The sequence below is a fragment of the Pseudomonas sp. AL 58 genome, from assembly GCF_036348395.1.
Taxonomy (GTDB): Bacteria; Pseudomonadota; Gammaproteobacteria; order Pseudomonadales; family Pseudomonadaceae; genus Aquipseudomonas; species Aquipseudomonas defluvii.
The window spans coordinates 1-114,953 of record NZ_JAZBQR010000011.1 but is presented as its reverse complement, the minus strand read 5'-3'; the positions used below and the strand labels follow the sequence as shown (position 1 = coordinate 114,953).

The 114,953-nt window shown below is 59.0% G+C and carries 104 protein-coding genes, 3 tRNA genes and 1 pseudogene; 40 read left to right on the top strand and 68 right to left on the bottom strand.

Annotated elements, in window-relative coordinates; all coding sequences use genetic code 11:
- The first annotated feature begins 22 nt into the window (after positions 1-22).
- Positions 23-1,057, top strand: coding sequence for a phosphotransferase (locus UIA24_RS13980; protein ID WP_330523100.1), 1,035 nt, complete (start codon positions 23-25; stop codon positions 1,055-1,057).
- Complete coding sequence (locus UIA24_RS13975) at positions 1,051-2,397, top strand: erythromycin esterase family protein (protein ID WP_330523099.1); 1,347 nt, start codon at positions 1,051-1,053, stop codon at positions 2,395-2,397. Before UIA24_RS13980 ends, UIA24_RS13975 begins: the two co-directional genes overlap by 7 nt.
- Before the next feature lie 51 nt (positions 2,398-2,448).
- Here UIA24_RS13975 and UIA24_RS13970 read toward each other — a convergent pair whose 3' ends face one another.
- The 8 genes from UIA24_RS13970 to UIA24_RS13935 form a co-directional block, all read right to left on the bottom strand.
- Positions 2,449-3,126, bottom strand: a complete 678-nt coding sequence (locus tag UIA24_RS13970; RefSeq protein ID WP_330523098.1) for a phosphoribosyltransferase — start codon at positions 3,124-3,126, stop codon at positions 2,449-2,451.
- An 11-nt stretch (positions 3,127-3,137) separates the two neighbouring features.
- Complete coding sequence (locus UIA24_RS13965) at positions 3,138-3,413, bottom strand: acyl carrier protein (protein WP_102053455.1); 276 nt, start codon at positions 3,411-3,413, stop codon at positions 3,138-3,140.
- Between the two features lie 11 nt (positions 3,414-3,424).
- Entirely contained in the window at positions 3,425-4,564 is a 1,140-nt protein-coding gene (locus UIA24_RS13960) for a dihydrolipoamide acetyltransferase family protein (RefSeq protein ID WP_330523097.1), read from the bottom strand.
- Positions 4,565-4,616: 52 nt separating this feature from the next.
- Positions 4,617-5,597, bottom strand: a complete 981-nt coding sequence (locus tag UIA24_RS13955; RefSeq protein ID WP_330523096.1) for an alpha-ketoacid dehydrogenase subunit beta — start codon at positions 5,595-5,597, stop codon at positions 4,617-4,619.
- The gene (gene pdhA, locus UIA24_RS13950) at positions 5,594-6,583 is read right to left on the bottom strand and encodes a pyruvate dehydrogenase (acetyl-transferring) E1 component subunit alpha (protein WP_330523095.1); all 990 of its coding nucleotides are present in this window, start codon (positions 6,581-6,583) and stop codon (positions 5,594-5,596) included. The genes UIA24_RS13955 and pdhA overlap by 4 nt, the downstream gene beginning before the upstream one ends.
- A complete protein-coding gene (gene acsA, locus UIA24_RS13945; RefSeq protein WP_330523094.1) occupies positions 6,580-8,343 on the bottom strand; it encodes an acetate--CoA ligase in 1,764 nt (587 codons plus the stop codon). Before acsA ends, pdhA begins: the two co-directional genes overlap by 4 nt.
- A 69-nt stretch (positions 8,344-8,412) precedes the next feature.
- A complete protein-coding gene (gene groL, locus UIA24_RS13940; RefSeq protein WP_330523093.1) occupies positions 8,413-10,029 on the bottom strand; it encodes a chaperonin GroEL in 1,617 nt (538 codons plus the stop codon).
- Between the two features lie 128 nt (positions 10,030-10,157).
- Positions 10,158-12,440: a heavy metal translocating P-type ATPase gene (locus UIA24_RS13935; RefSeq protein WP_330523092.1), complete on the bottom strand. Its 2,283-nt coding sequence runs from the start codon at positions 12,438-12,440 to the stop codon at positions 10,158-10,160.
- A gap of 355 nt (positions 12,441-12,795) precedes the next feature.
- Between UIA24_RS13935 and ftsH the strand changes: the two genes are divergently transcribed.
- Positions 12,796-14,610 carry an ATP-dependent zinc metalloprotease FtsH gene (gene ftsH / locus UIA24_RS13930; protein WP_330523091.1) on the top strand — a complete coding sequence of 605 codons (1,815 nt, stop codon included), beginning with the start codon at positions 12,796-12,798 and terminating at the stop codon, positions 14,608-14,610.
- A 56-nt stretch (positions 14,611-14,666) separates the two neighbouring features.
- Here the strand turns inward: ftsH and UIA24_RS13925 are convergent, their stop codons facing one another.
- From UIA24_RS13925 to UIA24_RS13860, 14 genes are all read right to left on the bottom strand, one after another.
- On the bottom strand, positions 14,667-15,890 hold the full coding sequence (locus tag UIA24_RS13925; protein WP_330523090.1) for an HD-GYP domain-containing protein: 1,224 nt from the start codon (positions 15,888-15,890) through the stop codon (positions 14,667-14,669).
- A gap of 52 nt (positions 15,891-15,942) precedes the next feature.
- Entirely contained in the window at positions 15,943-16,872 is a 930-nt protein-coding gene (locus UIA24_RS13920) for a chemotaxis protein CheV (protein WP_330523089.1), read from the bottom strand.
- A gap of 615 nt (positions 16,873-17,487) precedes the next feature.
- On the bottom strand, positions 17,488-18,591 hold the full coding sequence (locus UIA24_RS13915) for an HD domain-containing phosphohydrolase (protein ID WP_330523088.1): 1,104 nt from the start codon (positions 18,589-18,591) through the stop codon (positions 17,488-17,490).
- Positions 18,581-21,448, bottom strand: a complete 2,868-nt coding sequence (locus tag UIA24_RS13910) for a sensor histidine kinase (protein ID WP_330523087.1) — start codon at positions 21,446-21,448, stop codon at positions 18,581-18,583. The genes UIA24_RS13915 and UIA24_RS13910 overlap by 11 nt, the downstream gene beginning before the upstream one ends.
- 231 nt (positions 21,449-21,679) lie before the next feature.
- Entirely contained in the window at positions 21,680-25,129 is a 3,450-nt protein-coding gene (gene bcsC, locus UIA24_RS13905; RefSeq protein WP_330523086.1) for a cellulose synthase complex outer membrane protein BcsC, read from the bottom strand.
- Positions 25,117-26,217, bottom strand: coding sequence for a cellulose synthase complex periplasmic endoglucanase BcsZ (bcsZ, locus tag UIA24_RS13900; protein WP_102053463.1), 1,101 nt, complete (start codon positions 26,215-26,217; stop codon positions 25,117-25,119). Before bcsZ ends, bcsC begins: the two co-directional genes overlap by 13 nt.
- 14 nt (positions 26,218-26,231) lie before the next feature.
- Positions 26,232-28,532, bottom strand: a complete 2,301-nt coding sequence (gene bcsB, locus UIA24_RS13895) for a cellulose biosynthesis cyclic di-GMP-binding regulatory protein BcsB (RefSeq protein WP_330523085.1) — start codon at positions 28,530-28,532, stop codon at positions 26,232-26,234.
- Positions 28,529-31,123, bottom strand: a complete 2,595-nt coding sequence (gene bcsA / locus UIA24_RS13890; RefSeq protein WP_330523084.1) for a UDP-forming cellulose synthase catalytic subunit — start codon at positions 31,121-31,123, stop codon at positions 28,529-28,531. Before bcsA ends, bcsB begins: the two co-directional genes overlap by 4 nt.
- The gene (gene bcsQ, locus UIA24_RS13885) at positions 31,120-31,842 is read right to left on the bottom strand and encodes a cellulose biosynthesis protein BcsQ (RefSeq protein WP_065760020.1); all 723 of its coding nucleotides are present in this window, start codon (positions 31,840-31,842) and stop codon (positions 31,120-31,122) included. Before bcsQ ends, bcsA begins: the two co-directional genes overlap by 4 nt.
- On the bottom strand, positions 31,839-32,078 hold the full coding sequence (gene bcsR, locus UIA24_RS13880) for a cellulose biosynthesis protein BcsR (RefSeq protein WP_099774209.1): 240 nt from the start codon (positions 32,076-32,078) through the stop codon (positions 31,839-31,841). Before bcsR ends, bcsQ begins: the two co-directional genes overlap by 4 nt.
- Positions 32,048-33,676 (bottom strand): cellulose biosynthesis protein BcsG, encoded by a 1,629-nt coding sequence (gene bcsG, locus UIA24_RS13875; RefSeq protein ID WP_330523083.1) that lies wholly within the window; start codon positions 33,674-33,676, stop codon positions 32,048-32,050. Before bcsG ends, bcsR begins: the two co-directional genes overlap by 31 nt.
- Positions 33,663-33,863: a cellulose biosynthesis protein BcsF gene (bcsF, locus tag UIA24_RS13870; protein WP_330523082.1), complete on the bottom strand. Its 201-nt coding sequence runs from the start codon at positions 33,861-33,863 to the stop codon at positions 33,663-33,665. Before bcsF ends, bcsG begins: the two co-directional genes overlap by 14 nt.
- Entirely contained in the window at positions 33,860-35,404 is a 1,545-nt protein-coding gene (locus tag UIA24_RS13865) for a BcsE family c-di-GMP-binding protein (RefSeq protein ID WP_330523081.1), read from the bottom strand. The genes bcsF and UIA24_RS13865 overlap by 4 nt, the downstream gene beginning before the upstream one ends.
- A gap of 703 nt (positions 35,405-36,107) precedes the next feature.
- Positions 36,108-37,529, bottom strand: coding sequence for an amino acid permease (locus UIA24_RS13860; RefSeq protein WP_065760820.1), 1,422 nt, complete (start codon positions 37,527-37,529; stop codon positions 36,108-36,110).
- Between the two features lie 460 nt (positions 37,530-37,989).
- Between UIA24_RS13860 and UIA24_RS13855 the strand changes: the two genes are divergently transcribed.
- A complete protein-coding gene (locus UIA24_RS13855) occupies positions 37,990-39,441 on the top strand; it encodes an aminotransferase-like domain-containing protein (RefSeq protein ID WP_330523080.1) in 1,452 nt (483 codons plus the stop codon).
- A 57-nt stretch (positions 39,442-39,498) separates the two neighbouring features.
- The gene (locus UIA24_RS13850; RefSeq protein WP_102053472.1) at positions 39,499-39,939 is read left to right on the top strand and encodes a GNAT family N-acetyltransferase; all 441 of its coding nucleotides are present in this window, start codon (positions 39,499-39,501) and stop codon (positions 39,937-39,939) included.
- A 48-nt stretch (positions 39,940-39,987) separates the two neighbouring features.
- Here UIA24_RS13850 and UIA24_RS13845 read toward each other — a convergent pair whose 3' ends face one another.
- Entirely contained in the window at positions 39,988-40,944 is a 957-nt protein-coding gene (locus UIA24_RS13845; RefSeq protein WP_330523079.1) for a sensor domain-containing diguanylate cyclase, read from the bottom strand.
- A gap of 373 nt (positions 40,945-41,317) precedes the next feature.
- Here UIA24_RS13845 and UIA24_RS13835 point away from each other — a divergent pair, with 373 nt between their 5' ends.
- Complete coding sequence (locus UIA24_RS13835; RefSeq protein WP_330523078.1) at positions 41,318-42,580, top strand: sensor domain-containing diguanylate cyclase; 1,263 nt, start codon at positions 41,318-41,320, stop codon at positions 42,578-42,580.
- Positions 42,581-42,646: 66 nt separating this feature from the next.
- Here UIA24_RS13835 and UIA24_RS13830 read toward each other — a convergent pair whose 3' ends face one another.
- From UIA24_RS13830 to thrS, 10 genes are all read right to left on the bottom strand, one after another.
- A complete protein-coding gene (locus UIA24_RS13830) occupies positions 42,647-43,225 on the bottom strand; it encodes a hypothetical protein (protein ID WP_330523077.1) in 579 nt (192 codons plus the stop codon).
- A 495-nt stretch (positions 43,226-43,720) separates the two neighbouring features.
- A tRNA-Pro gene (locus UIA24_RS13825) sits at positions 43,721-43,797 on the bottom strand.
- A 100-nt stretch (positions 43,798-43,897) separates the two neighbouring features.
- Positions 43,898-44,254 (bottom strand): MerR family transcriptional regulator, encoded by a 357-nt coding sequence (locus tag UIA24_RS13820; RefSeq protein WP_010222411.1) that lies wholly within the window; start codon positions 44,252-44,254, stop codon positions 43,898-43,900.
- Positions 44,235-44,537 carry an integration host factor subunit alpha gene (gene ihfA / locus UIA24_RS13815; RefSeq protein WP_002553164.1) on the bottom strand — a complete coding sequence of 101 codons (303 nt, stop codon included), beginning with the start codon at positions 44,535-44,537 and terminating at the stop codon, positions 44,235-44,237. Before ihfA ends, UIA24_RS13820 begins: the two co-directional genes overlap by 20 nt.
- Positions 44,538-44,540: 3 nt before the next feature.
- Positions 44,541-46,916 (bottom strand): phenylalanine--tRNA ligase subunit beta, encoded by a 2,376-nt coding sequence (gene pheT, locus UIA24_RS13810; RefSeq protein ID WP_330523076.1) that lies wholly within the window; start codon positions 46,914-46,916, stop codon positions 44,541-44,543.
- Positions 46,917-46,952: 36 nt separating this feature from the next.
- Positions 46,953-47,969, bottom strand: a complete 1,017-nt coding sequence (pheS, locus tag UIA24_RS13805) for a phenylalanine--tRNA ligase subunit alpha (RefSeq protein ID WP_065760827.1) — start codon at positions 47,967-47,969, stop codon at positions 46,953-46,955.
- A gap of 107 nt (positions 47,970-48,076) precedes the next feature.
- Positions 48,077-48,433, bottom strand: a complete 357-nt coding sequence (gene rplT / locus UIA24_RS13800; protein WP_009394046.1) for a 50S ribosomal protein L20 — start codon at positions 48,431-48,433, stop codon at positions 48,077-48,079.
- Between the two features lie 28 nt (positions 48,434-48,461).
- Positions 48,462-48,656 carry a 50S ribosomal protein L35 gene (gene rpmI / locus UIA24_RS13795; protein ID WP_009394045.1) on the bottom strand — a complete coding sequence of 65 codons (195 nt, stop codon included), beginning with the start codon at positions 48,654-48,656 and terminating at the stop codon, positions 48,462-48,464.
- A 60-nt stretch (positions 48,657-48,716) separates the two neighbouring features.
- The gene (gene infC / locus UIA24_RS13790; RefSeq protein ID WP_176717451.1) at positions 48,717-49,268 is read right to left on the bottom strand and encodes a translation initiation factor IF-3; all 552 of its coding nucleotides are present in this window, start codon (positions 49,266-49,268) and stop codon (positions 48,717-48,719) included.
- Complete coding sequence (gene thrS / locus UIA24_RS13785; RefSeq protein WP_065760829.1) at positions 49,268-51,190, bottom strand: threonine--tRNA ligase; 1,923 nt, start codon at positions 51,188-51,190, stop codon at positions 49,268-49,270. The genes infC and thrS overlap by 1 nt, the downstream gene beginning before the upstream one ends.
- Positions 51,191-51,521: 331 nt before the next feature.
- Between thrS and UIA24_RS13780 the strand changes: the two genes are divergently transcribed.
- Together UIA24_RS13780 and UIA24_RS13775 are read left to right on the top strand one after the other, a co-directional pair.
- Entirely contained in the window at positions 51,522-51,830 is a 309-nt protein-coding gene (locus UIA24_RS13780; RefSeq protein ID WP_330523075.1) for a hypothetical protein, read from the top strand.
- Positions 51,831-51,989: 159 nt separating this feature from the next.
- A complete protein-coding gene (locus UIA24_RS13775) occupies positions 51,990-52,202 on the top strand; it encodes a cold-shock protein (protein WP_003179963.1) in 213 nt (70 codons plus the stop codon).
- A gap of 62 nt (positions 52,203-52,264) precedes the next feature.
- On the opposite strand, the gene UIA24_RS13770 is transcribed toward UIA24_RS13775, so the two are convergent.
- Both UIA24_RS13770 and UIA24_RS13765 read right to left on the bottom strand, forming a co-directional pair.
- Positions 52,265-52,585: an I78 family peptidase inhibitor gene (locus tag UIA24_RS13770; RefSeq protein ID WP_065760831.1), complete on the bottom strand. Its 321-nt coding sequence runs from the start codon at positions 52,583-52,585 to the stop codon at positions 52,265-52,267.
- 128 nt (positions 52,586-52,713) lie between these two features.
- A complete protein-coding gene (locus UIA24_RS13765) occupies positions 52,714-53,016 on the bottom strand; it encodes a hypothetical protein (RefSeq protein WP_330523074.1) in 303 nt (100 codons plus the stop codon).
- A gap of 187 nt (positions 53,017-53,203) precedes the next feature.
- Here UIA24_RS13765 and UIA24_RS13760 point away from each other — a divergent pair, with 187 nt between their 5' ends.
- A complete protein-coding gene (locus UIA24_RS13760) occupies positions 53,204-53,407 on the top strand; it encodes a hypothetical protein (protein ID WP_099774110.1) in 204 nt (67 codons plus the stop codon).
- Between the two features lie 9 nt (positions 53,408-53,416).
- Here UIA24_RS13760 and rbsK read toward each other — a convergent pair whose 3' ends face one another.
- The 5 genes from rbsK to UIA24_RS13735 are packed head-to-tail and all read right to left on the bottom strand — an operon-like array spanning position 53,417 to position 58,860.
- Positions 53,417-54,328 (bottom strand): ribokinase, encoded by a 912-nt coding sequence (rbsK, locus tag UIA24_RS13755; protein WP_330523073.1) that lies wholly within the window; start codon positions 54,326-54,328, stop codon positions 53,417-53,419.
- An 18-nt stretch (positions 54,329-54,346) separates the two neighbouring features.
- Positions 54,347-55,363 (bottom strand): LacI family DNA-binding transcriptional regulator, encoded by a 1,017-nt coding sequence (locus UIA24_RS13750; RefSeq protein WP_099774108.1) that lies wholly within the window; start codon positions 55,361-55,363, stop codon positions 54,347-54,349.
- Positions 55,364-55,365: 2 nt separating this feature from the next.
- Positions 55,366-56,361, bottom strand: a complete 996-nt coding sequence (locus UIA24_RS13745; RefSeq protein ID WP_330523072.1) for an ABC transporter permease — start codon at positions 56,359-56,361, stop codon at positions 55,366-55,368.
- On the bottom strand, positions 56,358-57,875 hold the full coding sequence (locus UIA24_RS13740) for a sugar ABC transporter ATP-binding protein (protein WP_330523071.1): 1,518 nt from the start codon (positions 57,873-57,875) through the stop codon (positions 56,358-56,360). Before UIA24_RS13740 ends, UIA24_RS13745 begins: the two co-directional genes overlap by 4 nt.
- 25 nt (positions 57,876-57,900) lie before the next feature.
- The gene (locus tag UIA24_RS13735) at positions 57,901-58,860 is read right to left on the bottom strand and encodes a sugar ABC transporter substrate-binding protein (RefSeq protein WP_330523070.1); all 960 of its coding nucleotides are present in this window, start codon (positions 58,858-58,860) and stop codon (positions 57,901-57,903) included.
- A 326-nt stretch (positions 58,861-59,186) separates the two neighbouring features.
- On the opposite strand from UIA24_RS13735, the gene UIA24_RS13730 reads away from it, so the two are divergent.
- The 3 genes from UIA24_RS13730 (at position 59,187) to UIA24_RS13720 (ending at position 61,398) form a co-directional block, all read left to right on the top strand.
- Positions 59,187-60,275: an asparaginase gene (locus UIA24_RS13730; protein WP_099774104.1), complete on the top strand. Its 1,089-nt coding sequence runs from the start codon at positions 59,187-59,189 to the stop codon at positions 60,273-60,275.
- A gap of 178 nt (positions 60,276-60,453) precedes the next feature.
- A complete protein-coding gene (locus tag UIA24_RS13725; protein ID WP_065762037.1) occupies positions 60,454-60,702 on the top strand; it encodes a DUF1654 domain-containing protein in 249 nt (82 codons plus the stop codon).
- Positions 60,703-60,708: 6 nt separating this feature from the next.
- Positions 60,709-61,398, top strand: a complete 690-nt coding sequence (locus UIA24_RS13720) for an endonuclease (RefSeq protein ID WP_102053743.1) — start codon at positions 60,709-60,711, stop codon at positions 61,396-61,398.
- A gap of 63 nt (positions 61,399-61,461) precedes the next feature.
- Here UIA24_RS13720 and UIA24_RS13715 read toward each other — a convergent pair whose 3' ends face one another.
- Positions 61,462-62,031 carry an SPOR domain-containing protein gene (locus UIA24_RS13715; RefSeq protein WP_330523069.1) on the bottom strand — a complete coding sequence of 190 codons (570 nt, stop codon included), beginning with the start codon at positions 62,029-62,031 and terminating at the stop codon, positions 61,462-61,464.
- 91 nt (positions 62,032-62,122) lie between these two features.
- Here UIA24_RS13715 and UIA24_RS13710 point away from each other — a divergent pair, with 91 nt between their 5' ends.
- The gene (locus UIA24_RS13710; RefSeq protein ID WP_099774102.1) at positions 62,123-62,587 is read left to right on the top strand and encodes an isochorismatase family protein; all 465 of its coding nucleotides are present in this window, start codon (positions 62,123-62,125) and stop codon (positions 62,585-62,587) included.
- Between the two features lie 104 nt (positions 62,588-62,691).
- On the opposite strand, the gene UIA24_RS13705 is transcribed toward UIA24_RS13710, so the two are convergent.
- Positions 62,692-62,768 (bottom strand) — tRNA-Val (locus UIA24_RS13705).
- 165 nt (positions 62,769-62,933) lie between these two features.
- A tRNA-Val gene (locus UIA24_RS13700) sits at positions 62,934-63,010 on the bottom strand.
- A gap of 187 nt (positions 63,011-63,197) precedes the next feature.
- Between UIA24_RS13700 and UIA24_RS13695 the strand changes: the two genes are divergently transcribed.
- Positions 63,198-64,481: an NAD(P)/FAD-dependent oxidoreductase gene (locus UIA24_RS13695; protein ID WP_065761993.1), complete on the top strand. Its 1,284-nt coding sequence runs from the start codon at positions 63,198-63,200 to the stop codon at positions 64,479-64,481.
- 18 nt (positions 64,482-64,499) lie between these two features.
- On the opposite strand, the gene UIA24_RS13690 is transcribed toward UIA24_RS13695, so the two are convergent.
- Positions 64,500-65,171 carry a hypothetical protein gene (locus UIA24_RS13690; RefSeq protein WP_102052529.1) on the bottom strand — a complete coding sequence of 224 codons (672 nt, stop codon included), beginning with the start codon at positions 65,169-65,171 and terminating at the stop codon, positions 64,500-64,502.
- A gap of 209 nt (positions 65,172-65,380) precedes the next feature.
- Here UIA24_RS13690 and UIA24_RS13685 point away from each other — a divergent pair, with 209 nt between their 5' ends.
- Positions 65,381-65,554 carry a hypothetical protein gene (locus UIA24_RS13685; RefSeq protein WP_330523068.1) on the top strand — a complete coding sequence of 58 codons (174 nt, stop codon included), beginning with the start codon at positions 65,381-65,383 and terminating at the stop codon, positions 65,552-65,554.
- Between the two features lie 73 nt (positions 65,555-65,627).
- Here UIA24_RS13685 and UIA24_RS13680 read toward each other — a convergent pair whose 3' ends face one another.
- Entirely contained in the window at positions 65,628-66,377 is a 750-nt protein-coding gene (locus UIA24_RS13680) for a TerC family protein (protein ID WP_102052530.1), read from the bottom strand.
- A gap of 31 nt (positions 66,378-66,408) precedes the next feature.
- On the bottom strand, positions 66,409-66,651 hold the full coding sequence (locus UIA24_RS13675) for a hypothetical protein (RefSeq protein ID WP_065761917.1): 243 nt from the start codon (positions 66,649-66,651) through the stop codon (positions 66,409-66,411).
- Positions 66,652-66,784: 133 nt separating this feature from the next.
- On the opposite strand from UIA24_RS13675, the gene nhaR reads away from it, so the two are divergent.
- On the top strand, positions 66,785-67,735 hold the full coding sequence (gene nhaR, locus UIA24_RS13670) for a transcriptional activator NhaR (protein ID WP_099774100.1): 951 nt from the start codon (positions 66,785-66,787) through the stop codon (positions 67,733-67,735).
- On the opposite strand, the gene UIA24_RS13665 is transcribed toward nhaR, so the two are convergent.
- Positions 67,671-68,825 (bottom strand): MFS transporter, encoded by a 1,155-nt coding sequence (locus UIA24_RS13665; protein WP_102052531.1) that lies wholly within the window; start codon positions 68,823-68,825, stop codon positions 67,671-67,673. The genes nhaR and UIA24_RS13665 overlap by 65 nt on opposite strands.
- A 213-nt stretch (positions 68,826-69,038) precedes the next feature.
- On the opposite strand from UIA24_RS13665, the gene sstT reads away from it, so the two are divergent.
- Both sstT and UIA24_RS13655 read left to right on the top strand, forming a co-directional pair.
- Positions 69,039-70,256, top strand: coding sequence for a serine/threonine transporter SstT (gene sstT / locus UIA24_RS13660; protein ID WP_330523067.1), 1,218 nt, complete (start codon positions 69,039-69,041; stop codon positions 70,254-70,256).
- Positions 70,257-70,351: 95 nt separating this feature from the next.
- Positions 70,352-70,996 carry a YceH family protein gene (locus tag UIA24_RS13655; protein ID WP_102052533.1) on the top strand — a complete coding sequence of 215 codons (645 nt, stop codon included), beginning with the start codon at positions 70,352-70,354 and terminating at the stop codon, positions 70,994-70,996.
- Between the two features lie 52 nt (positions 70,997-71,048).
- Here the strand turns inward: UIA24_RS13655 and UIA24_RS13650 are convergent, their stop codons facing one another.
- The gene (locus tag UIA24_RS13650) at positions 71,049-71,894 is read right to left on the bottom strand and encodes a shikimate 5-dehydrogenase (RefSeq protein WP_442963032.1); all 846 of its coding nucleotides are present in this window, start codon (positions 71,892-71,894) and stop codon (positions 71,049-71,051) included.
- A gap of 329 nt (positions 71,895-72,223) precedes the next feature.
- On the opposite strand from UIA24_RS13650, the gene pbpG reads away from it, so the two are divergent.
- Positions 72,224-73,147: a D-alanyl-D-alanine endopeptidase gene (pbpG, locus tag UIA24_RS13645; protein WP_330523066.1), complete on the top strand. Its 924-nt coding sequence runs from the start codon at positions 72,224-72,226 to the stop codon at positions 73,145-73,147.
- Positions 73,148-73,198: 51 nt separating this feature from the next.
- Here pbpG and UIA24_RS13640 read toward each other — a convergent pair whose 3' ends face one another.
- From UIA24_RS13640 to UIA24_RS13610, 7 genes are all read right to left on the bottom strand, one after another.
- Positions 73,199-73,645: a hypothetical protein gene (locus UIA24_RS13640; protein WP_099774096.1), complete on the bottom strand. Its 447-nt coding sequence runs from the start codon at positions 73,643-73,645 to the stop codon at positions 73,199-73,201.
- Between the two features lie 104 nt (positions 73,646-73,749).
- Positions 73,750-74,832, bottom strand: coding sequence for a DUF1615 domain-containing protein (locus tag UIA24_RS13635; protein ID WP_330523065.1), 1,083 nt, complete (start codon positions 74,830-74,832; stop codon positions 73,750-73,752).
- Positions 74,833-74,861: 29 nt separating this feature from the next.
- Complete coding sequence (locus UIA24_RS13630) at positions 74,862-75,536, bottom strand: hypothetical protein (protein ID WP_330523064.1); 675 nt, start codon at positions 75,534-75,536, stop codon at positions 74,862-74,864.
- Between the two features lie 83 nt (positions 75,537-75,619).
- Positions 75,620-76,114 (bottom strand): DUF1543 domain-containing protein, encoded by a 495-nt coding sequence (locus UIA24_RS13625; protein ID WP_330523063.1) that lies wholly within the window; start codon positions 76,112-76,114, stop codon positions 75,620-75,622.
- A 63-nt stretch (positions 76,115-76,177) separates the two neighbouring features.
- Entirely contained in the window at positions 76,178-76,729 is a 552-nt protein-coding gene (locus UIA24_RS13620) for a hydrolase (protein WP_330523062.1), read from the bottom strand.
- 86 nt (positions 76,730-76,815) lie between these two features.
- On the bottom strand, positions 76,816-77,055 hold the full coding sequence (locus tag UIA24_RS13615) for a Pathogenicity locus (RefSeq protein WP_102052535.1): 240 nt from the start codon (positions 77,053-77,055) through the stop codon (positions 76,816-76,818).
- 144 nt (positions 77,056-77,199) lie between these two features.
- Entirely contained in the window at positions 77,200-77,862 is a 663-nt protein-coding gene (locus UIA24_RS13610) for a hypothetical protein (RefSeq protein WP_102052536.1), read from the bottom strand.
- A gap of 161 nt (positions 77,863-78,023) precedes the next feature.
- On the opposite strand from UIA24_RS13610, the gene UIA24_RS13605 reads away from it, so the two are divergent.
- Positions 78,024-78,794: a phytanoyl-CoA dioxygenase family protein gene (locus tag UIA24_RS13605; RefSeq protein WP_330523061.1), complete on the top strand. Its 771-nt coding sequence runs from the start codon at positions 78,024-78,026 to the stop codon at positions 78,792-78,794.
- A gap of 35 nt (positions 78,795-78,829) precedes the next feature.
- Here the strand turns inward: UIA24_RS13605 and UIA24_RS13600 are convergent, their stop codons facing one another.
- Both UIA24_RS13600 and UIA24_RS13595 read right to left on the bottom strand, forming a co-directional pair.
- Complete coding sequence (locus tag UIA24_RS13600; protein WP_330523060.1) at positions 78,830-80,623, bottom strand: sensor domain-containing diguanylate cyclase; 1,794 nt, start codon at positions 80,621-80,623, stop codon at positions 78,830-78,832.
- 113 nt (positions 80,624-80,736) lie between these two features.
- On the bottom strand, positions 80,737-81,138 hold the full coding sequence (locus UIA24_RS13595) for a hypothetical protein (protein WP_065759522.1): 402 nt from the start codon (positions 81,136-81,138) through the stop codon (positions 80,737-80,739).
- A 114-nt stretch (positions 81,139-81,252) separates the two neighbouring features.
- On the opposite strand from UIA24_RS13595, the gene UIA24_RS13590 reads away from it, so the two are divergent.
- Both UIA24_RS13590 and UIA24_RS13585 read left to right on the top strand, forming a co-directional pair.
- Positions 81,253-81,552, top strand: a complete 300-nt coding sequence (locus UIA24_RS13590; RefSeq protein ID WP_330523059.1) for a hypothetical protein — start codon at positions 81,253-81,255, stop codon at positions 81,550-81,552.
- Positions 81,534-81,713 (top strand): annotated as a pseudogene (locus UIA24_RS13585) (lysylphosphatidylglycerol synthase domain-containing protein); the annotation flags it as partial. The gene UIA24_RS13590 and the pseudogene UIA24_RS13585, both read left to right, overlap by 19 nt.
- Here UIA24_RS13585 and UIA24_RS13580 read toward each other — a convergent pair.
- Positions 81,713-82,702, bottom strand: a complete 990-nt coding sequence (locus UIA24_RS13580; RefSeq protein WP_099774083.1) for an aspartate-semialdehyde dehydrogenase — start codon at positions 82,700-82,702, stop codon at positions 81,713-81,715. The pseudogene UIA24_RS13585 and the gene UIA24_RS13580 sit on opposite strands and share 1 nt — an antisense overlap.
- A 215-nt stretch (positions 82,703-82,917) precedes the next feature.
- Here UIA24_RS13580 and ftrA point away from each other — a divergent pair, with 215 nt between their 5' ends.
- On the top strand, positions 82,918-83,901 hold the full coding sequence (gene ftrA, locus UIA24_RS13575) for a transcriptional regulator FtrA (protein WP_330523058.1): 984 nt from the start codon (positions 82,918-82,920) through the stop codon (positions 83,899-83,901).
- Positions 83,902-83,936: 35 nt separating this feature from the next.
- On the opposite strand, the gene map is transcribed toward ftrA, so the two are convergent.
- Together map and UIA24_RS13565 are read right to left on the bottom strand one after the other, a co-directional pair.
- Positions 83,937-84,713: a type I methionyl aminopeptidase gene (map, locus tag UIA24_RS13570; protein WP_330523057.1), complete on the bottom strand. Its 777-nt coding sequence runs from the start codon at positions 84,711-84,713 to the stop codon at positions 83,937-83,939.
- The gene (locus UIA24_RS13565) at positions 84,710-84,976 is read right to left on the bottom strand and encodes a ParD-like family protein (protein ID WP_065759527.1); all 267 of its coding nucleotides are present in this window, start codon (positions 84,974-84,976) and stop codon (positions 84,710-84,712) included. The genes map and UIA24_RS13565 overlap by 4 nt, the downstream gene beginning before the upstream one ends.
- Positions 84,977-85,444: 468 nt before the next feature.
- Between UIA24_RS13565 and ppnN the strand changes: the two genes are divergently transcribed.
- Complete coding sequence (gene ppnN, locus UIA24_RS13560) at positions 85,445-86,818, top strand: nucleotide 5'-monophosphate nucleosidase PpnN (protein ID WP_330523056.1); 1,374 nt, start codon at positions 85,445-85,447, stop codon at positions 86,816-86,818.
- Positions 86,819-86,879: 61 nt separating this feature from the next.
- Here ppnN and UIA24_RS13555 read toward each other — a convergent pair whose 3' ends face one another.
- Positions 86,880-87,776, bottom strand: a complete 897-nt coding sequence (locus UIA24_RS13555; RefSeq protein WP_330523055.1) for a response regulator transcription factor — start codon at positions 87,774-87,776, stop codon at positions 86,880-86,882.
- Between the two features lie 936 nt (positions 87,777-88,712).
- Between UIA24_RS13555 and UIA24_RS13550 the strand changes: the two genes are divergently transcribed.
- The 11 genes from UIA24_RS13550 to UIA24_RS13500 are packed head-to-tail and all read left to right on the top strand — an operon-like array spanning position 88,713 to position 98,639.
- Positions 88,713-88,907, top strand: coding sequence for a Flp family type IVb pilin (locus UIA24_RS13550; protein WP_102052543.1), 195 nt, complete (start codon positions 88,713-88,715; stop codon positions 88,905-88,907).
- 58 nt (positions 88,908-88,965) lie between these two features.
- Positions 88,966-89,484 (top strand): A24 family peptidase, encoded by a 519-nt coding sequence (locus tag UIA24_RS13545; protein WP_330523054.1) that lies wholly within the window; start codon positions 88,966-88,968, stop codon positions 89,482-89,484.
- A 14-nt stretch (positions 89,485-89,498) separates the two neighbouring features.
- Positions 89,499-90,824, top strand: coding sequence for an AAA family ATPase (locus tag UIA24_RS13540; protein WP_330523053.1), 1,326 nt, complete (start codon positions 89,499-89,501; stop codon positions 90,822-90,824).
- A gap of 12 nt (positions 90,825-90,836) precedes the next feature.
- On the top strand, positions 90,837-91,646 hold the full coding sequence (cpaB, locus tag UIA24_RS13535) for a Flp pilus assembly protein CpaB (RefSeq protein WP_099774076.1): 810 nt from the start codon (positions 90,837-90,839) through the stop codon (positions 91,644-91,646).
- Between the two features lie 37 nt (positions 91,647-91,683).
- Positions 91,684-93,024, top strand: coding sequence for a TadE/TadG family type IV pilus assembly protein (locus UIA24_RS13530; protein ID WP_178081706.1), 1,341 nt, complete (start codon positions 91,684-91,686; stop codon positions 93,022-93,024).
- Between the two features lie 8 nt (positions 93,025-93,032).
- On the top strand, positions 93,033-93,503 hold the full coding sequence (locus tag UIA24_RS13525; protein ID WP_102052546.1) for a TadE/TadG family type IV pilus assembly protein: 471 nt from the start codon (positions 93,033-93,035) through the stop codon (positions 93,501-93,503).
- The gene (locus UIA24_RS13520) at positions 93,503-94,006 is read left to right on the top strand and encodes a TadE/TadG family type IV pilus assembly protein (protein ID WP_330523133.1); all 504 of its coding nucleotides are present in this window, start codon (positions 93,503-93,505) and stop codon (positions 94,004-94,006) included. Before UIA24_RS13525 ends, UIA24_RS13520 begins: the two co-directional genes overlap by 1 nt.
- The gene (locus UIA24_RS13515; RefSeq protein WP_330523052.1) at positions 94,000-95,217 is read left to right on the top strand and encodes an AAA family ATPase; all 1,218 of its coding nucleotides are present in this window, start codon (positions 94,000-94,002) and stop codon (positions 95,215-95,217) included. Before UIA24_RS13520 ends, UIA24_RS13515 begins: the two co-directional genes overlap by 7 nt.
- A gap of 3 nt (positions 95,218-95,220) precedes the next feature.
- Positions 95,221-96,660 carry a CpaF family protein gene (locus UIA24_RS13510; RefSeq protein ID WP_065759537.1) on the top strand — a complete coding sequence of 480 codons (1,440 nt, stop codon included), beginning with the start codon at positions 95,221-95,223 and terminating at the stop codon, positions 96,658-96,660.
- A complete protein-coding gene (locus UIA24_RS13505) occupies positions 96,657-97,643 on the top strand; it encodes a type II secretion system F family protein (RefSeq protein WP_065759538.1) in 987 nt (328 codons plus the stop codon). The genes UIA24_RS13510 and UIA24_RS13505 overlap by 4 nt, the downstream gene beginning before the upstream one ends.
- A gap of 27 nt (positions 97,644-97,670) precedes the next feature.
- Entirely contained in the window at positions 97,671-98,639 is a 969-nt protein-coding gene (locus UIA24_RS13500) for a type II secretion system F family protein (RefSeq protein WP_330523051.1), read from the top strand.
- Between the two features lie 248 nt (positions 98,640-98,887).
- On the opposite strand, the gene UIA24_RS13495 is transcribed toward UIA24_RS13500, so the two are convergent.
- The 5 genes from UIA24_RS13495 to UIA24_RS13475 form a co-directional block, all read right to left on the bottom strand.
- Positions 98,888-99,154, bottom strand: coding sequence for a DUF3613 domain-containing protein (locus UIA24_RS13495; RefSeq protein ID WP_065759540.1), 267 nt, complete (start codon positions 99,152-99,154; stop codon positions 98,888-98,890).
- A gap of 35 nt (positions 99,155-99,189) precedes the next feature.
- Positions 99,190-99,897, bottom strand: coding sequence for a tetratricopeptide repeat protein (locus tag UIA24_RS13490; RefSeq protein WP_065759541.1), 708 nt, complete (start codon positions 99,895-99,897; stop codon positions 99,190-99,192).
- A 110-nt stretch (positions 99,898-100,007) separates the two neighbouring features.
- The gene (locus tag UIA24_RS13485; RefSeq protein WP_065759542.1) at positions 100,008-101,246 is read right to left on the bottom strand and encodes a type II and III secretion system protein family protein; all 1,239 of its coding nucleotides are present in this window, start codon (positions 101,244-101,246) and stop codon (positions 100,008-100,010) included.
- 386 nt (positions 101,247-101,632) lie between these two features.
- The gene (locus UIA24_RS13480; RefSeq protein ID WP_330523050.1) at positions 101,633-103,201 is read right to left on the bottom strand and encodes a methyl-accepting chemotaxis protein; all 1,569 of its coding nucleotides are present in this window, start codon (positions 103,199-103,201) and stop codon (positions 101,633-101,635) included.
- Between the two features lie 403 nt (positions 103,202-103,604).
- Positions 103,605-105,071 (bottom strand): sodium:solute symporter family protein, encoded by a 1,467-nt coding sequence (locus UIA24_RS13475; protein ID WP_330523049.1) that lies wholly within the window; start codon positions 105,069-105,071, stop codon positions 103,605-103,607.
- Between the two features lie 434 nt (positions 105,072-105,505).
- Here UIA24_RS13475 and katG point away from each other — a divergent pair, with 434 nt between their 5' ends.
- The gene (katG, locus tag UIA24_RS13470) at positions 105,506-107,704 is read left to right on the top strand and encodes a catalase/peroxidase HPI (RefSeq protein WP_330523048.1); all 2,199 of its coding nucleotides are present in this window, start codon (positions 105,506-105,508) and stop codon (positions 107,702-107,704) included.
- Positions 107,705-107,750: 46 nt separating this feature from the next.
- On the opposite strand, the gene argC is transcribed toward katG, so the two are convergent.
- Positions 107,751-108,704: an N-acetyl-gamma-glutamyl-phosphate reductase gene (gene argC / locus UIA24_RS13465; RefSeq protein ID WP_330523047.1), complete on the bottom strand. Its 954-nt coding sequence runs from the start codon at positions 108,702-108,704 to the stop codon at positions 107,751-107,753.
- A 114-nt stretch (positions 108,705-108,818) separates the two neighbouring features.
- Between argC and UIA24_RS13460 the strand changes: the two genes are divergently transcribed.
- Complete coding sequence (locus tag UIA24_RS13460) at positions 108,819-109,703, top strand: LysR family transcriptional regulator (protein ID WP_099774067.1); 885 nt, start codon at positions 108,819-108,821, stop codon at positions 109,701-109,703.
- Positions 109,704-109,729: 26 nt separating this feature from the next.
- On the opposite strand, the gene qhpR is transcribed toward UIA24_RS13460, so the two are convergent.
- Positions 109,730-110,779, bottom strand: a complete 1,050-nt coding sequence (qhpR, locus tag UIA24_RS13455) for an AraC-like transcriptional regulator QhpR (protein WP_065759548.1) — start codon at positions 110,777-110,779, stop codon at positions 109,730-109,732.
- Positions 110,780-111,148: 369 nt separating this feature from the next.
- On the opposite strand from qhpR, the gene eat reads away from it, so the two are divergent.
- The 3 genes from eat to eutC are packed head-to-tail and all read left to right on the top strand — an operon-like array spanning position 111,149 to position 114,719.
- Positions 111,149-112,507 carry an ethanolamine permease gene (eat, locus tag UIA24_RS13450; RefSeq protein WP_065759549.1) on the top strand — a complete coding sequence of 453 codons (1,359 nt, stop codon included), beginning with the start codon at positions 111,149-111,151 and terminating at the stop codon, positions 112,505-112,507.
- A gap of 11 nt (positions 112,508-112,518) precedes the next feature.
- The gene (locus UIA24_RS13445; protein WP_099774066.1) at positions 112,519-113,910 is read left to right on the top strand and encodes an ethanolamine ammonia-lyase subunit EutB; all 1,392 of its coding nucleotides are present in this window, start codon (positions 112,519-112,521) and stop codon (positions 113,908-113,910) included.
- Between the two features lie 8 nt (positions 113,911-113,918).
- Positions 113,919-114,719, top strand: coding sequence for an ethanolamine ammonia-lyase subunit EutC (gene eutC / locus UIA24_RS13440; protein WP_102052555.1), 801 nt, complete (start codon positions 113,919-113,921; stop codon positions 114,717-114,719).
- Positions 114,720-114,953 lie beyond the last annotated feature (234 nt).

The window sequence follows — 114,953 nt, the reverse complement described above, 5'->3', positions numbered from 1 at the left end:
CTACCTACCCATCGAGACGACCATGAGCAACTCGCAGGACGAGGTCATCGCCTTTCTCTCATGCCCCGGCAACTACCCAGGGCCTGAGCAGCCGGTCATCTGCATAGAGAGCCACGGTTCCAGAGTGTTTCTCCACGCGGATCGAGCCTACAAGCTCAAGCTCGCAGTGGCTTATGCTGCGCTGGATTTCCTGACCCTGGAACGCCGCGAGCAGGCCTGCCGGGCTGAGTTGCGACTCAACAGCCGGACAGCCCCAGACCTGTATTTGCGCCTATGCCCGATCACACGCCAATCAGATGGCCAGCTGGCATTCGACGGTGACGGCCAAGTCGTGGATTGGTTGGTGGTCATGCGGCGCTTTCCTCAGGAAGCGCTGTTCGACCGCATGGCCGTTGAGGGTCGACTGAGCGAGCCGCTGATCACTGAACTGGGAGCGGAGATTGCAAGGTTTCATGCCAGCGCCGAGGTTACCCCAGCCTTCGGTCGCGTGGATGACCTGGCCTGGGAGGTTGAAAAGAACCATCGGGAAATGTGCCGCTATCCGCAGCTCTTGGCGATGGACGCGGTCAACGACCTCTACAGTGCCAGCCGTTCGACACTCGACGGCTTGACCCAATGCCTGGAACAGCGCCGACGCGAGGGACGGGTGCGGCGTTGTCATGGCGACCTGCGCCTGGCCAACATCTGTTTATACAACGGGCACCCGACGTTATTCGACGGTATTGAGTTCAGCGAGCGAATCGCCTGTATCGACAGGCTCTACGACGTGGCATTCGTGTTAATGGACCTGGACCATCATGGCCTGCACCCTCTGGCGGTGTGCCTGTTGAACAGCTATCTGCAACACGGTGACATGAAGGAAGACTGCCGCCCCTTGGCATTCTTTCTTTCATTAAGGGCCGCGACTCGCAGTTTTTCCCTCGCCAACGGCTCAGTGCGCCAGCAGGACTGTGCCTTGCAGCAACTGAAAGCCGATAAAGCCCGGCAATTGCTGCGTCAGGCACAGGGCTACCTGAATGACGAAAGCCCACGTCCGGGAGTACCTACAGCATGTTGAAGAAACCCTATGCCTACCGCGCCAACAGCGCCCAGGCCGCTATTACGCCGTTGCTACGCCATTACGCTGAACCGTTGCCAGCGCTGGAGACAGAAGCCTTCGGCGCGCTGTTTGACCGCTACGCCGATGCGCGGGTGGTCATGATCGGCGAAGCCAGTCATGGCACCTCGGACTTCTATCGGGCCCGTGCGGCGATTACTCAACGGCTGATAACCCAGCACGGCTTCAACATCATTGCCGTCGAAGCAGACTGGCCAGATGCCAGCCACGTTGACCGCTATGTGCGCGGGCTGGCACCAACGGCCTGGAAGCGCCATATCTTCAGCCGCTTTCCTACCTGGATGTGGCGTAATACCGAGGTGAAAACCTTTTCCCACTGGCTACACCAGTACAACCACTCGATGGCCCCGGAGCGGCGTGTCGAGTTCCGTGGGCTGGATGTCTACAGCTTGCGCAACTCCATTCGGGAGGTGCTGCACTATCTGGAGGGTGTCGACCCGCTGCTGGCCCATGAAGCGCGGCAACGCTACGGCTGTCTGACCCCTTGGCAGGATGATCCGACCCTGTATGGTCACTTTGTCGAACGTGCAGGTGTAATGCCCTGTGAGCAAGCGGTGGTCGAGCAACTGAACGTCATGTTGGCCAAGCAGTTGGCCGGGCTGGTAAAGGACGATGAAGCCTTTTTCGATGCCCGGCAGAATGCACAAGTCATCCGGGCGGCGGAACAGTACTACCGCGCCATCTATCGTGGTTCGAGCGCCTCCTGGAACCTGCGCGACCGGCATATGTTCGACACCTTGCAGGCGCTGCTCGAACATCGGGGTGCTGAAGCCAAAGCCGTGGTCTGGGCGCACAACTCCCATATCGGCAATGCAAGTGCCACGGAGATGGGCTGGAAGGGACAATTCAACATTGGCCAACTGTGCCGCAGCGCCTATGGTCGGGACGTGGTGCTGATCGGCATGAGCACCGATCAGGGTCAGGTAGCGGCGGCCGATGATTGGGATGGCGACATGCACATCAAGGATGTGCGCCCCTCACGTGCCGATAGCTGGGAACAGCAATTTCTCAAGGCCGGCGTGGCCCGCTCATTGACCGACTGGCGTGATCCGCAACGAGAGGATCTGCGCGACGCGCTGTCCATGTCGCTGCTCGAACGGGCCATAGGTGTCATCTACCGCCCGCAGAGTGAACGCGAAAGCCACTATTTTCAGGCAGTACTGGCCGACCAGTTCGACGCAATGGTGTGGTTTGAAAAGACGCTTCCGGTCACAGCGTTGCCACTGCCGAAGTCCCAGAAGCTGGAACCGGAAGACGAGACCTATCCGTTTGGCGTGTAGGGGTCACGCAGCCGCTTCAACAGCGGCTTGTTCCCCATAAAACGGTGCCATTCACACGCCAGATTCACGCTGCCAGGCACGCTGCAGCAGGTCGATGACCTCGTCGTCCGATGTCTGGGAAAAGTCCAGGTACCATTGCCCGATCGACACCAGCCACTCAGGCGTGAGTGGACACACCAGCTCGGTCACTTCACTGCGCAAGGCCTCGGCAGAGTCCAGTGCCGCCACAGGCACTGCAACGACAATGTGCGCCGGGTTGTGTCGCCGTACGGCATGTACCGCAGCCATCATTGTGGCCCCGGTGGCCAGCCCGTCATCGACCAGAATCACCACCTGATCCTTGAGGTTCAAGGGCTGTCGCCCTGCCCGGTAGGCGTGCTCGCGGCGTGATAACTCACGGGTTTCCCGTTCGACCACAGCGTCGAGGGTAACCTGATCGATGTGATTGGCTCGCAACACGTCCTCATTGACGATTTGTATACCGCCACTGGCAATGGCGCCCATGGCGTATTCCTCATGAGAGGGCACGCCCAGCTTGCGGACCAGCATCACGTCCAGGCGAACCTCAAGAGCGGTGGCGATTTCGTAGGCAACCGGAACACCACCGCGTGGCAGGCCGAGAACAATGACATCATCCCGTTGTGCGAATTGCAGCAGCGGCTCCACCAGGCTTTGGCCGGCAGCCGTTCTGTCACGCAAGGTCATTTGCAACGAAGGACTAGGGTTCATCTGACACCTTCCTAAGGGCTTATCAAGGACGGATCCGCGCTCGTCGTGCCCTTTTGCAACAAATAGTCGACGAGCGTATCCAGGGTTTGTACCTGCTGGTAATCGGCTTCGGGAATGGCGATGCCGACGCGCTTGTTCAAGGCTTCGATAAAGCGAAGCCAGTCCATGGAGTCCAGATCAACCTCTTCGCGCAGTGACCGATCGCTGCGAAGGTGCTCGACCTCCAGCTCTGGCGCGATGCCTTTCAAGGCGTTCAGAACCTCACTGCTGATCAATTGTCGATCCATGTGTGCATGCCTCAAAGGTTCTCGGGTTGTTGTAGCAAATGACCAAGCTCAACGAGAAACCGCGCGCCATAGTGGCCGTCGCTGGCCCGATGATCGGCAGACAGGCTGCTGACGACGGTGGGCATCACGCAGAGTTGCCCCTCACGCACCCAGGGCCGCTCACTGATCCGCCCGAAGCCGACCAGCGCCACCTGGGGCGGGTAGATCACGCCAATGACGGTGTCCACCCCCTGATCGCCAAGCAGCGTCACTGTCAGGCCCGCACCGCTGAGCTCGGAGCTGCGCAAGGAGCCACTGCGCGTACGCTCCACCAGGCTGGCCAGTTCACTCATCAACTGGGGCAATGACTTGTCAGCGACATCGTGCAAGACCGGCGCAAGCAGGCCGCCCTGGCGCAGCGAGATCGCCACCCCAAGGTCACTGCCGGTTGCAGGCTCGAAGGTATTCGTGTCGCGCCAGAAGCCGTTGAGCCGGGGGTACGTGCGCAGGGCCAGAGCCACGGCTTTTAGCAACAGTACGCTGGGCAACAAGCGCTCCTGCAACGGACAGTGCGCATTGTGTGCCTGCAGCCAGGTCATGGCGTGGCCCAGCTCAAGGGTCTCGCACAGGTAGTAGTGCGGAATCTCTCGCTTGGAACGGCTCATGGCCATGGCGATGGTTTGACGCATGGCCTGGTTCCGGTCCGGTGGCGTTGCAGCACGAGCGGCCGCTTCGACATCGTCCAGCGTGATCACACCGTGTGGTCCGCTACCGCCAAGCAGCGTGACATCCAGGCCCAACTCGGCAGCGCGCTTGCGGGCCACCGGGGAAATCCGTGGTCGGCCGACGACGGCGTTGGGCGTTTCAACCCGTCCATGGCCGCTGCCGGTGGCGGTGCTGCTGGTGGCGGTGAGTGGCGCGCTTTGTGCCTGCTCACCTGGCGCCAGCAACAGCGCGATCGGTGTGCCGACCGGTACCTTGGTGCCAACCTCAATCAACAATTGCGCGACCGTAGCGTCATGCCAACACTCAACCTCTACGGCGGCCTTGGCCGTGTCGACAACAGCAATCACCTGACCTCGCTTGACCACTTCACCCGGCTGGACCTTCCACTCCAACAAGGTGCCTTCATCCATGTCGGCACCGAGTGACGGCAGATTGAACTCGATCATGGTGTGCGCCCCCAGTTCTGCCTGCGCGCGCGACACGTTGCGCTATGCATGTTCACGTCCCTCGACACAGTTCATGGGCGGCGGCGACGATTGTCGCGACTTGTGGCAGCGAGGCTTCTTCGAGGTGCCGGGCATAGGGAATCGGTACCTCGGCACTGCACACCCTTGAGGGTGGCGCATCCAGCTCGAAAAAAGCCTGTTCGACGATCCGTGTAATGATTTCGGCAGCCAGGCTGCCACTGCGCCAGCCCTCATCGACAACCAATGCGCGATGGGTCTTGCCAACTGAGGACATGAGGGTGGCGTCATCCAGAGGACGCAGCACGCGCAGGTCGATGACCTCGCAATCAATGCCCTCGCCGGCCAGTTGCTCGGCTGCCTTCAGTGCTTTGCCGAGCGTGCCGCCATAGGCAATCAGGGTCAGGTCCTTGCCTGTTCGGCGAACCTTCGCGCTGCTGATATCCACGTGTTGCCAATCACCTGGCTCACCTTCGAGGTTGTAGAGTTGAGCATGCTCGAAGATCAGCACCGGATCCGGGTCCTGCAGCGCTGGCCAGAGCATGCCGCGAGCATCCTCGACGGTCGCCGGTGCAAGAATTTTCAACCCAGGGATATGGGCGTACCAGCCTTCCAGGCTGTGCGAATGCTGTGCGGCCAGTTGGCGCCCGGCACCCGTCGCCATACGCACCACCAGCGGCACGGAAAACTGCCCACCGGACATATGCCTCAAGGCCGCCGCTGTGTTCATCAGCGGGTCCAGGGCGAGCAAACTGAAGTTGACCGTCATGATCTCGACGATCGGGCGCATGCCGCCCAGCGCCGCGCCGATACCGGCGCCCACGAACCCCAGCTCGGACAAGGGCGTGTCGCGAATGCGTTCGGGGCCGAACGCCTCAAGCAACCCCTTGGAGACGGCATAGCTGCCACCGTAACGCCCTACGTCCTCACCCATCAGGAACACCCGGGAATCCTTTTGCAACGCGTCGCGCAAGGCCTCGCGCAGGGCTTCACGGTAGGTCATGGACGGGTTCATGGCGCAGCCTGCGGGGTATGCACATCGCGGTACAGATCCTCAAGCGGCTCCAGGCTGCCGGCCTCGGCATCGGCAATCGCTGCCTCCACTTGCGCCTCCACCTGGGCCGCGATCGCGAGAAAACCGGCTTCGTCAACCACGCCCTGCGCCTTGAGCCGTGCGCTGTAGGTGTGGATCGGCCCACGTGCCTTCCATTGCTCCACTTCCGCCTTGTCGCGGTACAACTCCGGGTCGAACATTGAATGCGCGCGAAACCGATAGGTCTGAAACGCCAGGAAGTAAGGACCACGCCCTGCCCGGACATGCTCAAGGGCTGCGCTCGTGGCTTGATGCACGGCAATCACGTCCATGCCATCCACCGACTGAGTCGCGACCTTATAGGCCGCAGCCTTGGCGCACAGGTCGGTTTGCGATTGTGAGCGCGACAACGCGGTCCCCATGGCATAGAGGTTGTTTTCGCAACAAAACAGCACGGGCAGTTGCCAGAGTGCCGCCAGGTTCATTGACTCATGAAATGCACCCTCTGCCATCGCCCCTTCACCGAAGAAACACACCGAGACATCGGTCTTTCCCTGCATGCGGTCGGCCAGGGCCAGGCCGACGGCCAGCGGCAAACCACCCGCGACAATCGCGTTGCCGCCGTAGAAACGGGTCTTGGCATCGAACAGGTGCATCGAGCCGCCGCGGCCGCGTGAGCATCCCTCCTGATGCCCATACATCTCGGCGAAAATCGCCTGCATCGGCACCCCTTTGAGCAACGCGTGACCATGCTCACGGTAGGTCGAGACCACCGCATCGTGGGCGCCGAGTGCATGCATGACGCCAACAGCCACCGCCTCTTCACCGATATAAAGGTGCAGGAAACCGCGAATTTTCCCTTCGCCATAGAGTTCGGCGGCGCGCTCCTCGAAACGGCGGATACGCAGCATGTCACGGAGCAAGGCAAGCAGCACATCGTCTGCATAGGGCAACGGCTGCGGGCTCATGACGGGTTCTCCAGGCTGGAGGTGTCACCTTCGGGCAAGCCCAGTTCCCTTGCCTTGAGCAGGCGCCGCATGAGCTTCCCGCTGCGGGTGTGTGGCAGTTGCGCGACGAACTCCAGCTCCTTGGGCGCGACCACCGCGCCCAGCCGCTTGCGCCCGTGACCGAGCAACTCGTCATGCAATTGCGGGCTGGCTGTGAAGCCGCTTTTGAGGGAGACAAAGGCCTTCACGGTTTCACCCAACAAAGGGTCGGGCTTGCCGATCACCGCCGCCTCCGCCACGGCCGGGTGCTCCATGAGCGAGCTCTCGACTTCGAACGGGCCGATCAGGTGTCCGGCTGACTTGATCACATCGTCGCTACGGCCAATGAACCAGTAATAGCCATCAGCATCCCGACGCACCAGGTCACCGCTCAGGTACCAGTCACCGACAAAACACTGACGGTAACGCGCTTCCTGTCCGAGATAGGCACGAAACATCGCCGGCCACGGCTGTTTCAGGGCCAACTCGCCGACCTCTTCATCTGCCAGGAAGCACAAGGTGCCATCTGCATTGAGCGAGACAATCGCGGCGTCCACGCCCGGCAGCGGCTTGCCCATGGAGCCGGGCTTGATGTCCATCGACACGGTGTTGGCAATCATGATGCCGCCCGTTTCGGTCTGCCACCAATTATCATGGATCGGCAGGCCCAACACTTCCTTGCCCCACCAGACCGCCTCTGGGTTAAGCGGCTCGCCAACGCTGGCAATGAACCGCAAACAGTCAAAATGATGGTTATGCGCCAGTGCTGCGCCGGCCTTCATCAGTAAACGGATCGCCGTCGGTGCCGTGTACCAGACCGTAATCCGCTGGGCTTCAAGCATGCAGTACCAGCGTTCGGCGTCGAACTCGTTGCTGTCGACCACGCTGGTCACCCCCAGCAACAGGGGCGCGAAGATGCCATAGGAGGTACCCGTGACCCAGCCAGGATCGGCGCTGCACCAATAGATATCATCAGGGTGCAGATCCAACGCGTACTTGCCCGTGACCCGGTGAGTCAACGCCGCACCATGAACATGCAGCACCCCCTTGGGCGTGCCCGTCGTGCCACTGGTGAAGTGCAAAAGCGCAGGGCTGTCAGGGGTAGTCTGGGCAACCGGGAACTGCTCATCGGACTCGTCCAGCAACGGCTGCAAGCGGAGTGTGCCGGCCAACGGCTCGATCTCGGCGCCCTGCTCGTCATAGAGCAGCACATGCCGGAGCGCGGGCAAGCGCTCACGAATGGCCGCGACCTTACGTCGATAGAGCGCTTCAGTGGTCAACAGCACGCGGCCCTCGCCAAGGCGCAGGCGCGTTTCGATCGGCTCGGGACCAAATGCGCAGAACAGTGGCGACACCACGCAACCAAGCTTCAAGCCGCCAAGCACGCCGAGGTACAACTCCAGCCCTCGGTTACACAGCATGAACACGCGCTCGCCCGGCTGCACACCCAAGCGGTTCAGCAGGCTGGCAAAACGATTGCTCAGCAGGCTCAGTTGGGCATAGCTGATGTCTCGGCAACCGCCGTTACGTTCAACCAGCCGCAATGCCGTATGCTCCCGGCGCTCGCCCAGCGCATGCCGGTCAACGGCCTCGAAGGCGAGGTTCAACCCTCCGCCCGGCAATCCGGCCAACTCGGCTGCTTGCGCCTGCCAGGAAAACCTTTCCCGGGCTTGCCTGCTATCGAGCCAATTCGGTGTCACCGGGCACTCGCCCATGGTTTTGGTGATAAGCGTCGGATGCATGATTGACCTCTTGAGTGCCCTGCCCGGTTAACCCAAAGCCCCCTCCTGAGCGACAGGTGCGGGGGCCTGTCACTCAGGGAGCTGCATGGACGGTGATGGTTCCTTTTCCGGGATATCGGTCATGGTGGCTTCGGTCAACAGCAGGATACTGGCCACTGACACCGCGTTTTCCAGGGCGATGCGCACCACCTTTGTCGGGTCGATGATGCCGGCCTCAAACATGTCCACGTAGCGGTTGCTGGAGGCATCAAAGCCAATGTTGGCGGGCTCTGCGAGCATGCGCGCGACGACGACCCCGGCATCTACCGCAGAGTTTTCCGCAATCACCCTTGCCGGTGCCTCCAAGGCCCGGCGCAGAATCTGCAGTCCCGTCTTGAAGTCCCCTTCACTGGTCGCTTCCTCGGCCGCAATCACCGGAATGGCCTTGAGCAGCGCCAGCCCACCGCCAGGGACGATGCCCTCGGCAATGGCCGCACGCGTCGCTGAAATGGCATCATCCAGGGCATCCTTGCGGACTTTCATCTCGGCTTCGGAAGGTGCGCCTACACGGATCACCGCAACACCGCCGGACAGCCTGGCCAGGCGTTCCTGAAGTTTCTCTCGATCGTAGTCGCTGGTGGTGCTGTCCATTTGCTGACGCAGGTGTTGCAGCCGCGCCTCAATCGCCTCACGCGTACCCGCGCCGCCAATCAGTGCCGTGCTGTCCTTCTGTACAACGACACGATGCGCTTGCCCCAACTGGCTCAATTCGACCTGTTCCAATTCAATGCCCAGCTCGCTGGAAATCACCGTTCCACCGGTCAGGACGGCAATGTCCTGGAGCATCTCCTTGCGTCGGTCACCAAACCCCGGGGCCTTGATCGCCACTGCGCGCAATACGCCGCGAATCTGGTTGACGACCAGCGTGGTCAGGGCTTCACCCTCGATGTCATCGGCAATCAGCACCAGCGGCTGGCCACTTTTAGCAACCTTCTCAAGCAGTGGCAGCAGGTCTTTGAGAAGGCCGATCTTGTGGTCACAGAGCAATAGGTAAGCCTCATCGAGCTCCACCTGCATTTTCTCGGTATCGGTCACAAAATACGGCGAGACATAACCACGGTCGAAGCGCATGCCCTCCATGACTTCGACCATGGTTTCGGTGGTCTTGGACTCTTCGACGCTGACGACGCCCTCAATACCGACCTTTTCCAGGGCATCTGCCACCCATTGACCGATGCTGGCATCGTTATGAGCCGAAAGTGTGGCCACCTGTGCCTTCTCTTTGAAGGAGCTCACCGGACGCGACTGGTCATGCAGCGACTGCATCACCAGCGCCAACCCACGGTCCAGGCCGCGCTTGAGGTCAATGGCACTGGCGCCCGCGACGACGTTGCGTATGCCATCGGCGAGGATCGCATGGGCCAGCAAGGTCGAGGTACTGGTGCCATCCCCCACTGCATCGCCCGTACGCTCGGCCGCCTGACGCAGCATCTGCGCACCGAGGTTCTCCTCGGGGTCCTGCAGATCGACCCGTTTGGCAATGGTCACACCGTCATTGCAGACGATGGGGTTGCCCCATTTGCTCTGGATCAGCACCGATTTCGATTTGGGCCCGAGGGTCACGCGAACCGCATCTGCCAATTGCGCCGCACCGCAGAGAATCTTCTCGCGCGCAGCGGAACGGAAGAGAATTTTTGTGTGAGCCATCAGCATGCACTCCGGGGTAGTTCAGCCACCGACCTGTTCTGACAGCCTCCATGAATGCCCCCGGGCAGCCTTGACTTTTATCAAAAAAGCCCACATTTCCAGACGCTCCCGGATGTGTGGCAGGCAACTCAGGCACTGTCCCTGAACGCGTGATAAAGCTCCTCTTCCTGAGCAAAGTGCATACGCAAAATCGCATCCAGGCCGTACAAGAGCCGCTGGATTTCCTGCAGGTAGGCGGGGTCGGGCCCTTCTGCCGGCAGATCCTGCGCAATGTGTGCAAGCCGCCGGGTAATACGAAAAATCTCGCGGTGTGTATTGTTCATCGCCGCCATCGGGTCATCACCTCCTGTCAGGATGGCGATGCGTGGGTACAGCTCACTGTCGTCCTGACGCTCGTGAGGCACTAGCTGATTCAGTAAACGCTCATTCAACGCAGCAAGTTCAGCTGCCGCGACCGGGCCGGACAAACTGTTAAGGCGATCGGCCAGGGACCTGACACTCTCCAGCACGGGCTTGAGCTGTTGGTGCTCAACCTGCAACTGTGCCCACTGCTCGCTCGACAACACGCCCGCTGGGCGTGCCGCCCCCACCTGGCGAGCACGCAACGCACTGAGGATCGCGAGCAAATCGATCACCTCCTGCAACAAGGCGCCTGCGACAGGCGGTAAATAGCCGAACGCTGCAGCGATCATCGCCACCAGTGTCAGACCCATGCCGACACCAACGCTCTGAACCGCAATTCGGCGCGTTCGACGTGCCACGACCAGAGCTTCCGCCAGGCGATCCAGACGGTCTACCAGCAAGACCACATCCGCCGCCTCGGACGAGGCATCTGCGCCGCGTACGCCCATGGCGACACCGATGTCAGCCGCCGCCAGCGCCGGGGCATCGTTCACGCCGTCGCCCACCATGATGACCACACCATCGCGGCGTGCCGCCTGGATAGCGGCGAGCTTGTCGCCAGGCGTTTGCTCGGCAAGGACTTCGCTCACACCGAGTACGGCGCCGATCGACTCGGCAACGTTTTGCCGGTCGCCGGTCAGCATCACGAAGCGCTCTATCCCCGCTCTGCGCAACAGGCGCAGGGCTCTCGGTGTTTCCAGACGAATCTCGTCGGTCAGGTGCAGCGCCCCGAGCATCACGCCCTCAACCCCGACAAACACCCCACATGCGCCGTCGTACCTCAGGCTTTGAAGAAACAACTGGCTCCAGGCTGCCGGCGCAGTGGAGCGCATCACATAGGCAAAGCTACCGACGCTTACTGTCTTGCCATCCACCCGTCCAGACACCCCTGCCCCCGGTTCCTCGGCCACTTGCGTCGGCACTGAAAGCACAAGGCCGCGCTCACGTGCCGCAGCCACTACCGCAGCGGCAATCACGTGGTTGGAGGCCTGCTCCAGGGACGCTGCAAGGCGCAGGACCTCCTCGGCAGCGGTGTCTGGCTCACACTGAATGGCAACGAGGCGCGCATTGCCCCCCGTCAGGGTACCGGTCTTGTCGAAAAACAGGATGTTGGCCTGAGCGAGCCGCTCCAGCGCACCGCCTCCTTTCACCAGCACCCCTCTGCGCGCGCAGCGGGACACGCCGGAAACGATCGCCACCGGCACCGCCAGAATCAGTGGGCACGGCGTTGCGACGACCAGTACCGCCAGCAGCCGAATCGGGTCGCCGGTAAAAAACCAGGCCGCGCCTGCCACGGCCAGCGTCAGCGGTACGAACAACAGGGCATAACGGTCCGCCAGCCGGGTGACCGGGCTACGCGTTGCTTGTGCCGCGGCAACCAGCCGGACGATCCCGGCAAACGTGCTATCGGCAGCACTGGCGCTCGCCATCATGTCAAACGCCGCACCGGCATTGATGGCCCCGCTGCGCACGGTGTCGCCGGACAGCCGCCGGGCGGGCAAGGACTCCCCGCTCAAGGTGGACTCGTCCAGCTCTGCCGTGCCGCTCAAGGTACCGTCAACCGGCACCACTTCACCGCTGCGTACCAACAATCTGTCGCCCGGTACCACCTGATCAAGGCTGACCTGCAGCAGTTGACCGTCTTCATAACGGTTAGCCAAGCGTGGGGCTCGGTTAAGCAATGCCGTCATTTCACGGCGAGCCTGCGCTTGGGCGTAATCCTCCAGCGCGCGACCGCTGGCCACCATCAGGCCAATGACCGCTGCCGTGAAGACTTCGTCCAGCGCCAGCGCCAGGCCGATCGACAGCAAGGCCAGCACATCAACCCCGGCTTGACGACGCAACAGGGTTTTGACGATATCAATGACAAGCCCCAGCAGGACCGGCAACACCCCCGCCAGCCATAGCCCATGCGCCAGTGCAGCCTGCGCGTTCAGGTAGAGAAGCCCGCCGGCCAACAACGTGATAGCGGACACTACCAACAGGGCTCGATAGGGCAACTGCGACATGAACGGCACAGTGGTCACGTCACAATTGCAACCGTGGACGAACCGGCGCAGTGTCGCTCAGCGACGCCAGGCGCAGATGACAGAAGCTGTCGGCGCTCGCATACCGTTGAATCGACTTCAAGGGTGCCCCCAGTGCGACATGCCCCGCTTGTTCAACCGGGGCAATCAATGTTGGGCATTCGGCCCAAAAGGGTTGATGCAACAGATCAAGCGTAGGCGAGATGTTCCTGCATAGCCAAACTGCTCCGCCAGCTACGCTTTGTTCTATGGTTGAAGCATCAAAACCTTAAAGGAAGTGGGCCATGCCATCACTTGAACCCGTCCGCGGCTGCGCGGTTCATGACGAGCCGCAGCCATGAAGAACTTTCGCTGGGAATTTGCATTCTTTGCGTTCGCCTTTATCGCCCTGGTCATGCTGCAGTTCATGCAGTCCAATCGGAATCCGGTAGAACCCATTCCTTACAGCCAGTTCCTCCAACTGTTGGAGGCCCATAAAGTCACGGACCTGAAGATCGAGCGGGAGCAGATTTCCGGCACACTGGAAGAACCGATCAACGGCCATAAGCAGTTTTCGACGGTACGGGTCGACCCGGCCTTGGCCACTGAGCTCAGTGCGTCCGGAGCCGATATCCGCTTTACCGGCATACCGGAAAACTCCTTTGGTAGCCAGTTGCTGGGCTGGCTCATGCCACTGGTGTTGTTGATGTTTGTCTGGAACCTGATCATGCGCTCGATGGCAGGGAAACAAGGCATGGGCGGCCTGATGGGAGTCGGAAAATCCAGGGCAAAAATCTTCGTCCAGCAAGAGACGGGCGTGACCTTCGCGGATGTAGCGGGGATCGACGAGGCCAAGGCCGAACTGGTCGAAATCGTCTCCTTCCTTAAAGACAAGGCCAAGTACGCTCGCCTGGGCGCCCACATCCCCAAAGGTATCCTGTTGGTCGGGCCTCCAGGCACCGGCAAGACCTTGGTCGCCAAGGCCGTGGCCGGTGAAGCGGGTGTACCGTTCTTTTCCATTTCCGGCTCGGAGTTCGTCGAGATGTTCGTGGGCGTGGGCGCGGCCAGGGTGCGCGACCTCTTCGAGCAGGCCCGTGCAGCCGCGCCCTGCATCATCTTTATCGATGAACTGGATGCCTTGGGGAAAATGCGCGGGGTCGGTGCCTTTGGTGGCAACGATGAAAAAGAGCAGACACTCAATCAGTTGCTGGCCGAACTGGATGGCTTCGATCCGCGCGAGGGGGTGGTCTTGCTGGCAGCAACCAACCGCCCCGAAATCCTCGACCCGGCACTGATGCGCGCCGGTCGCTTCGACCGGCAGATCATCATCGACCGGCCTGACCGCAAAGGCCGTAGCGAGATTCTCAAGGTCCACCTGAAGAACGTCACGGTTGACCCATCGATCAATAGCGAACGTATCGCCGACATCACCACGGGCTTTACCGGTGCAGACCTGGCGAACCTGGTCAACGAAGCGGCGATCGTCGCAACCCGACGCGGCGCCCAGACCGTCACGCTAGATGACTTCACTGCCGCAGTGGAACGAATCGTTGCCGGCGTGGAGCGCAAAAGCAGCTTGCTGCTGCCGCAGGAGCGCCAGGTGGTCGCCTATCACGAAATGGGCCACGCCTTGGCCGCAGCAACGCTGCCGGCCATGGACCCGGTGCATAAGGTCTCCATCGTACCCCGTGCGGTCGGCGCCCTGGGCTACACCCTGCAACGTCCAAACGCCGATCACTTCCTGGTCAGTTGCCAAACGCTGAAAGATCGTATGGTCGTGCTGATGGCCGGGCGTGCTGCCGAATTCATCGTCTATGGCCAAATCTCCACCGGGGCCGCCGACGACCTCGCCAAGGCCACCGACATCGCCCGGCAGTTGGTTACCCGTTTTGGCATGAGTGAAACCCTCGGCCAGGCCGTGCTGGAGCGGCACACCGCAAGTTACCTGGGAGAAAACCTGCTGGCCGCACGCGACAAGGACTATTCGGAACATACCGCGCGCGAGATCGACCTGGCGATCAGAGCGCTGCTTGAGGATGCCTACAGTCGAGCCAAGGCGTTGCTTGAACAGCGCCGGACCGATCTGGATACCGGCGCAAGACTGCTATTGGAGAAAGAAACCCTGACCCCCGAGGAGTTCCCGGCATTGGTGTCAGTGAGCACAGTGCCGTAGGCAGCTCCGTTAAACCCAGAAGGCCTCACGCTCCAGCGCTAACCTCGATGACGTTGTTATTGCCCTGTCCAGAGATAATTCAGGTTCTTGAAATTCCAGGCATCGTGAGCCTCTCGACTGACAATACGGTCTGCCGATTTCTTTTTGCTCAAGTCGACAACTTCTTGTGGAATCGACATTTTTTTCTGAGTTGAAAAAAACACCTTCACCTTGGGGGTCAGCAGAGAGGACTCGTTCTGTTCGAGCACGACCGCCAGACGTCCGCTTTCCAATCGAACCAGGGAGCCGACCGGATAGATCCCCATGTACTTGACGAATGCTTGGAAAATGACAGGGTCAAAATGCCCTTCCCATTCGGCCATCTTGTGCATGGCGTCTGCAGGCCCCCAACCCTTCTTGTAAGGTCGATCCGATGTAACTGCATCATACACATCACAAACAGCTGCCATACGCCCAAGCATGCTGATCTGTTCGCCTGATAGCTTATGCGGGTAGCCTGTGCCGTCGACTTTTTCGTGATGGTGTAAACACACATCAAGCACCATGGCACTGACGTGATGGCTGTCCATCAATATACGCGCACCGAGTTCAGGGTGCTGATAGATCACACTGAACTCCTCGCCCGTCAGTTTTCCAGGTTTATCGAGTATTTCCAGTGGGATTGCCATTTTCCCTATATCGTGCAAAAGCCCCGCGAGGCCGGCTTCATGGACAGTACTCTGCGAGAGGCCCAACTGACGTGCCAACCCGATCATCAGCCCACTGACCGCAACGGAATGCATGTAGGTGTATTCGTTTACGCTTTTAAGGCGTGCCAAGCTGATCAAGGCATGTGGATGCCGCACGATAGAGTTGGCAATGGTATCCACCAACTGGTTGACACCCTGCAGATCAATCGCACAGCCCATTCGTACTTGGTTGAACATTTCCATGATAGCTGTTTTCGAGCGCTCACAAAGTCGCAGGGCCGCGAGTACTTCCTCTTCCATGGAAACCTTCGCTAGCGTTTTTACTTTTCGCTCTGCGACCGCAGCCAATACTGCATCAGCAGAAGAGTTGACCTGTGCCACACCAACAGCCGGTACATCGGCTCCGACATCTAAACCCTTGCTGGTTTCAATCCAGACTTCGCGTATTGCTGAGTCCACTATTCGCTTTAGATCGCTATCGCTGTTCAGTAGAAAGCGTTCTCTCCAGAAGGGATGATCAGTCCAGGCCCCGCAAAACTCTGTGATGTACATACCCACGCGTAAATCTGTGACAGCTATGCGCTTCAACATGACGCTATACCGTTATTTTTCGTGTTGCCGATCAGGGTTTTCAAAAGCGCTTTCAAGCACCCAGCTGTTGCATTCGTTCAATCACTCGACCGGCTAGATCGTCGGGGCGAAACTTGGCCAGAAAGTCGTCAGCACCCACTTTTTTTACCATCGCCTGATTAAAGGCGCCGGATAAGGACGTGTGCAACACAATGTGCAAGTCGTGCATCCGTGGGTCGTTGCGGACTTCCGCAGTCAGGGTATAGCCATCCATTTCCGGCATCTCGATATCAGAAATCATCATCAGCAATTCTTGTTCTGGTTTCTTCCCTTCATCGAGCATGTGGTGCAAATAGTCTAACGCCTGACGCCCGTCGCTGAGGGAGATCACATCTACACCCACGGCCTCCAGACATCGGGAAACCTGTTTACGCGCAACAGAAGAGTCATCTACCGTCAGCACGCATAACCTGGCAGCTGCCGTCTGGATAGAGGCAGAAATTACGCCCTCGGAAATCTGTTCAGAAACGGGCGAAACTTCGGCCAGTACTTTTTCCACATCGATGATTTCAACCAGTTTGCCGTCCACCTGCGTTACCGCAGTAAGGTAGTTATGCGTACCACTGCCCGTGGGTGGCGGATGTATACCTTCCCAATTAAGGTTGACGATGTGTTCTACCGCACTGACCAGAAACCCTTGGGTCTTGGTGTTGTATTCAGTAATGATGACAAAGGCTGTACTGTGGTCTTTAACACCCGGCAGTCCAGTGGCTAGCGCCAGGTCCAATATCGGGATGGATGCGCCTCGCACATTCGCTACACCGCAGACCACGCGATGGGACATTGGCAGTGCCGACAGTCGAGGACATTTGAGTACTTCGCGTACCTTGAATACGTTGATGCCATACAATTGATTTTCGTTAAAGCGGAAAAGCAGCAGTTCAAGACGGTTTTGCCCAGCCAACTGAGTGCGGCTGTTCACCGTTTCCATAAGGTTTGCCATCTGATACCCCAATCTACAAGAAGAAGCACTGCGGTCTGGGCCGCTTGGCAACGAACTATCAAAGCACGCAACCAGGACATTGCGCTGTTGCGCAGTGAGCTTCAGGCCATCTGCAACGGAGGAAAGCTCACCGTAATGTTGGCCCTGTGATCGGAGGCTTCAGCCATTTGCTGGCTCATTGGGAAGTACGTTTTCAGTCGCTGCGCTAATGGGACGCTCAGGGTGTGGGGGAAAATCGGCAAACTGCTTCTCAAGATCATGACCTCTCGGAACGAGATTGATTATTGGAGACTGATGCTTCCAATAAGCATTTAAAAATCGATCCATGATCTAATCGCTGGGGAAAAGTACCACTTCCAAATCACTGTAATGCACCAGCTGACTGAAGCTTATTTTGACTGGTGCGATTTTGCAATACATAAATGGCGATGTGCCATCACTCTTTCAAGCAAGGGGCACTCTATTCTGCGCCCATGCTCAAAAAACAAGCCGAGCCAACCCGAGACAAGAAGTTAATTAAGATTTGTTAATGTTTGGCAGCACCAATGAAAAAAATTCAAAAACAACAGCATGACTGTGGCGACAAATATTTCAAATATGTGACAAGGCTATCCATCAACCAGATGAAACGGAGCAGAGATCATCTCGCCTCTCATTACCGTCCTTCCCTGAACCCTCTGTTATCAATTGTTCGAACGCATCAAAATGGCGTTGCATTACCAGCACCAGGTTCGGATCAAAGTGTCGGCCAGCCTGCTCAAGAATATAGGCCTGTGTACGCTCGGGGCTCCAAGCGCACTTATAGGGGCGAGGCATGCGCAATGCATCGTAAACGTCGCATAGGGCAACAATGCGCGACGCCAGCGGAATTGCTTCTCCTGCAAGACCACGCGGGTAGCCGCTGCCATCCCACTTCTCGTGGTGGCAAAGAGCGATTTCAGCAGCCAGCTCGGTCAGTTCCGTGGCCTGCTCCTCATGCAGAATGTTATACCCGATACGCGAGTGCCCCATCATTTCCTGGCGCTCTTCCAGCGTGAGCGGCCCTTCCTTGCGCAAAATCCGGTCAGGAATGCCGATCTTGCCGAGGTCGTGCATGGGCGCCGCCATGCGAATGAGCTCGCACCAGCGCGCCGACATCCCGACGGCCTGCGCCAACAGGGCTGCAGTATTACCGATGCGCAAGGTATGCTCGCCAGTATCATCATCGCGGTAACCTGCAGCGCGGCTAAGGGCCCTGATTACGGCGCAATAGCTGTCTTGCAACTGAAGGGTGCGCTCACGCACTTTGTCCTCCAGCTCTCGGTTGAGGTCTTGCAGCTTCTCGGTTGCCTGGGACAGGCGCAGGCAGTTGCGCACACGCAAGACCAACTCGGTCAGATCCAGGGGCTTTGTCAGGTAGTCATTGGCACCCAACTCCAGCCCCAGACGACGGTGCTCAGGCTCGCTCAAGGCACTCAGAATAATCACTGGCGAACGTGAGCGGTCACGCCCACTGAGCTGGCGCAGAATTTCGAATCCATCCGGGGCCGGCATGTCCAGGTCCAGTAAAAGCAGATCCCAAGGCTGCTCCTGTAACCAACACAGCCCCGCGCCGGAGTCGGCAAAGCTTTTCACATGTTTCAGGCCAAAGGCCTTCAGACTTGACTCAAGCAAGCGCAGGTTAGCCGCGACGTCGTCGATAATGACAATGCGAGTATCCGCGGGAATATCAGTAAACATTCAGACTCTCCTGTTGCAGCAGTGCGCTGACCAACGCTCGCAGTTCATCCGACGCGAGTGGTTGCTTGAGTACCGCCTGAAACTCACACCCCAGCATCGCCAATGACCTGGGGCAAGAGCCCAGCAGAATCACAAGCATCCCATCGCCACCGGGCATGCGTCGCAGTTGTTGCAGTGAATCGCCCAACTCGCTGCCCTGCCGGTCGCAATCGACCAGCAATATTGCCGGAGCACCCTGGGCGCGAACCTGTAACAGGCACTCGGCGAGGCTTCCGGCATCCAGCGTCACCATCCCCTGAAGCGTAGTGTCAATGCAGTGGCGGGTCGCATCGTCGTCACCCACGTAGTACAACCGCGGCGCAGGTGCCGACACGTCATGTGCCGGGCGGGCATTGGCATGGGCCAAGTCGATCCAGAAACGGCTGCCAACACCTGGCTCACTGCACAGCCCCATACGTGCGCCCATCAGCTCAGCAAGCTCACGACATAACGCCAGGCCAATGCCGGTACCCTGAATGGCCGTGTTTTCCTTTCCAAGCCGCTGGAAGGGCTCGTACAGCGCATGCTGCAACTCCGGGGCAATACCGTACCCGCCGTCCTCGACAAACAACCGAACCCGATCACCACAGGTTTCCACGCCCATTAGCAGGCGCCCTTCAGGGCGGTTGTACTTGATCGCGTTGGACAGCAGGTTAAGCAGGACCTGACGCAAACGCCGGGTATCAGCCAACACACTCAGTGAACCTTGCGTCGGCTGCAGGATCAGGTGCAGCCCGGCAGCCTCGGCCTGGGAGCGGACCATTTCGGCACATTCGCGCATCAGGCCAGTCACCTCAACGGCACGCAGTTGCAGGCGCTGAGTCTCGGCCTGCAAGCTGGACCAGTCCAACAAGTCGTTGACCAGATGCGTGAGGTGCTCGCTGGCCCCAAGGATTTCGTTCAGTGGCTGCACCTCGGCCTGTTGCTCATCCGCCTGCATGCGGAGTAACTGGGCGAAACCATAAATGGCATTGAGCGGTGTACGCAGCTCATGGCTCATGCTGGAGATGAAGCGCGACTTGGCCTGGCTTGCGGCCTGCGCCTCCAATGTGCGGCGACGCAGATCCTCTTCCACCTGTTTGAGGGTATCGATGTCGACGAAGGTTCCGGCTGCAACACGCGCCTCAGCGCCATTCTCATCAATCAGACGGCCCCGGCAAAGCAACCAGAGCGGCGTTCCATCCGCCCGCAACAGGCGCAGTTCCAGATCGAGTCGCGACGTATGCCCCTGGCGAAGTGCATCCAGTGCCTTGTCCAGGGCCGGGATATCCTCAGCGTGGACGTGACGATGGAAGGCCGCTCGCGTCAGCTCTGAGCCTGCAAGGTTGAAGCGTTGGCAGAGCTCACCGTGCAGCAACAGACGGTCGTCCTCAAGACGATACTCCCACAGACCTGCGGTTATGCTCTCCACGACCAGGTTCAGGTGCTGCTGGGCCGTGTTACGTTGCGCCTCGCTGGACGCAAGTTGCTTGCCCATGGACAGCACATCGCCGGCCATGTCGTCCAACTCTTGAATATCCGATACGGCACGTTGTGGATGCCATGCCCCGTGACCGATCTGATGCAACATCTCACCAATGTCGCCGATGGGACGCCGCAGCCGTTCGCTGAGTGTGCGGGCACGAACCCACATGAACGTGAAGAACCCGAGATAGAACACCACCAACCCGACAATCATCAAATAGCCGATGTTGCGGTAGTGGCTGGCCAGGTTGTTGGTCGCGGCCATGACCTCCCGCTTGTCGGCAATCGCCAGCAAACGCCAACCGGCTGGATGTATTTCACTCCAGGCGACCAAGTGCGGTCGGCCGCTCAGCATCACCTCGGTATTGCCGCTGCTCTGCCGGGCAAGCGCGCCCACAAGGTCATTGAATTCCGCTCGCTGCGCCAGGCTGAAATCGTCAGACCTCAAGTGATCGCCTTGCAGTGCTTTCTGCGTGTCCTGCGAAGGGGCCTCACGCAACGCGAAATCATGCTCAGCCTCTGGCGGTAGCGCCATGATTTTCATGTCGTTGCTGACCAGCATCAGGTAGCCGCCCCACGGCACCTTGAGCTTGCCGATTTCATCGAGGATGCCGCCCACCGTAATATCCAGGCCTACTACGCCCTCGAGGAAGTCTCCTGTGTAGACCGGCTGAATCGCCGACATCATCCAGCCATGCCCCGCCGGGTCAAGGTAGACATCGGTCCAGCGTGCAGTGCGCTGCGGATTATGTTTGGCGTCGGCAAGGTAGTAAAAGTTGTACCCAGGAATCTGCATATCATGTGGGTACTGCTCGTCAGCGCGAATCCAGGGGTAGATGCGGTTGTAGCTGTCCCAACTATTGAAGTAAAGGCTCGCCACCAGCGGCTCGTGACGCTTGATTTCACGCATCAACGGATCAAGTTGTGCCAGTCGCCTGACCTTGCTCAGGTCCTGGCGCGAAGGGGGTGTTACAGACGAGTAGAAGGACGCCGCTCCACCGAGGTCATGCGGGCTGAAAAGCGCCCCGCTCGACGTGCGCGCCAGGCTTTCCATTGCTCCCTGAGCAGGGGTATGCAATGCGTTGGCTGTCATTTGAGCAAACATGCCCGTGATGCCAGCAATATACCCGAGCTGATCCTGAACAATACGTGCATTTTGCTCGGCGGTAGCGCTGAGGCTGTCGACTGCATTGTGCTCCAGGTACTCGAGCTGGGATTCGCGAACGGCTTGGTTACTGAACAAGTAGCAAGCTATCAGTATCGTTTCCACCAACACCAGCGGAATCAAAGCGCTTTGCACAAATGCTTGCCAGATCCATTGGCGCAATCCTGTCCTGGAAGGACGTTTACTCACTTGGCCTCCCTGCAGATGATGGCAGGTTGTTTTGTTAGATGATGTCAATTTGCCTTCACTTGATATTAACCTATCTGTCGGGAACTTTCCTTAAGGAACACGAACGCTTTATCACCTGCAGCAACAGGTGACCTGACACAAACCAGCAGGCTAGAAGCGTTTAAAAATACAGACGAATGATCTGCGACTAAAGTCGCAGATCACCAGGGTGGGAGGCTGTTAGCGCAAGGACTAAAGGAAGTCAGCGTAAGGTGTCACCGGCTCTATCGGAAGCGGCAGGTTGCCTTGCCAGACATCGAAGCTGTACCGCAGGTAGAGAACGACCGTACTGGGCGCGTAAGCGTCGCTGTGCTGCCAGGTGATGCCCGACCCGAGGACCATGTGATCCGTGAGTCGACGCTCGAACAAGCCCTGGAGGCGTATGCTGGCGCCGCTGCTGCTACCCGAGCTCGACGTCAGGCTGCCGCCATCCAGCACTTCATAACCTGCGTTTCTTATCAAGCTCTGAAGCTTGGAACTGGAGATGGCATCAGTATTGGCGTGAGACCAGCCAACCGAGCTTTCAAGACGCACCGACCAGTCGCTGTTACGCCAGTTATAGTTCAGCGGAACGCTCACTGAGTAGTATTTCTGCGGGCTGTAGTACCCACCGTTACCCAGGGTGTATTCGTCCTGATTGTTATCGTAACCCCAGTACATCAGGGTCAACCCGGTACGCAGGCGCTCATCGGCACGATCGATCAGCCGGTAATAGTAACCCGCCATCGCCGAGCGTTTCTGGTTGTTCTCGACGTTTTTACCACGCAGCCAGTAGCTGCCAAGGCTGGCCCATATACCGTCAACCCCTCCCTGGTCGTGGCTCAGGCTCAGGGTCAACCCATTGGACGTAACGCCACCCCAACGAATCCCGGTATTAGGGTCGACAGCGCCGGAATACGACACCACGGAGTTGGAAACGGGCCGCCGCGAGGCGGTCAGCCGCCAGCCGAGTGTGTGCCAATCACTGCCGTAGCTGACGCCCCCCAGCCAATTGGGAATTTCAAACGTGTCCGGCGTACGGCCAAGGTCGAAAGACCATTGAGCGTTGTTCCAGCCCAGTGCCATGGCAGGGCCACTGACACTTTGCGATTCGTTCACGCACCCCTTGGGCAACACGGCTCCCGTACTCTGTCTACGCAACTGTACCGAACAGGTGCCGAAGTCCGTCGTGGTACGGCCATCGGCGTTGGTCTTGAAGCTGTCGGCATTCAGGTCAATATTTTCCGCCTGCAGGAAGCCGTGTCCTTCAAGCAGCGGCGTATCAACCCGCACGATGCTGGTCTGGGTCACCAGATCGGAGATACCTGACGCTGAGTTGTCGGTACGCCAGAGGTAGTCGTGGTAAAGGGTGATCGTCGGGCTCGTCTGTTGGTACAGCTTGTCGACATCACTGCGCAAGCTGCTTGCCAACCAATCATCGCCGTCTTGCTCTCGGCTCGCCAGGGTCAGGGCTCGGTCATCCCGCGGTACGGCTTGTTCGGGTGTCAGCATGCCAGCAGCCGCCATGCCCCGTGCGTAATAGTCCAACGCCTGCTGAGGGTTATCCTTGGCTATCGAACGAGCCGCATCGCGGTATATCACGGGGTCGGTCTGTGGTGTCTTCATCAACTGGGCGAACACCGCATTGGCCTTTTCACGCTCGCCCACCGCAGCCCAGGCATTGGCCAGCCGACGCTGATACGCCGGATCGTGACTCACGTCCTGGGAAGGCTTGAGTGATTGCAGCGCTTGACGCGCCGATGCTTTTTGGCCGCTGGCAATCAGGGTTTCGATCATCCCCAGCTGGGAGTCGGCGTTCTGTGGTTCCTTCTCCAGAACAGTCCGATAGTAACGTTGAGCCTTGGCATACTCGCCCCGCTGCAATGACCAGTCAGCCAGCGTCGCGTAGTCGTCGACCGTGGCTGAACGCAGCAACAATGCCTCAGCCTGATCTTCCTGACCGCGCTCACGCAGCGCCGAGACCTGGGCTTGCAGCTGGCGACGACGCAACCGGTTGGCCAGTTCGTGCATGTTATCGGTCCATGCCGATACGGGTATTTTCGAGAGCGAATCCTGAGCCTCGGCATCGCGCGAATCACTGGCCAGGTAGAGGGCATGGGCGTAGCGGGTTTCGCTGTCCTGCCCCTTGCGCTGCAACAATTGACGGAAACTGTCATCGGCAGCTGCGCGTTGCCCCAACTCACGCTGACTGTTGGCCAAACGATAGGTCAACCACGGATCGTCTGGCGCCAATACCCTGGCCTTGCTCAATGAAGCAGCCACCTGTGCCCAGTCGGCACGCTGAGCCGCCGCATCGGCCTGCGCCTTGAGCCGATCCAGCGCCAAGCTATCGCGCAAGGCGGCAAACTCTCGCTGCTCGGACGGCGACAGGCTGTCGAGAAAGGCTTCTGCCTTGCCCGGCGATTGTGATTGGTAAAGCCTCACCAGTGCACGCACGACACTGCCATTGCCAGGCTCGAGTTTACGTGCCTTGAGCAGCAGCGTTTCAGCTTGCGTATCACGCTGTTGCGCACGGGCGACAGCAGCCAGCCCGACCAGGGCATCGGCATCGCCGGGCTTGGCATCATGGGCACGTTGGTAAAAGCCCTGAGCGGCGCTGTACTCCTTTCGCTCTAATGCGGCATCCCCTTTCTGTAACAGCATCCATTGATAGTTGGCTGTCTTGAGATCGGCCCACTTGCTGATCCAACGGGAATCCTGCTCTTTGCTCAACGCACTGGAAAATGCGTCATATGCGCCTTCGTACTTCTTCTGACGCATCAGGGCAATACCCAGGGCCCCATGCAGGCTGGGGTCCTCGGGATACTTGATCAAGGCACGACGCAAGTCCGCTTCGGCATTGGCGTTTTTCCCCTCATCAACCAGCTTCTTGCCGGTTATACCAGCACGCCAGGCAGGATCGCCCAGCAGTTGCTGCTGGCGCTGCAGTTGGTTTCGGGCATCTTCCTTGATCGGCAGATGACGGTAGTGCTCGATGAAGCCTTGCCAGGCCTGCGCACTTTCACTGCCCATCGGCATATCCAACAGCGCTTTGTACTCGCGTTCCGCATCACGTTTTTGCGCAGTCAGCAGCCTGCCCATCAGCTTTTGCAATTCGACATTGCCTGGGTACTGCTGATCCAGTTCATACAAGTGCTCAATAGCCATATCGCGCTGGGCTGGGATATTGCTGCGAACACTCCAGAATTCCATGGTTGTAATGAAATCGGGCGGGCCCTTGTCGAACAGTTGCTCATAGAGTTTGGCCGACTCTTCAGCGCGCCCCGCCGCCGCCAGCAAGCGTGCTTCCTGCAAGCGCTTCTGCCCTTCCGGCGTTTGCAGCATCAGCAGGTCCTCAGCATGCTGCAGTTGCGGGGAACCTGGCGCCTGGCTGCGTAACTGCGCCACGCGCGCCTCTGCCAGCGCTGGATTTTTTTGCTGCAACGCCTGACGCACCTTGGCCAGCAGCACTTCAGGGTCGTTGGGCGCGATCAACTCCAGACGTGCCAAGGAGTCACGCACCAGGTCTTCACGGTAAGACGCCTCGCCAATACGGACTTGCTCCAATAACCACTGCTGCTGATCATTGCTACTCATTGGTTGGGCCAGCGCTGCACCCGATAGACAGCTAAACAACAGTCCCCACGTTCTTATTCTTTGCATGAATCAACCCAGCTCGGCACAAGCCGGCCCTCCTTGTTGAATCGATAACGACGGTCATCCCACCCCTGACCAAACATTGTCAGCGACTGGTTGTAATAAGCATTGGCCTGAGGCGGCTCCTGATGCAGGCGCTGACGCTGCGCCTGCAACGCCGCGACGGACGTCGGATCACTGGCCAGCAAGGGTAACAGCGCTGCCGAAAAGCCAACAGGGCCAATACCGGTGTGAGCTCCGGTTGCACTGTCGACAGACGCTGGAGGGAAGCCGTCACGAGTGCTTACCTCGACCATCGGCAGGAAGTGCTTGAGCAAATCGGTTCGTCCGGGGGCATCCGGCGCCAGCATACCGAGCCACAAGTACACCCGGATCGCATCGTAACTACCCTCACTGCCTTTAACAGCATCCACCTTCCAGCCCTGCCCCTCGCGCCAGAGAAGCCAGTCAGGGGCAAAGCCCTTGGGCGTTCCCTCAAGCAACATCCGTCGTGTGTTGTCTGCCAGCTCAGCCCAAATCGGCGACTCCAGGGAAAACCGGGCGAGCAACGGCAACGGCAAGTAACTGGGGTTCAGGCGCCAGCCCTCTGCAGTCTCGAAACCTGTGTCGCCAGGTAATAGCATCAAACCCAGACCTGGCAGTTTACGCAGGCTTTGCGCGGCGCTGCGCCAGAGCATATTGCGCCCCAGCGTCACATAGTCCTCCCGCCCCCACAGGCGCCCGGCCTCAAGCAGGCTGTAAGCGATCCACAGGTCGGCATCACTGGCATTGTTGGTATCGAGCACCGACCAATGACCGTGCTGATCCTTGCCCCATTTCCAGGCCGGCAAGTGTCGGCTCAGATCACCCTCGGCAAGGTTGTTCTGGGTCCAGCGCAACAACTGAGCAAAGCTGTCCCGATCATTGGCCAGCAGGGCAAAGAACATCCCATACCCCTGCCCCTCTGAGGTCGTAATTTGTTGCTTCGAGGAACGATCAATGACACGCCCGTCCTGACTCAACAGCGCGTGTTTGTAACCCTCCCAGGCGGGCCACAGGCATTCGCTGGCGCTGACCGGCACCACAACGCTCAACGCCAGTGCAAGCGCCCCCATGTCCTTGAGTAACCTCACGGTTTGTTCGCCAGACGCCGACGTGCGACCCACTGCAGGACGCGCCACAGCAGAAAAGCCCCCAACAGCATGCTCATACTCGTTACAGCTGCGAGTACGGCAGGTTGATCGGAAAGTCGGTACCACACCAACATCCACCATGGCAGATGCCCGACGAAATATTGGTCCCCCACCTGCTGGCCGCTAACGCCACTGCTACGAATCAACACCACAGAGCCGGTCATCGCGTCCAGTTTTCCAGTGTCGTTGAGCACATCACGCAACAGTTGGTGGTCCTCATCACTGTTGGCCAGGAAGGCAACAATGCTGCGCTGGGCATTGAATGGCGACTGCAACCCGATAACCGCAGCCAGCGGCGCATTGGCGATCGAAGATGCCGGGATGCCTTCACCTGCAGACTCACCGGCATACGCAATGCCCGCGCCACCTACCTGCTGGCGTGAGGCATTCAGAATCGATGATCGCGTATGGTCGAGCAGTTGAGTAAGGTCTTGGCTCTTGCGCAGGTTCTGGGGCATCTGGCTCATCACCAGTAGATCCGCGTCGATGCTAGCGACCGCTTTCCAGTCGTCTGACAATCGCAACCCGAAGGCCGGCAGGCCAGACTGCGCAGAAATCCATGCGAGGGTTTCAAGCAAGGTACTGATCTGCGTGGCATCGCTGCGAGCGGGCACCATCACCATGGTTTCCGAGAGGTCGGCCATTCGGCTGAATGGGAAACCGCTGCGGGCGAAGGCACCCAGGTCCGGCATCCGGAGGTAGTGATGGTAGCCGGAAAGATCAATCGTCGACTCTTGGTCGATCAGCACCTGATTGGTCGACGGCAAGGACGTCTGGCAATGGCCCTTCTGGGCACTGCTCAAGGTACTGGCAAAGTTAAAGTCAAAACGCAGGGTGTTGCGGTCTTCGATTTTTAACGACGGCACCAACAGTTTGTGGCTGGCGTCGATCGAGTCGCTGGACAGCACCATCGCGCTCAAGCCTTTGATCACATCCCCGCTGTTCTTACCCAGCGGCAAACTGCTGATGAACTGATTGTTCAGGCTGATATTGAGCTGCGATGCATCATTGGTTGATGGCACGGTGTAGCGATACCGCGTTTCCAGTGGTACGCCTCGATTGAGCCAGAAAAAAAGATCCGGCGGGAGTTTCATTTCAAGGCTGATCGGCTGCGGCCGCAAGCCACTGGCTTGCAGTTGCTCGGGGTACTTGATCAGTTCGGCGAAACGCACGGGGCGATCTGTGCGCATCCAGTTCGGCGCGTCATAAGGCTGGCGTCGCGGTATGTCCCGGACCGTGTCCAAGGTCATCTGCGAACCACTCAACAATCCCCCCCCTAGTGCGAGGGTCTGCGCGGCAGTGACCAGGTCGTCTTCGTTACGCCCCAGCACAAGCAGCACCTTGCTGTAAGCGTCAGCGGGATTATCAATTATCTGAATGGATGGCGCCTGGACCAGCGGGAACTTTTGCAGGTCTGCCAGCATTTTTGGCCGATGTTCGTTGCTGGCAAAGACGATCGAGGGCATTGCCCTGTTGTGCTCGCCCACCGCCGGTAACTGGTCAAACAACACCGGAAACTGTGTGCCACGCCAACCGGCCAAACTACCGAAGTAAGACGCCAGTATGCCCGCTGCACGCTGTTCACCCAACGTGGGTGACTCAGCGAACACCATGTTTACCATCGCCTTGTCCTGCCCTCGCGTATCAAAGAACGGCATCGGAAAATAGGCCAGGTCGTTCTGCAGCGATAGCGCCTGCTCCTGGATGAGCAAGTGACTGGTACGGCTGACGTTCAGCCATAACGCACTGTTTGCGGGATCTTCGCAAAGCTCTGAATAGTGCCCGACGAACTCCAGGCGCACCCGGTTGAAGTCACTGACAAGGCGTGGATCAAGGATGAGCTCTTGAGTTGTCTTGTGCCCTAGCTGGTCTTTCGCGATGGGGACCACACTCATCAGGACATCATTGAGGTAAACCCGAAGGTGTGAGACCAGTGGCAGCAGCGCCGGTGAAGGCGTGTACTCCAATTGCAAGCGAACATCACTGGCGATCCGGTCATGACGCATGCTGAACACAATCTGATCGCTGTTGTGAATACCCAGCAACAAGCTGTCGGAACTTCGCCCCAACTTTTCGAAGCTGAGCGTTTTGCTCCAACTTGGAAGCCCGTTCAGTGATGACCTCACCTCATTCGGTGTCGAGGCCTGTGGCGTCAGAGGTTCAGCCTGCGCCAGGCAGAAGCCGAGGGCCGGGAGCAGAAAGCTGGTAAAGCAGAATGTCCTGAGAGTTCGGCTCATTGCGTGGTCACCGGTTCGCTAGAAGTGCTGGGGGAATGGGTCGGCACGCGCGGCAGATAGCTTGCCAGCCAGCGCAACACACGCAAGACCGGATTGATCAAGCGCGAGGCCCACGAAGGCAAATAGCTGAACAGCCGCCTGTAGCCGCGCCCACCCATTTTTAGAATCCCGATAAAGCTGTACAACGGTTGCTCGGGTTTGAACGCCTCGCGCCAGCCCAACCAGGCATCGGCGCGGGCGAATGTGCACTGCACGAAGTCAATTTTCTGCTGCACCGACATCTCGGCAAAACGGATACTGATGGTGCCTTTCTGGCTACGCGTCACGGTGCCCGGAAACAGGAACTCTCGAACACCACGCTGCATCAGCACCGAGATACGCGCGCCTGGCGACAGGGAAAGGTCGGCATTGACGTTGATGCATGCCCCGCCATCGGAGTAGTCATGCAGGATCCCCGGATAGCAATGACCGCTGTCCAGGCGCACCGCCGCAGGCAGTTTCGACTGGACCCGATGGGTACTGCGCACCTGACGCACTTCGGCGGCCACAGCGACCGCCACGCCAATAATGAGCAAGTTATAGACCACCCAGGTGCCACTGATCAGTACCGTGCTGTACTCGTTTGCCGGGCCATAGATGAAACGCCAGACCGCGAAAACCAGACCTGCCAGGTTGAGCAGTGCAAGGATCAGGTACGGTTTGGCAATGCGCCAGTCAAACTGATTGTTTTCCATCAGGCCACCCTTGGCCGTGACATTGAATTTGCCCTTCTTGGGGCTGAACAGTGCCACGGTGGTCGGGCGGGCGATGTACCACGACAACACCGTTTCGTAGACTTCGCCCCAGAATGTCCGACGATAAGCCCCCTGCATCCTGGAGGTGGTCAAGCTGGCGTGAACCATGTGCGGCAATACGTACAACAGGATCATCAACGCCGGTGCATAAATGATGTAGGCATGCAGGAGCAGGAACGCCAGTGGCGCAGTGAGGAAAATCAACCGTGGCAGACCGGCCAGAAAGTGCAGCATTGCGTTGGCGTAACAGATACGCTGAAGGAGCGTCAGGCCTTTCCCGAACAACGGGTTGTCGGTGCGGAAAATCTGCGCCATGCCCCTCGCCCAGCGAATACGCTGGCCAATATGCGCCGACAGGCTTTCCGTGGCCAGGCCGGCCGCTTGCGGTACACGTATGTAAGCGGAGTTCCAGCCATGACGATGCAGACGCAGCGACGTGTGGGCATCTTCGGTTACCGTCTCCACGGCAAAACCGCCAATTTCATCCAGTGCAGAGCGCCGTAGCACGGCACACGAACCGCAGAAAAATGCAGCATTCCACAGGTCATTGCCATCCTGGACCAGCCCATAAAACAGCTCGCCTTCATTAGGGCTGCGGCGGAACAGGTTCAGGTTGCGTTCAAATGGATCGGGCGAAAGAAAGTGATGCGGGGTTTGTACCAACGCCAGCTTCGGGTCACGCAGGAACCACCCCACGGTCAGCTGCAAAAATGAGCGCACCGGCAAATGATCGCAGTCGAAGATCGTTACCAGCTCGCCGTTTATATGACCCAACGCATTATTGAGATTACCAGCCTTGGCATGGGTATTATCGTCACGAACGATGTAACCGACACCCACTTCCTCGGCGAACTGTCGAAACACCTCACGCCGGCCATCATCCAGGATATAGATCTTGAGTTTGTCACGTGGCCAGTCGATGCCCAGTGCTGCGTAAACGGTGCCTCGAACCACGGCAAGGTCTTCGTTGTAGGTGGGAATCAGCAGGTCAACTGTCGGCCACAAGCGCACATCGCTGGGCAGTTGTACCGGCTTGCGCTCAAGCGGCCAGCTGGTCTGGATATAGCCCAGGATCAACACTACCCACGAGTAGGTTTCAGCCATCAGTAGCAGTACACCACAGCCCAGGTCGAATGGTTTATCCCAGTTCAGCGTCGCGGTGTAGCGCCACCACAGGTAACGACAGGAGACGATGACCGACAACATGATCAGCATCAATGTAGGGAGGCGTCCCGGGATGCGCCGAATCAGCATGGCCAATCCCCAGAGCAGAATGACGAAAATCGTCTGATTGAGCAGGCCAAACGGTTCGGTGATGCACAGCAGCGCCAAGCCAAGCGCAATCACGGCAATCACACCATCAAGCAGGTATCGAACAGGGCGCCCTAGCCCGCCCCACCAATGTGTCCCCTGATGCAGGTGCGTGCGCTGTACAACACGCTCGGGCAACTGCTCCAGAACCTCGACGACACTCGCCCATACCTGCCGGCAGAGCCCAGCCAGGCGTTGCAGCAACCCCGGCTCACGGGCTTTACGGGGCGCCCGCCCTAACGGACGAATCAGTAGCAGCCAGAGGCTTTGTATGGTGTAGCGTATCGGGTCACCCAGGCTCGGCGTCTTGCGGGCCAGGTGCGGATACCAGCGCATAGGCTGATCAAGCACGCTTCGCCAGGCGGGCGACTCAAGCGGCAGCACCAGCCAGGCCAGTGCGTTCATTGTCGCCAACAGAAATGCCACCAACGGGTTGCAACCATGCCGTTGGCGCAGATGAGCGTAGGGAAACCAACGGGTGATCATGGTCGTTCCTGGCGTTGAGCCAGGCACCAGGTGGCAAGGCTGAGCACATCCTGAGCCGCAAGGCTGGCAGGCGAATGTTGCCCAAGCGGCTTCTGGAGCGCCAATGCCTCGCGCATGGCTTCATCATTGTGGACCGCCAATGGCAGCATTCGTGCGCCAAAAAGCCTTCGCCAAATCAGTAGCAGGTCGCGTTGAAGCAAACTGGCGGGCTCGAATCGATTAACCAACAAATAGCCATCCAGTGCTTCAGCGCGATGCAACAGCACGTGGCACGCCGCGTCAGCTTCGGCGACCTGAATCTGTAATGCACAACTACCGACCTCCGCATGCCCGGGCAAACGCTGAGGCAAGTCGAACAGCATCCAGTCAAAATGTTTGGCCAAGGCCGCCTGGCGTCGTGCCCAAACGTCAGGGTCCTTAGACAAACGATGCTCAACCTGCTGTTGCTCTGGATGATCCAACTGTCCATAAGGCAGCAGGCACAATTGCGGTTGCAGCGTCCAGGCCTGATCCTCCCAGTTCTGCTCATCGAGCAGCGCACGCGCCCAACCACCGCGCTCGCCAACTGACAGGTTGAAATGCAAGCCCAAGAGGTTTTCAGGACACATATCCACCAACAAGACGGACTGGCCGAGGTGGTGCAATGCATGGCCAAGGGCAGCCAGCAGCGAGCTGTTGCCAACCCCGCCGCGTACGCCGCGTACGCTCAGGGAAATCATTTCGCCTCCTGGCGTTCGAGCGGCAACACCCGTTCCTCGTGCTGCGCTACCTCGCTGACAGCCGCCAGCAACGGCCAACGTTGCAATGCACCCTTGAGTTCAAGCTGAGCGGAAACATCCACATACTCCAGATCAGGTAATTGCAGGCAAACCTTGAGCTGAGCAATGTCGGTAGTGTGCTCGTAGCGCAACAACACCTTCGAATTCAATTGAGTTTCTGCGGGTAAGGCAGCCATGCGCCATTCTCCTTGATTCGAACATAAGGTCGGCCGGCATACTCAAGCACTACGGTCCCAGCGTTCTCTGAAACCACCGGTGTTTGCGGAAGGCCAGTCAGCAAGGTAGTCAGGTCAAGGCCCTGCGGCTGGGCCTGCGCGACATAAAGACGGCTGATGATTTCCGAGAGGGCCAGAAAGCTGCTCGGTTCACTGATATGCAAGGGGCCGGTGCGTGGACTGGCGCCCATCCCTACCAGCTTGATACCGACGGGTACATGGGTGATTGATGGGCTTGGAATTTCGCGCATGCCAGGAATCTGCATCCGGTCACCGTGCAGGGCGGCACCATGCTCCGGCACAATCACCACCACCACGCGCCGGCCACTTTGCTCCAGTTGCTTGATGAAGCCGCTCAAGTCACTGAGCAGCATCTGTGCACGCACTTTATAGTCGGCGCTCTTTGAGCTTCCGTCGGCGGCGAGCATGCGATTACCGTCATGCAAGGTAATGGTGTTGTAAAAAAGCGCCACACGCGACTGGCTCTCGCTTTCACGGTGCTGCCACCACTTACCCAAGACCTCACCATCACGCCAGATAGGCAGCCCCTCAAAACTGATTATCGGGTTCTTCAGCATATGGATATCGACGGCAGGCGCCGGGAGTGAACCCTGAGTGCGAACCCTGTCAATGAACCCTTCGAATGCCCCCGTGTGGTTAAGCATCACTTCACTGGCAAAACCCAGCTTGCTCAACTCTTCGAACAACAGACACTGCTCTGGCGGTGTCTTGTACAAGGCGGTATGGCTTGCTTGGCCGCAACTGGCACGCAGCAAGCGAATGGCTGCCGGCCCACTGTATGACGTGACAGAGTTGAAGTTGTCGAATACCACATCCATTTGCTGGAACAGCGGGTTGTCACGCAGGCCCACCGTGTCGATATCATCCCAGGCCAACGAACACACGTTAATCAACAGCAGGTCGAACGGCGGTGAGTCTGTAATCGGCGGTTTGAACTCGACACGACGTGTTGCTTCGGTGGTATAGAAATCCTGCAAGTAGCGGTTAAGGGTTTCATTGTCGGGATCGGCAACCATTACTTTCTTGGTAGCAACCCCTGGCGAGGCAACCATCGCAACGGCTTGCTCAGAGGGGGCCTGCAAGGCCAGCAAGCTTGTAGCACCCAACCAGGCCAAACCGATCAGGGTAAAGGTTGTTACCCGTAACCACTGATGCACAAGGCGGTACAGCACCATCACCAGGAGCAACCAGCCACAGAGGCTCCAATTGATAAAGCGTCCCGCCAGTTCAAGAAAATAGGCTGCGGAGAAGGTCATCAACCCTGGGTGATTCAATATGTTAGCCAAAGGTGGTAACCAGGTGTCCTGATAGAACAGCATCGCCCCCACTGGCAGCGCGATCATAGCGCGCAGGATCTCCAGCTTTCGACTGTTCAGAGGCACCAACAAAAAAGCGGCAAAGACCAGGTTGGGCAGTATCTGCAGGTTGAGGTACCCCATCCAGAGCATGACGAACTTGATCAGAAAATAAACGTTCCACACCCCCAAACCGGTGTTGCGTCGTACAGGCTGAGACGGAATGACTTTAAGCTGGCTCATCGGACTCACCCTTTACCGTGGTGGCCGCCACGCGACGACGCAGGCCTTTTGACTTCAGGTAACGAGGCCGCATGCAACCTCGCAACAACGCCATAAGCAAACGCCAGAAACTCTTGAAAAAAACCACCAGTGCCAATGTCAGTACACTGCTTAGCGCAATGACCTGCAGTAGATCGGAGGTGCTCATGGGCGATACTCCGTGACGGGCAAGACCATAGGCCGCGGCGTGTAGGTATTACTGCGCTGCGTATCCACTACCGCCCCTGTATCGGCATCAACCGAAGCCAGCCGGGCGCTCATCTGGGGAACCGCTGTATCCAACAAGGCTTTGCGTGGTAAACCCTCAATACCAAACAAAAACTGGCACTCACTGAACAGGTCGTACCAAGGCAATCGGAAAATCCGCGCCAGTGCATTGGCCACGCCATCGGCCCTGCACGCAAACAGAAACAGGTACAACACGCCGTCGAGCACACATGCAATATCGCCAAGACGACGTAGATCGATCTGGTCGAGGTATTGCTCAGCCGCCATGTCATTGCGCGGCTGCAACCTCAACAATTGATGGCTGACTTCCCCGGCGTCACGCTCATAGATCGGGTCCAGTATCGAGATGAATTGGTGCGGTGAGACCACACCACACACCGTCGGTGGCCGAAGCCGCTCAAACAACTCGTTTAACTTGATATTCAGGCTATGCCGCCAAACCTGCCCCTGAACACTGTCAACCAAACTGAAAAAACAGGCTGGCGAAACCCCATAGGGCACGATGATATTCGCCCCACAGGACACCAAAAGACGCTCATCCCGATAGCGTAAGCAAGCGGCCAATTCCCTTACGATGATTTTCAGCGAAATGCCGCAGCGCTCGCGCAACTCATACAATCGCTGGGCGAGTTCCTCGACTTGCAGATTGTTCGTTACCCCCACTATGACGCTTGCGGCTTTTGCCCGGCTTGCCTGAAGAAAAAGGTCGTCATAGTTATCGAACTGCCTCCACTGATGAGACAGTGGTGATATGCCTTCCAGCACCGAGCGTAGCGCCAGGTAGAGCCGTTGGTCTTCGCTCTGTGCGGGTTGCGGATTGGTACGCTCGAACACAGCCAGCGCGAATCCCTCAGGATGTGCCTCCAGCTCAAACTCCTGCTCACTGCAAACGCCCAGCGGACTGTGCCAATAACTCAGTTGATAGCGGGTAACACCGTCACGACGATAGAGCCGCGCCAGCCCGGACAGCCGCTCATTCAGGCTTATCAAATGTGCATGAAGCTTCGGAGCCTGGCCATGACACAGCACCAGCAATGTGCAGCCGTGCCTATCCAACCAGGTTGCCAGGCTCTCACACCAGCGTTGCAAATTCTGGCTGCCGAACCCCTGCCAAGTGGCTGCAGGCAGCATCAAAACGATTGGGCTGCCCTTTTTGACCGCGGCTCGGCTCAATTCATGGTTCAACGATTCGAGCGCCGATCTGATTGAAGCCTCAGGCACTTCAAACAGCCTCAACGTGGCGGGGCCTGCGTGCCGTCCCAACGGGGCAACAACCTCTTGGGGGTCCTGGTTGAAGCACACCAAAGTGGCCGCTTGAATGTGCCCTAGCCCTTCCAGAAACTGAAATGCCAATATTTTGGCGTCGCTCACATGGTCAATGGACAGCCAGTAAAGCCCCCCTTGCCGCAGCAGCATTTGCTCATCGCGCAGATGTCGGATAGCTAGAGTGACCGGCTCCACTTCATTCCCCCTCCCTTGCAAACGCAAGGGATAGAAACCCCTATATACCAAGCATTTTCTCAGTAAAAAGAAACACCAAGCCTGATATCAATATAGTAGCGCTGAGTTTCTGGAGGTCTCTCTTTTAACGGCACCCGACCAACGGCAACTCATTGTCATGATGTTTAAACACAACCCATGAACTGCCGAGCTCACATCTTAGTCTATGCCCGAGGTATACAGCCGCCGCGACAACCGTGATGGCAATAAATCTCATTCTTCTTGATAATCAACCACCTTTATTGGATCCAATAAAGCGCAACATCATGTCGTCACATTCTTGACAGATTAATTGATACCCCCAAGTACCCACAGGCGGTGTATACGTTCTTGAAATTAACGAGACAGACGACTATTTCAAATCAATATCTCGCCGCTGACAGTTAACCACCCAAGTTGTTCAACAATTAACGTTAAAGTAGAGCGACCTTTCAGCATGACCAATGCACTGCAAACAAGCAGTACAGATCGTCATCTGTCAGCACGTACTGGGCGGTTGGCTGGGGCAGTGTCCGGCGTCTTTACCGGCAGGGCCTTGAGAAAAGCGCGAAATCGACGTTTACCGGCGCCTGAATAGCTGACAGGCACCGGTTACGCGCAGCGCCTGGCAGGACGCCAGGCGCGGATCCGGGCGAACCGAAGTCGCCCAGGAAGGGAGGCTGCTTCAGGCAGCCTTGTTTTTCAGAGCACGACGGTGAACCACTACACCCATGAGCGCCACGACGATGGACGCGATACCGGTAGAGATCACCAGCACCTGGTACTCATCAACGAAAGCCATGGTCACAAGGCACGCGATGATGAACGCAATCACCAGGTAGGTCAGCCAAGGGAACAGCCACATCTTCAGACGAATCTGCTTACCTTCGGCTTCCAGCTTGCGACGCATTTTCAGTTGCGAGAATGCGATCACCAGGTAAACCAGCATGGCAATCATGCCGGTGGTGTTCATCAGTACGTCCAGTACATCCTTGGGCCGCAGAGTGTCGCTGAAGTTGATCAGGGCAACAAACACCGCTACCGAGCATGAACCGAGAATCGAGAATACTGGTACGCCGCTGCCGGCGCGGGTCATCTTGAAGATCGCCGGCGCATCGCCACGGGTCGCCAGGGAGAACAGCATGCGCGAGGCCGTGTAGTGCGCCGAAATCATGCAGCTGCTCACCGAGGTCAGAACCACGAAGTTCATCACCATCTCAGCGCCAGGAATGCCCAACAGCTCCAGCGTACGACGGTAAGAACCATAGCCCGACTGGCCCAGCAGCGGATCGTTCCACGGCACCAGGGCTACGATCAGGAAGATCGAACCCACGTAGAACAGGCATACACGCCAAACCACCGAGTTGGTCGCCTTGACGATCTGCTCGGAAGGGTTTTTCGATTCGGCCGCAGCGATGGTAACGATTTCAGCACCGAGGAACGCGAACATCACCCCAAGCATGGCCACAACGACTGACTCAATGCCATTGGGCATGAAGCCTTCCACCGCCGTCAGGTTGCTGATGCCATGCACTTCACCGGTCGGCCACAAATTGACCACGGCCATGCCACAGACCACAAGGAAGCAGACAATGGCCACCACCTTGATCAGGGCGAACCAGAACTCGAACTCACCGTAGTGCTTGACGTTGAAGAAGTTGACGCCAATCAGCGTCAGGGTAGCGATCAACGTGAAGGTGTTGATGCTCACCGAAGGGAACCAGCCGTGCAGAATCTTGCCTGCGACGTAGGCTTCCCACGCCATCAGGATGACCCAGAACCACCAATACAGCCAACCGATGGTGAAACCGGCCCAACGGCCAATAGCGCGTTCGGCATAGGTGGAAAACGAACCCGTATCAGGCGATGACGTGGCCATTTCGCCAAGCATGCGCATGATCAGCACCACCAGGATGCCACCGGCCAGATAGGCGAGTACGGCAGCCGGGCCAGCGCTGTGGATCACACTGCCAGAGCCGACGAACAATGCGCCGCCGATGACCCCGGCAATCGACATCATGGTCAGGTGGCGCGATTTGAGCGAAGCACTGAGCTTGCTCTCATGCTCCGCCTTCGCTGTGGAAGTGGATGTGGATGTTGCGTCCATCAGTAGTCTACCTCGTGTTCTTTTTATCTAAGGAAACTCGTGAAAGCACGACGGTCGTCGCGTTCACCTCTGCATCAGCTGTCTGATTGTGTGCACGATGGTGTGCCCGAGCCGACAAACGGCCGCGTTGGGCAGGGTTTCTATCGTGCTCAGGCTCGTCCGGTGGGCCTGAGGTGTGGTGCAAGGGACGGATGAACGGCACCAATAGGCGACGACATCAGCGGAAAAGACGTGAACGGAGCACTCTCCGTCGGAAAAGCATCGGATAGATTGTGATTGTTCATGAAGCTTCAACGGCTTTGGTCTGGCGATAACTGACACCTAATGTAAAAATGTCTGACGCCAAGAGCCATGCACAGCGCGCACAAATCGTCACTGCACTGTACAGGTCGCCGATGCAGCACACTCCGTTTTCCTGCAGGTGCTTGGTGGTACGCTCATTTGAAGGCACAGCTTCCCCATGTTTGAATTACGACCCGACGCATCGCCCCCATTGGTCAACCAGATCATCAACGGGCTGCGTGAGTTGATCGAGAACAACACCCTCAAACCCGGCGCAAAAGTACCGTCGATTCGCGCCTTCGCCGCCACCTATTCGGTCAGCACGTTTACCGTAGTCGAAGCCTACGACCGTCTGGTCGCCCAAGGTTTGCTGATCAGTCGGGGCAATGCGGGCTTCTTCGTCAACCGCTCGGCAAACGAGCGGATCAACGCACAAGCCAGCGAACCGCGCCCGGTCAAACCCACGTTCAACTCCGAGTGGTACTTGCAGCAGATTTTTGAAAGCCGACAACTGGCCTTCAAACCCGGCTGCGGCTGGCTGCCAAACGACTGGATGTTCGAAGACGGGCTGCGTCGCGGCTTGCGTCAGGTTGCCAGCAGCGTGATGGAGCTCAGTGGCTATGGCGACCCCATGGGGCTGCTGGAGTTGCGCACGCTCACCGCCCAGAACTTGCAGCAGGACCTGCGCATCGTCGTGCCGCCTACCCAGTTGATGCTCACCCATGGCGGCAGCCAGGCGCTGGACCTGGCTGTGCGCACGCTGGTGCAACCGGGCGACGTGGTGCTGGTGGACGACCCCGGCTACCCCAACCTGATGAGCATCCTGCGCTTCCAGGGGGCCACCCTGATCGGTGTGCCGCGCACCCCGGCCGGCTATGACCTGGACCACCTCGAACGGCTGCTCGCGCACCACCGCCCGACGGTGTTTTTCACCCAGCCGCACCTGCACAGCCCGACCTGCTCGCGCACGCCCCTCGTGCAATTGCACCGCCTGCTGCAACTCGCCTCGCAGCACGGCTTTCGGATTGTGGAAAACAACCTCTACGCCGACATGATCGCCGAGCCCCTGCCCTGCCTGACCAGCCTCGATCACCTGCAACAGGTGGTGTACGTCGGCAGCTATTCCAAAAGCATCTCCCCCAACGTGCGCGTCGGCTACATGCTGGCCAACCCCTCGCTGATGCAGCAATTGCTGCACCTGAAGATGCGCTCGGGCCTGACCACCTCACAGGTCATGGAACGCGTGGTGTATGCGGCTATCACCGATGGCCGATGGCGCAAACACCTCAAGCGCATGCGCCAACGCCTGTCGGAAGCGCAACAGGAAGTCAGCCGCCAGCTCACCCGGCTGGGCTTCGAGTTGTTTGTCGATTCAGATGAAGGCATGTACATCTGGACCCGTCACCCAGCCATCCCCGACAGTGCCGCGCTGGTTGACGAAGCCCTCAAACACGGCATCATGCTCGGCCCCGGGCAGTTGTTCATGGTCGACTCACAAGCCACGGGCTGGATGCGCTTCAACGTGGCATTCAGTACTGAACCGGCACTGTGGGAGCAACTGGAGAAGTTGCTGATCAAGCATGTTCACGCCGCCAAGGGGAGACTGATTGAAGCAAACTACAAATGTTAGCAATCAGGCCGATTGGGAAATAACCGTCAAATTGCATGGACAGCCACGGAGACACTCATGTCCTTCACAATCAAAACCGTAAGTGCCGGTGAAACAGCGATGGCTGCGGCGGCCCTATGCGAGTTATGGCCGCGATACTCTGCGACTGAAATTGTTACTCAGGTTGATGAGTTTCTTCGTCCTAATGGCTACAACCTGATCGGCCTTTGGACAGATGAATCACCCAATGCAGTCTGTGCATTGGGTTATCGCATCCAACACTCCCTCTGGTTAGGAAAGTCGCTTTACGTCGTCGACATTGCAACACTCCCGCAATGGCGCGGAAACGGTTTCGGTTCAGCGCTGCTTGCCTGGGTAGAGGCAGAAGCAGAACGCCTGGGCTGTTCAGCCGTTCACCTGGACTCCGGTGTTGGAACTGACCGGGGCGCAGCTCATCGGCTCTACATGCAGCGCCACTATCAGATTGCCTGCCATCACTTCCTGAAGCGTTTGAGCTAACGCACTGAGCGTGCCCGCCTTGCGCGCGCACGCTCCTGGATAAGGCTGTTACACGCCGTGCATACCCTGCAGCCGTTCGGCATCAGCAGACTTGCGCTGGCGCTTTTGCTCATACATTGCACGGTCTGCAATCGTCAGCGCCTCGGAGATACGGACAGTCTTGTTGGTCACGGCAAGCCCATAGGAAGCCTTGATGCCTTCCTCTTCAAGCGCTTCCTTGATCCTCTCGCACAACGCCAGACCGCCACCCCAGTCACAGTTGACGCCAATGATGCCGAACTCATCGCCCCCCAGCCTTGCAACAATATCCTCAGCCCTGGACGCCTTCTGCAATGCAAACGCTGCACGCTTGATCAACACATCGCCGGCGGCATGACCATCGCGGTCGTTAATGGCCTTCAACTCATCCAGATCGACGACAATCACAACAGAAGACTGGCGATAACGCTGGTAGCGCGCTTCTTCCTTGGCAAGAAGCTGAACCCATCCCGCACGGTTGTAGACCCCCGTCAACGCATCTGTGAGCGCTTGAGCCTGATAACGCTCAGCCCGCCTCTCTTCTTCGTCGACCCTGAGCTCCATCTGCAGAATCGTGCTGAGCATTTCGCCCACCAGCTCAATCAGTTCCTGATGCTCGGAAATGCTATCGGGCCTGGACTGAGGATCGATGCCGCACAACGTCCCAAACAAGCGTCCATCCGCAAGCAGAAGCGGCACGCCAATGTAGGCTCCGATTGGTATTTTCCGGCCTATTTCGGCAGCGGCATAAGCAGGGACCTGGCTTGAGTCCGAGGCAATGTTTGGCCCAAGCCCCTTGACCATCTCACTGCAGAAGGAGTCGTCCCAATTGAAGACGTCGCCAGGAACGACACCATAACCCCGGTCGTCACTGTGCAATACCGTCCAGTCGTTGCCCTCGGTTCGGGTCACCATGCACAGCTGGAAGCCTAGCGTGCGACGCAGAAAGGCCAGCGCTCTTATGGACGCACTTTCAAAATCATTCATGACATGCCCCAAGGAAAATACCAGACAACAGACGCCGCACCCGGATTAGAGAGCTGCTGGGCGGTGCCGATTAGCTTCAACGACTGAGCAAGAGATTCATCCAAGACTACCTCACCAGCGTTTGATGCAGCCTGAGCTCGGGCACCCGATTGAAGCTGCGAGCATGGTATCAGCAACTGACTCCCGCGGGCCGGTACTGACCATTTTGGAGCAGATGTTGAGGTGAAAAATCGATTATCCAGCTCATTACCGGAGCGCGATGGCCTATCAGCCCATAACAATCGAACGCGCCCAGCCGACTGCGTCATTTTGCATCAACACCAACAACCTGCCACCATCGAGCTCCGGCTCAGACAGGGAGTGTTCCCCGCATATGAAAACCATTGCCAGTCACATCGATCCGAGCGTGATTGCACTTGCACTTGATCAGTCATTCAATGCCGTTTTACTGACAGACGCTGACGAAGGCGAGCATCGTATTCTCTACGCTAATCAAGCTTTCCTGCGAATGACTGGCTACCGCGAAGATGAGTTACTGGGACGTAACGCTCGTATACTCCAAGGGCCGGCGACCAATCCCGAGGTGATTGATCGGCTGCGCCAGTGCCTGCGGGATGGCACCCATTTTCAAGGCTCGACAATCAACTACCGCAAGAATGGACGCCCTTACACCGTTGAGTGGAATATTTCCCCAGTACACAACACGGCCGGCGAAATCACGCATTTCATTTCGATACAACAGGACATCAGCAGCCTGATGGCTGCCCAAAATACGACCCAGCTGTTCGCCCACGTACTCAATGCAACCGATGATGGCGTCGTTATCACGGATGCCAGTGGCACCATCGAATTCGTCAACAAAGGCTTCGAAAAGATCACCGGATACGGGCTGACGGAGGTGCTCGGCCGCAATCCGAACATGCTCAAGTCTGGGGAACAAGACCCTGAATTCTATAAAGACATGTGGGAGACCCTGAAAAAGGGCCGCTCCTACAAAGGCACCTTTGTTAATCGCAGCAAGAACAACGAACTGATTTACTGTGACGAGACAATAACCCCACTCACTGACCAGGCAGACAACGTCACCCATTACGTGAGCATTTTTCGCGACCTGACCACTCGTATACTCGAAGAGCAGATGTTTCGTGAAATGGTGCGCTTCGACGGGCTGACCGGCGCACTAACCCGAGCAGCTGGAGAGTTGGCACTGGAAAAGGCCTACATGCAGTCTCGTGGTAGCAAGCTGCCCATGTCGATCGCACTGGCCGACATTGACCACTTCAAACACGTCAACGACACCTGGGGACACACTGCCGGCGACACCGTCCTAAAAGCGGTGTCGCGCAGCATGATTGGTGCACTAAGGGCTAACGACAGCGTCATACGCTGGGGTGGCGAAGAGTTCCTGCTTATTTTCAGTGGCTGCGACCTGGACCAATCACTGCCGCTGGCTGAACGCTGCCGAAAGGCCATTCAGCACAACCAACATGAACACGCGGGCTGTATTACCTTGTCGATTGGATTGGGTGAGCTCCAGCCTGACGAAGCATTACCGGATCTGATCGAACGAGTCGACAAAGCGCTTTACATTGCCAAAAACTCAGGCCGTAACCAGACGCAGGTATCACGCCGGTGAGTACCTCGTCCGGTACGGGCACGCACGTACTGCTGCGTCCAGGCCTATGCCTGTCAGCCTGCACGGCTAGCGCGAGGTTTTAACCTTCAGTACTTCGGTGTAAATGACATTGACCGTCTGACCGACCTTGAGGTTCTTCATTCGAGCCTGGAGTTCGGGATCCTCAACCTTGAGGACTGTCACTTTTCCTTCTGGAGGCAGCAAGGTCACTTCATGTTTTTTCAAGTCAATGTGAGTGATCTTCGACGTCACCTTGACCCGGCGAACCGCCTCACCGCCCGGATGAGGATTGTCCTTGGCGGCGCGGGTGGTCATTGATTCATTGCTGACACCAGGCGCACCCCCAACATTGGTGTCGAGCACGTAGGCGATTGAGCGAACAACAGTTATGTCAACGTTGTCGCCGACCTTCAAGTTGTGCAAAGCCTTGGCTTGATCCGTTAGCTGGATAGTCACCGGCTTTTTGTCGGCGCCTTCAATAGTGACCTGATAATTCGCCGCATCAACGGCCAGCACATGCGTAACGACATGGCCTTCTATCGCACTACCGCCCAACGGCACATCGGCGGCAAGGGCCGTAAAGCTGGTAGCGAACATGATGGAAGCAAGAACAACAGTGCAAGCAAGGGAACGGATTGGCTTCATAGGTTTACTCTTCCATGTGATGGCTGAGAGAACAACACGACGGATACCAAGGCACAGCACTTTGTGGGTACGCCATAGCATAGTCATTGATTGCCAATGTGCCTGATCACAGCGTGAGTGATGACGGGCAGCCGAACGCTCCAGGATGTCTCGAGAATGCCGCTGCGCGAGCCGTGCCTGGCCCTCAGGGCTTACCTGTAGGCCAAAAGCGGCGTGCGCTACACCAACCTCTGGATCTGGCTTCAGCGTGGTTATGCGGCGCAGCACAAACGCAGAAGGCATTCGATGCAGGCCCGCTGAAGATCAAGGTCCCCCGTAAGTTCAATGCAGTGCTAGCAAGCTGTCGCAGCGGCTGTCGGTCGCGGCGCGTGATACATAGGCGACCTGAGCGGAAGAAAAACGGGACAGCGTGAAGAAAAAGGCCGAGTCACCCGAAAAGTCACGCACATGAAAAAGCCCAGTCGTTTCCGAGCTGGGCTAAGTCATTGAATTATATGGTCGGGACGGAGTGATTCGAACACTCGACCCCTTGCACCCCATGCAAGTGCGCTACCGGGCTGCGCTACGCCCCGACTGGGCTTTAAACCCGCTCTCGATGTTGCTGAGAACGTTGAAGAATGTACCTTAAGCTTTTGAATTTTGGAAGTATTATTTTCCTGATCCTTTGCCGGGTTATTTCTTCAGAACCACCAGTACATCTTCCAGTTCGACAATCATTTGCCGAATCAGTTGTTTGTACTGGGTGGTGTCATCCTTGGCCTCATCACCCGACAGGCGCAGGCGCGCGCCGCCGATGGTGAAACCCTGGTCGTATAGCAAGGCGCGGATCTGCCGGATCATCAGCACGTCTTGGCGCTGATAATACCGGCGGTTTCCGCGGCGCTTGACCGGGTTGAGTTGAGGAAATTCCTGCTCCCAATAACGAAGCACGTGCGGTTTTACCGCGCATAGCTCGCTGACTTCACCAATGGTGAAGTAGCGTTTGCCAGGAATCGGCGGAAGCTCGTCGTTATGACTTGGTTCCAGCATAAGCCTCAACTCGGGCTTTCAATTTCTGCCCTGGACGAAAGGTGACGACGCGACGTGCCGTGATCGGGATCTCTTCACCCGTTTTCGGGTTGCGGCCCGGCCGTTGGCGCTTGTCACGCAGGTCGAAATTGCCGAAACCGGACAATTTGACCTGCTCGTTGTCTTCAAGAGCGTGCCTGATTTCCTCGAAAAACAGTTCGACCAATTCCTTGGCTTCACGTTTATTCAGGCCCAGCTCCTCGTACAGCCGTTCGGCCATTTCAGCTTTCGTCAGAGCACCCATACGCTATTTCCTTAACGTGGTGTTCAACCTTTGTTCGAGCGAGGTGAGGATGTCTTGAGTCGCAGCGTTCACCTCATCGTCATTAAGAGTGCGCGATGGATGCTGCCAGGTCAAGCCAACAGCCAGGCTTTTTCTATCGGGATCAATGCCTTTACCCTGATAGACGTCAAACAGCCTGAGGTCTGTAAGCCACTCGCCTGCATTTTCACGGATTACCTCAAGCACTGCGCTCGAAGCTACATCACGTCCTGCAATTAAAGCCAGGTCACGACGTACTTCCGGGAATTTTGACAGCTCGTGGAACTTCGGCAGGCGGCCTTCAACCACATCGCCCAAGACCAGTTCGAAAACAAACACCGGACGATCCAGACCCAGGGTTTTCGCAAGCTCTGGGTGGATGGCGCCCAGGTAGCCTACTTCGCGACCATCACGCTCGATGCGTGCGGTCTGGCCTGGGTGCAGTGCCGGGTGCTTGCCAGCAGCAAAGGTGAAATCACCCAGCGAACCAGAGAAGCCCAACAGCGCTTCGACGTCTGCCTTCACATCGAAGAAATCGATGCTGTCGCGGCCATTGGCCCAACCTTCAGGCATACGGCTACCGCAGACCACGCCGGCAAGCATGGGTTGTTGCTGCAGACCGTCCAGCTGACCAACGAAGCGCTGGCCGCTTTCGAACAGGCGCACACGATCCTGTTGGCGGTTAAGGTTGTGCTGCAGGGCCTTGACCAGACCTGGCCACAGGGAGGCACGCATGGCCGCCATGTCGCTGGAGATCGGGTTGGCCAGCAGCAGCGGCTCGACGCCTGGGCTGAACAGCTCAAACAGTTTAGGGTCGATAAAGCTGTAGGTGATCGCTTCCTGATAGCCACGGGCAACCAGCAGACGACGCAGTGCTGGCAGCTCGCCACGCGACTCGGCACGGGCTTGCGGCGCCAGGCGTGCTTGCGGGTAACGAACCGGCAGACGGTTGTAGCCGTACAGACGGGCCAGCTCTTCGATCAGGTCAACTTCCAAGCTGATGTCGAAACGATGGCTTGGCACCTCGACCTGCCACTGCCCTGCTCCACCTGAGGTTTTCAGACCCAGGGCATTGAGCAGGCGCTCGACTTCGGCGCTGTCCATTTCCATGCCCAGCATCTGATTGATGCGGTCGGCACGCAGGGTGATCGGCGCAACGCTCGGCAGATGTTGCTCGCTGACCGCCTCGATGACCGGGCCGGCTTCGCCGCCAACGATCTCCAGCAGCAGGCCAGTAGCACGCTCAATGGCTTCCTTGGCCAGTTGCGAATCGACACCGCGTTCGTAGCGGTGCGAGGCGTCGGTATGCAGGCCGTAAGAACGAGCCTTGCCAGCCACCGAAATCGGCTCGAAGAAGGCGCTTTCCAGGAAGATGTCACGGGTAGTCGCCGAAACACCGCTGTGTTCGCCACCCATTACACCTGCAATGGCCAGAGCGCGCTCATGGTCAGCGATGACCAGGGTGTCGCTACGCAGCGCAACTTCCTGACCATCCAGCAGGACCAGCTTCTCGCCCTCTTCGGCCATGCGCACACGGATACCGCCGTTGATTTCGGCGAGATCGAATGCATGCAACGGCTGGCCCAGTTCAAGCATCACGTAGTTGGTGATGTCCACGGCAGCGTCGATACTGCGAACATCAGCGCGGCGCAGGCGCTCGACCATCCACAATGGGGTCGGACGCGACAGGTCGACGTTACGGATAACGCGCCCCAGGTAACGTGGGCAGGCAGCTGGGGCCAGCACCTCGACCGAGCGAACGTCATCACGGGTCGCAGCAACGGCAGGCACGGCCGGGCGGGTAACGGGCGCGTCATACAGGGCGCCGACTTCACGGGCCAGGCCAGCCAGGGACAGGCAGTCGCCACGGTTCGGGGTCAGGTCGACCTCGATGCTGGCGTCGTCCAGGTCCAGGTACTCACGGATGTCCTGGCCAACCGGTGCATCGGCAGCCAGCTCCAGCAGACCGTCGTTTTCTTCACTGATCTGCAGCTCGGCAGCCGAGCACAGCATGCCGTTGGACTCAACGCCACGCAGCTTGGCTTTCTTGATCTTGAAGTCGCCCGGCAGTTCGGCACCGATCATGGCAAACGGAATTTTCAGGCCTGGGCGAACGTTGGGTGCGCCACACACGACCTGGAAGGTCTCGCTACCGTTGCTGACTTGGCAGACACGCAGCTTATCGGCATCCGGGTGTTGTTCGGTGCTCAGCACCTCGCCTACGACGATGCCACTGAACTGGCCGGCTGCCGGGGTGACGCTGTCGACCTCAAGGCCAGCCATGGACAGACGAGCAACCAGCTCGTCACGGGATACCTGCGGGTTGACCCAACCGCGCAGCCACTTTTCACTGAATTTCATTCTGCTCTCCTGAAAGATTCGTTACGGGTGCGCGACCTAGCGAAATTGCGCAAGGAACCGCAAATCGTTGTCGAAGAACAGACGCAAATCGTTGACGCCGTAACGGAGCATGGCCAAGCGCTCGGCACCCATGCCGAAGGCGAAGCCCTGGTACTCTTCAGGGTCGATGCCAGACATGCGCAGGACGTTCGGGTGGACCATGCCGCAGCCCATGACTTCCAGCCAGCCGGTCTGCTTGCAGACACGGCAGCCTTTGCCGCTGCACATCACACACTGAATATCGACTTCAGCCGACGGCTCGGTGAAGGGGAAGAACGACGGACGGAAACGTACCGCCAGCTCTTTCTCGAAGAACACCCGCAGGAATTCTTCGATGGTGCCTTTGAGATCGGCGAAATTGATCCCGCGATCAACCAGCAGGCCTTCGACCTGGTGGAACATCGGCGAGTGGGTCAGGTCCGAGTCGCAACGGTAGACGCGACCAGGGCAGACAATGCGGATAGGTGGCTGAGTGGACTCCATGGTCCGCACCTGCACCGGCGAGGTGTGGGTACGCAGCAGCATGTTCGCATTGAAATAGAAGGTGTCATGCATTGCCCGCGCCGGGTGGTGGCCAGGAATGTTGAGCGCTTCAAAGTTGTGGTAGTCGTCTTCGACCTCTGGGCCTTCGGCGATGCCGTAACCGATATGGGTGAAGAACTGCTCGATCCGCTCCAAGGTACGGGTGATCGGGTGCAAACCACCGGAAGTCTGGCCACGGCCCGGCAGGGTCACGTCAATGCATTCGGCAGCCAGACGAGCACTGAGCTCAGCCTCTTCGAAGGCGGCCTTGCGGGCATTGAGCACCTCGGTAACACGTTCCTTGGCGTCGTTGATCAGCGCGCCGACTTTCGGGCGCTCTTCGGCTGGCAGGTTGCCCAGGGTCTTCATCACCTGAGTCAGCTCGCCCTTCTTGCCAAGGAATTGAACCCGGATCTGCTCCAGGGCATTGATGTCTTCAGCGCGCTCCACAGCATCCAGGGCTTGGGAGACCAGCGCATCCAGGTTTTCCATGTACAGACTCCAGATACGAAATAGGGGAAGAGCTTACAGGCTCTTCCCCTATTTATGACGTTTAACATTCGCCGCCAATGTCGACGGCGAATGATTGTCGTGGGTACTTAAGCCAGAACGGCTTTAGCCTTCTCGACAATCGCAGCAAACGCCGCTTTTTCGTTCACTGCCAGATCAGCCAGAACCTTACGGTCGATCTCGATGGACGCTTTTTTCAGACCAGCGATCAAACGGCTGTAAGACAGACCGTTGTTACGAGCACCAGCGTTGATACGAGCGATCCACAGAGCGCGGAACTGACGCTTCTTCTGACGGCGGTCGCGGTAGGCGTATTGGCCTGCCTTGATGACCGCTTGCTTGGCAACACGGAATACGCGCGAGCGAGCGCCGTAGTAGCCTTTAGCCAGTTTCAGGATTTTCTTGTGACGCTTACGAGCGATGACGCCACGCTTTACACGAGCCATGAGTAACTTCCTCTATCTTTGACCGAAATTAACGTACGCGCAGCATGCGCTCGACTTTTGCAACGTCAGACGGGTGCAGCAGGCTGCTACCACGCAGTTGACGCTTACGCTTGGTCGACATTTTGGTCAGGATGTGGCTCTTAAAAGCGTGCTTGTGCTTGAAGCCGGAAGCGGTTTTCAGGAAACGCTTCGCGGCACCGCTTTTGGTTTTCATTTTTGGCATGTTCGGATACTCCGCATTCAGTGGATAAACATAACCGCAAGGCCTGCCGTGCCCTGGTGGTTATTTCTTTTTCTTGGGGGCGATGACCATCAAAAGTTGGCGTCCTTCCATCTTAGGATGCTGTTCGACGGTTCCGTATTCCGCGAGATCAGCTTCGATCCGCTTCAACAGTTCCATACCCAGCTCCTGGTGAGCCATCTCACGACCACGGAATCTCAGAGAGATTTTGGTCTTGTCCCCATCAGTAAGGAAACGTACCAGGTTGCGTAGTTTTACCTGGTAATCCCCTTCCTCCGTCCCTGGACGAAACTTAATTTCTTTAATCTGGATGATCTTCTGGTTTTTCTTCGCTGCAGCCTGCTGCTTTTTCTTCTCGAAAAGGCTCTTGCCGTAGTCCATGACTCGGCAGACAGGCGGGACTGCGTCGGCAGAAATTTCTACCAGATCCAGCTTCGCTTCTTCAGCGATACGAAGCGCTTCATCAATCGAGACGATGCCAATCTGCTCGCCGTCAGCGCCAATTAACCGAACCTCGCGTGCCGAGATATTCTCGTTGATCGGGGCCTTCGGTGCAGTTCGTTTATCTTGTCTCATATCACGCTTAATAATGATTACTCCGATTCTTGGCGACCACGCCGGGAAACCGCTTGTGCGAGGAATTCAGCGAATTGCGCGACAGGCATCGAGCCCAGGTCAGCACCTTCACGTGTACGCACAGCGACGGTTTGTGTTTCGACTTCCCGGTCCCCAATAACCAAAAGGTAGGGAACCTTGAGCAACGTATGCTCGCGGATTTTAAAGCCGATCTTCTCATTTCTCAAGTCGGACTTGGCACGGAATCCGCTTTCATTGAGGGTTTTTTCAACATCCAGCGCAAATTCTGCCTGTTTGTCGGTGATATTCATGACCACCGCCTGCATTGGCGCCAGCCAGGCAGGGAATGCACCCTCATAGTGCTCGATCAGAATGCCGACGAAACGCTCGAAGGAGCCGAGAATGGCACGGTGCAGCATGACAGGATGCTTGCGACCGTTATCTTCGGACACGTACTCAGCGCCAAGACGGATCGGCAAGTTGAAGTCGAGCTGCAGGGTACCACACTGCCAGACACGACCGAGACAGTCTTTCAGCGAGAACTCGATCTTCGGCCCGTAGAAGGCGCCTTCACCTGGCTGCAGATCGTAGGCCAGACCAGCGCTGTCCAATGCAGAGGCCAGTGCACCTTCGGCGCGATCCCACAATTCATCGGAGCCAACACGCTTTTCAGGACGCGTGGAGAGCTTGAGCTCGATGTCTTTGAAGCCGAAATCGGCGTACACGTCCAGGGTCAGCTTGATGAACGCAGCGGCTTCGGCCTGCATCTGCTCTTCGGTGCAGAAGATGTGGGCGTCGTCCTGGGTGAAGGCGCGCACACGCATGATGCCATGCAGCGCACCGGACGGCTCGTTACGGTGGCAAGCACCGAACTCGGCCAGACGCAGCGGCAGCTCACGGTAGCTCTTCAGGCCTTGATTGAACACCTGCACGTGGCATGGGCAGTTCATCGGCTTGATCGCGTAATCGCGGCTTTCCGACTCGGTGGTAAACATGTTTTCGGCGTAGTTGGCCCAGTGCCCGGATTTCTCCCACAGGGTACGATCGACCACTTGCGGGGTCTTGATCTCCAGGTAGCCGTTGTCACGCTGCACCTTGCGCATGTACTGCTCAAGCACCTGGTACAGGGTCCAGCCATTCGGGTGCCAGAACACCATGCCCGGGGCTTCTTCCTGGGTATGGAACAGGCCCAGGCGTTTGCCAAGCTTGCGATGGTCGCGCTTTTCAGCTTCTTCGATGCGCTGGATATAGGCAGCCAGCTGCTTCTTGTCTGCCCAGGCAGTGCCGTAGACACGCTGCAGCTGCTCGTTCTTGGCATCGCCGCGCCAGTAGGCACCGGACAGTTTGGTCAGTTTGAACGACTTGAGGAAACGGGTGTTCGGCACGTGCGGGCCGCGACACATGTCAACGTATTCTTCGTGGTAGTACAGGCCCATGGCCTGCTCGTTCGGCATGTCTTCGACCAGGCGCAGCTTGTAGTCTTCGCCACGTGCCTTGAACACCTCGATGACCTCGGCGCGCGGGGTAACCTTCTTGATGACGTCGTAGTCGGTGTCGATCAACTGCTGCATGCGCTGCTCAATTGCAGCCATGTCATCAGGTGTGAACGGACGTTCATAGGCGATATCGTAATAGAAGCCTTCGTCAATGACCGGACCGATCACCATCTTGGCGGTCGGGTACAGCTGCTTGACGGCGTGACCGACCAGGTGAGCGCACGAGTGACGGATGATCTCCAGCCCCTCTTCGTCCTTGGGGGTAATGATCTGCAGGCGGGCGTCGTTCTCGATCAGATCGCACGCATCGACCAGCTTGCCGTCGACCTTGCCGGCGACGGTGGCTTTGGCCAGACCTGCACCAATGGATGCTGCGACCTGGGCGACGGTAACCGCCTGGTCGAACGAGCGTTGACTGCCATCGGGAAGAGTAATAATGGGCATGGCGCCTCCTCTCCTAGTGGTGACCCCTACCAAAGGTCACGTGGGTTGGGATGAGCCAGTACGCGATCCGCCCCTGTCTTTCAAAAAGAAAGCCTGTCTCACAGTGACAGAAGCCAACGGCCTGCCAGGGAACGAACCAGAGTGACTGGAGGTAAAAATCTATAAGCCGCCGATGCTAACACAAAGCGTTTTACGGATCGCGGCTCACACGCCACAACACGCAGAAATAATTCTGTTTTTTCGGAAGTGGTGAACCAGAGCGGATTTTTCCTCTCAGAGTCTAAAGAAGCGTCCTACTCTTGAATGACCCGATCGAATAGGAGTGTCCGGCATGCGAATTCAGTCCCTACTGGCCCTGACCACCGCAGGCGTGTTGCTGTTGCCCCTGAGCGTCCAGGCGGGCGCCTGGCCTGCCGGCAAGAAAGGCGATTACCTGGATCAGTGCATTACCGCCGCTGCTGCGCAACCCGGCATGACCATGACCACGGCAAAAAAACACTGTGATTGCGGTGCAAACGCCATCGAGAAAAACTTCACCACCCAGGAAATCGAGCAACTGGACAGCAGAACCGGTGTGGATGCAGCCCTCGTGAAGCGAGCCCAGGATGCGGTCAGAGCCGCCTGCGCCCCCAAAAAATAGGCTCAAAACAGAGAATCCGACAATAAACTTGCCTCAGATCAGCATTATGCAAAGGTAAAAGCCGCCACGGACGCATATTTAGACTATGATACCCCCGTGCACCCTGTTGGCCTCGGCAACACCGCACTATTGAAAATCATGTTTCCTGGAGATACACCCATGTCCAATCGCCAAACCGGCACCGTAAAGTGGTTCAACGATGAGAAAGGCTTCGGCTTCATCACTCCTCAAGGTGGCGGCGACGACCTGTTCGTTCATTTCAAGGCCATCGAATCTGACGGCTTCAAGAGCCTGAAAGAAGGCCAGACCGTTTCCTTCGTTGCCGAGAAAGGCCAGAAGGGCATGCAGGCTGCACAAGTTCGCCCTGAGTAATCAGTACGAATTAAAAAACCCGTCCTGGTGACGGGTTTTTTTGTGCCTGAAATTCGAGCGTGTCAGCCGCAGTTGACGCGGATAACGACGCCGCGTTCATCGGTATTGAGATTCAACCGCTCGGAACGGTACTCCAGGGTCATGATGTCGTGCGGCGAGAGCACACGTGCCAACTGCGAACCACTGGCCTTGCGCGCCTGCTCCAGCAGTTGAGCGGACGCCTGCTTGCCGACGGCGAATTCAGCGGCACTGGCCTGGCAACGGCCATCGCTGTTCACTGGCGCGGACACTTCAGGCGCCTTCGTTGAAGAACCGGTGGCACTGCAACCTGCCAGAACGACAGCCGCCAACATACCGGCCAAAGATGCACGAATGCGGAACATGAACTCTCCTTTTAAAACCAGAATCTGCCCGAGCAGGCAGCTTTCATCACTTTTTGTTTCAAAGCATGCACAGTCTGCCTGAGCCACCCTCGACGGGAAACTTGCAATCGTGACCGGATTTTGCACGCTTAATAAAGGTCGATGTAGTCGGATGAAGGCGTCGGCCAGTTGTCCTGCAGCACCTTGAACACCTGCCGCACCCAACGCTCATCAATGGCAGCCTGCGCCCCTACACAGCCGGAACCGGCAGCCCAGGTTTCCAGACGAAAGGCCAACCCCTCGAGCTCACGACCACCCACCACTGGCGACAGCCAGGCCTGCCCTGCCCGATTCACCCGCAACTGATTGTGAATACGGCCATCCCCGGACGCGAGCAGCTCGCGAACGGCTTCAAGGGTAAATTGCTCGGGGTTGTTCAGATCAATCTGCACGGGATCACCTGGGAATCAAAACACCAATAGTTTGCCACGTAGCGGTTCTTATTCCTAAGTCGCAGTGCGATCGAATCAGGCGCATGATTTACTGCCAGCACTGGCGGAGGGCAATCGAACCTCCCCTTCGAACGCCAGGGTGCGGCATTCGAACCCTCATCACCTGCACACGCGTTTCGAGACTTCCATGGCAAGCCACTACATAGACGCCGACATAAAGGTCAAATGGCCCGACGGTCAAAGCGCCTACAGCCCGGGCACCCCCGAAGAGTTAACCCTTATTGCCATCGACCTGCTCGTCAAGGAACTGGGCAGCGATGCCGCTCGCGCCTTCATCGAGCAGATACTCGGACGTTACGCGCCCGAGCATGGCGACACACTCAGGACCTGACATCATCGCTCATACCGACTCCAGCTCACCAAGACGCGGAATGGAGGGCTGCGCACCCGCTCGCGTTACCGATAACGCAGCAGCACGCTGGCCGAAGGCTATCGCCTCACGCTCACCGCGCCCAGCCAGCAGGGCCGCAGCGAAACCACCCACAAAGGTATCTCCTGCCGCCGTGGTGTCGACAGGCTGCACGTTCGGCGCAGGAAAATGCTCAACGCCCTGAACATCGGCGAACACAGCACCTTCGCCACCCAGGGTAATGATCACCTTGCCCGCACCCAGCGCCAGCAGTTTCAGCGCAGCGCCCTCGGCAGTCTCGCGGGACGTCACCGGCAGCCCCGTCAGCGCCGCCGCCTCGCTTTCGTTGGGAATCAGGTAATCGGCCAACGCCAGCCAATTCGATGGCAGCGGCCCTGCCACCGGAGCAGGATTGAGAATCACCACCTTGCCCAATGCATGACCACGCTCCAATGTATGCAGTACCGTCGGAGCGGGCACCTCCAACTGACAAATGATCAGTTTGGCGGCCTGTAGCAACGCATCGAAACGCTGTACCGACTCAGGCAGCAGTTGCCCATTACTACCCGCAACAACCACGATAGCGTTCTGGCTTGCCGCGCCTACCACAATCAGCGCGACACCACTGGAGGTGTCGGCACTGATACTGACGGCCTGACAATCAATACCTTCAGCGGCCAGCGACTGACGCAGCTGCACGCCGTAGGCGTCATCCCCCACACAACCAATCATCGCAACCTGCGCACCAAGCCGCGCAGCGGCCACCGCCTGATTCGCGCCCTTGCCACCGGGCACAGTGGTGAAAGACTCACCCGCCAGGGTTTCACCCGCCTTGGGCAAGCGCTCAGCTCGCACGACCAGGTCCATATTGAGGCTGCCAACCACCACGATGCTCGCCTGCATGGCTCCGCGCCCTCTGCGCTAATCAGTAAACGTGTCCGGACGCGGTGCCGTCGACTCACGCAGCACGATACTCGGCGTCACAATGCGCTGCTCAACAGCGCTACCGGCCGGCTCAGCAATACGGTGCAGCAACCGCTCAACCGCGATTTCGCCCAACTCACGGATCGACTGGCCGACCGTGGTCAACGCGGGATAAACGTACTGGCTCAGCTGGATATCATCGAAACCGATCACCGACAGTTCACTGGGCACACAGATATTGCGCTCGGCAGCCGCTCGCAACACACCGATACCGATCATGTCATTGGCTGCAAAAATTGCGCTTGGCCGGTTCTGCCCCAACAGCTTTGCCGCAGCGCCATACCCACCAAGGCCGGAAAAGTCACTGTCAAGCACCCTGCCCTCAACCACTGTAATGCCCGCTTCAGCCAGCGCACGCGTGAAACCCGCCAGGCGCATCCGCGCAACACTGGTACTGGCAGGCCCATTGATACAGGCAATGTCTCGATGCCCCAATTCAAGCAGGTGACGCGTAGCCATGTATGCCCCTTGCTCATGGTCGATACGCACCAGGTCGGCCTCCACCCCATCAAGGGCACGGTCGACAATCACCATCGGCGCGCGCACCGTCTGCAAGCTTTCCAACAGGTCGCCATCCTCCCCTACCGACGCGACAATCAAACCGTCGATTCGCTTTTCCAGCAACACCCGCAGGTAACTGCGCTGCTTCTTCGGGTTGTCATCGGAGTTGCACAGGATGACGCAGTAGCCGTTGCGCTCACAGGCATCCTCAATACCCCGGGCCAGCTCGGCGAAGTAAGGGTTGACACTGTTCGGCACCAGCAAGCCAATCGTGGCAGTGCTGCGCGCCTTGAGCGAGCGCGCCACTGCGCTGGGCACATAGTCGAGCTCAGCAATCGCGGCCTCGACTTTCAGTCGAACCTGCTCACTGACCGGCCGGGTCTTGTTCAGCACATGGGACACCGTGGTGTAGGAAATCCCCGCCAAGGCCGCTACATCTTTAATCGTTGCCATTTTTAGTTCCGCCTGCGTGTACGCTGGCTGCGATAGGTGTCGAGGATCACAGCGATAACAATCACTGCTCCAGTAATAATGCGTTTGCTTGGCTCCGAGACGCCAATCTGTGCCAGCCCTGCAGCCAGCACGGAAATGATCAGGACGCCGAAAAAGGTGCTGATGACTGAGCCGCGCCCACCCATGAGGCTGGTACCGCCGATCACCACCGCGGCGATTACCTGCAGCTCCAGCCCAGAGCCCGCATTGGGGTCGGCCGCTTCCAGCCGGGAAATCTGAAACAGTGCGGCCAACCCGGCAAGCAGCCCCATCAACGAGAACACCAGCACTTTGTAAGGGCGCGGATTGATGCCCGCCAGGCGCACAGCCTCTTCATTTGTGCCAATGCCGATCAGGTAGCGACCGAACACCGTGCGCACAAGCACCCACTGAGCAACCACGATCACCAGCAAGGCAATCACGAAGGCGGGCGAAATACCGAATACCAAGGGCTCGGACAGCCAGGCAAAGGCATCACCGATATAGGCCGTGCGCGAATCGGTCATCTGGTAGGCCACGCCACGCGCAACCTCCAATACACCCAGCGAAACGATAAAGGAGGGAATTCGCCAAGCGACAGCAATCGAGCCGGTAACGGTCCCGACCAGTGCCGCACAGGCCATGCCGAGCAACGCCGCTGGCAGCGCACTCCAGCCCCAGCCGAGGATGGCGACACTGACGATGGAACCCGCGAGCGCCAGCACCGAACCAACCGACAAATCGATGCCGCCGACAATCAATACAAAGGTCATCCCGACCGCCAGCACCATCAGGTCGGGAATCTGGTTAGCCAGGATGCTGAAGGTAGCGTAGGAAAGAAAGTGGCTGCTCAACAGCGAAAAAAGCACGATCAATATCAGCAGCGCACCCGCCAGGCCCAGGTAAGCACCCACACCCTGATAACGCCCGCCGCGCGTGCCTGCAACAGCAGCAGAGGCTTGAACCGGTGAGGTACTCATGCAGCGCTCCCCTGATAACCGGCGAAGGCCGCCGCCAGCAGCTGATCCTGACGCCATGTGTCACGCTCAAAGGTGTCGACCAAGCGCCCTCTGGAGAGCACACCGATACGGTCACAGATCAACATCAACTCGCGCAGATCGCTGGAAACCACGACCAACGCCCGCCCCTGACGAGCGAGCTCGGCGAGCAAACCATAAATATCGAACTTGGCCCCCACATCAATGCCACGGGTCGGCTCGTCAAACAGCAACACCGAGCAGTCGCGCGCCAGCCAACGCGCCATCACAACCTTCTGCTGATTCCCGCCAGAGAGCTCACTCACAACCTGATCCGCACCCGTACAACGTATTTGCATCGCTTCGATCTGCCGTCGCGCCAAGGCCTGCTCCGCATCACGGTCGACAACACCCGCTCGAGATACCGCCGACAGGTTGCCCAAGGCAATGTTCGCCGTAATGGATTGAGACAGCAGCAACCCCTCGCCCTTGCGGTCTTCGCTGATCAGCGCAATACCCTCGCGCACAGCCTCAGCCGGTGAAGCAAGGTGTACCGGCCTGGGCGGGTTACCTAAAGCGACACGCCCCTGGTCGGCCGAGTCGGCGCCGAAAATTAAACGCAGCAGCTCAGTACGCCCAGCACCGACTAATCCGTAGAGCCCGAAAAGCTCGCCACTGCGCACCTCTAAGGACACGCCAGACACCGCATCTCCCCGCCCCAAGCCTTCGACCGTGAGCATCGGCTCGCCCATACGACGCTCGCCAAGATCAATCGCCTCAGCCAACGCACGCCCCACCATCAGACTGACTAATTGCTCGCTGCTGTAACGCTGCATCAGCTCAACGCACACCAACTGACCGTCACGCAGCACCGCGACTCGCTGAGCAAGATGCCTGAGCTCTTCCAGTCGATGGGAAATATAGACAATCGCCACCCCCTGGCGCTGCAAGCGCTCGATCTGAGCAAACAACAATGTCACTTCGCGCGCCGTCAGCATCGCGGTCGGCTCATCCAGAATCAGCACATGACAGTCACCGATCAGGCTGCGAGCAATTTCGACCATTTGCTGATGACCGATGCCTAGCTCACTCACCCGCGTATCCGGGTCGACCGCTTCAAGACCGACCTGTGCCATAGCCGCCCGGGCCAGTACGCGCAAACGCTTGCGGTCGATCCAACCGGCGCGACTGGGCAGGTTGCCGAGAAACAGGTTTTCAGCCACCGAGAGTGTCGGCAACAGGTTCAGTTCCTGCATGACCATACGCACGCCCAACCGCTCGGCTGCCGCGCGACTGCCAGGCAGGTAAGGCTTGCCGTTGAACTGCATCTGGCCGGCCGTGGGCGGCTCCAGGCCTGCGATGATCCTGGACAGGGTGCTTTTACCGGCACCATTCTCCCCCGCCAGGGCCAAGACCTCGCCGCGGCGCAGGGCCAGGTCAATATTGCTTAGTACAGGCTGCGCATAGGCTTTGCCCACTGCGCTGACTGACAGCACGATGTCCTCAGTCGAAGGCATACAGGGTACTCACTGGAAATGAAGGCTACGGCGCCGTGACCAACTCAACCGGCGTCTGGATGACATTGTCAGCATCCACCTGCGGCACCTCCCCCTTGAGCATCTTCAGCGCCACCTCAATACCGAACACAGCCTGCCTGGCAGCGAACTGATCAGCACTGGCCAACACCCGACCATCGCTGAGCATCGGTTTGATTGCCGAGATGTTGTCGTAACCCACCACCTGCACCGTACCCGTCCTGCCCGCCGCCCGCACCGCCGAGACCGCACCCAGCGCCATGCTGTCGTTGCCGGCCAGCAGGGCCTTGAGATCGGGGTATTCATTGAGCATGGCCGACGCTACGGCACGCCCCTTGTCAATCTCCCAACTGCCCGATTGCACCGAGACAATCTTCATCTGCGCCGCGTCCATCGCGTCCTTGAAGCCCGCCGTACGCTGCTGCGCATTGGTGGTCGTCGATATACCCTCGATGATGCCAACCTGATCACCGGCCGTGAGCCTTGCAGCGAGGTAGTCACCCACCAGACGAGCCCCCTTGCGGTTGTCTGGCCCTACGAATGGCACGCTCAGGTGCTTGCTTTTGAGCACGCCCGGGTCAAGGCGGTTGTCGATATTGACCACCGTGATACCGGCATCAATGGCCTTTTTGATCACCGGCACCAGCGCCTTGGAATCGGCAGGTGCAATCACCAGCGCATCAACCTGGGAAACGATCATTTGCTCGACAATACGGATCTGGTTACTGGTATCGGACTCATCCTTGATACCGTTGGACACCAGGTCGAACTCACCTGCGTGGCTTTTCTGGTAGGCCTTGGCACCGTCTTCCATCGTCAGGAAGAACTCGTTGGCCAAGGACTTCATGACCAAGGCAACCCTGGGCTTCACAGCAGCCTGTTCGACCGCGTGGGCAACGGGAACAAAAGCGCTGAGAGCGCTCAACACAACAGCCCCGAACAGGCGTCCAGTGAAGGGCAACGTCATGAAATCACTCCAGTACATTATTTTTATCAAGTAGCAAACGTTTGCATTACTTCACTATGGAAATGCCCGCCACCTTTGTCAAATACCCCCGCCATCACCTGACGGCGAGGCCAAGCAGGGGAATTATCCTTTAAACAGATCGGAAAACCGAACAGCCAAATACAGATAAATTCGGGAAGCCGATCCCTAAAACACCAGAAGATACGCTTAAGGCACCCATAATCTCCCATAAAAACAATACGTTAAATCAAGACAACTGAACTGGTACGCTTTCTGCTGTTCTTTGCCTGGCAACACCGCACTTCAATCAATAAGCGAGAACAAAAATGAAAGCTGCGTTCCACTCCTTTGTACCGAGTGCCTTGGCCCTGCTGCTGCTCCTGCCTGCAGGCGCCAATGCCAAGGACGTCGAGAATCAACAGAAACTGGCCAATGTGGTCATCCTGGCCACAGGCGGGACCATCGCCGGTGCAGGCGCCGGCGCTGCCAACAGTGCGACGTATCAGGCCGCTAAAGTGGGCGTCGACAAGCTGATCGCAGGCGTACCGGAGCTGGCCAACCTGGCCAACGTCCGTGGCGAGCAGGTCATGCAGATCGCATCGGAAAGCATCACCAATGAAAACCTGCTGCAACTGGGCAAACGCGTCGCCGAGCTGGCCGACAGCAAGGATGTCGATGGCATCGTCATCACCCACGGCACCGACACCCTCGAAGAAACCGCCTACTTCCTGAACCTGGTCGAGAAGACCGACAAGCCTATCGTGGTAGTCGGCTCGATGCGCCCAGGCACGGCCATGTCCGCTGACGGCATGCTCAACCTCTATAATGCCGTGGCAGTGGCCAGCGACAAGCAGTCCCGCGGCAAAGGCGTGCTGGTCACCATGAACGACGAAATTCAGTCCGGTCGTGACGTGAGCAAGTCGGTCAACATCAAGACCGAGGCCTTCAAGAGCGCCTGGGGCCCGATGGGCATGGTGGTTGAAGGCAAATCCTACTGGTTCCGCCTTCCGGCCAAGCGCCACACTCAAGATTCGGAATTCGACATCAAGCAGATCAGCAGCCTGCCCCAAGTGGATATCGCCTACGGCTACGGCAACGTGACGGACACTGCTTACAAAGCACTGGCACAGAACGGCGCCAAGGCACTGATCCACGCCGGCACGGGTAACGGCTCTGTCTCCTCCCGCGTAGTCCCTGCCCTGCAGGAGTTGCGCAAGAATGGCGTACAGATCATTCGTTCGTCCCACGTCAATGCCGGCGGGTTCGTGCTGCGTAACGCCGAGCAACCGGACGATAAGAACGACTGGGTTGTCGCTCATGACCTGAACCCACAAAAAGCCCGCATTCTGGCAATGGTTGCCTTGACCAAGACCCAGGACAGCAAAGAGCTGCAGCGGATCTTCTGGGAGTACTGATCCCCGCCTGCCGGCCGCCCGCCGCTCTACGGCGGGCATCACCGCGTCAAAATAGTTTCAAAGGCATGCAGCAAATCGCTGCATGCACTGTCTGAAGCGCTCCTACACCCACAAGGTGTTGCGAAATGGCCTACAGTAAAATACTGTATGCACATACAGCAAAAACAAGGAACGCTCCGTGGCAACCACTTCCTCTGCATCGACCCCCGCCAGCAGTTACGAGCAACTCGGCCTGCGCATCCAGAAAATCATCAATTCGCCGACTGCACAGAAAGCACGGTCAGCACTGATTTTTCGCCTGGAACATGAATCTCCCGACGACTGGGAAACCCTGCTCGAAGAAATCGCCGAGAACGATAACGTCACCCTCGCGCATCGCGATGATGGCGGCGTTCAGATTTTCTGGGTTGTACCGAAGGAAGACTGAGCACGCATGAGATTCAAGATTTTTGCAGTATCCTGCCTGCTGCTCAGTTTCGCCGCCCACGCCGACGCCCCACGCACCTTCAGCGAAGCCAAGAAAGTCGCCTGGAAACTGTACGCCCCGCAATCGACCGAGTTCTATTGTGGCTGCAAGTACAACGGCAACCGTGTCGACCTCGAAGCCTGCGGCTATGTGCCACGCAAGAACGCCAACCGCGCCGCGCGAATAGAATGGGAACATATCGTGCCGGCCTGGCAGATCGGCCATCAGCGCCAGTGCTGGCAGGACGGCGGGCGCAAGAACTGCTCGCGCAATGATCAGGTCTATCAGCGCGCAGAAGCCGATCTGCACAACCTGGTACCGAGCATCGGCGAGGTCAACGGTGACCGCAGCAACTTCAGCTTTGGCTGGCTGCCCGAGCAACACGGACAATACGGTTCCTGCCTGACCCAGATCGACTTCAAGGCAAAGAAGGTGATGCCGCGCCCATCCATCCGCGGAATGATCGCACGCACCTACTTCTATATGAGCAAGCAATACAACCTGCGCCTGTCAAAACAGGATCGCCAGTTGTACGAAGCCTGGAACAAGACCTACCCACCTCAAGCCTGGGAGCTTCAGCGCAACCAGCGGGTGGCGTGCGTCATGGGCCACGGCAACGAGTTTGTCGGGCCGGTCAACATGAAGGCCTGCGGTTGACGCGCCGGGCAGCGCTTGCCAGCAGGCGCTGCCCGGCATTCACCCGCAACCGGCGCGGCGCGACTATCGCGGTGCGTCGTGCTGGATCACCACCGAGTCGATACCCAGGCGCGCCATGACATCGGCTTTCTGCGCCAGCGCTGCCGCCTTGTCGGCGTAGGGGCCCAGCAGCACCACCGGCTTACCCTCGCGGTAAACCACCGACGACGGGATGCCACGCTCGATCAGCCGCGCGGTCATATCCGTCAACGCGCCCATGTTCGCCCCCTGAATGATTTCGACATCCCAGCCCTGAGCAGCCGGCTGGTCGGCCAGCGCTTCAGCCTTGCGCTGCAGGTCGGCGCCGCCGCAGATCTCGCGCAGGCGCAGGTTGTTACCGTCCTGATCGATGATCACTTCGTACTCGGCACCCTGCTTGATCGCCACGTAGCTGCGATAGGCTTCCACCACGCCCGCCGCATCCTTGCCGCGAACCTGACCGCAAATATCCCCTTGCTCATTAATACGAACATTGGCGAACTTGGCCGTTTTCGGGTTTTGCAAATGCTCGGCGACCTTGTTGTGAGCGCGCTCTACATCATTCTCACAGCCGGCCAACGCCAGCATCGCCATTACCACCGCCACTTTGCGCACGCGCCTATCTCCTGAATGCCAGCGGCGGATTTTAGCACCTGCAAGGCAACGGCAGTTACAATCGACCCGCATTCCCCTCGAGAGGACGGCCATGCACCAGGTACTGTTGATCATTGACGTACAACCTTCCTTCAACCCACCCCAGTGGCTGGTCGAAGGCATCAACACACTCCTCGGGCGCATGCCGTCAGTCGCCACAGTAGAGCGTCACGACGAGCACCACACCCCGTTCCAACGCCAACTTGGCTGGCATCCTGCCAAAAACGAGCGCTGCCTGATCGCGGCTGACCGGGTGTTCGCCAAATACGGTTATTGCCTCTCCAGCGAGACCCTCAACCACCTCAAGCAATTGAAACCGGACCGTGTCCTGGTATGCGGCATCCAGACGGACACCTGCGTGCTGGCGGCGGGCTTTGTGCTATTCGATGCGGGGCTGCAACCGACATTGATTACCGACCTGACCCGAGGCTCATCCCTTGATCGCTCAGGGGCACTGGGAATAAACCTGTGGCGACATCACTTCAAGCACACGGTGACAACGGCCGAACTGAAATAGCCCTACCCACACCGCACGGCTTTCAAAGCTTTTCCCCCGGACAAACAAAAAGGGCGACCCTTTCGGATCGCCCTTTTTGCTACCACACTAAAGTGGATTTAATTTGGTAGGCACAATTGGACTCGAACCAACGACCCCCACCATGTCAAGGTGGTGCTCTAACCAACTGAGCTATGTGCCTGCTGTGGGGCGCATTCTACTCAGGTTTTTACAACCCGTAAATAGAAATATGCAAATAAATCAAACTTTTGCTGCATGCCCTGAACACGCAAAAAATCGCCCCAAACAAAAAAGGCGACCCTTTCGGATCGCCTTTTTTGCTGCCGCCAACAGGAGCGGCCTGATTTGGTAGGCACAATTGGACTCGAACCAACGACCCCCACCATGTCAAGGTGGTGCTCTAACCAACTGAGCTATGTGCCTGCTGTGAGGCGGCATTCTACGGAATTGACGAATGGTGTCAACTCTTTTTTTCGCGCTAACTCACTGAATATTAAAAATATTTGTGGGTTGGTCGTTTTCAGAATTTTAAACACCCCGCTAGCGGGTGTTAATTATTGTTGATAGGATCAGCTCATACGTAAAAAATATAAAACAGAGGTCCACCCCCATGGCGCACACCCCCTACCCTCAGTCCTACTACGCCGCATCGGCCAATCCTGTTCCGCAGCGCCCAGCTTTGCAGGAAGAAATTGATGTCGATGTCTGCGTGATCGGCGCCGGCTACACCGGTCTGTCCAGCGCACTGTTCCTGCTTGAAAACGGTTTCAAGGTTGCCGTCCTGGAAGCTGCCAAAGTCGGCTACGGTGCCTCTGGCCGCAACGGCGGGCAAATCGTCAACAGCTACAGCCGCGACATCGACGTCATTGAACGCACTGTCGGCCCCAAACAGGCACAACTGCTAGGGCAGATGGCGTTTGAAGGCGGCCGGATCATTCGTGAGCGCGTCGCCAAATACAACATTCAGTGCGATCTGAAAGATGGTGGCGTGTTCGCCGCCCTGACCTCCAAGCAAATGGGCCACCTGGAGTCACAGAAACGCCTGTGGGAACGTTTTGGCCATAATCAGCTGGAACTGATGGACCAGCGCCGCATCCGTGAAGTCGTCGGTTGCGACAGCTACATCGGCGGCATGCTCGACATGAGCGGCGGGCACATCCATCCACTGAACCTGGCGCTGGGCGAAGCTGCCGCGGTTGAATCCCTCGGCGGCAAGATCTATGAACAGTCGCCTGCCGTGCGCATCGAACGCGGCGCCAACCCCGTGGTACACACCCCTCAGGGTAAAGTCCGCACCAAGTTCGTGATTGTCGCCGGCAATGCGTACCTGGGTAACCTGGTGCCGGAGCTGGCCGCAAAATCGATGCCATGCGGCACCCAGGTGATCACCACCGAGCCGCTGGATGCCGACCTGGCACATTCGCTGCTGCCACAGGACTACTGCGTTGAAGACTGCAACTACCTGCTCGACTACTACCGCCTGACCTCTGACAAGCGCCTGATCTTCGGCGGTGGCGTGGTGTATGGCGCACGCGACCCGGCCAATATCGAAGCGATCATTCGCCCGAAAATGCTCAAGGCTTTCCCGCAGCTCAAGGACGTGAAGATCGACTACGCCTGGACCGGCAACTTCCTGCTGACCCTGTCGCGCCTGCCTCAGGTCGGCCGTCTTGGCGACAACATCTACTATTCGCAGGGCTGCAGTGGTCACGGTGTGACCTACACCCATCTGGCAGGCAAGGTGCTGGCCGAAGCGCTGCGCGGCCAGGCAGAACGCTTTGATGCGTTTGCCGAGCTGCCGCACTATCCGTTCCCAGGCGGGCAATTGCTGCGTGTACCGTTCAGCGCCATCGGTGCCTGGTACTACAGCCTGCGCGACCGCCTCGGCGTTTAACGCCTACCGCTCAAGCCGTCACGGGCCAATGGCCTTGACGGCTTGGCGGGCAGCCTGTTCCTGGCCTGCCTGGGCCAGATCATTGGCTGCCTTGAGCCAGCGCTGCCGGTCTACCTGCGCCGGCAACTGCCCAGGTTGCTGTACCAGCACAGCCCAGGCACCCTCCTTCTGCCAGGCAGCATTGAAGCTGTCGAAGCCCATCAGCAAGCGCCGATTATTGCCCGAGCGCAGCAACACGCGTTCCTTGTAGCGGTCGTAACCGACCAGCAAGGCATACCGCGGCTCGCCCCAAAGCGCTGTCCCCTCACTGTAACGCAGCAATACCGGATTACCTGCAGCAACCTGCGTTAGCAGCGCTGGCAACTGACGGTCCAGTGGGTAAACCATCATCCCATACTCACGCGCTACAGCCGGCATTGACTCCGGTAGCTTGTCGACGTCTTGCGGCAAATGCAGGGGGCCATCAAGCAGACCTGGCGTGATCCGCACACCCTGTTGAGACAATATCGCCGCCAAGGCCATTGAGGCACTCTGGTTCGCATTGCCACGGAAATATGGCACACCGCTCAACTCAACCCGCTGCGCCATGCCATTGAGCTGAGACGAGAATGGGCTGGCACAACCAGCCAGGCTCAGGGTTACGGCCACAGCCGCAAACAGACGACGGGATGCGATGGGAAATACAGGCATGGACTCTCGCTTGTTCTGGTGCCAGGCAGGCAGCGCCCGGCCTCGGCTGCGATCATAGGCCCGCAACGCTTCGCGGTATAGCCCGCGTACGGCTTAGAACAAAGCAGACCAAGGTGCTAGACCATAGGTCAATGGCTTGCCATGTAACAACAGCTAGACTGTTGCATGAGGCAGGCGCAAGAGCCTGCTCGGCTTAAAAGGAGGCACACATGAGCCTGACACTGGCGATTTTCATGTTGATCGGCGCTTGGCTGAGCGTCGCGGCCGCAATGCTCTGGGGCGTACTGCGCATCACGCGTCGCCACCATCACCCTTACCTGCAACCCCGGGATATGACGGCAGGCGCGCCTCATCGCCAGCGCCGGCACGCACACGCACACTGAGTTGGCACTCCACAGAAACGACAACGGCCGGCCCGGGTTACCCCGGCGCCGGCCGTCACGCCTGAATCAGTAATCAGGCCGAGATTTCTTCACGCTTCATGCGAGCACGTCGCGACAGAATGTTAAGCACTTCGATCGCCGTCGAGAACGCCATGGCCGCGTAAACGTAACCTTTTGGCACGTGGACACCGAAGCCTTCAGCGATCAGGGTCATACCGATCATGATCAGGAAGCCCAGGGCCAGCATCACGACGGTCGGGTTGTCGTTGATGAAGCGCGCCAGTGGATCAGCGGCCACCATCATCACCACCACGGCACTGATAACGGCGATGATCATGATCGGCAAGTGCTCGGTCATGCCCACAGCGGTAATGATGCTGTCGATCGAGAAGACGATATCCAGCAACAGGATCTGGCCAATGGCAGCAGCAAAGCCAAGGGTAATGGTCGACGAGGCCTTGGCGTCTTCCTGTGCCACGGGATCAACACTGTGGTGAATTTCAGTGGTTGCTTTCCACAACAGGAACAGGCCACCCGCGATCAGAATCATGTCTTTCCAGGAGAAACTCTGGCCAAACACGTCAACCACCGGTTCAGTCAACTGGACGATCCAGGCAACGGTACTGAGCAGCGCCAGACGCATCACCAGCGCCATGCTGATACCCACGCGCCGCGCCTTGGAGCGGTACTGTTCAGGCAGTTTGTTGGTCAGGATGGAAATGAAGATCAGGTTATCGATACCCAGGACAATCTCCATGGCCACCAAGGTGGCCAGGGCGACCCAGGCGGTAGGGCTTGCAGCAAGTTCTAACAGGTATTCCATGAATCAGTCCTGAACGGGGGGATTGGTTGAATCAGATGTCTTGAGTGCTGTCATCGCGCTCGGTGTCAGAAGGCTTCTTCTCTGCCTGCGAACCTGTGGCTTCGCTCAAGGCTTGTTGAGCCGCTTCATTGGTCTTGTCGATGGCTTCCTTGGCCGACTGTGCGGCCTGATTGAGCACCTGCTGGGCGGACTTTTCTGCCTGTTCACAGCCGCTGATGGCAAACAACGCCAGCACCAGCACCAACGGCGTACCAATCGATTTGAAGTGAAGCATGTTTTTTTCCTCTTGTAACGGCCAGCCCTGAAGCCGGCGTTTTAGATAGCAATGCATTCTAAAGACCGAGATACATCAGGAAAATTCGTTTTTTTAAGGGTTATACTTCGGTTTTTACGAAGTGATAACCCTCATGCTCAACTACAGGCAGCTGCACTACTTCTGGGTCGTGGCCAAAACCGGCAGCATTGTGCGCGCCTGCGAGCAACTGAACCTGACCCCGCAAACCATCAGCGGACAGATCAGCCTGCTGGAACAAACCTATGGGGTAGAACTGTTTCGCCGCGTAGGCCGTCAACTGGAACTGACCGAAACCGGTCGCCAGGCCCTGAGCTATGCCGAGCCCATGTTTCAGATCGGCGGCGAACTTGAGGCCCTGCTGCGTACACAGCCAGAAGAAAAGCAGATCCTGTTTCGGGTTGGCGTCGCGGATGTGGTGCCAAAGTCCATCGTTTACCGGCTGATTGCCCCCACCATGGAAATGAGCGACCCACTGCGCATCAGTTGCCGTGAAGACAAGCTGGAGCGCCTGCTTGCCGACCTGGCGATTCAGCGCCTGGACCTGGTCATCTCCGACAGCCCAATGCCCAGCCACCTGGACATCAAGGGCTACAGCCAGAAACTGGGAGAATGCGGCATCAGCTTCTTTGCCACCGCCACGCTGGCCGCGCGCTACGGGGCCAACTTTCCTCAAGGGCTACAGCATGCGCCACTGCTGATACCCGGACAGGAAACCGTGGTACGCAGCCGCTTGCTGCGCTGGTTTGCCGAACAGAATGTGCAACCACGGATCATCGGTGACTTCGATGACAGCGCCTTGATGCAAGCCTTCGGGCAGTCAGGCAGCGGAATATTCATCGCCCCCAGCGTCATCGCCGACGAGGTCTGTCGACAGTACGGCGTCGAGCTGATCGGCCAGACGGATGCCGTGATCGAGTCGTTCTATGCCATCTCGGTGGAGCGCAAGGTCAAGCACCCCGGCATTCTTGCCATCACCGAAGGCGCCCGACGCGAGCTGTTCAACTGGCCTCTGGCCGGAACCGCGCGCTCATCAACCACAGCCCCAGGATCACCGACGACGTGATCAACACAGCCGCCGACAACCCCAGGCGGGCCAAGCCCAGGGTATCAATGACCCAACCGCCAATGATCGCCCCCAGGCCGATGCCAAGATTGGCCCCGGCAATGTTCAGAGAAGCAGCAAACGCCGGCGCCTTGGGGGCGGCCTTGATCAGGCGCACGTGGGAAACCAGAAACAGCGCGGCCTGGGTCGCCCCCCAGATGGCCAACGCCAACATCAGGCCCACCGTGGACTGCATACTCGGCACCACCGCCACCAGGCCTATGACCATCACGGCGCAGAAGCCACTGGACGCCAGTAGAGGATGACGGTCCACGGCACGACCGCCCAGACTGTTGCCGACCAAACCGACCGCACCAAACCCCATCAGGTACCACCCCACCCTGCTGCCATCGAAGCCGGCCAAACGCTCAAGCATATCGGCCAGGTAGGTATACGCCGTGAACATGCCGCTGAACACCAGCACCGACAACAGCACATGCCCCTGCAACAAACGGCTGCGCAGGATGCCAAACTGCCCGAGCAGTGACGAGGCCGGCGTCTGACGCGGGGTGCGTGGCAGGTAGCCGTACAACAACAACGCCTTGGCCAGCGCCAGCACGGCCAGCACCGCAAAAGCCGCCCGCCATCCCAGGGCGTCGCCAATCAAGGTGCCGACCGGGATGCCAAACACCGTCGCACACACCACACCAAAGCTGATCTTGGCAATGGCGCGTCCAGCGTAAGCCGGGCCGACGATGTCCACCGCCGTTTCACTGGCCAATGCCCAGAACACCGGCAACCCGAGCGCCGGGATCAACCGAGCCAGGCCCATTACATAAATGTTCGAAGCCACCGCCGCCAGCGCATTGGAGGCCGCAAACACCAGCAAAATTCCGATAAACAGTCGTTTTCGATCGAAGCGCGCGCACCACGCGGTGAGAAACGGCCCGCAACAGGCCACGGTGAATGCGAACAAGGTCACCAGCAGCCCCGCCTGGGAGACGCTGACCTGCAGGTCACGCGCAATGCCCGGCAGCAGCCCGACGATAATGAACTCCGTGGTCAATACAGTGAAGCCGGCCGCAGCCAGCAACAGGATAGGCAATAACATCCACACTCCAACGCAGAAAGCACGCGGCGGCAGCCGCGCCAAAAGGGCGGGCATACTACGCGCCTGCACCACGCTCCGACACCGTGCAGCGACCCTCGGCTGCACACTGTGCTAAAGTCGCGCCCTTTTTCGCGGCCCTGCCATCCAGACGCCGTCGATGCGCCACGTTTCGGCACTGCCGAAACCCTTGAACAAGACAGAGAAACACCTGCCATGACCCCCGTTCTAAACCTGTTGAATAGAACCAGCCTGGTGCTACAGATCCTGGTTGGCCTGATTGCTGGTATCGCCCTCGCGTTGATCTCACCCGAAACCGCAGCAAACCTGTCCTTTATTGGCAAGGTCTTCGTCTCCGCGCTGAAGGCTGTCGCCCCCATCCTGGTGTTCATTCTGGTCATGGCTTCTATCGCCAACCATCGCCATGGTCAGGAAACCCATATCCGCCCGATTCTGGTGCTGTACCTGCTGGGCACCTTTGCGGCTGCGGTGGTTGCGGTAGTTGCCAGCATGGCCTTCCCTTCCCACCTGGCACTGAACACCTCCGAGGCCTCGCTGAGTGCTCCGGGCGGCATTGGTGAAGTCCTGCAGAGCCTGGTGCTGAGCGCCGTAGACAACCCGGTCAAAGCCCTGATGAACGCCAACTTCATCGGTATCCTGGCCTGGGCCATCGGCCTTGGCATTGCCATCCGCCATGCCGGCCAGACGACCCGAACCGTGCTGGAAGACCTGTCCAACGGCGTGACCGTGATCGTACGAGTCGTCATTCGTTTTGCGCCGCTGGGTATCTTTGGCCTGGTCGCCTCGACCCTGGCAGAGTCCGGCCTTGATGCCCTGGTCGGCTACCTGCACCTGCTGACCGTCCTGATCGGCTGCATGCTGTTTGTCGCGCTGGTGGTCAACCCGCTGATCGTGTTCTGGAAAATCCGTCGCAACCCGTTCCCACTGGTGTTCATGTGCCTGCGTGAAAGCGGCATCACCGCCTTCTTCACCCGTAGCTCGGCCGCCAACATCCCGGTCAACCTGGCGTTGAGCAACAAGCTGGGCCTGCATGAAGACACCTACTCGGTATCGATCCCTCTGGGTGCAACCATCAACATGGCCGGTGCCGCCATCACCATTACCGTCCTGACCCTGGCAGCGGTAAATACCCTGGGCATCACCGTAGACCTGCCGACCGCCGTACTGCTCAGCGTGGTGGCAGCGGTGTGCGCCTGCGGCGCCTCCGGCGTGGCTGGCGGCTCGCTGCTGCTGATCCCGCTGGCCTGCAGCCTGTTCGGCATCCCCAGCGAAATCGCCATGCAGGTGGTGGCAGTTGGTTTCATCATCGGAGTATTGCAGGACTCGGCAGAAACTGCGCTGAACTCCTCCACCGACGTACTCTTCACCGCCGCAGCCTGCCAGGCCAAAGAGCGTCAAGCCGCTCGCGCCTGACCATGCCCCTGCAGCCGGTGCCCGGGCACCGGCTGCTTGTGTTTTACCGTCAACCGCACCTAGGCTAGAGCCTTTCCTCGAATAGAGACAGGGCCATGTCCGCCGAACACGAAACCGCTTCCCCTGCCCGCTTCACCAGCACCGAAGTCCGTATTCTCGGCTCGCTGATCGAGAAACAGGCCACCAACCCCGAAACCTACCCACTGACCCTCAACGCCCTGGTGCTGGCCTGCAACCAGAAAACCAGCCGTGAGCCGGTGATGAACCTGAGTCAAGGCCAAGTCGGCCAGAGCCTGCGCGCCCTGGAAAGCCAAGGCATGACCCGCCTGCAGATGGGCAGCCGCGCCGACCGCTGGGAACACCGTATCGACAAGGCCCTGGAGCTGGTTCCGGCACAAGTGACGTTGCTTGGCCTGATGTTTCTGCGCGGCCCGCAGACCGTCAACGAGCTACTGACCCGCAGCAACCGCATGCACGACTTTGACGATGCCGAGCAGGTCGTGCATCAACTTGAACGCCTGATTGCACGCGGTTTTGCGCTGCACCTGCCGCGCCAGGCCGGCCAGCGGGAAGACCGGTACACCCATGCGTTCGGCGATCCGGAAGACATCGAAGCCATCCTCGCAGCACGGCAGCAAGGGCCGGAACGCTCGACCGCCAGCGCGGTGTCGCTGGAACGTATCGAAGCGCTGGAAGCCCGTATTGCCGCGCTGGAAGAGCGCCTGGCGCAGCTGGAGTAACACACACGGCCTGGGTGGCCGGGCCGACAACGGCAGGCGCCCGACAATACGCCTACAACGCTGCAGGCGCCGCCAACATTGGCGATGGCATTCGTGCGTACGCCACTGCCGCGGCGACCTGCTCGTCCGTTGGCCTTACCCCGGTGTACAGCACGAACTGTTCCAGCGCTTGCAGCGCAATCACGTCCAGACCAGTGATCACCGGCTTGCCCAGCGCCTGTGCCTGCACGATCAACGGTGTCTGCACCGGCATCGCCACCACATCGAACACCCACTGTGCAGCCGCTATCGCCTCGGGCGCGAACGCCAACTGATCCGCCTCATCGCCACCGGCCATGCCAATCGGCGTCACATTGACCAGCAACTGTGCACGCAGGTTACCAAGCTCTGCTTGCCAGCCATACCCGCACACCTGCGCCAGTCGCCGCCCCGCTGCTTCGTTGCGCGCGACCAGGGTGCCATTGGCGAAGCCGGCATCACGCAACGCGCAGGCCACAGCTTTGGCCATGCCCCCACTGCCACGCAAGGCAAAGCTCATGTCCGGGTCCAGACGATGGCGCGCCAGCAGTTGGCGTACTGCCAGATAGTCGGTGTTGTAGCCTTTCAGGTGCCCAGCCGTATTGACCAGGGTGTTGACTGAGTCAATGGCCGCAGCCGATGGGTCCAGCTCGTCGATCAAGGCAATACAGGCCTCCTTGTAGGGCATCGACACACCGCAACCGCGAATGCCCAGGGCACGGATCCCGCCGATGGCTGCGGGCAGATCGGTGGTGGTCATGGCCTTGTAGTAATAATCCAGCCCCAACTGCTGATACAGGTGGTTGTGAAAACGTACGCCAAAGGTGCCAGGACGGCCTGCCAGAGACATGCACAAGACGGTGTCTTTACTGGGGGTCATGCGGATCTCCTGAAATGCGCTGAAGGCACAGTATGCCAAGCGTGAACAGGCAACGTGCCTCATGTCGCCAAACCCTTCAGATCGACTGCCTCCGTACTACGCTCTACCTACGCACGCTGACTCAGCTCATCAGCAGGTTGGTCGGAAGTCGGGAAGCTGGAGACGCGGCTGATAGGTACACGCATGGTACAAGGTTAAATTTGTTTCATTTTTGGCCTAATGATTCCGGGGCAATCGACAGCCCCTGAGCCATACTCCTAAAATGTAACGGTTTTTTACCGAAAACCTTTGCACAGCCAACGACATACCAACATTTAGTGAGCGCCAACGTGAAAACCTCTCTTTCGATTTTAAGTCTGCTGCTATTGCTCACAGGTACCGCCGCAGTCTCGTCGAATGCTGTTGCCCAACCACCCGCGCAAGTTCAACGTGACCCTTCCAAGCTGCGCCTGGCATCCGGCAGTGCTCTGTTGATCGACGTGCAGACCAACCAGGTGCTGTACGCCAACAAGGCCGACGTCGTGCGACCGATCGCATCGGTCACCAAGTTGATGACCGCGATGGTAGTCCTCGACGCCAAGCAGCGCATGGACGAGGTGATCCCCGTCACGATTGCGCAGACCAAGGAAATGAAGGGCGTCTTTTCCAGGGTCAAACTCGGCAGTGAGCTGAACCGTCGAGAGATGCTGCTCATTACCCTGATGTCCTCGGAAAACCGCGCGGCGGCAACCTTGGCGCACCACTACCCCGGCGGCTACGATGCGTTCATCAAGGCCATGAACAGCAAGGCCCGCGCACTGGGCATGAACCACACGCGTTATGTCGAACCGACCGGGTTGTCGATGTACAACGTGTCGACCGCACGCGACCTGAGCAAGCTGCTGCTGGCCGCACGCAACTACCCGATGCTGAGCGAGTTGAGCACCACCCGCGAGAAGACCGTGGCGTTCCGCAAACCCAAATACACCTTGGGCTTTCGTAACACCGACCACTTGGTCAACAAGAGTGATTGGGACATCAAGCTGACCAAGACCGGCTTCACCAACGAGGCGGGGCATTGCCTGGTGCTGCTGACGCGCATGGCTGACCGGCAAGTGGCCATGGTCATTCTCGACGCCTTTGGCAAATACACCCACTTTGCCGACGCCAGCCGCCTGCGCCAGTGGATGGAAACCGGCAAGGCAAGCGCAGCGCCAGCCGTGGCGATGCGCTACAAGTCAGAGCGGACCCAGAACCGGCCAGTCGCCGACTGAAGGGTTACAGGGCCTGCCTGGTGTTGTACATGGCAGGCCCCAAGGCCAGTATCAGGCGCTGGTACTGACCAGCGAACCCGAACTGCTGCCTCCGCTGGTGGTCAGGGCTTCGAGCAAGGCACTGGTCGCGACCTGAATAGCGGCCATGGTGCTTGAAACGGCGCTTTGGGCGGCCATCACCGCAGCCGCCTTGGCTGTCTCCTCCTGCTTACTGGCCATCGCTTTCTGCAATTGCTTCTGCTGTTCGGCCAACTGCTTTTGTAGCCGCTCTATCTGCTCACGCAACTGCTTGATGTGTGCTGGCTCACTGTCGCTTGTGCTGGCACCACTGGCCTTGGCCTCGCCATTCTCCCGCACCTGGGAAAGGTCGGCCTTGACGCCGCTTGTAGCTGTCGCCTCGGCAGGCGCCGCGCCATTGATACTGACGCCGTTGACATTGGTTGCACTTGGGCTGCCGTTGATGCTGATGCCGGCCGCCAGCGTATTGATTCCGACCATGTGCTTATCGTCCTGATGGTATTTGCGTTAGCCCGCTTATCGACCGCACGGGTCAAACCTTTAACCCGCCCTGCTTTACCCCCACTAACACTGGCAGCGATCCCCTAACCACGCTGCATGCAACGCTGGTAACGCGCCTCGACCCGATTGGCAAACCAGGCGGTGGTCAGCGTGCGGGTAATCTTCGGGCTTTCCAGCACAATCCCCGGCAACAGCGCACGGGGTAATGGCTTGCCCTCGTGCCGCTCGGCAAGGGCATACACGCGTCGATAAAGACGAGTGCTTTCAAATGCCAGGCTGTCGCCTTCCTCCAACTGACTGCGGATCACTGGGTTGCGCATGTCCAGCGCATCACCCAACTGCCTCACGGCCCGCTCTGTCGCTCCCGGCAGAATCGCACCCGGGGCGATCAGGTCGCCATCGAGCGCCAGACTGACACCTGATGCCCGGCTGACGGCATGCTGAAACGCCGCATTACGGCTGGCGTACCAACCGGCATTGAAATCAGCGAAACGGTACAGTTGCCGATCATAGTTCGCCGGATAAGCGAGCAAATGAGCAATCCCGAAATACAGCCCACCACGGCGACTGAACACTTCCTGTCGGATCGTGCCGGTGTACGTGTAGGGGTAACCCTTGGCATGGCGTTCGGCAAAGGCGATGCTCACCTGCATCGGCCCGCCGGTGCGCACCGGATTGAGACCGCCAAGCAGTGTGCGCCCCATGGGCACGGTGCTGATCAGGTCATCGAAGATTGCACTCAACTGCCGCTCGCTGCGCACCGTTTCCAGGCGCTCGCTGTAGCTCTTGCCACTCGGTGAACGGGTATTGAGCGCCGCATTGACCAGAAACTGCGGGACATGCAGCCTGGCGGCACGACGGTCGATTTCTTCACGGGCGATGCGCCCCAGACCTGGCACGCTGGGGTCGGCCTGGAAGGTGGACTCCTGTTCAGTGACCGCCAGCGCAGCACACAGGTTGTCGCGGGTTGCGGCAATGCCCTGGTGGGTAAAGGCAACTTGAATATCCTTCGCCCAACCCTGGCGATCGGCGAGGTTGGCCGGCAACAGGCGAGCGATCTGAGCCCGCAACTCGGCAGGGCTGGCAGGCTGGGTGGTGCGCGGTGAGGCGCAACCGGCCAGCACGAGCAACACAGCAAGGCACAACAGCAATCGAAGTGAAGTCATGGACCACCCGCAAGGATACCGCCGTGGTTTCAGCAGCCGGGCGTGCTCAGCCCACTACCAATGGTCACGGCCGTCACCTCCACACCCTGGAAATGATGCATCGCCGCCGGGTCGAACGTACGCTCGCAGTTGAAGCGGGTATCGACCACGAAGTCGTCCCCCTTGGCCTTGCTGATCGCGTCACGCCAGTTGTAGGCCGCGTTGACCGCCTGATCACCCGCCAATACCACTTCTAGCATCACTTGCGTGAAGTTGACCGCATGTGGCCCCTCCCAAAGGGCATACACCGACGGATCATAGGCGTTACCACACAGGTCCAGGCAGTCTGCATAGAACGCCATTGGGCCACCTGTAGAGCGGTTAAGCGCACCGAACGTCAGCGGCTCATTGCTCGGTGGAGCAAAAGTACCAATAAAACTGCTCAAGTCAGCCTTGCAGGTAGGCGACAGCGCCAGGCGCAATGCACTGACCTTCCCGCCCGCTGCCGTTGCGGTGACCTCACACCCTTGCACGCGGTAGCTGTGGGTATCGCCATCCGAAGCCTGGGCAACACCTGCAACCGATTCAAAATAGCCCAGGCTGCTACCCAGCATCTCGCCATTGAAGACCTGAGCCACCGTTGCCTGGGCCTGTGCCTGAGCCAACAGCGCAACGCTGCTCAACGCCAGGGTCGAGCAAAAGGGAACGAGGGCACGCGCGTTCATCGGAACATCCTGTAGAAGTCGAGGGTAGAAAAACGCGCACTCTAATTCAGATCAATAGGCCACAGCCATACCTCACAGGCACGTCAGGAGAGAATGATGTAATCGCTGAACTGCGCAATGGGTGCATGTTCGCCCGCGACCAACTGCACGTAGCGTCCCCCCACCTGATCAATCGCAATACAGTCATCGACATCCAGCACGGCATCGGTATGCGGCTTGAGCCAGTCTCGGGCCATCTGCAATTTGCCTTTGAGCCTGGCCTCCGCCGGACTGCACGCGACCACCAGCAGGTAGCGATGAGCCTCGCCAAAACTGCCCGGCTCATACCCCCCAAGGTTGATGAAGTACAAGCGTGGATCACCCGCAGCTGGCTGCAGGTCGGACCAGCGCAACACATACCCCTCAGCCCCATCAACCTCAAGCCAGGAGTCGATATGCAAGCCCTTGGGGCTGCCGAACCACTGCTCGCGCAATTGCGGATAAGCCGCCTCCAGGCTTGGGGCAACAGCGAAAACCACATCGTGGACTTCGATCTTGGCGCCGGGGTGCTTGCCCCCCAGCATGACAACAAACAACATGGCGTTCCCTACTCGAGAATGGCAGGTGCGATAGGCGACACCTGCAACGCAAGGGCCTCGGTTTCAGGGCTGCTCGCCCACCAGGTAGGTTTTACTGATGTGCCGGAACTGCTCGTGACCGGCGCTGCCCAGCAACTCGAACAGCACCATTTCACGGGTGACGATCTGCACCCCGGCATCACGCATACGCTGCACACCGGCAGCCTGGCTCAGTGGGCTACGGCAGTCGCAGGCATCCTCGACGACAAACACCTGCTTACCCGCCTCGCACAGGTGCAGGACGGTTTGCAGTACGCAGATATGGGTCTCCATACCGCAGACAATGACCTGATCACGGGCGAGCAGGCTGGCCGGCAGGCAGTTGGCGGCCACGCAGGAAAAATGCAGCTTTTCGACCACCTCGGCATTGCGTGCCGCCTCCTTGAGTGCCGCCAGCGTCGAGCCCAGGCCTTTGGGGTACTGCTCGGAGAACACCACCGGCAAACCAAGCTCACCGGTGGCAGCCAGCAACCAGCGGGTACGGGCCACGGTGCCCGCCGGGTCAGTCACCGCGCCGATGAGTTTTTCCTGAACATCAATGACCAGCAGCGTGGCCTGGGTGGCGTCGATCAACATCGTGTGAACCCTCTGTCCAATATGGCCGCAAGCCTCGCGCAGGTGCGTTGCGTCGTCAATGCCTGCCCGCAAGCAGCGTCAAACGCTCAGCCCTGCACTGCCTTCGCCCGGGCAATCGCCGCTGCGATCGCCGCTCGCGCCTGCGGGCTGTTCTTCCAGCAACTGGAACCCACCAATGCCGCCGCCTGGGTAACGATATCCAGCGCGTTGGCCTCGCTCAGTTGAGCCAGCGAGTTAAAACCCAACTGCTCCAACCGGTCGACCACGGTGGGGCCAACGCCCTTTACATCCAGCAGCGCAGCGCGCTCATCGTGTGAAAAAGCCATATTCACCTCCCTGTGAGTGCGCAGCCGATGGCTGCGCGGTAAACCACAAGTCTAAGCGTCTCTGCGGGGCCTGCACCAGTGGCTGAACAGCCAGTACGCTGAACACCGGCGCAAACTGGGCCGTGATGCCACCTGCCACGCTCATCAGCCGCCCAGCGCGATGATCGCTGCGATCAACAAAGCGCCCGTGATCGCCATTGCCACACCACCCTGCCAGGGTTTTGCGCCGGCGTACCGAGCCAGAACCCAGCCTGCAATGAACAACACTGCAACACCGACACCGTTTGACAGGCGGATAGCCAGGGCGGCCTGCTCAAGCACAATGAACGGCACCACCAAGGGGAACGTGGCACACACCACCAGCAGAAAGACGCCCAACGCACCCTTGAAATCGTCCCAGCCAAGGCGCGGTGGCAGCACGATAGCCTGTTGGTCGAGCAAACGTCGGCGCAGCACCTCTAGCCCCTCCGCGCCGACTGCAGCAGCCAGACGCGACGGTAGCACTTCAGCAATCAGCGCCTGCCCGGTTGCGGGGTCTGCACCTTTGCGCAGGGTGTCAAGCAACATGCGGTTGCGCGAACGCTCGATCAAGGTCCGCAGCAAGTACATCACAGCATCGGCAAGGCCCCAGGCGAGATTGCAGCCGAGCGCGGCAATCATCATGGTGCGCTCTTCCTCACGGCTGGCAGTCGCCACGCTGAGTGTTCCGGTAAAGGTCATTGCCATCAACAGGCCGAAAATGACTTCTGTGACGCGCTCTATCGGGTCGAGCACGCGAGCCCGCTTGTGCTCATATGCGTTGTGCATGTGTCCAACCTCGCACAGCCATGCGATACCTGCGAGCCACGCTCACAGTGCCCATCGTTCTGAATCAACGGTCATCTCAGTGTAGTGTGGATGCGCCTGGCGCAGCACCGCGCAGGGTGCCAGTATGAAGGGGTGCTTTCCGCGCTACACGGGGACGCGCCATGGCCACCACCGATCGCTTGCCGACACAGACCGCCAGCCGCCTGGCAGCCTTGCACCGAGACGGCTTCGTACTGCTGCCCGGCGTGCTGAACGCTGCGCAAATCGCCACCCTGCGTGCTGCAATCGATCATCTCAAGCCCCAACACTGGGACTACAGCGGCCTGCTTGAACATTACAAATGCGTGTTCAACCGCGACCCACTGTGGTTGCCGTTTCTCGACCTGAGCGGGGTTATCGAACTGGCCGAAGCAGCCTTGGGCGAGGACTGTCACATCATTGGCCAGACTGCCTGGCGCTGCCATCCTGGCTTCATCGGCGCTGCACTGCACCTGGACTACCTAGCCATGGCCCTGCCGCAAAGCCTGCTGGCCGACCCTGCGTTCGAGTTGCCAATGCAGATCTGTACCGCACACCTCTACCTCGACACCATCGATGCCGACCTCAGCCCCACACGAGTAATACCAGGAAGCCACCGCGCCGGGCGACCACCGGCAGCAGGTGAAAATGAGTGGCAAGGCCAACCGGCACAGCCGGTGCTGTGCGAGGCCGGGGACGTGCTGATGTTTCGCAGCGAGCTGAGGCACGCGGGCAGCGACAACCGCACCCTCGACCGCACCCGCTACCTGCTGCAGGTGCATTATGGCCGACGCATGGTGGCCCAGAAGTTTTCACCCTACCTGTACTGGCGCTTCAACCCTACAGTCGTGGACGCGGCCACACCACGGCAACGGCGCCTGCTGGGCGAACATGAAGAAGCCGAGTACGACTGAGCCGCTGGCGTTTACCTGTGCAACCCGCGCATCGATCAATAGCACTCGATACGATTGCGGCCGTTTTTCTTCGCCCGGTACAACGCCTCATCGCTCCGCGACAGCGCAGCATCAGCACTGGCGTCACTGGCCATGATGGCCGAAACCCCCACGCTGACGGTCAGAGGGATGCGCTGGTCGCCAACCCGCAATGGGACCTCGGTAATACGCTGCTGCAATAGCTGAGCAAAAGCGCTCGCCTGTGCGATGTCCTTGCCACTCAGCACTACGGCGAATTCTTCACCCCCCACGCGGCCCACCAGATCCCATTCGCTGAGCTGATCCCGCACGATGGCTGCAAAATGCCTGAGCGCCTGATCGCCGACAGCATGCCCCCATTGATCGTTGATCAATTTGAAATGATCAAGGTCACACATCAACACGGCTGAGTGACGGTCAAGGGCACGTTGCACCTTCATCAACTCAGCCTCGATCTGCATCATGAAATGCCGGCGGTTGGGCAGTTGGGTAAGAAAGTCCACGGTGGCGAACTCATGAAGCTCTGCCTCGATCCGCTTACGCTCGGTAATATCGGTGATGAATCCGTGCCAGAGGGTGCTGCCATCCACCAGCCGAACAGGCCGGGCATCACCTTGGCGCCAGCGCAAGCCTTGCCGGGGCAACCAGACGCGGTACTCGAAATGCCACGGTGTCAGGCTTGCCGCCGACACATCAAACGACATCCGGTAACCCGGAAGGTCATCGGGATGAATGAGCCGATTGACGGGCGCATCGTTGGTGGCGACCTGCTCCGGCGTCAGCTCATACATGTCCTGAATACCGGCACTGGCATAAGAGAACGACGAGTCGCCTGCGGCCGTGCGTTGGTACTGGAAGACCAGCCCGGGCACTTCATTGGTCAGGTTGGTGAGCAGGTCGACCGTCTGCTGCAACCGCTCCGACATGCCACGGATGGCTGAAATGTCAGTGGTGGTTCCGATCATTCGTAGCGGTGTACCGTCCGCGTCGCGGCTTACCACCCGGCCCCGACTGGAAATCCATTTGTAGCGGCCATCCTTGCAGCGAATACGGTGTTCGACTTCGTAGTTTGCTGTCTGTTGGTCAAAGTGCGCGCGAATGGCAGCCCTTACGTAATCGACGTCATCCGGGTGGATACGCGTGTAACTGTCTTCAATACGATTGGAAATCTCGGCATCGGTATAGCCCAGAATGGCCTTCCAGCCCGCGGAGTAATAGATTTCACCGGCCTGAATGTCACGATCCCAAATACCGGTTCCGCTACCGGCGATCGCCAGCGTCATGCGGCGCTCGCCTTCACGCAGGGTGTTGACCTCTTCCTCCAGGCGGGCCTGTGTGCCATCACGTTCGATGATCTCGGCAGCCAAACGGGCCAGGTCGCGCAGAAATGCCTGGTCCTCTTCAGTCATGTCCCGAGGGGCATCATCAAGCAGGCAAAAAAAACCAACCGACTCTGCCGCAGGGGTGATGACCCGGCAGCCGGCCAGAAAACGCACCGGCCGGTTGCAGGTGTCGTTCAATGGCCTGCGAAAACGCCCGTCTGCAAGGGTATCAGGGATGACCAACACCTCATCATGCGCGGAAAAGTATCGACCCAAGGAAAACACATCAGGCAGCCCTGACAGCGCCCTGCCCTCATGCGTATCCGCCCACAACTCGCTTACCGCTTCAGGCAGGAACAAGGCATCGACAACCCCAAAATGGCCGCGGGCAATACGTAGAAGACTGTCAAAACGCTTGTCCGGCAACGTACCTGGCGCATTTGCGGGTCTGCACAGGCCAAGCGCTTGGGATTTCAGATGACTCAGCATGTTCAGCTCTGTCGATACTGCCGAAACGGCGAGCACAATTTATACCGCATATCCAAAGGAATGGCTTTTTGCTTGCACGTCTTGCCGAGCCAATTCAGTGACCCACGGGCACCTCAAGCATCACGCAGAAGGTCGTGGGCATTGAGCAACTCATAGGCAATCTCGGGTCGACGCTCCAATGCCCGGCGGATAGCGGCAGGAATCGATTGACGAGTCTTACGGCACAACCCGGTTTGCGCACCGATATGAATACCGATGCCGCGCATGGTACGCACTTCATTGAAGCCCGGGGCAATATCCAGACGGATGCCCAGTTGTTCATGCATGCGCCGCTTCATTCGCTCAAGGTCAGCGAGGCTTTCAAGGTTTTCCAGGCGCTCGAGCAGGCGCTTCTCCTCCTGGCGGGTCAGGAGCAGGATGCGCTGATCGGCACCAGGGCTGTCCAGCAACTGTTCGCGGTCACAGTCGCAGGCACCGGGTGGACAGGGTTGGCGGATCGGAAAAGAGGCTGTCATGGCGTTCAATCATAGCCATGCGCAGCTGGCTTTGCCTATGACACCTGATCGGACGCCACCCTGTTCACGCGAACTACACTGACTGCGACCAGGTTCATGACAGAGGGCACTGACATGGCGAGCAAGGACATGATCGTCAAACGCCTCTCGGCGATCCAGGACCTGGGTTCGAAGGACGTCCTGTGCATCGACAAGGCCGGCACCTTGACCGAAGCGGTCAGCCACCTGGAGCGGCATGTCGACCCACTGGGCCAGCCTAGCGACCGCCCGTTGATGCTGGCGTACGTCAACAGCCACTATGAAAGCAGCCCCGATGCCCAGGCCCGCCCCATGAGCGAGGCCGACCGGCTAGCGATTCATGCCCAGTATCACGCGTTGGAACAGGAAGGCCTGCGTTGCGCAGTATCGGTATAACGCCCGGCGGGCTGGGCGTATTTGAAGGCGGCGCGGTCAGTGCCCTGCATTGGGCGGGCATTGCACTGCCGGTGGCACTCTCCGCGACGCTGCTGTTTCGCGGCCTGAGTTTCTGGGCGCCGATGCTGCCGGGCATACTGGTATCGCGTAGCGCGCTGCGCTAATCCATCACCTGCTGCATGATTTCAAATGCGTTCAGCGCGGCGCCACGTAACAACTGATCGCCACTGATAAACAGGTCCAGGCCGTATTCGCCATAGATCAGGTTGTAACGAATACGCCCCACTTCTACAGCGTGCTTGTAGGTAGACGTCATCGGCATCGGGTAACGCCCCTGCAGAGGGTCGTCCACCACCTCGACCCCGGAAGCCTCAGCCAGCATTTTCCTCACATCACTGAGCGAGCGGATCGGCTGGCGAAACTTCAGGCTCAGGCTTTCGGCATGAGAGCGCAGTGTCGGTACTCGTACTGCCGTGGTGCTGATGGCTAACTGCGGTTCGTTGAGCACCTTGCGCAGCTCCCATACCACCTTCATCTCTTCACGGGTGTAACCGTTTTCTTCAAACACGTCGACCTGCGGTATGACGTTGAATGCCAGGTTATGGGCAAAGTTCTCGCTGCTGTTGTCTTGTCCGTAATCACTGAAGCGACGCGCCCGCTCGCGCAACTCGAGCATCGCCGGCTGGCCTGCGCCGCTGGCCGCCTGGTAGGTCGAAATGATTGCGCTCTCCAAGCCAAAAGCCTGGTGCAAAGGCCCAAGCACCATCAGGGCAATGGCCGAGGAGCAATTGGGATTGGCGATCAAACGCTCCCCGGCATAACGCCCACCGTTGATTGGCGGCACCAGCAAGGGGACCTCAGCGTGATAGCGAAACGCAGAAGAGTTGTCGATGACAATGGACGCCTTGGCCAGCGTCGGCCCGTGCTCAAGGGCAAACGCTCCTGAGACACAAAGAAAGACAATGTCACAAGCAGCACAGGCGGCTACAGAAAACGGCTCGATTCGGTACTGCTGCTGGCCAACCTGCAGAGGCTTGCCCACCGAGCGTGACGACGCCATGCACACCACCTCAAAAGCGGTGTTTTGCAGCAACTCAAGCATCGTCATGCCCACAGCGCCGGTACAGCCAACCACGGCAATTCTTTTCATGTCGACTCCTTGAATGAAAGGACCAGGCACCAACGAGCGACGCCTGGAAAAAGACGTCATACCGCGCGCAACTGATGACCTGATGCAACGCAATTCCGTTACTCAAAGCCCCTGGTGATCAACGCTACGGAGCATGTTCCAGGGCACGGATTGTAGGGAGGCAACGGACTCGGCTACAGTGCGGAAACCGACAACAACCGGAAACTTTTCGCCAAATGCATTCTCCACCTGGCATTGTCGCCATCCTGGCGTATGAAGGGCTGTGTACCTTCGAGTTCGGTATCGCGGTGGAGATTTTTGGGCTGTCCCGTCCGGAACTGAACATCCCATGGTATCGACACCAGGTTGTCGCGGTAGATGACGGACCCATGCATGCCATGGGTGGCATTCGCATCATTGCTGACGCAGGTCTGGAGATGCTCGACAGTGCGCGGACCATCATTGTTCCAGGCTGGCGCAGCCGTCACGACCTACCACCAGCGCCACTACTGGAAGCCTTGCGCCAGGCTCACGGACGCGGGGCACGGCTGCTGTCGATCTGCTCGGGCGTGTTCGTGCTGGCCGCCACTGGCTTGCTGGACGGCAAACGCGCAACCACCCACTGGCAGTTCGCCGATGAACTGGCGCATCGTTTTCCGAAGATTGAAGTCGATCCGAATGTGCTTTACGTAGATGCGGGGCAACTGATCACCTCAGCCGGCAGTGCCGCAGGCATCGACGCCTGCCTGCACCTGGTGGCTCGCGATCACGGCACCCATGTGGCCAACTCGGTCGCCCGACGCCTGGTGATGGCGCCGCAGCGTACGGGCGGCCAAGCCCAGTTCATTCCCACACCGGTCAGCACACTGCCACGCAACGAATTGACCCGAGTGCTGCAATGGGCACGGGAACATCTGCAAGAGCCCATCAGCATCTGTCAGATGGCAAGCCGGGTAGCCATGAGCGAGCGCACATTCCTGCGCCGCTTCAGGGAAACCACAGGCCTTGCGCCAAAAGCCTGGTTACAACAGCAACGCATCTCCCGTGCCCGGGATCTGCTGGAGAGCACGAGCCAGAACATCGCCAACATCAGCGAGGCCTGTGGTTTTGCTTCGGTAGAAAGCTTTCGCGTGGCGTTCCGCACCGTTGTGGGTGTTTCACCCTCGACCTACCGCAAGCGCTTTGGCAACCCTCGGGCGCAGACAGAACAGCCGCACTGACAAACACAATGCCGGGCGAAGCTGAGCACGATTGGTCAGCTCAGCGCACCCTCCGGCCAGGGCGTCAGCACCTCAACGCCGTTCTCGGTCACCGCAACCATGTGCTCCCACTGCGCCGACAACGAGCGGTCGGTGGTGATGACCGTCCAGCCATCGCCAAGGGTGCGCACATGCCGTTTACCAGCATTGAGCATCGGCTCGATGGTAAACACCATGCCAGGCTTGAGCGTCAGCCCCTGGCCTGGAATGCCGTAGTGCAGCACCTGAGGTTCGTCGTGATAGACCTTGCCGATACCGTGCCCGCAGTACTCGCGTACGACACTGTAGCCGGCCTGCTCGGCCACGCGCTGAATGGCGTGGCCGACATCGCCCAACGTAGCGCCCGGGCGCACAGCGCGAATGCCGGCGCACATTGCGTCATAAGTGGTGCTGACCAGACGTTCGGCTTCAGGCCGGGGCTTGCCGACGAAATACATGCGGCTGGTGTCACCGAACCAGCCGTCCTTGATGACTGCAATGTCGATGTTGACGATATCGCCATCTTCCAGCGGCTTGTCCGAGGGAATGCCGTGGCAGACCACATGGTTGACCGACGCACAGATGGTTTTCGGAAAGCCGTGGTAACCGACGTTGGCCGGTATGGCCTTCTGTACGTTTACGATGTAGTCATGGCACAGACGGTCCAGCTCATTGGTCGACACGCCCGGTTTGACGTGCGGCGCAATCATCGCCAATACCTCGGCAGCCAGTGTTCCGGCCACACGCGCCATGGCAATCTCGGCAGGTGTCTTGAGGGTAATTTTCTTGCTCATTGTCCAGCCTCCACGGCGGTTTTGACGCGGGCGCCAGATGCAGCAGCGGCCAGTGCAGAAAGCTGGCCCAAATGCAGGCCACCCGCCTGTTCGGCACGAATCAGCAGGCGACAGATTGCGCTGTGATCCAGTTCTGGGTGCAGCTCGGCCAACATGCCAATGCGCATCCAGTGCTCGGCTTGCGCATTGATCGAGCGGCTCAGTGCATTGCTGGCAAGACGCAGGTCTTCATGCATCTGTTCTGAAATCTTGACGATACCCACGATGAGGCTCCATATATGCAACGTATACGTTTCATACACTAACAAAGGCACGGCAATTTCTGCAATGTTCCTCACTCCAACGCCTATGCTCCAATCGACGCCCCTCCCCCTCAGCCCAGCTGCACAGCACAAACGCAACCTGCCTCCTGCCCCAGCGTCAAGGGCAGCACCCGGCACGTGCGTACCAGGACACACCTTTCACGTATTTTTTCAAAGACAGGCCCCAGCAAAATGTGGCATTAGTAATGTAACCGCCTGAACACACAGTGCTTTCAGGTTACTGGCAACAGCCCCACGAGGTATCCGCCATAACCTGAACGCACATTTGACGGAGGACCAGAGAGCCGTGTTTGCGTTATCGCCCGAGCGCTTGAAAAGTACCTGCCCTGTGCGGCGACGTTCGGTGTCAACCCTCCGAATGCCACAGGCCACCCCAGGCAGGTTGGCATCGTTTAAAGGAATTACACAATGATCCCAAGAAATGTAATCAACGCGTCGGTAAGTCCCAAAGGAAGCCTGGAAACGCTGTCCCAGCGCGAAGTTCAGCAATTGAGCGAAGCCGGCTCGGGCAGCATCTACCAACTGTTCCGCCAGTGCACACTGGCCATCCTCAATACCGGCGCCCACGTCGATAACGCCAAGACCATTCTCGACGCCTTCCAGGATTTCGAAGTTCGTATCCACCAGCAGGACCGTGGCGTGCGCCTGGAGCTGATCAACGCACCCGCTGGCGCCTTCGTCGACGGTGAAATGATTGCCAGCACCCGCGAAATGCTCTTCAGCGCCCTGCGCGACATCGTCTACACCGAAAACGAGCTGGACAGCCTGCGCATCGACTTGAGCAGCTCCCAAGGCATCACCGACTACGTCTTTCACCTGCTGCGCAACGCCCGCACTCTGCGCCCTGGGCTCGAACCGAAAATGGTCGTGTGCTGGGGCGGCCACTCGATCAGCACCGAGGAATACCAGTACACCAAGAAGGTCGGCCACGAGCTGGGCCTGCGCAAACTGGACATCTGCACCGGCTGCGGCCCCGGCGTGATGAAAGGCCCGATGAAAGGCGCCACCATTGCCCATGCCAAGCAGCGCATGAACAGCGGACGCTACCTGGGCCTGACCGAGCCGGGCATCATCGCTGCGGAAGCCCCCAACCCGATCGTCAACGAACTGGTGATCCTGCCGGACATCGAGAAGCGCCTTGAGGCCTTCGTCCGCGTCGGCCACGGCATCATCATTTTCCCGGGCGGCGCCGGCACGGCCGAAGAGTTCCTCTACCTGCTCGGCATCCTCATGCACCCGAACAACCAGGACCTGCCATTCCCGGTCATCCTCACCGGGCCAAAGAGCGCCGAAGCCTACCTGCATCAACTGCATGCGTTCGTCGGCGCCACCCTGGGTGAAGCGGCACAGCGTCACTACCAGATCATCATCGACGACCCGGCCCAAGTGGCGAGGCAAATGACCGAAGGCTTGAAGACCGTCAAACAGTTCCGCCGCGAACGCAACGACGCCTTCCACTTCAACTGGCTGCTGCAGATCGACGAAGGCTTCCAACGCCCGTTCGACCCAACCCACGCCAACATGGCCGACCTGAAACTGAGCCGTGATATACCGCCGCACGAACTGGCGGCCAACCTGCGCCGCGCCTTCTCCGGCATCGTCGCGGGTAACGTGAAGGACAAAGGCATTCGTCTGATCGAAGAACACGGCCCGTATGAAATCCACGGTGACGCGGCAATCATGCAGCCGCTGGACCGCCTGCTGAAGGCCTTCGTCGAGCAGCACAGGATGAAACTGCCGGGCGGAGCGGCGTATGAGCCGTGCTACCGGGTCGTGACCTGACCATCAGCGTTATCGCCGGCAACGCCGGCGATAACGCTACTCAGCACTCAGCACTCAGCACTCAGCACTCAGCACTCAGCGACAGGCTACCGATGACGTCCGACAGCTCGTCGTACGGTTCCTGTTTCACTTCCGGCTCTTGTACAGGCGCTGGTTTCAGGCCGCTTTGAGACGCCTGGCGGTATTCACTAGGCGTACATCCTGCGCACTGCTTGAAGGCGCGGGCGAAGTAGGATGGGTCTTTGAAGCCAACCTCGTAGCCAATGCTGGTAATGGGCATCTGGCTGTTGTGGAGCAGCTCCTTGGCGCAGTCCATGCGCTTGCTAAGGATGTACTCCATGAAACCCAGGCCATTCACTTCCTTGAATACGCGGCTGAAGCGAAAGGTGGTCATGCCGCAACGCTTGGCCAGGACTTTCTGGTCGATGCTGTCGCGAAAATGCTGGTCAATGTACAACTGCACGTCATGCAAGGCATGGTGCTTCTGGTGCTCCGCCGTCAACCGGATACTGTCCGGCAGCGATGGGCCGTGCTCGATCTGCAATACCTTGTTGCTCGCCCCGGCCTGGCGACGTACGTCGCACAGTTGCCTCAACGCATGCAGAAAACGATTGATCTCGGTGCTTGAGAGGGCAAGCACCATGTATTCCCAGACCCGCGAGCGCATGGCCCAGACCGCGAGCTCTTCAGAGTGCTGCACGGTGAACATGGTGATCGGTATGGACGGTGCCTTGCGCTTGATCTCCAACAGCAGGTTGAGCCCTGGCATGTCGGGACGGTCGTAATGCATGCAGATCATGTCCGGCTGTGGTTCGTGGTCCTTTTCGGAAAAGGAATTACCGGCTGCCAGACGACACTCGCAGGCTGGCTGAAACTGCATCATCAGCGCTTCAGTCGAATGATCGTGGGTGAGATCGAACCATAAAAGGTACGGCTTTCTCGCCGCCTCGACACTCATGGCGTTAGCCTGCCCATAGGACTAACCCACTCTTTCGCCCCAAGCCATTTAGCCATCAGGCCAGAAGTATGATGGATCCAATTCTGATAAAGACTCATCATCGCGCTCTATACCGTTAGAATTGTTATTACAAAAATTTCGCTCGTCTTTCACATATATCCGTTGCCATGCACTCAGCACTTTCACATCAGCTCCATTGCACATCTTGAACCCTTCCCTTCCTTGAGTAGCCCGGTGCCATTATTAGCACTCCAGCAGTAGCAACAACAGCAAAATATCCTGATTCATCGATAATGAATGCGGACCTCCGACAGTATTCCTGACACCTGTTCCATCAGGTAACCCATTGGAACTTCGCAACTAAAACTGTTCCCAAACAACACGTCATTGTGCCCTGACCAATAGCCTGTCAGGGTCTCTGCCTGAACGAACCAGCAACGCTTGACGTCAACAAAATGGCGAAAATAGCGCACACCAAGAGCAAAACGTCAAAAAAAAACACTCCATGCACCCTTTTGCTGCTTTCAGGCGTTGGCGAAATGCTTTTTCCTTCTTGAATAGTATCGTCAGCGTTACGCCAATGAGCAGATCAAGTCCTGATATCAAAACCCCTGCTTAGACCATTACGTACCACCTTGGCCTGCATCACCAGCAACGGGCTGTTTTTTGGCCTGAGTGCTACAACACTTTTAAAGTGTTTGCTCTATTTACGTTAGCGCCAGCAGAAACCATTCTCATATCGATTCCACCCCATGTTTCACCCCACTTGTTTTTCTTCCGAGTCTGCCACGCATCAATAATGGCCCTGTGACAGCAATAAAATCCTAACAGTCTGCAAAAATCTCCTAACCCCTTTCTGCGCCCCCTGACTACTGTTCAACCAGGCAGTGAAAACGCGCTGCTCTTACTACAAAGCACTTGAGCGAGGTGAACACCATGAACCTGCAATCTATCAAGACTTCGGTACTGAAGTTCATCAAAGACGAAGATGGCCTGACCATTGTGGAGTATGCAGTGGCCGGTGGGCTGATAACGCTGGGCGCTGTTGCTGCGTTCGTTACCCTGGGCACCAACGTAGACACCGCTATCGACAACCTGGGTTGCGCAGTCCAAGGCAAAGCAACCTGCTAGCGGTAATGAACCCAGCTGGCACAGACGTTTCCAGACATCTAGTTAGAGGGTTGCAGTCATGGGCAAAGAGCAGTTAGTCGCTGTCGCACTCTTGCTTGGGCTGCTCGGGATAGCGGTGGCGAGCGATATTCGCCGCCACCGCATTCCTAACCTCTTGGTGTTGTTGGGCTTGATCCTGGGGGTGGGCAGCCAGGCGTATGCCTCGGGTGCAATGGGGGCAGGTTATGGCGTGCTGGGCCTGCTGGTCGGCTTCGCCGTTTTCCTGCCGCTCTACGCGTTAGGCGGCATGGCGGCCGGCGACGTCAAACTAATGGCCATGGTCGGCTCTTTTCTCAGCCCGCAAAACGCACTCTGGGTGGCCGCACTGAGCCTGATTGCCGGGGGCGTGTGCGCGGTATTGATTATCTTCGTGCGTGGCCAGGTGCAGCAAACCTTCGGCCGTTACTGGCTGATGCTGCGAGCCAGGGCCTATTTTGCGCCAGCATCCGATGAAGTGGCAGGCAAGCCTTTCCCGTATTCGGTCGCCGTATTGCTCGGCACCTTGGCCAGCATCTTCTGGCTACCTTTGGGCCAGTAGTTCAGGAGAACCCTATGTACGCCATCAGCAACAGCCGTATTTCGCCCCAGGAACGCAGCGCAATCCAGCGGTTGGCTCCGCAACCCCGTACGGTGCTTGAAACCGGGTTGCCGGAGAACCTGCTGGGCGATCTGGTCTGCAAGCACCTGCACGACGCCGGCGTGCTGGACATGTCGCGGCTGGTAGAGCGCCTGGCGCTGACCGGTGCGGTACTGGAAGAGATCCTGATGTTCTTGCGCAAGGATGGTCGCGTCGAAGTCCTCGGGCAGGCCGGCAACCAGGCCTTGCGCTATGGCCTGACTGAGCGCGGCCGCAGCGCGGCACGTGATGCCCTGGCGCGCAGTGGCTATATCGGCGCAGCCCCCTTTCCGGTCAGTACTTACCGTTCGCTGCTCAAGGTTCAGACCATTCACCATGGCCGCATCGGCGCAAACGACATGCGTCGCTCGTTTAGCTCGATCGTACTGGCCCCGAGCATGCTTGACCAACTGGGCGTGGCCTTGAACTCCGGGCGCGCCATCATGATCTATGGGCCGGCCGGTACCGGTAAGACCTACATCAGCAGCCGGCTGATCCGCCTGTTCAGCGAATGCATCTGGGTACCCCATGCCATCGCCATCAACGATGCCGTGATCGAAATCTTCGACCCTCAGGTACACCGTCGCCTGCAGGATGATGACGAACAGCAGAACACCTTGCTGCTCAACGAAGGCATCGACCGTCGCCTGCTGTGCTGTGAGCGCCCCCTGGTCATCACCGGCGGCGAGTTGACGATGGAGCAGTTGGATGTGCGCTACGACCCCGACTCGCGTCAGTACCAGGCGCCGTTGCAACTCAAGGCCAGCAACGGAATGCTCATCATCGATGACATGGGTCGCCAGCGCATGGCCCCAGCCGAGTTGCTGAACCGCTGGATTGTCCCCATGGAGGAAAAGCGCGACTTCCTCAACCTGGGTGGCGGGCGGCACTGCGAATTGCCCTTTGACCTGGTGCTGGTGTTCTCCACCAACCTCAACCCGCTGGAGTTGGCCGACGAGGCGTTTCTGCGCCGAATTGGCTACAAGCTTCAATTCGGCTACCCGCAAGCCAGCGAGTACGAACGCATCTGGATCCAGGAAACAGAACGCTTGGGTATCCCTCACGACCCAAAGCTGCTGCGCTATGCCCTGGAGGAACTCTACGAAGCGGAAAACATGCCGCTGGTACCGTGCCATCCCCGTGACCTCCTGAGCATGGCAATCGACCGTCAGCGATACCTGGGCAATGCCGGGCCGCTATCAACATCGGAGTTGGAGTGGGCCTGGCACAACTACTTCGTTCAGCTCGACTTCATTGGCTAAGGAGTTACCAACATGAGCTCTCGTACGTTTCCCCTGATTGCCTTGTCCCTGGTCCTGGGCTTGGGTGCGGCCTGGATGGCCAACAACTGGCTGAGCGCGAAACTCAATGCCAAGGAAGACGATAACCAGCAGAGCGTGGTGGTCGCCACCACAGAGATTGCCTTCGGCCAAATGGTCGAAGCCCAGCAAGTGGCCGTGGTGCGCATGCCAAAGGATGCTGTACCCGAGGATGCCTTCGACGCCCCTGACAAAGTGGTGGGCAAGATCGCCACCTTCTCCATGCTGCGCGGCGATATCCTGCGGGCTGCGCGCCTGGCCGAGCACCTCGGCGGCAGCACCCTGGCATCGCTGATCGAACCCAACAAGCGCGCCATCTCGGTACGGGTGGACGATGTGGTCGGGGTAGGCGGGTTCTTGCTACCAGGTAACCGGGTCGACGTATTGGCAACCCGGCAGACCGGCAACAGTGGCGATGCCGAGTCCAAAACCATTCTGGAAGACTTGCGGGTGTTGGCAGTGGACCAAACAGCCAGCACCGACAAGACCCAGCCCGTGGTTGTCCGTGCCGTCACCCTGGAAATGACGCCACAGGAAGCGGAAGTGCTGGTCAAGGGCATGGCTGCCGGCAAGCTGCAACTGGCCCTGCGCAACCCCCTGGACAATCAGCCACGCCCGGCCGTCACCCAACCGGTTGCAATGGCCCAGCCACCGGCTCCAGCCCCGGTTGTCCGGCCGGTGGTACGCCGTCAAGGCACTGGCAACAGCAGCGCTGTCACCGTGATTCGTGGCATCGAAGTCAATGAAGTGAGAGCCAAGCTGTAAGTGATCCTGTTCCACATCGGCCAGACGGGAGGGCGTGATGATGAACGCGCGAATCAAACAGCCTCGCACTGCGTTTGCGCAGCGTCAGCGCGGCACGATCATTGTGATGGTGGTGATTGCCATGGCGGCGGTGCTGTTGATGGCCGCCCTGGCGCTGGACGGCAGCCACATGCTGGTGAACAAGACACGCCTGCAAAATGCGGTGGATGCGGCAGCGCTGAGTGGGGCCAAGACGCTCAACACAGTGCTTGGCGCAACCGGCGCCGCCAGCCTGGCACAAACCGCCGCGCTGGACACCCTCAGCCGCAATGCCAACGCGACAGGCAACCAGGAGCTGGCCAAGGCGGTTGGCAACAATGTCGCGAACTTCGCCAAGGTGGAACTGGCATCCAGTGTCTACGGGCCGTTCTCCTTTCCCGGCCCGGCCAATGCCAGCTACGTGCGAGTCACGGTGGCAAACTACCCGTTGACCGGTTTTTTCTGGGGGGCTTTCCAAACATTGGGCAATGGCGCAGACAAGACCAAGAGCGTCGCCGCCATCGCCACTGCCGGGCCAAGCCCAACCAGCCCCTGTGAGCTTACCCCGCTGATGGTGTGCGGCAACCCCACACAGAACAACCCCAGCGGCGGAATGTTCTGGGGGTACAGCTTCGGCGATCTGCAGGTATTGAAAACCGCTGCGAACAACAGTTCGGCGATCGGCCCAGGGAACTTTCAACTGCTTGATTTCGGCTCAGGCGGAAACACTGTCCGGGACGGCCTGGCCGGCGGCATCAATCAGTGCAACAGCATAGGATCGAACGTGACGACCAAGCCGGGCAACACCGTCGGGCCGTCCGCTCAAGGCCTCAATACGCGTTTCAACGAGTACAAGGGAGGCCTCAGTGCCGCTGACTATCCACCTGACCTGGTCGTTACGGTCAACCCCAAGTCCCTGACCTACAACGATACGTTGAAGAGGATCGAATACAACAACCAACCGGTCACTGCCGCCAACGGCAACCTGTCTACGACCGGTGGCCCCCTGTACGACTACAACGACTGGAAACAGGACTCGGCCAACTGCATTGCCGGCGCTGGGGGTGGCTGTCTGTCCAATGGCGTGCACGAACGGCGGGTACTGAAGATCGTCATCGGTGACTGCTCGGGCAAGAACGACGGTGCGTCATCGATACCGGTGCTCGGTTTTGGCTGTTTCTTCGTGATGCAGCCGGAAGCCCAAAAGGGCAACGAGTCGCAGATTTTCGGCCAATTCATTAGCCAGTGCGAGGGCGACGGCGTGCCAGGCCCCACGCCGACTGATGATGTCGGCCCGCAGATCATCCAGTTGTACAAGACCTACATCGATAACCAACAGACACCCAGTACCGATTCGTAGGGGGCTCTATGAGACGCGGTGGATTCAACGCCTCAAAGGCCCAGCGTGGCCTGGCAATGGTTGAGCTGGTGATTACCCTGCCGTTGTTGGCGCTGCTGATGCTGGCCTTCGGCGAGTTCGGCCGCATGCTGTTCCAGTACAACAGCCTGATGCAGGCCAGCCGTGACGCCGGGCGCTTTGTCGCCAGCCAGGCGTGGGACGCCAATCAGGGCAAACTCGAGCTGAGCGATGCACTGTTGTCCAAAACCAAAAACGTCGCGGTGTACGGCGTACCTGCCAACCCGAATGGTTACCCCTCGGTCGTGCCTGGGCTGACGCCTGGAAATGTCACGGTGGCTGCAGCAGGTACCGAGCACGTGCAGGTGAGCATTAACTATACCTTCGTGCCTGTGATCGGTAGCGCACTGCCGGCCCTCTATGGCAGCAGTAAACCGCTGGGCCTGACGTTGACCTCCACCGTTGTGATGAGGGCCTTATGATGAACCGCAAACGCATGCGCGGCGTGTATGTCGTCGAGTTCGCCATCACCGGCTTGGTGCTGTTCACCTTGCTGTTCGGCGTGCTGGAAATAGGCCGGTTGTACTTCACCGTCAATGCGCTGAATGAAACGGTGCGCCGGGGGGCGCGCCTGGCCGCGGTGTGCAACATCAAAGACCCGACCATTCTGCGCCGCGCAATGTTCAATGCCGCCGACAACAGCGGCGCGAGCAGCCTGATTGGCAACCTGACCAGTGCCAACCTGAACCTGATCTACCTGGACAAGGACGGTGCCGTGATCGCCAACCCTGACGACCTCACCAGCGCCAACGGTTTTCTCGCCATCCGTTATGTGCAACTGCAGGTGACGAACTTCAGTTTCAACTTGCTGATTCCTGGATTCAACGGCGCCCTCGTGCTGCCGGTGTTCAGGTCAACCATGCCGCGCGAGAGCCTCGGCAGGCAACCCGATGCAAACGTAGTACCGGAGATCACGCCATGTTAAGCACACGTGAAGCCCCCGTCGTCACCGCGACTGACCGGCAAGGCCTGCGCCTGCTGATCAGTGGCCGCGATGCGACAGCCTTGAACCAGATGAAAACCATCAGCCAGAGCCTGCCCAACCTGCAGGTCAGCACCCGCTTGGTAAGCAACGGCCATACCGACCCGCTGTATGGGCTGGACCACATGCCGGACCTGTTGCTGCTGCACGTCAGCCATTTGTGGCGCGAAGAGTTGGCCGCCCTGCTGCTGCATCCACTCAAGGAGCGCCCGCCGCTGTTGGTGTGCGGCCCCCTGGATGAACGCGAGGGCATGCGCCTGGCAATGCAGGCCGGCGCCCGTGACTTTCTTCCCGAGCCGGTGAAACCCGAAGAGCTGCAGGCGGCCCTTGGGCGCATGCAGATGGAGGCGCGGGCAGAGCGAGGAAACGAAGGCAAACTGATTGCGGTCATGAATGCCAAGGGCGGTTCAGGGGCCAGCATGCTGGCCTGCAACCTGGCCCATCAGCTCAGTAACCAGGGTGGCAGAACCCTGCTGCTGGACCTGGACCTGCAGTTCGGCAGCGTCGGCCACAGCCTGGATGTGCAATCGACACACAGCCCGATGGAGGTGCTTCAGCAGGCCGATACCCTGGACAGCATCGCCTTGCGCGGCTTTTGCAGCCACTACAGCCCGACCTTGCATGTGCTGGGCGGGCGTACCGATGAACTGTGCCTGCAGCAGGACGTGCGCCTGGAGCAACTGGAAAATCTGTTGCGCCTGGCCCGCAGTAGCTATGACTGGGTGGTGGTGGACTTGCCGCGGCAAATCGACCACCTCACCGGCATCAGCCTGGAGCAGGCCGACCGCATCTACATTGTGTTGCAGCAAAGCCTGAGCCACCTGAAGGACGGCACGCGCCTGACCCGCATCCTGCGCGACGACCTGGGCGTGTCGAGCAGTCGACTGCAAGTGGTGGTCAACCGCTACAACAAGGCTTCCCCCGTCACCCTCAAGGATGTGACCGAGGCGTTGCGCTGCACGGAGGTGCACAAGCTCCCAAATGACTTTGCGGTGGTCAGCGAGAGCCTGAACACCGGGGTGCCGCTGGAGCGGCATGCACCACGGTCAGCCATCAACCTTGCCCTGCGCGAACTGAGCCAGAACCTGATCGGGATCGAGGCCTGCGAACAGAGCCTGCTTAAACGTACCTTTGGCCGTTTGTTTGGAGGGTAAGCCATGCTCAGCGACTTTCGTAATCGCTTGCGTCAGCAGGCCAACAACCAGGCCACGGCAGACAAACCGGCAGCACCGGCCAACAGCCAGGACTGCACTCAGGTACTGATGGCCTGGGAGAACATTGCACCGGAAATCCTCTACGAGACCCGGAGCAAGCTCAACCCGGTGGAGAGCGAATGGAAAGAAAAGACCTACCAGCAGCTGCTCAAGGTCATGGACCTGTCCTTGCTGGACACGCTGGAGGCCGCCGAAGCCGGTCGGCAGATCAAAGAGATCAGCCAGCGCTTGCTTGACGAGAACTCGGCACCGGTCAGCGCCAGTGGTCGCCAGTTGATCATCAAGCAGATCACCGACGAGGTGCTGGGCCTTGGCCCGCTTGAGCCACTGCTGGCCGACCCGAGTGTGTCCGACATCCTGGTGAACGGCCACGCCTCGGTGTACGTCGAGCGGTTTGGCAAGCTGCAAAGAACCGACGTGCGTTTTCGCGATGATCAACACCTGCTGAACATCATCGACCGCATTGTGTCCAACCTGGGCCGGCGTATTGATGAATCTTCGCCGTTGGTGGACGCACGCCTGAAGGACGGCTCGCGGGTCAACGCCATCATCCCTCCCCTGGCGATCGACGGCCCCAGCATGTCGATTCGCCGCTTCGCCGTGGACTTGCTCAATACCGAAAACCTGGTGCAGACGGGCACCCTGACGGCGGCCATCGCACTGATGCTCAAGGCTATCGTTCGCGGGCGCATGAACGTGCTGATTTCCGGCGGTACCGGCAGCGGCAAGACCACCATGCTCAACGTCCTGTCCAGCTTCATCCCGCACAACGAGCGAATCGTCACCATCGAAGACTCGGCCGAGTTGCAGTTGCAACAGCCTCATGTGGTACGGCTGGAAACCCGCCCTTCGAACATCGAAGGGCGCGGCGAAGTCAATCAGCGTGAACTGGTGCGCAACAGCCTGCGGATGCGCCCGGACCGCATCGTCATTGGCGAGGTGCGGGGCGCCGAGGCACTGGACATGTTGACGGCGATGAACACCGGTCACGACGGCTCACTGACCACCATTCACGCCAACACCGCACGTGACGCCTTGGGCCGAATCGAGAACATGGTGTCGATGAGCGGTGCAACCTTCCCGATCAAGGCGCTGCGCCAGCAGATCGCCTCGGCCATCGATGTGGTCATCCAGTTGGAGCGTCAGGAGGATGGCACCCGGCGGCTGGTCAGCGTGCAAGAGATCAACGGCATGGAGGGCGACATCATCACCATGACCGAGATTTTCTCGTTCGTACGCAATGGCATCGGCGAAAAAGGCGAGGTACTGGGTGAGTTTCGCCCCACCGGCATGGTCCCGGCATTCCGTGAAACGCTGGCCAAGCGGAGTATCGAGCTGCCGCTCAGCCTGTTCCGGCAGGAATGGATGGAGGAAAAATCATGAACCAGATCCCCAGCGAGTTCGTCCTGGCCTTCCTTGGCATGGTGTTCACGGCGATCTTCCTCCTCAGCCAGGGCCTGACCGTTCCGGTGTTTGGCGAAGCGGGCAAGGTGCGCAAGCGCATCCGCAGTCGCCTGAACATGCTGGAGCGCGCCAATGACCTGCCGAACATGCAGTCGGTATTACGGCAAAAATACTTGCGGCGCCTGTCGCCACTGGAAGCGTGGTTAGAGCAACTGCCAGCGATGGAGGCCCTGGCCCAGATGATCGAACAGGCCGGGCATGAATACCGTGCCTATCGGGTACTGCTGCTTGGGCTGACGCTGGCACTGGCAAGCGGCATTGTACTGTGGTTGATCACGCGCACCTGGTGGGTGGCAGTACCTGCTGCGATGGTGGTGTTCTGGCTACCGATACTGAAGATCTCCAATGACCGCATCAAGCGCTTTGCCCGCTTCGAAGAGGGGCTGCCAGATGCGCTCGATGCCATGTGCCGGGCGCTGCGCGCCGGCCATCCGTTCAACGAGACCCTGCAACTGGTCGCCGATGAGCACAAAGGGCCGGTCGCCCATGAGTTCGGCCTGACCTTCGCCGACATCAACTATGGCAACGATGTACGCCGGGCCATGCTCGGCCTGCTGGAACGCGTACCCAGCATGACGGTCATGATGCTGGTGACCACAGTGCTGATCCACCGTGAAACAGGTGGCAACCTGACCGAAGTACTGGATCGCCTGAGCAGCCTGATTCGCGGGCGCTTTCGCTTTCAACGCAAGGTCAAGACCCTGTCCGCCGAAGGGCGTATGTCAGGTTGGATACTGGTGTCGATGCCCTTTGTGCTCGCCGCAGCGATCGTGCTGTCGAGCCCGACCTATCTGCCCCTGCTGATCAACGAGCCTCTGGGTCGAAAACTGGTCCTCGGCGCCTTTGTTGCCATGCTGATCGGGATCTACTGGATACGCAAGATCATCCGGATTCAGGTTTGAGTACCGATAGACCTAGGGAGTAAGACCATGGAGTATCTACTGAGTCTGATCAATCATTGGGTGGGCAACGAACAACTGACGCGCCTGTTGTTTGCAGCAGCCATCGGCCTGAGTGTGGTCTTTGCAATAACGACCATGACCTTACTGGTACTGGGGCTGCAAGACCCGGTCAAACGCCGACTGATGCTGATCAAGCGCGGCCAAAGTGCAGAAATTGCCGGGCAACGGCCACCGAGCAATCTGCAATTGATGCTGGAACAGGTGGGGCAACGCTTCAACACCGGTGAGCAAGGGCAAGCCTCGGCGACACGGGTACTGCTGACACACGCCGGTTATCGCGCTCAGTCGGCCGTACAGACCTACTGGGCGCTTCGCCTGCTGTTGCCACTGACATTGATGGGCATTGTAACCCTGGCATTACCGCTCATTCCGAAGCTGTCGCTAATGCTCGGTGTCGGCCTGCTGCTAGTGGCGCTGGGTGTGGGTTGGCTGGCGCCGGCCATCTATGTCGACAAGCGGGCGAAGTCACGGATGAACCGTCTGCTGATTGCCTTTCCTGATGCCTTGGACCTCATGGTGGTGTGCGTGGAATCGGGCCTGGCCCTGCCCCAGGCCATCGAGCGGGTGTCTGAAGAAATGGCGGTGAGCCAGCCTGACCTGGCCATGGAACTGGCCTTGGTCAACGCCGAAATCCGCGCGGGCATCCCCAGCACCGAGGCCTTGAAAAACCTTGCCGAACGCACCGGGCTGGAGGACATTCGCGGGCTGGTGAGCCTGCTGGCACAGAGCATTCGCTTCGGTACCAGTGTGGGTACCACCCTGCGCATCTATGCTGAGGAATTTCGTGACCGTCGCACGCAACTGGCCGAAGAGAAAGCCGCGAAAATCGGGACAAAACTGGTGTTCCCACTGATCCTGTGCTTGTGGCCAAGTTTTTTCCTGGTGGCCATAGGCCCTGCAATCATCGGCGTGTTCAAGGTATTCGGAAAGCTTTAACAACGAGTAGAAAAAGGCCTCGGCAGCAATGCCGAGGCCTTTTGCATGCCGCAGCCTTTTGAATGACTCAATAGGGAGGCTGCGAAACGCTGATCACCATGCGCACAAAGCAAAACGGCGGCGGGAGCCTGTTTACGCTACCCCGCCGCCGCCATGATGTGATGTCTACCCACCTGAATCACCCAACCTGCACACTGTCACCCTGCTCTTTCAACCCCGAACACTGGCGCATCCTGCGCCGTTGCAGCCTACTTCCCCTTGGATGACGAGAGACCATACTCTTTGTAAAACTCGGGTATGGGGTGCTTGTAGCTGTCCAACAGGCGCTGCAGGCTCAGTTCACGCTCAGCGGGTTTCACGGTTTGCAGGTTTGGCGAAGCCACCTGGTTACTACGCTGCAACTGCAGCCAGGTTTCGGTGACCTGCTGTTGTGGGGAAGATGGGCCAGGTTCGATGGCCTGGGCTGCAAGGGGGAGCAACGCGGCTCCCAGGCAGATGAGCATAGTCTGTTTCATCACTACCTCTGCATTGGTGGCGAGTTGGCACTCGGTTATGCCGGATCATTGACCGCTGCTACCTGATCGGCAGGCGCTGCGGTGGCCTTCTTCCTACTCTTGAGTTTTTCTGCTCGCGCCTGGGCTTCAGTGACTTGTGCCGGGCTCAAGCCGACACGGCTGACCAACTCCGAGGCCTGCTTCCAGTTCCCCTGGTAAATCATCAAGGTCACCAGATTAACGGCCGCCAATTGATCGGACTGCTTCAACTCCATGGCCGTGATGAACTCGAAGCGGGCTTGCTTAAGACGCCCTTGGTTAAGGTATATCACGCCTAGGTCGTTACGGATTTTTTCGTCAGTGGGCGACATGCGTACCGCCCGTTGCAGGTGAGCCAAGGCCTTCTCGCTATCATTGCGCGCCACCGCCAGTTGCCCCAGGCCGTGTTCGCCTTCAGCCGCCAGGCATGTACTGAGTAAACTGCGAAACAACGGTTCGGCCTCGGCCTCTCCCAATACACGGTAGATCTTGGCCTTGCGCAAACGCACGGCGGGTAGGTCCTGCGGCAGCCGCTGCAAGTTGGCCAGGCCCGCATGCAGCTTGCCCTCACGGATCATGTCGTCGGCCAGGCTCAGCGACAGCTCCTGATCGGAACTGACCTTGGCACAGCTTTCCGGGGCACTGAGTGACGACCAATCGGAGCCACCGCCCGTGGCACAGCCGCTCAGCATCACCAGGCCCAACGTTGCAATGATCACCTTCATTTTTCGCTCCCGGGAAACGCACAACGAGCGGGCGATGGCCGTAAGGCCAACCCCGCCCAGCACGGTGTCGTGGGATGTGTTCGTCAACAAAGAGGCTGCAATGGGCTGGCTCATTGTGATAACCCACTACGGTGGTCGAAGTCACCGTCTTCCAGGAAGTACATGCGGAACCAGTTCGGATCGTAATTACGCATCTGCTCGCCGGGCAGTGTAGGAAGCTGGGCATTGACCGCCAGCGGTTGCACCAGATGCGGAGTGACGATCATCAGCAGTTCTTTCTCTTCACGCTTGATCGTAGAGTCACGGAAAAAGGCACCCAGGATCGGAATGTTGCCGAGGCCAGGCAACTTGTTCACAGCAGAGGTGTTGGTCGTGCTGATCAAGCCGCTGACCACGAAGCTCTCACCGTCCGCCAGGGAAATACTGGTGTCCGTACGACGAACAACCAGTGCCGGTACAACCGTGCCGGAAATGGACACACCGTTGTTGAAATCGAGCTCACTGACCTCCGGTGCCACCTTCAGGTTGATACGGCCCGGCCCAACCACCGTTGGTGTCAGCGTCAGACGAATACCGAATTCCTTGTACTCGATTGAAATACTGTCGCTGCCAGTGCTCGGTACCGGGATGGGCACTTCACCACCGGCCAGGAAGCTCGCGCTCTGCCCACTCAGCGCCACCAGGCTGGGGCGGGCCAGGGTATAGGCAAAGCCACTGCCTTCCAGCGCATTGATCAACCCCAGTACGTTGCCGCCACCGATCCCGATGTTGAAACTGCCGTTATCCAGAGGGATGTTGGGTGCCAGGCTACCAATCTGCCCGGGCGTCACCGTCACGCCAGGCACAGTGCCCGGTGAGCCGAACAGAAAACTGCCGCCTTTGCCGAAGATCGACGTACTGGCCTCTTTCAACTTGGTGCGGCTGACTTCGACAAACCGAATATCGGTCTGAACCTGGCTGGTCAGCACCTCATTGCCTTCAGGAAAGACTGCGCTACCCAAGGAGGACGTAGCCTTGCCCTTGACGAACACCATGCTCTGGCGAGGCGCACTGGAGCATGCCGTCCAGACCATCAGGCTGGTGGTTCCGGGAGCAATACCGGTAAGCAGGTATGCATCATTGCCATTGAGGTGCACATCAGCGATTTTCGGATCGCCTATGGCCAATCGGGTAATGGCCTCAGGGGAGCGCATGGCAGTCTGCATGCCTTCACCCACCTCGACCACGGCTGGCAGTGCCGCCAGATCTGCGCAGTTTTTCCCCGCGGCCAACGTCGTCCCAGCGGGTAAACCAGCAACAATCAACGTCCACGCCACTCGTTTGAGTACTTGCGCGTAATTATTGGTCATTCTCTGCTTCCTTGTCCGGTCAGGGCAGTTTGCTAGAAGATCGGTTCAACACGACTTGCATGACCACTGCCGGTCCCCTGCCGCCACGACACGCGATCCGCGCACGCCGTGACGTCTGGAAAATCCACAGTGGGCTGGCACAGCGTGGACACACTCGCCACCGCTGCTAGAGCCCTCCAGTGATCGTCGTGCCAAACACCCCCCCTTATGTGGTTCAGCTGAAACGACCAGTCATAACGAGCCATCCGTCGGGTCTGCGAACTGCCTAACCATCCTGAAGCGAGGCCAACCCCCCGGCTGAGCACAAATAACTGTTTCGCTATTTGAAGTTAGCTCAGAAAGGTCAAATTGCTATCAGACTGTAAAAAAAATGAGTCACTGCCGAATCAGGCGTGGTGTCGCCCGGTCAGCTCAGCCAAGGTGCTGGACACATGGTGCAGATTCTTGCTGGCCCCTTCAGTACGACGCACGCTTTCCTGATTGCTCGCGGCAATCGCCACCAGCTCGCACAGGTTGCGCGAAATATCTTCCGTGACCAGCGTTTGCTCTTCAGCGGCGGTGGCGATCTGCTGACTCATATCGCGGATGGTCTGCACCGCGCCAGTAACGCCACTGAGAATTTCGCCGGCCTGCCGCACTTGCTCGACGCCATTCTCGCTGCTGCGCTTACCACTTTCGATTGCTTGCACCGCACGCTCCGCGCCTTTTTGCACGGCATCAATAATGGTATTGATTTCTGCCGTTGACTGCGCAGTACGCTGCGCCAGATTACGCACCTCATCGGCCACGACGGCAAAACCTCGGCCTTGTTCGCCGGCTCGGGCGGCTTCGATAGCCGCGTTGAGCGCAAGCAGGTTGGTCTGCTCCGCAATACTGTGGATTACCGCCAGCACTTCGCCGATGCGCCCACTGTCGGCTTCCAGGCGATGGATAACGCTGGCCGTACCGGTAATTTCATCGCGAATGTCATTGATGCTCTTGACCATGCCGAGCATGGCCTTCTCGCCCTGCTGAGTGGCGTTCTCGGCATCGTCAGCGGCACGGGCTGCCTGTGCGGTATGGCTGGCGACCTCCTGGGCCGCAGAGGCCATTTCTTGCATCGCAGTCGCCACCTGATCGGTACGCAACCCCTGATTTTCAACGCCCTGCCCCAACTGGCTGGCGATGGTCTTCAGTTCGTCGCTGGCGGTGTCCAGTTGCCGGGTGCCGTGTTTCAGGCCGGCGAAGGTGTCCGAGAGCACGTCATGCAGCGCGTCGGTCGCCTTCGCCAGACGCCCCAGCTCATCGCCCCGTTGACTGTTGATCCGCTGACCAAAATGACCTTGGCTGAGCTGGACGATAGACGCCATCAGACCACGCAGTGGTGTGATCAGGTTGCGGTTGATCAACCACATGCCAAACAGCCACGTCAGCACACTGACCATCAACAGCGCCAGGGTACCGCCCCAGCCAATACGCTCGGCATGGGCATCGACCTGCCCAAGTTGGGTCTGGGTGTCTTGATAGAGCTGCTCCACCAAGGCATTCATCTGCTCACTGACGGGTCGATCCGTACCGTTGTCCACACCGGTGGTCGCAACGGCGTTGTGACGCTCACGGTACTGATCGCCGAATACCTGATGTGCGCTGAGCAGGTCATTGACCTTGGCCTTTAGCGACAGATCCATATCCAGCGCCAGCACGTTGGCCAAGCACTCCCTGACCTTGCGTTCTTCAGCTTCAAACACCGCCAGGCCACGCTCTGCGCTACTGAACGCCTGAGATTGGCGTTTGAATGCAAGGCTGGCTTCATTGACATACTTCGATGCCTGAGCAGAGCGCGTCAGCAACGCGTTGTAGGTATTCAGGCTATTAGCGAAAAGGCTGAAACACACCAATGCTGAACACAGCACCAGCATCAGGCCGACGCCCAGCAGCGTCAGCATTTGCGTGCGCAAGGAATACTTAAAAAACATAGCATTGGCTCTCTTCATACGCTGAGGACATGAGGCGTGTGAAGCGCCATTGGCAGGCAATCGAGGATACCTCGACAGACTGGAAAGCAACGCAAGTGATGGGCATAGCAATTGGACCCTCTTATAGTTATCGAACCATACGAGGCCCCGTCAGCAATTAATGTGCCACTATTTTGGCGCTGATTTTCCGTTGTTTTCGTGCGTTTTACTCACTACTTCTCGCAGAAATGACCCATTTGCCCGGCGTTGCGACATCGACTGCAGAAATGTGTTCACAGAAGTCTTCGCCGTGTTTGAAATTCTCACGGGCAGACGTGTCTGGTTTGCGCGCAAAAAAACGGGCAGCGCTTGCGCACTGCCCGTTCATTCGTACCACCAGCCAATCGGCTCGTTATCGCGAGGCTTACTCGACAGCGACAGCACCTGAGGCGTTGTCCACCACGCGCTCGCGAACCGGGGCGCGGGCAGTCGAGATCTGCGGCAACAGCGACCCCAGCAGCATGCCCAGCCAGCTGAACAGCAGCCCGGCCAGCTGCGGTGGCCAGAAGTCAGCATCGGTGTGGGTGTATTCCAGCCACAGCCAGGACGTCATACCCAAGCCCATCGAGACCAGAGCCCCCTGAGTGGTGGCGCGCTTCCAGAACAGGCCTGCGAACAACGGCACCGCAGCGGCAACCAGGGTCACTTTGTAGGCATTGCCCACCATCTCGTAGATGCTGGCATTGGAGAACAGTGAGAACAGGCACGTGACCATGGCGCACACCAGGATGGTCAGGCGCATGGCCAGCAGGAACTGCTTGTCGTTCATGTCGGGCAAAAAGCGCTTGAGCACGTTCTCGGTAAAGGTCACCGACGGCGCCAGGAGTGTGCCAGAGGCCGTGGACATGATCGCCGAAAGCAGCGCACCGAAGAACATGATCTGGGCGAACAATGGGGTCCGCTCCAGGATAAGGTGCGGCAGGATCATCTGGGCATCTTCAGCCAGCCATTGCTGAACCATCGCCGGATCAATCATCGAGGCCGCGTAGGTCAGGAAAATCGGCAGCATGCAGAAGGCCAGGTAGAAACAGGCGCCTGCCATCGATGCGCGCGCTGCGATGTTTTCGGTCTTGGCCGACATGACCCGCGCATAAACGTCCTGCTGCGGAATCGAGCCGAACATCATGGTCACCGCAGCACCGATGAAGGCAACGAAGTCCTTCGGCTCGAAGCTGTGCATGAAACTGAACTTGCCTTCGTTGGCCGCATGGGAAATGACCGCGGCAGGCCCGCCCGCCATGTCACCGATCAGCCAGGTCAGATAAACCAGGCCGGCGACAATGATCAGCATCTGCATGAAGTCTGTCAGCGCAACCGACCACATACCGCCGAACAAGGTGTAAAGCAGCACGATCACCGCGCCGATCAACATGCCCTGGGTGGTGCTGATGGCGCCGTCAGAGAGCACGTTGAACACCACGCCCAGTGCGGTGAACTGTGCGGCAATCCAGCCAAGGTAGGAGAGGATGATCACAATACTGGTGATCATTTCCACGTTCGGGCCAAAGCGCTTGCGGAAGAAGTCACCGAGCGTCAGCAGGTTCATGCGGTAGAGGGGCCGGGCGAAAATCAGGCCGACCAACATCAGGCAGCCGAAGGAACCGAACGGGTCCTCGACAATGCCGGCGAAACCTTCCTGGATGAAGGTAGCAGGTATCCCCAATACGGCCTCAGAGCCGAACCAGGTGGCGAATACCATCGCGGCGACCAGCGGGAAGGACATGCTGCGACCACCGGCAGCGAAATCCCTGGAGTTTTTCACGCGAGTGGACGCGTAGAAACCGACACCTACCGTGAGCAGCAGATAAAGCGCAACAAACCAAATCAGCATTTGTACTTTCCGTTGGCTCGTCCGACACCGGACTGACGAGCATGGCTCGTGCAGGGGCAGCGCGACTGACTATGTTGTTTTTGTTTGCGTATCGCAGGCGGCACGACGACTCATCTGTAACCAGCACGAGGAAATCGTAACCACTTATGACAACGGCTTTGCAGTCTGCCAAAGCCGTTAAATATGTCAAACAATTACCGCTGGAATTTGGATAAAAAAAGACGAAATGCGACGTTTTTTTGGGTAAAGCGGATTTTGGTGGCTTAAAAGACACCTTTCCCATCGTCGACAGTCGATTATTTTAAACATCTGAAAGCGCCAGACTGTTCACCTTCCCTGTCTACTATGAATCCCATACTGAAAACCTATTGGCTGGCGCCACCGTCAGGTTCCACGCTGAGTTGACGGATAACCGGACATCACAGGAGAGCATCATGTCTAACGAAGCAACCTGCCCGTTCGCGGGCGGCGCTCGCAAACACACCACAGCCGGGGCACCCTCGAATGCCGACTGGTGGCCTGATCAACTCAACCTGAAAATCCTCCACTCGCACGCCCCCCAGGCCAATCCCCTGGGTGAAGCCTTCAACTATGCCGAGGCGTTCAAAAGCCTCGACCTGGATGCGGTGATCAAAGACCTGCATGCCCTGATGACAGACTCGCAGGCGTGGTGGCCCGCCGATTACGGCCACTATGGCCCTCTGTTCATCCGCATGGCCTGGCACAGCGCAGGCACCTACCGTATCGCTGACGGGCGCGGTGGCGCGGGAGGTGGCGCGCAACGCTTTGCGCCGCTCAATAGCTGGCCGGACAACGGCAACCTCGACAAGGCACGGCGGTTGCTCTGGCCGATCAAGCAGAAGTACGGCAACAGTCTCTCCTGGGCTGACCTGATGGTGCTCGCGGGTAACGTCGCCCTGGACTCGATGGGCCTGAAGACTTTCGGTTTCGGCGGTGGACGTGTCGATATCTGGGAGCCCGAAGACGACATCTATTGGGGGCCGGAAGGCAAGTGGTTGGCAGACGAGCGCTACAGCGGTGATCGCGAGCTCGAAAACCCGCTCGGTGCGGTTCAGATGGGCCTGATCTACGTGAACCCGGAAGGCCCGAATGGCAACCCGGACCCGCTCGCGGCAGCACGGGACATTCGTGAGACGTTCGCCCGCATGGCCATGAATGACGAAGAGACCGTCGCCCTGATCGCCGGCGGCCATACCTTCGGCAAAGCCCACGGCGCCGCCGATCCAAGCCAGTATGTAGGCCCCGAGCCGGAAGCCGCGACGCTCGAAGAACAAGGCCTGGGCTGGAAAAATACCTTTGGCAGCGGCAACGGCGCCAACACCATCACCAGTGGGCTGGAAGGTGCCTGGACCACCAACCCGGTGAAATGGGACAACAACTACTTCGAGAACCTGTTCGGCTACGAGTGGACGCTCACCAAGAGCCCTGCCGGTGCCCACCAGTGGACGCCCAAGGAGGCCTCTGCCGCCGGTACCGTACCGGACGCACATGACCCGACGAAAACCCACGCACCGATCATGTTCACCACCGACCTTGCACTGATCATGGACCCGGTGTACGCGCCGATTTCAAAACGCTTCCACGCAGACCCTCAGGCGCTGGCCGAGGCTTTCGCCAAAGCCTGGTTCAAGCTGACCCACCGGGACATGGGGCCTGTTTCTCGCTACCTGGGCCCGCTCGTCCCCCAGGAGCCCCTGCTCTGGCAAGACCCTGTTCCAGCGGTGGATCACCCACTGATCGGGGAGCAGGACATTGCAACCCTGAAAGCCCGGCTTCTGGCATCCGGCCTTTCGATCGCGCAACTGGTTACGACGGCATGGGCATCGGCCGCCACCTTCCGCGGTAGTGACAAGCGTGGTGGTGCCAATGGGGCGCGCATTCGCCTGGCGCCGCAGAAAGACTGGGCGGTCAACCAACCTGCTGAATTGGCGAAGGTGCTACACACACTGACGGCGATCCAGCAGGACTTCAATAACGCCCAGGCCGGTGGCAAGAACGTCTCACTGGCCGACCTGATCGTGCTGGGCGGCTGCGCAGCCATAGAAGCTGCGGCGAAACGGGCTGGCCATGAGGTGACCGTGCCATTCTCACCCGGGCGTACCGACGCATCGCAGGAGCAGACCGATGTGGCGTCCTTTGCCGTGTTGGAGCCCAGCGCCGACGGTTTCCGTAACTACCTGCGCAGCGGGCTTGAAGAATCGGCAGCCGAGCTGCTGCTGGACCGGGCGAACCAACTGACGCTCAGCGCACCCGAGATGACGGTGCTGATCGGTGGCCTGCGCGCCCTGAACTGCAACGTCGGGCAGGTTGCACACGGCGTGTTCACTCAGCGGCCTGAAACACTGACCAATGATGTCTTCGTGAACCTCCTCGACATGAACACGACCTGGCAGAGATCCGCTGCAACTGAAGGTGTACTGGAGGGGCGTGATCGGTCGACGGGTGCCCTCAAATGGACAGGCACTGTCGTTGACCTGGTGTTCGGTTCAAACGCACAGCTGCGGGCCATTGCCGAGGTCTACGCCAGCCGCGATGCACAGCCGCTGTTCGTAAGTCACTTCGTGGCAGCCTGGAACAAGGTGATGAACCTTGACCGATTCGACCTTGCCTGATTACGGCAAGGCGGCCCATGGTCGCCACGGCGTGAGCAGGCCACCCTTACCGGCGTGACGGTAAAGGGTGGCCTGCGCCTACCAGCATCAAATCCAGATTTTGCACGGCAGCGCCCGCCGCGCCCTTGCCCAGGTTATCGAACACGGCCGCCAACAGCACCTGCCCCGCAGGTTCGTTTTCCAGGACGATCAAGCGCAATTGATCGGTACCATTGAGTGCCTGCGGATCCAGGTGTGTGAGTGCCTTGGCCTCATGCATCGACATGACCTGCACGTACTGCGCACCGGCATAATGCTGCTGCAGGCACGCGTGTAACTGCCGCGCATCCGTGCCCGGAGCCAACAACCGAACCTGCAAGGGGATGGTCAACACAATGCCTTGCCGAAACGCCCCATAGGCAGGCACAAACATCGGCCGCTCACTCAGGCCGCTGTGCTGTTGAATTTCCGGTACATGCTTGTGCGCCAGCGCCAACCCATACACCTGGAATGCCGGTGCGAGCGACGCGCCCTGCCCCTCATGCGCCTCCACCCCCGCACGCCCTCTCCCGGAGTAACCCGATACGGCATGCACGCTGATCGGGTAGTCCGCGCCCACCAGCCCCGCCTCTAGCAGTGGGCGCAACAAGCCTATCGCCCCCGTAGGGTAGCAACCGGGATTGCTGACACGCCGCGCCGTCGCAATGCGCTGCGCCTGCTCCGGGCTCATTTCCGCGAAGCCATAGGTCCAGTCCGGGTGGGTGCGGTGCGCCGAACTGGCATCAATCACCCGTACCGCGGGGTTTTCGATACTCGCTACCGCGTCACGTGCAGCGTCGTCGGGCAGGCACAGGATCGCAATGTCACAGGCATTGATGGCCTCGGCGCGATGAGTTGCATCCTTGCGGTGTTCAGCACTGAGCGTGAGCAACCGCAGGTCGGTCCGACCGCGCAAGCGCTGGTGGATCTGCAAGCCGGTGGTGCCTTGGTCGCCATCGATGAATACAAGAGGAGTGGTCATGAAGTGCTCTCGAACGTCAGAAATCAGCAGGCCTAATCTTCGATGCTGGCTTAAGATAGGAAAAGTTGAATTTCCAAACGATCACATTCAGTTTTTCTGACCAAGGAACCCGCCATGCGTGAAATCAGCCTGGACCGCCTGCGCACACTGGTGGCGATTGCCGACCTGGGCTCATTTGCCGAAGCCGCTCGGGTGCTGAACCTTGCGCCGCCGACAATCAGCTTGCATATCGCCGATCTGGAATCACGGGTTGGCGCCCGACTGTTGTCGCGTACACGGGGGCGCGTTCAGCCATCGGCGATTGGCGAAACACTGGTGGAGCGTGCACGGCGTTTGTTAGCCGATGCCGAGCAAGCCCTTGAGGAGGTGCAGCGTCAGGTGCAGGGGCTGGCTGGCCGCGTACGGCTGGGTGCCTCGACCGGAGCCATCGCCCAGTTGATGCCGCAGGCGCTGGAAACCCTGAGCCAGCAGCACCCGGAGATCGACGTCCAGGTCGCCGTGCTGACCTCGCAAGAGACGCTGAAGAAACTGGTCGAAGGCACGCTGGACATTGGCCTGATCGCGCTCCCGCAAACGGCAACGAAGGGCGTGCGAATCGAACCCTGGCGACGCGACCCGGTCATGGCGTTCCTGCCTGCGCGCTGGGCGTGCCCGGAGGTCGTCACCCCCGATTGGCTGGCCACCCAGCCCTTGATCCTGAATGACAACAGCACACGGCTTTCACGCTTGACGTCCGAGTGGTTCGCCAACGACGGCCACCAGCCGACACCACGCATTCAACTGAACTACAACGACGCCATCAAAAGCCTGGTCGCGGCCGGTTATGGCGCAACACTGCTGCCCCATGAAGCCGACACGCCATTGCCCGATACGCGGGTGGTCATGCGGCCACTACAGCCCTTGTTGTGGCGCCAACTGGGCATCGCCCACCGTACCGGCGACGTTGAGCGACCTACGCAACACGTATTGGACGTGCTGTGGGCATTGAGGGCAGGCTAGCGTAACGCGTGCAGTGTTGTGCGGGCCTAGTGCTCGCTGCGCCATTGGCGCGGGCTGACGCCGAACCAGCGGCGGAAGGCGCGGGAAAATGCGCTGGTTTCCGAGTAACCCAGCAGTGGTGCCAGTTCGGAGATGTTCAGGTTTTGCTGCCCCAGATGCTGCAAGGCCAGGTCCTGGCGGATCTGATCCAGCAACTGGGTAAAGCTCAGGCCCTGCTCACGCAATTTACGCTGCAGCAACCAGTGCGGCAGTTGCAGTTGATCGGCAACGCTGTCCAGGCTCGGATCACCCTGTGGCAGCAGCGTGATGATGGCCTGGCACGCCTGCTCCAACAGATCCGGACCGGCGTTGGTTTCGCCCAGTTGCCGAATCGCATCCTTGACCAGCGTGAGCAATACCGGGTCATGGCCAGGCATGGCCTTGCCGGCGATTTCGCGCTTGGGAATCAAAATGGAGTTACAGGAGCGCTCGAAATACACCGGTGCGTCGAAGACCTCACGGTGCTCATGCCAGTCTTGTGGCCGGGCGTGTTCAAAGGCGACTTCACGCGGTGCCCATTTCGGCCCGAGCACATGACGCACCAGGTTCATCGCCATGCCCATGGTCAGCTCGGCGTCCTGACGCCGCTGGCGGATAGCGCTGTGGTGGATCTGGTAATCGAAGCTGTAGCACTCGCCCTGATCAACCAGGCGGATCAAGGTACTGTGCTGGTGATAGGGAAAGGCCTGCGCAAAGTTGATCAGCGCGTCTTCCAGGGTGGCCGAACAGAGCCCCACATAGCCCAGCAGGCCAAGCGCCTGGGGTTGGAACTGCTCGCCGTAACGCAGGCCGAAATTATCGCACCCGGTCTGCTGCGCCGCCTCTTCCAATACCTGACAGTAGTTCGGCAAGGCCAGGCTCAAGGTCGGATGCTGGAGTTGTTCCGGGTCGATACCGGCATGGCCGAACACCCGGTCCAGATCACCGCCATGGTTGACGATAAAGGCATCCATACCAGTGGCAGCCGCCGAGAGCACACCTCGATTGTTCGCACGAGGGGCATTCAGGGGAGCCTGGGCAAGGGATGACTGGAACATGGCTGCTGTTACCGTGTGGAGAATGCGATCACCCCTTCAAGCAAATACCGTACCTTTGTGCATAAACGCTTTAGCACAGGATGTTGCCGGTGTGCCGACACCCCAAACTGCTACCCGAATACTCGGTGCAATGGGCAGTGTGTAGGCCGTGGCGCCTGCACCCGTTGCCGCTCGGTGACACTGAGCAGGGTGATTCCGGCCTGCCCCAAGTGAGGGCATGATCGGTTCCGTGCGCGCCATCCGTGCGCCTTTGGCGAAAGTTGACCGAATGCAATTATGGCCGTGCCGGTCGGTCAAGTCTTGAGCGCAGGCCTGTGGTTATGCTCCCAGCCAGGCATTTTTTCGGGTACACCTTCAAGGGGACATACCATGGCCGTATCACAACTAAAACCAACATTAGGCACCCTGCACCTCTGGGGTATCGCGGTCGGGCTGGTGATCTCCGGCGAATACTTCGGCTGGAGTTATGGCTGGGGCACCGCCGGTACGCTGGGCTTTCTGGTGACCACCCTGCTGGTCGCGGTGATGTACACCTGCTTCATCTTCAGCTTCACCGAGTTGACCACTGCTATCCCTCATGCCGGCGGCCCCTTTGCCTATAGCCTGCGCGCCTTTGGCGTGACCGGGGGGATGATCGCCGGGATGGCGACGCTGATCGAATTTGTCTTTGCACCGCCTGCGATCGCCATGGCGATTGGCGCCTACCTGAATGTGCAGTACCCCAACCTTGATCCGAAGGTAGCCGCGGTGGGCGCCTACTTTGTCTTCATGACCCTCAACATTGTCGGGGTGAGCATTGCCGCTACGTTCGAGCTGGTGGTCACCATCCTCGCCGTGCTGGAGCTGCTGGTGTTCATGGGCGTGGTCGCACCCGCGTTCAGCTTCAGCAGCTTTGCCCTGGGTGGCTGGGCTGGCGCCGACACCTTCAGCCTGGGCGCGCTGAGTGGCATCTTCGCCGCGATCCCCTTCGCCATCTGGTTCTTCCTGGCCATCGAAGGCGCCGCCATGGCCGCCGAGGAAGCGAAAGACCCGAAACGCACCATTCCGCGTGCCTACATCGCCGGCATCCTGACCCTGGTAAGCCTGGCCATCAGCGTCATGATCTTCGCTGGTGGCGTGGGTGACTGGCGCACACTGGCCAACATCAACGACCCGTTGCCGATGGCCATGAAGTCGGTAGTGGGCAACGATTCGACCTGGATGCACATGCTGGTGTGGATCGGCCTGTTCGGCCTGGTGGCAAGCTTTCACGGCATCATTCTGGGTTACTCGCGGCAATTCTTCGCCCTTGCCCGCGCCGGTTTCCTGCCCAAAGGGCTGGCCAAGCTGTCGCGCTTCCACACCCCGCACCGGGCGATTCTGGCCGGCGGCGTAGTCGGTATCGCAGCCATCCTGAGCGACGGCCTGATCAACCTGCAGGGCATGACCCTGACTGCGGCGATGATCACCATGTCGGTGTTCGGCGCTATCGTGATGTACATTGTCAGTATGCTCAGCCTGTTCAAACTGCGTCGCAGCGAGCCCGACCTCGAGCGCACCTTCCGTGCCCCGGGTTACCCGGTGGTACCGGCCATTGCGCTGTTGCTGGCGGTGGTCTGCCTGGTGGCGATGGTCTGGTTCAACACCTTGATCTGCGGGATCTTCATTGGCCTGATGGCGATTGGCATGCTGTTCTGCGTCGCGGTACGTAGCCAGAACGCAGGCACCGTGGCACTGGCCAGCGAGTAAGGAGACACACCATGAGCTTCGTGCATACAGTCGCCGGCACGACCTGGCGTTTTGAAAGCCTAAAGCAATTGATGGCCAAGGCCAGCCCGGCGCGCTCTGGCGACTGTCTTGCAGAGATCGCTGCCACCAGTGACGCGGAACGTGCAGCGGCACAAATGGCCTTGGCCGATGTGCCCTTGAAGCGCTTTCTCAGCGAAGCCCTGATCCCCTATGAAGAGGATGAAGTTACACGCCTGATCATCGACAGCCACGACCCTGCGGCCTTCGCACCGGTCAGCCACCTGACGGTTGGTGGCTTTCGTGACTGGCTGCTGGGTGACGAAGCCGACGAAGCCAGCCTCAAGGCACTGGCGCCCGGCTTGACCCCAGAGATGGCGGCCGCTGTTTCAAAGATCATGCGCGTTCAGGACCTGGTGCTGGTCGCGCAGAAAATCCGCGTGGTGACGCGTTTTCGCAACACCGTGGGGCTGCGTGGGCGGATGTCCACGCGGCTGCAACCCAACCACCCGACCGATGATCCTGCTGGCATCGCCGCCAGCCTGCTCGACGGCCTGCTGTACGGTAATGGCGACGCCATGATCGGCATCAACCCGGCCACCGACAGCCTCAGCGCCATCAGCGAATTGCTGAAGATGCTCGATGGGGTCATCCAGCATTACGACATTCCAACGCAATCCTGCGTGCTGACCCATGTCACCTCCTCTGTGGCCGCAATTGAACGAGGCGTGCCACTGGACCTGGTGTTTCAATCCATCGCCGGCACCCAAGCGGCCAACAGCAGTTTCGGCATCAGCCTTGGCATTCTCCAGGAAGGCTACGAGGCGGGCCTGAGCCTGAAACGCGGCACCCTGGGTAACAACCTGATGTACTTTGAAACCGGACAGGGCAGCGCCCTTTCGGCCAACGCTCACCATGGTGTCGACCAGCAGACCTGCGAAGCTCGCGCGTATGCCGTGGCCCGGCATTTCAACCCGTTCCTGGTGAACACCGTGGTCGGTTTCATCGGCCCGGAATACCTGTACAACGGCAAGCAGATCATCCGTGCCGGGCTGGAGGATCATTTCTGCGGCAAGCTGCTCGGCGTCCCCATGGGCTGCGATATCTGCTACACCAACCATGCCGAAGCCGATCAGGACGACATGGACATGCTGCTGACCTTGTTGGGTGTGGCGGGGATCAACTTCATCATGGGCATTCCAGGTTCCGATGACGTCATGCTCAACTACCAGACCACCTCATTCCACGATGCCCTGTATGCGCGCAAGGCTCTAGGCCTGCGACCGGCACCGGAGTTTGAGGCGTGGCTGGCCCGCATGGACATCCTGCAACAACGCGACGGCCAGGTGCGCCTGGGCAGCGGCGTACCACCGCTGTTTCGCAACGCCCTGGCACAGTTGAAGTAGAGGTAACGATGGACGATAACGCCAAAAGCCCAGCCCAGCCCGACCCCTGGCAACAGCTGCGCAACCTGACCCCGGCACGGATTGCCTTGGGCCGTGCAGGCACCAGCTTGCCCACGGCCGCACAACTCGACTTCCAGTACGCCCATGCCCAGGCCCGTGACGCGGTGCACCTGCGTTTTGACTTGGCCGGTTTGGCAGCAGGCTGCGGGCAGAGCCTGGCCCTGCACAGCGCCGCGCCAGACCGGCACACCTACCTGCAACGCCCCGACCTGGGCCGGCGCTTGAACGAAGCGTCGGTGGCGCAACTGCGCGACTACGCCAAGGCTCAACCGGAAGGGGTCGACCTGGCCCTGGTGGTGGCTGACGGGCTGTCTGCGCTGGCGGTACACCGTCATGCCCTACCGATGCTCCAGCGTATCGAAGCACTGGCCAAGGATGAAGGCTGGAGCGTTGCGCCGATTTGCCTGGTCGAACAAGGCCGCGTGGCCGTTGCCGATGAAGTGGCTGAACGGCTCGGCGCACGCATGGTAGTGATTCTGATTGGTGAACGGCCCGGGCTCAGCTCGCCGGACAGCCTCGGGCTGTACTTCACCTATGCCCCACGGGTGGGCTTGAACGACGCATCGCGCAATTGTATTTCCAATGTGCGGCTGGAGGGGCTGAGTTACGCCATGGCCACCCACAAACTGGGTTACCTGATGCGCGAGGCCTGGCGGCGGCAGTTGTCGGGAGTGAACCTGAAGGACGAGGCGCAGATACCGGTGCTGGAAGGCACTGGTGAGGTTCGACCGGGGAATTTTCTTGTTTAGGTAACCGTCCGAGCGCTGGATCTGTGGTGCCTAGCCCACTGAATACGCGGCGCCTGCATCGCGGGCAAGCCCGGCTCCTACAGGCTGCGCGGGCTCTGTTGGAGCTGGCTTGCCTGCGATAGCGTCGGTGGCGTATCCGCGAGTTCGCGGCGTCTGTATCGCGGGCAAGCCCGGCTCCTACAGGCTGGCGCGGGCTCTGTTGGAGCTGGCTTGCCTGCGATGGCGTCGGTGGGG

Bases quoted from the DNA above. Each gene is read 5' to 3' on its own strand.
- UIA24_RS13915 (WP_330523088.1), bottom strand. From the start codon at position 18,591: ATGTTTACTGATATTCCCGCGGATACTCGCATTGTCATTATCGACGAC.
- UIA24_RS13740 (WP_330523071.1), bottom strand. From the start codon at position 57,875: ATGCCTTCGACTGAGGACATCGTGCTGTCAGTCAGCGCAGTGGGCAAA.
- UIA24_RS13630 (WP_330523064.1), bottom strand. From the start codon at position 75,536: ATGAACGCGCGTGCCCTCGTTCCCTTTTGCTCGACCCTGGCGTTGAGC.
- UIA24_RS13605 (WP_330523061.1), top strand. From the start codon at position 78,024: ATGGCCACCACCGATCGCTTGCCGACACAGACCGCCAGCCGCCTGGCA.
- UIA24_RS13845 (WP_330523079.1), bottom strand. From the start codon at position 40,944: ATGAATGATTTTGAAAGTGCGTCCATAAGAGCGCTGGCCTTTCTGCGT.
- bcsC (WP_330523086.1), bottom strand. From the start codon at position 25,129: ATGCAAAGAATAAGAACGTGGGGACTGTTGTTTAGCTGTCTATCGGGT.
- bcsQ (WP_065760020.1), bottom strand. From the start codon at position 31,842: ATGATTTCCCTGAGCGTACGCGGCGTACGCGGCGGGGTTGGCAACAGC.
- UIA24_RS13730 (WP_099774104.1), top strand. From the start codon at position 59,187: ATGAAAGCTGCGTTCCACTCCTTTGTACCGAGTGCCTTGGCCCTGCTG.
- UIA24_RS13690 (WP_102052529.1), bottom strand. From the start codon at position 65,171: ATGCCTGTATTTCCCATCGCATCCCGTCGTCTGTTTGCGGCTGTGGCC.
- UIA24_RS13595 (WP_065759522.1), bottom strand. From the start codon at position 81,138: ATGACAGCCTCTTTTCCGATCCGCCAACCCTGTCCACCCGGTGCCTGC.
- UIA24_RS13695 (WP_065761993.1), top strand. From the start codon at position 63,198: ATGGCGCACACCCCCTACCCTCAGTCCTACTACGCCGCATCGGCCAAT.
- UIA24_RS13600 (WP_330523060.1), bottom strand. From the start codon at position 80,623: ATGCTGAGTCATCTGAAATCCCAAGCGCTTGGCCTGTGCAGACCCGCA.
- UIA24_RS13460 (WP_099774067.1), top strand. From the start codon at position 108,819: ATGCGTGAAATCAGCCTGGACCGCCTGCGCACACTGGTGGCGATTGCC.
- UIA24_RS13965 (WP_102053455.1), bottom strand. From the start codon at position 3,413: ATGGATCGACAATTGATCAGCAGTGAGGTTCTGAACGCCTTGAAAGGC.
- UIA24_RS13775 (WP_003179963.1), top strand. From the start codon at position 51,990: ATGTCCAATCGCCAAACCGGCACCGTAAAGTGGTTCAACGATGAGAAA.
- UIA24_RS13625 (WP_330523063.1), bottom strand. From the start codon at position 76,114: ATGTTGTTTGTTGTCATGCTGGGGGGCAAGCACCCCGGCGCCAAGATC.
- UIA24_RS13640 (WP_099774096.1), bottom strand. From the start codon at position 73,645: ATGGTCGGAATCAATACGCTGGCGGCCGGCATCAGCATCAACGGCAGC.
- katG (WP_330523048.1), top strand. From the start codon at position 105,506: ATGTCTAACGAAGCAACCTGCCCGTTCGCGGGCGGCGCTCGCAAACAC.
- bcsR (WP_099774209.1), bottom strand. From the start codon at position 32,078: ATGGCTGCCTTACCCGCAGAAACTCAATTGAATTCGAAGGTGTTGTTG.
- UIA24_RS13745 (WP_330523072.1), bottom strand. From the start codon at position 56,361: ATGAGTACCTCACCGGTTCAAGCCTCTGCTGCTGTTGCAGGCACGCGC.
- UIA24_RS13860 (WP_065760820.1), bottom strand. From the start codon at position 37,529: ATGGACGCAACATCCACATCCACTTCCACAGCGAAGGCGGAGCATGAG.
- acsA (WP_330523094.1), bottom strand. From the start codon at position 8,343: ATGCATCCGACGCTTATCACCAAAACCATGGGCGAGTGCCCGGTGACA.
- eutC (WP_102052555.1), top strand. From the start codon at position 113,919: ATGGACGATAACGCCAAAAGCCCAGCCCAGCCCGACCCCTGGCAACAG.
- UIA24_RS13835 (WP_330523078.1), top strand. From the start codon at position 41,318: ATGAAAACCATTGCCAGTCACATCGATCCGAGCGTGATTGCACTTGCA.
- UIA24_RS13750 (WP_099774108.1), bottom strand. From the start codon at position 55,363: ATGGCAACGATTAAAGATGTAGCGGCCTTGGCGGGGATTTCCTACACC.
- UIA24_RS13480 (WP_330523050.1), bottom strand. From the start codon at position 103,201: ATGTTTTTTAAGTATTCCTTGCGCACGCAAATGCTGACGCTGCTGGGC.
- thrS (WP_065760829.1), bottom strand. From the start codon at position 51,190: ATGCCCATTATTACTCTTCCCGATGGCAGTCAACGCTCGTTCGACCAG.
- UIA24_RS13515 (WP_330523052.1), top strand. From the start codon at position 94,000: ATGTTAAGCACACGTGAAGCCCCCGTCGTCACCGCGACTGACCGGCAA.
- ftrA (WP_330523058.1), top strand. From the start codon at position 82,918: ATGCATTCTCCACCTGGCATTGTCGCCATCCTGGCGTATGAAGGGCTG.
- bcsZ (WP_102053463.1), bottom strand. From the start codon at position 26,217: ATGGGGGCGCTTGCACTGGCGTTGAGCGTTGTGGTGCCGGTCAGCGCC.
- UIA24_RS13955 (WP_330523096.1), bottom strand. From the start codon at position 5,597: ATGAACCCGTCCATGACCTACCGTGAAGCCCTGCGCGAGGCCTTGCGC.
- UIA24_RS13685 (WP_330523068.1), top strand. From the start codon at position 65,381: ATGAGCCTGACACTGGCGATTTTCATGTTGATCGGCGCTTGGCTGAGC.
- UIA24_RS13665 (WP_102052531.1), bottom strand. From the start codon at position 68,825: ATGTTATTGCCTATCCTGTTGCTGGCTGCGGCCGGCTTCACTGTATTG.
- nhaR (WP_099774100.1), top strand. From the start codon at position 66,785: ATGCTCAACTACAGGCAGCTGCACTACTTCTGGGTCGTGGCCAAAACC.
- ihfA (WP_002553164.1), bottom strand. From the start codon at position 44,537: ATGGGTGCTCTGACGAAAGCTGAAATGGCCGAACGGCTGTACGAGGAG.
- groL (WP_330523093.1), bottom strand. From the start codon at position 10,029: ATGGCTCACACAAAAATTCTCTTCCGTTCCGCTGCGCGCGAGAAGATT.
- UIA24_RS13960 (WP_330523097.1), bottom strand. From the start codon at position 4,564: ATGATCGAGTTCAATCTGCCGTCACTCGGTGCCGACATGGATGAAGGC.
- eat (WP_065759549.1), top strand. From the start codon at position 111,149: ATGGCCGTATCACAACTAAAACCAACATTAGGCACCCTGCACCTCTGG.
- UIA24_RS13445 (WP_099774066.1), top strand. From the start codon at position 112,519: ATGAGCTTCGTGCATACAGTCGCCGGCACGACCTGGCGTTTTGAAAGC.
- UIA24_RS13555 (WP_330523055.1), bottom strand. From the start codon at position 87,776: ATGAGTGTCGAGGCGGCGAGAAAGCCGTACCTTTTATGGTTCGATCTC.
- UIA24_RS13720 (WP_102053743.1), top strand. From the start codon at position 60,709: ATGAGATTCAAGATTTTTGCAGTATCCTGCCTGCTGCTCAGTTTCGCC.
- UIA24_RS13500 (WP_330523051.1), top strand. From the start codon at position 97,671: ATGGAGTATCTACTGAGTCTGATCAATCATTGGGTGGGCAACGAACAA.
- UIA24_RS13520 (WP_330523133.1), top strand. From the start codon at position 93,503: ATGAACCGCAAACGCATGCGCGGCGTGTATGTCGTCGAGTTCGCCATC.
- UIA24_RS13680 (WP_102052530.1), bottom strand. From the start codon at position 66,377: ATGGAATACCTGTTAGAACTTGCTGCAAGCCCTACCGCCTGGGTCGCC.
- UIA24_RS13780 (WP_330523075.1), top strand. From the start codon at position 51,522: ATGCGAATTCAGTCCCTACTGGCCCTGACCACCGCAGGCGTGTTGCTG.
- UIA24_RS13650 (WP_442963032.1), bottom strand. From the start codon at position 71,894: ATGACCCCCAGTAAAGACACCGTCTTGTGCATGTCTCTGGCAGGCCGT.
- UIA24_RS13980 (WP_330523100.1), top strand. From the start codon at position 23: ATGAGCAACTCGCAGGACGAGGTCATCGCCTTTCTCTCATGCCCCGGC.
- UIA24_RS13850 (WP_102053472.1), top strand. From the start codon at position 39,499: ATGTCCTTCACAATCAAAACCGTAAGTGCCGGTGAAACAGCGATGGCT.
- pheS (WP_065760827.1), bottom strand. From the start codon at position 47,969: ATGGAAAACCTGGATGCGCTGGTCTCCCAAGCCCTGGATGCTGTGGAG.
- UIA24_RS13735 (WP_330523070.1), bottom strand. From the start codon at position 58,860: ATGACGTTGCCCTTCACTGGACGCCTGTTCGGGGCTGTTGTGTTGAGC.
- bcsA (WP_330523084.1), bottom strand. From the start codon at position 31,123: ATGATCACCCGTTGGTTTCCCTACGCTCATCTGCGCCAACGGCATGGT.
- bcsG (WP_330523083.1), bottom strand. From the start codon at position 33,676: ATGAGCCAGCTTAAAGTCATTCCGTCTCAGCCTGTACGACGCAACACC.
- UIA24_RS13830 (WP_330523077.1), bottom strand. From the start codon at position 43,225: ATGAAGCCAATCCGTTCCCTTGCTTGCACTGTTGTTCTTGCTTCCATC.
- UIA24_RS13855 (WP_330523080.1), top strand. From the start codon at position 37,990: ATGTTTGAATTACGACCCGACGCATCGCCCCCATTGGTCAACCAGATC.
- UIA24_RS13615 (WP_102052535.1), bottom strand. From the start codon at position 77,055: ATGGCTTTTTCACACGATGAGCGCGCTGCGCTGCTGGATGTAAAGGGC.
- pheT (WP_330523076.1), bottom strand. From the start codon at position 46,916: ATGAAATTCAGTGAAAAGTGGCTGCGCGGTTGGGTCAACCCGCAGGTA.
- bcsB (WP_330523085.1), bottom strand. From the start codon at position 28,532: ATGAGCCGAACTCTCAGGACATTCTGCTTTACCAGCTTTCTGCTCCCG.
- qhpR (WP_065759548.1), bottom strand. From the start codon at position 110,779: ATGTTCCAGTCATCCCTTGCCCAGGCTCCCCTGAATGCCCCTCGTGCG.
- rbsK (WP_330523073.1), bottom strand. From the start codon at position 54,328: ATGCAGGCGAGCATCGTGGTGGTTGGCAGCCTCAATATGGACCTGGTC.
- UIA24_RS13495 (WP_065759540.1), bottom strand. From the start codon at position 99,154: ATGAAACAGACTATGCTCATCTGCCTGGGAGCCGCGTTGCTCCCCCTT.
- UIA24_RS13820 (WP_010222411.1), bottom strand. From the start codon at position 44,254: ATGCTGGAACCAAGTCATAACGACGAGCTTCCGCCGATTCCTGGCAAA.
- UIA24_RS13580 (WP_099774083.1), bottom strand. From the start codon at position 82,702: ATGAAAAGAATTGCCGTGGTTGGCTGTACCGGCGCTGTGGGCATGACG.
- UIA24_RS13525 (WP_102052546.1), top strand. From the start codon at position 93,033: ATGAGACGCGGTGGATTCAACGCCTCAAAGGCCCAGCGTGGCCTGGCA.
- UIA24_RS13760 (WP_099774110.1), top strand. From the start codon at position 53,204: ATGGCAAGCCACTACATAGACGCCGACATAAAGGTCAAATGGCCCGAC.
- UIA24_RS13530 (WP_178081706.1), top strand. From the start codon at position 91,684: ATGATGAACGCGCGAATCAAACAGCCTCGCACTGCGTTTGCGCAGCGT.
- bcsF (WP_330523082.1), bottom strand. From the start codon at position 33,863: ATGAGCACCTCCGATCTACTGCAGGTCATTGCGCTAAGCAGTGTACTG.
- UIA24_RS13475 (WP_330523049.1), bottom strand. From the start codon at position 105,071: ATGCTGATTTGGTTTGTTGCGCTTTATCTGCTGCTCACGGTAGGTGTC.
- map (WP_330523057.1), bottom strand. From the start codon at position 84,713: ATGAGCAAGAAAATTACCCTCAAGACACCTGCCGAGATTGCCATGGCG.
- pdhA (WP_330523095.1), bottom strand. From the start codon at position 6,583: ATGAGCCCGCAGCCGTTGCCCTATGCAGACGATGTGCTGCTTGCCTTG.
- UIA24_RS13770 (WP_065760831.1), bottom strand. From the start codon at position 52,585: ATGTTCCGCATTCGTGCATCTTTGGCCGGTATGTTGGCGGCTGTCGTT.
- UIA24_RS13540 (WP_330523053.1), top strand. From the start codon at position 89,499: ATGTACGCCATCAGCAACAGCCGTATTTCGCCCCAGGAACGCAGCGCA.
- UIA24_RS13655 (WP_102052533.1), top strand. From the start codon at position 70,352: ATGTCCGCCGAACACGAAACCGCTTCCCCTGCCCGCTTCACCAGCACC.
- sstT (WP_330523067.1), top strand. From the start codon at position 69,039: ATGACCCCCGTTCTAAACCTGTTGAATAGAACCAGCCTGGTGCTACAG.
- argC (WP_330523047.1), bottom strand. From the start codon at position 108,704: ATGACCACTCCTCTTGTATTCATCGATGGCGACCAAGGCACCACCGGC.
- ppnN (WP_330523056.1), top strand. From the start codon at position 85,445: ATGATCCCAAGAAATGTAATCAACGCGTCGGTAAGTCCCAAAGGAAGC.
- UIA24_RS13610 (WP_102052536.1), bottom strand. From the start codon at position 77,862: ATGCACAACGCATATGAGCACAAGCGGGCTCGCGTGCTCGACCCGATA.
- UIA24_RS13510 (WP_065759537.1), top strand. From the start codon at position 95,221: ATGCTCAGCGACTTTCGTAATCGCTTGCGTCAGCAGGCCAACAACCAG.
- UIA24_RS13620 (WP_330523062.1), bottom strand. From the start codon at position 76,729: ATGTTGATCGACGCCACCCAGGCCACGCTGCTGGTCATTGATGTTCAG.
- cpaB (WP_099774076.1), top strand. From the start codon at position 90,837: ATGAGCTCTCGTACGTTTCCCCTGATTGCCTTGTCCCTGGTCCTGGGC.
- UIA24_RS13975 (WP_330523099.1), top strand. From the start codon at position 1,051: ATGTTGAAGAAACCCTATGCCTACCGCGCCAACAGCGCCCAGGCCGCT.
- UIA24_RS13490 (WP_065759541.1), bottom strand. From the start codon at position 99,897: ATGAAGGTGATCATTGCAACGTTGGGCCTGGTGATGCTGAGCGGCTGT.
- UIA24_RS13935 (WP_330523092.1), bottom strand. From the start codon at position 12,440: ATGTCGCAGTTGCCCTATCGAGCCCTGTTGGTAGTGTCCGCTATCACG.
- UIA24_RS13710 (WP_099774102.1), top strand. From the start codon at position 62,123: ATGCACCAGGTACTGTTGATCATTGACGTACAACCTTCCTTCAACCCA.
- UIA24_RS13925 (WP_330523090.1), bottom strand. From the start codon at position 15,890: ATGTTGAAGCGCATAGCTGTCACAGATTTACGCGTGGGTATGTACATC.
- ftsH (WP_330523091.1), top strand. From the start codon at position 12,796: ATGAAGAACTTTCGCTGGGAATTTGCATTCTTTGCGTTCGCCTTTATC.
- UIA24_RS13545 (WP_330523054.1), top strand. From the start codon at position 88,966: ATGGGCAAAGAGCAGTTAGTCGCTGTCGCACTCTTGCTTGGGCTGCTC.
- UIA24_RS13550 (WP_102052543.1), top strand. From the start codon at position 88,713: ATGAACCTGCAATCTATCAAGACTTCGGTACTGAAGTTCATCAAAGAC.
- UIA24_RS13675 (WP_065761917.1), bottom strand. From the start codon at position 66,651: ATGCTTCACTTCAAATCGATTGGTACGCCGTTGGTGCTGGTGCTGGCG.
- UIA24_RS13590 (WP_330523059.1), top strand. From the start codon at position 81,253: ATGGCGAGCAAGGACATGATCGTCAAACGCCTCTCGGCGATCCAGGAC.
- UIA24_RS13505 (WP_065759538.1), top strand. From the start codon at position 96,657: ATGAACCAGATCCCCAGCGAGTTCGTCCTGGCCTTCCTTGGCATGGTG.
- rplT (WP_009394046.1), bottom strand. From the start codon at position 48,433: ATGGCTCGTGTAAAGCGTGGCGTCATCGCTCGTAAGCGTCACAAGAAA.
- rpmI (WP_009394045.1), bottom strand. From the start codon at position 48,656: ATGCCAAAAATGAAAACCAAAAGCGGTGCCGCGAAGCGTTTCCTGAAA.
- UIA24_RS13920 (WP_330523089.1), bottom strand. From the start codon at position 16,872: ATGGCAAACCTTATGGAAACGGTGAACAGCCGCACTCAGTTGGCTGGG.
- UIA24_RS13635 (WP_330523065.1), bottom strand. From the start codon at position 74,832: ATGACTTCACTTCGATTGCTGTTGTGCCTTGCTGTGTTGCTCGTGCTG.
- UIA24_RS13970 (WP_330523098.1), bottom strand. From the start codon at position 3,126: ATGAACCCTAGTCCTTCGTTGCAAATGACCTTGCGTGACAGAACGGCT.
- UIA24_RS13485 (WP_065759542.1), bottom strand. From the start codon at position 101,246: ATGACCAATAATTACGCGCAAGTACTCAAACGAGTGGCGTGGACGTTG.